Origin of the sequence: Vogesella sp. XCS3 (assembly GCF_020616155.1) — a bacterium.
Lineage (GTDB): Bacteria > Pseudomonadota > Gammaproteobacteria > Burkholderiales > Chromobacteriaceae > Vogesella.
Window position 1 is genome coordinate 1,115,843 of sequence record NZ_CP085530.1, and the last position, 115,343, is coordinate 1,231,185.

The following is a 115,343-nucleotide window of genomic DNA, read 5'->3' on the forward strand; positions in this document are numbered from 1 at the left end:
GGATCGCCACATCGCGGCTAGCCAAGGGCTGAGCCGTCGGGCGGTCTGCCACCTCGGCACCCACATTCAGCAGTGTGAACATGCGCTCCATGTCGGCCAGCGAATGGCGGATTTCGCGGTAAACAAAGCCCAGAAAATGCAGCGGCGCCCACAGCTGGGTAATAAAGGTGGCCACCAGCACCACATCCCCCACCGTCATTTCGCCCTGGTTAACCCCGCGTGCGGCCAACCACATGATCAGCGTCACACCGGTGGCAATGATCACGCCCTGCCCCGCGTTCAGGAACGATAGCGACACCTGGTTCTTGATGGCGGACTGCTCCCACGACGCCAGGTTGCCGTCGTAGCGGCGGGTTTCGTAGCCCTCGTTGCCAAAGTACTTGACCGTTTCGTAGTTGATCAGCGCATCGATGGCCTTGCTGTTGGCCTTGGAATCCAGATCATTCATGCTGCGGCGAAATACCGTGCGCCACTCGGTAATCACCAGGGTAAACACGATATAAATGGCAATGGTGGCAAAGGTCACCACGGCAAACCAGGCGTTATAGCGATGCAGCAAAATGCCGATCACCAGGCCGATTTCCACCAGCGTGGGCAAAATGTTGAACACGGTAAAGTTCAGCAAAAAACCAATGCCCTTGGTACCGCGCTCGATATCGCGGCTCATGCCGCCCGTCTGGCGCTCCAGGTGAAAACGCAGGCTCAGGCGGAACAGGTGCGAAAACACCTCGCGCGCCACCGTGCGCACCGCCCCCTGCACCACGCGGGCAAAAATGGCATCGCGCAGCTCGCCCAGCACGCTGGACAGCAAGCGCGCCAGGCCATAGCCGGCCAGCGCCAGCAGCGGCACCACCGCCATGGTGGCCGGCAACGACAGCTGGTCCACGATATCTTTCAGGTACAGCGGCGTGGCAACACCCGCTACCTTGGCCGCAATCAGGCAAGCCAGCGCCAGCAGCACGCGCAGCTTGAAGCGCCACAGGTAGGGCAGCAGGGTCTTCAGGGTTTTCAGGTCGTTACGGTCGGTAGGCGGCGGGGTATTGCCGTGGGCAAAATGACGCATGCAGGCTTTCGGTGAGGGCTGTGCCGCTTAATGCAGCACGCGCGGGGCGATCAGGTGAAATTCGGGAATCTCGGCGTCAAAGGCGTGGCCATCGTCAGCTTCCATCTGGTAGCTGCCGCGCATGGTGCCGTACGGGGTGGTCAGTGCCGAACCACTGGTATAGGTGTAGCTTTCGCCCGGCTGCAGGTGCGGGTGCTCGCCCACTACCCCCATACCACGCACCTCCTGTACCTTGCCATTGGCGTCGGTAATCACCCAGTGGCGTGACAGCAACCTGGCTGGCTGCTCGCCCGTGTTCTTGAGGGTAATGCGGTAAGCAAAGGCATAGCGGTCAGACTCCACGCTGGAATGCTGCGCCTGGTACATAACCTCGGCCGATACGGTGATATGGTATTTCTGGCTCACGATAAGTCCTTTGATGCGGGCGGCCAACTGCTGGCCACCATGGCGCGAAACGAGAGCTAATTGTACGACACGCATCGCACCAGCGGGGGCGATCGCTTACAATGGCGCCCATTTCCAGCCCTGCCCACGATACCGCCATGAGCCAATTCCGTATTGCACCGTCCATCCTGTCTGCCGACTTTGCCCGCCTGGGCGAGGAAGTGCGCAATGTCATCGCCGCTGGTGCCGACATCATTCACTTCGACGTGATGGACAACCACTACGTACCCAACCTCACCATGGGCCCGATGTTCTGCGAAGCCATCCGCCCGCACAGCAGCGCCCCGATCGACGTGCACCTGATGGTAAAACCGGTAGACGCGCTGGCCGCCGCTTTTGCCAAAGCAGGGGCCGACATCATTACCTTCCACCCGGAAGGCTCCGAGCACATCGACCGTACGCTGGGCCTGATCAAGGAAGCCGGCTGTAAAGCCGGCCTGGTATTTAACCCTGCCACCCCGCTGAGCTACCTGGACCACGTGATGGACAAGATCGACATGGTGTTGATCATGTCAGTGAACCCCGGTTTTGGCGGCCAGAAGTTCATCCCGCACGCGCTGGAAAAAGTGCGCGCCGCGCGCCAGCGCATTGACGAATACACCGCCAAGCACGGCGGCGAGATCTGGCTGGAAGTGGACGGCGGCGTAAAAGTGGACAATATCGCCCAGATCGCCGCCGCCGGTGCCGACACCTTCGTGGCTGGCAGCGCCATCTACAACACGCCAGACTACAAAGCCACCATCGACGCCATGCGCGCCGAGCTGGCCAAGGTTGGCCGCGCGTGAACGGCTACATCGTCACCGGCGCCTCGCGCGGGCTGGGCGCTGCACTGGTGGCACAGCTGCTGGCAAACGGCGGCCGCGTAGTGGCCATTGCCCGTGACTGCAGCGCGCTGCCGGCGCACCCGCAGCTGGCCACCATCGACGCCGACCTGGCCGACAGCCACCTGCTGCCACTGCTGGCCGAGCGCGCGCTGGCGCAGCTGGGCAGCTGCAGCAGCCTGACGCTGATCAACAATGCCGGCACCGTGCAGCCTATCGCCAGCGTCGGCAGCTTTGCCGACGGCGTGGCCGAGCAGGCGCTGGCGCTGAACCTCACCGCCCCCATCGTACTGTGCAATGCCTTTGTGGCGCACAGTACCGGTTTTTCCGGGGTGCGCCGCGTGCTGAACATCTCGTCGGGCGCTGCGGCCAACCCCTACCCTGGCTGGGCGGTGTACTGCGCCAGCAAGGCCGGGCTGGACCACTTCACCCGCACCCTGGCACTAGAGCAGCAGGCTGCGGCCAACCCGGTGTTAGCGGTGTCGCTGTACCCCGGCGTAGTGGATACCGGCATGCAGGGCGAGATCCGCGCCGCCGACCCGGCGCACTTCCCCAACCTGCCGCGTTTTACCGCGCTAAAGGCCGAAGGGCAGCTGACCCAGCCTGCCGACTGCGCCGCCGCCATCTGCCGCCACCTGCATGGCAGCAGCTTCGGCCAGCAGGCTGTTGCGGATATCCGGCTACTATAAGCAGCTTGCACGCGCACAAAAAAAGCCGCTCATCGAGCGGCTTTTTCGCACCTGTAGCGGCTTAGTTCGGCTTTTTAGCCTTTGGTTTGCGTGGCTTGGCTTTTGTCTTGGCTTTAGGCGCCAGTGGCGCAGCTTCAGCTGGCGCGGCTGCCTCTGCAGCATCTACTTCTGGCTCGGCAGATTCGACAGACTCTTCATCCTCACCTTTGCCAGTAACACGGGAAAACCACGACGGCGCCTTGAGCTCGTCCAGCGTCAGCACGTTGGCCGCAGTCGGCAGCACGGTAAATACAGGCTGGCCGTGGTTGCGCATGGCCATCTGCGTACGCAGGGTTACGCTGAAACCCTTGAGCTTGGGCGCGCGCAAGGTACGCTGCTCTTCCATGGCCAGCAGCTTGGCACGGCTATCGACCAGCAGCTCGGTCTGGCTTTCGGAAGCCATTTCACCTTGTGTCTTGGCGACCTCTTCGGCCAGCTTGTCGGCAAATGCCTGTACTTCTTTGCTGGCGCTGTAGCGCTTCACACGGGCGGCCACTTCTTGCAGCATGACGCGGCCCAGCTGCGCTTCGGCGGCCGGGTCCAGCGTGAGGCGGATACGGTAGCTGGCGCCTTTCTGGCGGTCGCTATCGCTTAGCGGCTGGAAGGTGAAGGCTTTCTTGTCTACCGCCGAGTAAGCCGCACCGATAATCAGCGGCAGGTCGCGCATCACGGCATCCACCGGGATATCCGCCACCTTGTCTTGCGGCGCGTTGAGTTTCAGCAGCTTGCCGTGCAGCTGCGGCAGGGCCAGGTCCAGCGCCGAGGCATCTACCCAGGCGGTCAGGGTATTGAGCTGGAACAACATGGGGACACGCACCCAGCTTTCCACATTGGGCCGCGCAAAGCGGAAGGTTGGCACCAGCTCGATGCGGCTGGCTGGCATGTCTACCGCACCGCGCATATCGAAGCTGAACGAACGCGCCACGTCCTTCACCAGATCCGGGTTAGCCAGGCTACCGAGCTCTGCCGGAATATCCAGGTCGCTGATGCGCAGGCTGCCGTCAAAGTTATAACGGGCATCCAGGCTGCTTTGCTGCAGCGTGTAGATAGCCGCGTCGTCTGCGGTCTTGTTGGCCAGCGGGGACGTGGCACAGCCGGCCAGCGCCAGGCTAGCCGCCAGCGGCAGGGCGATTCGGGTAATAACAGGCATGACACTCTCCCGGGCAGCCAGCGCCGCCCTTGCTGCAGCCGCGCACGCCAAGCCGCGCGACTCATGACAAAAGAAAGTGCGCATCATAAAGAAGCCACCGCGCGGGCACAAGGCGCAATGGCAGCCATCCTGTACAATGCCGGCTGTTCCTATTGCCACTGCTGCACTGCCATGAACCTGAAACACATCAAAGCCATTGCCTTCGACCTGGACGGCACCCTGGTGGACTCCATCGCCGACCTGGCCGCCAGCGCCAACGCCATGCGCCAGGCGCTGGGCCTGCCACCGCTGGACGCCGAGCGCATCAAAACCCACGTGGGCGACGGCGTCGCCAGCCTGGTGCACCGCGCCATCACCGACGACAAAGACGGCCAGGCCGACGAAGCCTTGTGGGCACAGGGTTTTACGCAATTTATCCAGCACTACCGCGCCAACCTTACCACCCACACCCGCATGTACCCCGGCGTGGCCGAAAGCCTGAACCTGCTGCGCAGCCTGGAGTTGCCGCTGGTAGTGATTACCAACAAATCGCACCGCCTGGCCGCGCCGCTGCTGGCCGAGCTGGGCATCGACAGCGCCTTCAGCATGATTCTGGGTGGCGACAGCCTGCCGGAGAAAAAGCCGTCGGCGCTGCCGCTGCTGCACGCTGCTGCCGTGCTGAACGTCAAACCGCAGGAAATGATCATGGTGGGCGACTCGGAAAACGACATCCTGTGCGCCAACAAGGCCGGCGCGCTGGCCGTGGCCGTCAGCTATGGTTACCGCGATGCGGCCACGCTGGGTGCCGACCTGGTGGTAGACAGCCTGGTCGACCTGTTTGCCCTGCTGAAAAAATCGGCCGACCCGCACGCCAACGTGCGCATGTAATGCTGCAGCGCCGCGCCGCCTGTACGGCGGCCGGCTTTTGCGACACAATAGCCCTGCATACCCAACCAACAGACAGCCTGCTTACATCATGAAATTCCTGCCCAATCGTGCCAGCTGGCGATGGCAATGCTAGCCCTACCCTCGCCGCCCTCCTCAAGACCGCACTGACACCATTGGACACTAGCATGACACCGCAAGCCTTCAACGAGCTGGCCCAGGCCGGCTACAACCGCATCCCCGTTACCCTCGAACTGTTCGCCGACCTGGACACCCCGCTATCGGTGTACCTGAAGCTGGCCAACCAGCCCTACTCCTACCTGCTGGAATCGGTGGTAGGTGGCGAGCGCTCCGGCCGCTACTCGTTTATCGGCCTGCCGGCCACCACCCGCATCCGCGTGCAAGGCCACAGCGTGCAGGTGGAGTACGGCGACAAAGTCATCGAACGCTACGAGGGCAACCCGCTGACCTTTATCGAAGAGTTCAGCCAGCGCTTCAACACCCCGCCTATCGACGGCCTGCCGCGTTTCACCGGCGGCCTGGTGGGCTACTTTGGCTACGATACCGTGCGCTATGTCGAGCGCCGCCTAGCCGACATGCAAAAGCCCGACCCGGTGGGTACGCCGGACATCCTGCTGATGCTGTCCGAAGAGCTGGCGGTGGTAGACAACCTGTCCGGCAAACTGTACCTGGTGGTCTACGCCGACCCGGCTGTACCCAACGCCTTGCCCAAGGCCAACGCCCGCCTGGCGCAGCTGCGCGCCCGCCTGCGCGACAACGTGGCCATCCCGCTGTCGCTGCCGTCCACCGCCACCACCGCACAAAGCGAATACGGCGAAGAGGCGTTCAAGCGCGACGTGGCCAACGCCAAAAACTACATACTGGACGGCGACATCATGCAAGTGGTGCTGGCCCAGCGCATGAGCATGCCGTTTACCGACTCGCCGCTATCGCTGTACCGCGCGCTGCGCAGCCTGAACCCGTCGCCCTATATGTTCTTCTACCACTTTGACGACTTCCACGTGGTAGGCGCCTCGCCGGAAATCCTGGTGCGCCGCGAAAACGATACCGTCACCGTGCGCCCCATCGCCGGCACCCGCCCGCGCGGCAAGACCCGTGACGAGGATCAGGCGCTGGCGGAAGACCTGCTGGCCGACCCGAAAGAAATCGCGGAACACGTGATGCTGATGGACCTGGGCCGCAACGACGTTGGCCGCGTAGCCGACACCGGCAGCGTGAAGATTACCGACAATATGGTGATCGAGCGCTACTCGCACGTGATGCACATCGTGTCCAGCGTGGAAGGCACGGTAAAGCCGGATGTCTCCAATATCGACATCCTGAAAGCCACCTTCCCGGCCGGCACCCTGTCCGGCGCGCCCAAAGTACGCGCCATGGAAATCATCGACGAGTTCGAGCCCACCAAGCGCGGCGTGTACGGTGGCGCCGTCGGCTACCTGGGCTTTACCGGCGACATGGACCTGGCCATTGCCATCCGTACCGCCGTGATCAAGAACGAGGTGCTATACGTACAGTCCGGCGCCGGCGTGGTAGCCGACTCGGTACCGCAGTCGGAATGGGAAGAAACCCAGAACAAGGCCCGCGCCGTGGTGCGCGCCGCCCAGCTGGTGCAAAGCGGCCTGGACGCCTGAGTACCCCGCGCTGCGGCCAACCCTGCCACGCCCGCCTCTGGCGGGCTTTTTCATGCCGACAGCCTAGCCGGCTACCGTTTGCTCGCGCTGCTGCAGCCAGGCCAGCAACTGCTCTGGCGCCATGGGCCTGCCGTAGAAAAAGCCTTGCACTTCGTCACAGCGCAGCGCGCGCAGCGCGCGCAGCTGGGCCAGCTGGCTGGCGGTTTCCACCCCTTCGGCAATGGTGACAAAGCCCAGCGAGCGCGACAGGCTGATGATGGCTTCGATAATGGCCGCACCACGCGGGTCTTTATCCAGGTCGAGGATAAAGCTGCGGTCTATCTTGAGCCGGTCGATGGGGAAGCGGCGCAGGTAGTTCAGCGAAGAATAGCCGGTGCCGAAGTCATCTATCGACAAGCGCACGCCCAGCGCATGCAGGCGCTCCATCACCAGCAAGGCATCGTCGGGGCTGTCCAGTACCACGCTCTCGGTCAGCTCCAGCTCCAGGCAGCCCGGGGCCACACCGGCGTCGGCCAGGTACTGCGCCGCCTGCTGCACCAGCCCGGGCTGGCGGAACTGCAGCGCCGACAAGTTGACGGCCACCTGCGGTACCGCCACCCCGGCGGCGTGCCATGCGGCCAACTGGCGGATGGCTTCGCACATCACCCATGCGCCTAGCGGCACAATCAAGCCGCTTTCCTCGGCCAGCGGGATGAACTCGCCCGGCGACACCATGCCCAGCGTGGGGTGCTGCCAGCGCACCAGCGCCTCCACCCCCACCAGCTGGCCATCCAGCGTGCACTGCGGCTGGTAGTGCAAGAGCAGCTGTTGGTTGTCCAGTGCGCTGCGCAGGTCGGACTCCAGCTTGAGCCGGCTGATGGTGCGCTGCTGCATGTGCTGGGCAAAGAAACGGAAGGTATTGCGCCCCTCATCCTTGGCGCGGTACATGGCAGCGTCGGCACAGCGCAGCAGCGCCTCCAGCGTATCGCCATCGGTAGGCGCCATGGCAATGCCGATGGAGGGCGTGACCACCATATCGTAGCCGGCAATCCGGTACGGTTGCCCCAGGGTGTGCAGCACGCGCTCGGCCCAGTGCGCGGCCTCCGGCCCGGTGGTTTCCGGCAGTAGCACGATGAACTCGTCGCCGCCCAGGCGCGACAGCGTATCGCGCTCGCGCACGCAGCTGGCCAGCCTGCGGCCAACCTCCAGCAGCAGCTGGTCGCCTATGCTGTGGCCCAGGGTATCGTTGATGTTCTTGAAACGGTCCAGGTCGATAAACATCAACGCCAGCGTGGTGCCATGGCTGCGCATACCCGCCAGCGCCAGGCCGGCGTGGTCGCTCAGCAGGGCACGGTTGGCCAGGCCGGTCAGGCTGTCGTAATAGGCCAGGCGGCGAATATAGGCTTCCGACTCTTTCTGGCTGCTGATATCGCTGAAAACACTGATGTAATGGCTGATCTGGCCGTCTTCGCCACGCACGCTGGAAATGGACTGCCACTCGGGAAACACGCTGCCATCCTTGCGCCGGTTCCAGATCTCGCCCTGCCAGTAGCCGTGTGCATCGATGTCTTGCCACATGCGCTGATAGAACGCGTCGTCTTGCCGGCCAGATGACAGCAGGCTGGGGCGCAAGCCGCGTACATCGTCCAGGCTGTAGCCGGTAATGCGTGTAAACGCCGAATTCACCTCGACGATGCGCTGCTGGCCGTCGGTAATGAAAATGCCGTTGTGCGTGGCGGCCATTACCCTTGCCCACAAGGCCAGCGCCTCTTCATCGCGGCGGCGCTGGGTGATATCGCGCGACACCATGATGCAGGTTTCGCTACCGTTGGCCGCTACCTTGCGTGCCGCCGACAGCCCGAACAGATGCGGGCCATCGGGCAAGGCCAGGATGATTTGCTTGCCTACCGACTCACCGTGACACAGCGCCTCGACAATCACGCTTTGTATGATGGCCGCCTGCGCCGCCGGCATCGCCTCGTGCACGTGCTTGCCCAGCAGGTATTCGCGCGGTGACACCAGCTTGTCGCTGGCGGTATGCGACCACACTTGCAGGTAGCGCCCGTCGGCGCTCAGTTCAAACAGCAGGTCGGGAATGGCCTGCAACAGCGCCTGCTGCTCTTTGGCCAGGTTGCTGGCGCTGCGCTCGCGTTCGGCCAGCTCGCCCAGGGTGTGCTGCAGCTGCCGCTGCATGGTATTGAAGGCTTCGCACACGGCCCGGGTTTCGCTCAGGCCCTGCAAGGGCAGCGTTGGGGCGTGGCCCAGCTGCGCCAGCTGCAAGGCTGCCGCCTGCAAGTTGGCCAGCGGGCGGGCCACGTACAGCCACACCAGCAAATACAACACCAGCAACAGGCAACACAACATGACGCAGGGCAGTACAAAGCTTTGCTGCAGCTTGCTGCGCTCCAAGGCCAGCTGCGGCCCCAGGTCGTAGGCCAATAACACCAGGCCTTTGCGGGCACCACGCAGCTCTTGCTCTTCCTGGTCCGGCACCGAAACCGCCAGATACAGGTATTGCTTGTCGTAATCGGGGTGCAGAACGGCCAGGCTATGCTGCCAGGCCTGTTGTAGTAGCCCGGCAGGCAAGCCCGGCAGGGTATCGATGCTGCGGCCAACGTCCTGCTGCTTCATCGCATGCGCGATCAGCCCACGGCTATTGGCCACCACGGCTTGCGCCAGGCGGGCATCGGTAGCCAGCAACATCAGTTCTTCGTTGATGCGCAGCGGGCCGGACAAGGCCAGCTCCTGCAGCAGGTGGTAGGCGTCTTTCTGTGCCACCAGGCTGACATCGCGGAAAGCTTGCTGCCTGCGCCCTTCCTCGGCCACACCGTAGGCACCGGCCATGGTAAGCAGCAGGAAGAACAGCACCACCATGGGCAGCAGGGTTTTCAGGGAGAACCGCATTACGCCCCCCTTTCAACGAAATCTGCCACGGCCAGCCTGCCCAGCTGCACCGGCCTTGGTAGCAGGCCGGCACGCGACATCACATTGGCCAGGTTGCGGGCTTCTTCATCCAGCCGCCCGCCCAGCCAGTGCAGGTTTTCCTGCCGCCCGGGCAGGCGCAGGCCGGCAAAAATCGGTGCCAGCTCGGCCTGGCTTACCCCCATCTGCGCCGCCATATAGGTGTAAGCCTCGCTACGCTGGCGGCCGAACTTTTCCAGCATGGCAAAATGGCTGTTTACCAAGGCCTGCAAGGCCTGGCTGGCCACACCCAGCACATCCTCGCGCACAGCCAGCACATCCACGATACGCCCGGGAATATCGGCACTACTGAACAGCGTGCGCGCTCCCCGCTTGCGCAAGCGGCTGGCCTGCGGCTCCATGGTAACCAACGCATCGATGCTGCCGCTGTCAAAAGCCGCCTCGTGCTGGTCCAGCAAAACAGGCACAGGAATCACCTGCGCACGGGTAAGGCCGGCGCGCTGCAACATGGCGTCCAGCATTACCGCGCCCACCGCGCTGCCTTCCACGCCGATACGCCGCCCGGCCAGCTGGCCCAGGCTGGTGACTGCGCCCCGGCCCAGCACCACATCGCCGCCGTGCGACACGTCCAGCACGGCAATCACTTTCAGCGGAATGCCTTCGGCCAAGGCACTGATGACCTCATCCAGCGTCAGGCAAGCGCCGTCCAGCATGCCGGCACTGAGCGCCCGCAGGCTGCTGGTAGACGAGCTGATTTGCAGCAGACGCACTTGCTTATGATCCAGCACCTGGTCATCTGCCGCCCAGGTAATAAACAGATAGCCGGGCCAGCCATTACTACCGATGCGCAGCAATGGCTCTGGCGCTTGGCAAGCAGTCAATGCCATCGCCAGGCCGGCCTGCAGCACATGGCGTCGGCTAAGGGGGAAAGAATGGGGCGGGTGGAGGTTCATACGGCCAAAACAAGTGGGTATCTAGTAAATCATACTTAATAACCACCATGTTTTTATAGGTATCGCAGCAAAGACTGCGCCATATCATCCATGCATTACCCAGTGTGTAGCCATTGGCGCAAAACGGGCTGGGCGTGAGCCAGCGCCGGGCCGGATAACAAGGCAATGCCCTGCGCCTGCGCGCGGGCCGCTTCGCTTTCGGTAGCCGGGTACAGCGTGGCCAGCATGGCACGGGCGTGCAGGCCACCCAGGCTGGCGGCGCTATCGAGCTTGAACAGGTTATCCAGCCCGATGCCACGCTGGTGCAGCGCGGTGGGCGCGGTGGTTTTGCACTCCACCAGATAGAGCTGGTTATTGCACAAGATAGCCACGTCGTACTCGTTGGCCACCCCGTCGTGCACCACTTTCACCCCCACCGCTGCATCGCTGATGGGCAAGGTGGGCTGCAGCGCCGCCACCTGCGACAGCAGCCATACTTCCAGCCAGCCACCGCCCAGAAAAAAGCGTGCCGACGCGTCGTGGCAACGCACGTGGCCGGCCTGGTCGATATCTACCAGCCCGCAGCCGGCCAGCCAGTGGCGCAAGGCCCGTTCGCCATGCGGCAGCGGGTGGCGGCTGAACTGGCGGGCGTCCAGGTCATTGCACAAGCGGTTCAGCAGCGATAGCGCCGCCGGGCGCTGCACCGCCAGCGCGGCCAGCCCGGCCGCCAGCGCCTCCAGCCGCTGCGGGCGCTGCGCCAGCCGGTAGTGAATATGCTCGATGCGGCTGCCGTACAGCGCAAAGTACGCCGCCAGCGTCAGGCCATCGGCAATATCGCTGCCGGTGCGCAGGCCGGTATGCTCGCCGCCCAGCAGCCAGATCAGGCGGTCGCTGTGCGGGGCGATGCTCAGCAGCGGCAGCTGGCGCTCACGCGCCAGGTCGTAGGCCAGCGCCGCCTGCACCGGCGAGGCGGCGCTGATATTGAAAGCCACCGCGCCCTGCGCCAATGCGGCCAACTGCTGGCGCAGCGCCAGCGGCTGGGTATCGGCCACCAGCGTCACCACATTGGCCGGCAAGTGCAGGCTGCGGCACACGCCGGCGATATCGGTGGCCAGCCCCAGCTCGCTGCGGTGGCACAGCAAGCTGACCTGGCTTACGCCAAAGCGGCGATCCAGCGCCGGGGTGATGATGTCGCTTTCTACGCGGTTTACAAAAGCCAGCAGGTGCATGGCAAAGCCTCGGTAACAGATGGCAGCATCTTAGCCACGCCAGGGGCCTACGGCCAAGCCTGCCAAAAGCAAAACCCCCTGCCGCACAAGACAGGGGGTTGGCCGCAACACCAGCCGTACAGGTGGTTTAGCGCAGGAAAGCCAGCGCCGGCACGCGGCGCAGCAGCAGCCAGTCCAGCGCCAGAATGGCAATAAACGACATGCCTACCAGCGGGAAAGCCAGACCCAGCGCCAGCATGATCAAGAGCGCGCCTTTCCACAGCGGGGTATCCGGTGCGTCGACGGGCGCGCCCAGGCGGCCCGCCGGCTTGCGCAGCCACCACATCACCAGGCCGCTGATGCTGCTCACCAGTACCAGCAGGCAGATGGCCGCCATCAGCAGCTGATTGGCCAAGCCAAAGAACTTGCCTTCGTGGATCACCACGCCAAACTCCACCGCCTTGGGCACCAGCGCGTAGTCCTTGAAGCGGATGTCCGCCAGCACCTTGCCGCTGTACTGGTCGATATGCAGCGTGGCTTCGTTACGCGGATCGTTCGGGAATACCGATACGGTAAACACGCCTTCGTCACCGTCCGGCAGCGCAATGTTGTAACCCGGCACCACGCCACGGGCGCGGGCGGTATCCACTACCTGCTGCAGCGCGATCTGCGGCGTGGCAGCCTGCGGCACGGCGCCTTTGTGCGCCGCGTGCGGGTCGGTGGACTTGGGCAGCGGGCTAGGCTCTACCGCCCACGGCACGATTTTCTCTTCGGTGCTGTTCAGGCTGATGGCTTTCTTGTCCGACTTGGGCACGTCGTCCCACATCTGCGCCGGGAACTGGCTCCACACCGCCGCAAATTTCTCGCCCCAGTAGCCGGTCCAGGTCAGCCCGGACAACAGCATGAACAGCAAGAAGATGGCGCCCCAGAAGCCGGTAACGGCGTGGATGTCACGCCAGAAGGCGCGGCCACCGGCATTCAGGCGCGGCCAGAATACCGCCAGTTTGCCGCGGCCACGCGGCCACCACAGGTACAGGCCGGATACCAGCAACACCAGCGTCCAGCTGGTGGCCAGCTCCACCAGCAGGTCGCCGTTTTTACCGATCAGCAGCTCGCCGTGCAGCTTCAGTACGATAGTTTGCAGATTATTGTTTTCGTCCAGCGCGCCCAATACGGTGCCCTGGTAGGGGTCTACGTACACGCCCAGCTTGGCGTCAGCGGTCTTGATGATGACCTTGGCGCTGGCGTCGGCAGCCGCAGGCGGCTGGTAACGCAGCACGCTGGCACCAGGGTATTGCGCCTTCACCGCCACCACCAGGTGGTCGGCCGGGTGCGCGGGGGTACTGGCTGCGGGGACGTTCAGCAGATTGCCGTACATCAGCTGGTCCAGCTGCGGCTTGAACAGGTAAATCATGCCGGTAATGGCCAGCATGATCATGAACGGGGCTACCAGCAAGCCGGCATAAAAATGCCAGCGCCAGGCCACCGTGTAATAGCGGGGGGTTTTCTTGTCGGCAACAACGGCCATGGTCAGTCTCGCGTGGAGGGTGAAGGCCGGCATTGTTAGGGTTGGCCGCACACGCCACAAGGCTGTGCGACACTATGCCGCAGGCGGCAAATCGTCGCGTTCAGGCACTGCGCACAGCCACGCCGGCAGCTCGGATGCCATCCAGCAAGGCGGCCAGCTCGGCCAGGCCGTCTTCCCACTGCGTATGGCCGGACGCCACATTGATATGCCCTGCCCCACGCAGCCACACCAGCGGCGCCTGCCACAACGCTGCCATGCGTGCGCTGCGCAGCGGCAGGCTGAACGGGTCGTTATCGCTGGCCACCACGCGGGCGGCAAACGGTAGCGCGGCCTGCGGCAGCGGGGCAAACGGCTGCAGTTGGGCCGGGGCGCTGGCTCGCTCGACATCGGCCGGGGCCACCAATAGTGCGCCGGCCAGTTTGTTGCCGTAGCGCGCGGCGTAGTGCGCCACCGTGGCACAGCCCAGGCTGTGGGCGATTACCACCACCGGTTGCGTGGCCGCATCGACGGCCGCGTCCAGCGCCGCCAGCCAGTCGCCCAGCTGCGGGGCGTGCCATTCGTGGTTGGCCACGCGCTGCGCGCCCAGCAGCTGCTGCCAGTGGCTTTGCCAGTGTTCTGGGCCGGAGTTGTTCCAGCCCGGCTGGATGATGAAGTCGAAACCGGAAAAATCGTGTGCCATGCCGCAGCTCCTGCCAATGTCATTTGCCTTACCTTAGCAGGGCTTTTATATTTCCAAAAATACTGATTTATTGTTTTTTTATTTCTCATGGCAATATAAACGCCCCAAGCCAGCGCGCCCGATCTGGTAAAATTGCCGCTGCCTAGGTGCTTGCCCGGCTCGGCCGGCAAGTTAAACGGGAAACAGCCCCAAGCTGTGCTGCCCCCGCAACGGTGTGTTTCATCTGGCTGCCCCGCGCAGCTGCCCGGCCCCTGCGCCACTGTACCTGCCGGTACGGGAAGGCGGGCCAGCGGCGAAACCAGCCCGGATACCGGCCCAGGCCACGCTGCGTGCCGCCAGATAGCCTGGCGGCACGCTTTACCATGCTGCGGAGGGCGGCATGCGGCCAGCCCTCTGCCCGCCCGCCCCCCGCTGTACACCGGAAACACCGTGCAGCCCATGCCTTCTATTTCACCTCAGCGCCCCACCCACCCCGCGCTACGCCTGCCACCGGCCACCCTGCTGGCCCTGCTGCTGGGCATTAGCCTGGCCACCTTGCTGCTGGCCTGCGCCAGCGGCAGCGTGGCGCTAGGGCCAGGCCAGATTTGGCAAGCCCTGCAGGGCCAGGGTGATGCGCTGGCCACTACCCTGCTGCAGCTGCGGCTGGAACGCGCCCTTACCGCCTGGATTACCGGTGCCGCACTGGCGCTGGCCGGCCTGCTGATGCAATCGCTGCTGCGCAACCCCCTGGCCGACCCCTACGTAATGGGCGTGTCCGGCGGGGCATCGGTGGGCGCGCTGCTGGCGCTATGGCTGGGGCTGGCCGTGTGGCAGGTAGACCTGGCTGCGGTAGCCGGTGCGCTGGCACTGTCCGGCGTGCTGTTCTGGCTGGCGCGGCGCGACTTTGGCCGCAGCAGCGGCACCGTATTGCTGCTGCTGACCGGCGCGCTGCTGTCTACCGCCTGCGGCGCGGTGATTTCGCTGCTGCTGACCATCGCCCAGGACAACCAGCTGCGCGGCATGGTGTTCTGGCTGGTGGGCGACATTTCCGGCACGCCGCTGCGGCCGTGGCCGTGGCTGGTAATGCTGCCGGCCATGCTGCTGGCCTGGTGGCAGGCGCCTGCCATCAACCTGCTGGCGCTGCACGGCGACCACGCCGCCACGCTGGGCGTGCCGCTGGCGCACCTGCGCCGCTTGCTGCTACTGCTGTCGGCCAGCCTGACTGCCACCGCCGTCAGCCAGGGCGGCAGCATCGGCTTTGTCGGCCTGATGGTGCCGCACGCCTGCCGCCTGGTGTGCGGGCCCAACCTGCGCCTGCTGATCCCCGCCTCCATCCTGAGCGGTGCCAGCCTGCTGGTACTGGCCGACACCCTGGCACGCACCGTGGTAGCCCCGATGCAGCTGCCGGTGGGCATTCTTACCGCGCTGCTGGGCGTGCCGGTACTGTTCTGGCAGCTGTCGCGCACGCGCCGGAGGCTGGCATGATGCTGCACGCAGACAAACTCAGTATTTTGCAAGGCCAGCGCCACCTGCTGCACCAGCTGGGCTGGCAGGTACAGGCGGGCGAAGTATGGTGGATCGCCGGGCGCAACGGCTGCGGCAAAAGCACGCTACTGGCCACGCTGGCCGGGCTGCGCGCCCCGGCGCAGGGCAGCATCAGCCTGTGCGGCCAACCTTTAGGCAGCACCGCGCCGCGCCTGCGCGCCCAGCGCCTGGCGCTGCTGCCGCAAGCCAGCCACGACGCCTTCGACTACGCCGTGATCGACGCGGTAGCCGCCGCGCGCTACCCGTGGCCGGACGACGGCCACAACCCCGGCCGCATTGCCGCCGCGCTGAACGCCTTCGACCTGGCACGCCTGGCCGAGCGCCCGCTGCAGGCACTATCCGGCGGCGAACGCCAGCGCGTGGCGCTGGCCAGCGTGATGGCACAGGATGCCCCGCTGCTGCTGCTGGACGAGCCCACCAATTCGCTGGACCTGGCGCACCAGGCCGCCCTGCAAGAACAAATACGCCGCTGGCAGGCCGATGGCAAAGCCGTGGTGGTCGTAAGCCACGACCTGCAGTTTGCCCCCGCCATCGCCAGCCACGCCCTGCTGCTGGACGGTGCTGGCGGCCATAGCCAGCACACGCTGGCCCAGCTTGGCGCCACCCACCTGGCGCAGGTACTGGGCTACCCGCTGACCCGCATCACCCACGCAGGCCACCCCTGCTTTTTACCCGGACACACCACATGAGCCACACCGACGACCAAGGCCGCACCGAGCGCCACAACGCCCGCATGGCACGCAAAAAAGAAATCATGGACGCCCGCATTGCCGCCGCCGACGAGCACCGCGGCGTGTTTATCGTCAACGCCGGCAACGGCAAGGGCAAAAGCTCCAGCGGCCTGGGCATGGTGATGCGCGCGCTGGGCCACGACATGCAGGTAGGCGTGGTGCAATTCATCAAGGGCGCGATGGAAACCGGCGAGGAACGCTTCCTGCGCCGCTTCCCTGAGCAGGTGCAGTTCCACGCCATGGGCGAGGGCTACACCTGGAATACGCAAGACCGCGAGCGCGACGTAGCGCGCGCCACCGAAGCCTGGGCCAAGGCACGCGAGATGCTGCAAGACCCGGCCATCGGCCTGGTGCTGCTGGACGAGCTGAACATCGCGTTGAAATACAAATACCTGGACGTAGACCAGGTGCTGGACGACATCCTGGCGCGCCCGCTGCACCAGCACGTGATCGTCACCGGCCGTGGCGTACCGGACGCGGTGGTAGAAGCCGCCGATACCGTCACCGACATGACGCTGGTGAAGCACGCCTTCGCCGCCGGCATCGCCGCCCAGCCCGGCGTGGAGTGGTAGGCGCGGCAAACCTGAAACCTATTGGCCACGAAAGCCACGAAACAACACAAAAACAAAACTGCCGATTGCCATGGCCAGCAGGCCTTGATGACACCGAAAATGTCCAAGCCCAAAAGCAGTCAGTAGCAGATTTTGTTCGTGGCTTTTCGTGGTTTTCGTGGCAAAAATGGTTTCCGCCCTGCCCCACGGCTTGGCTAGGTAAATATCAGGACAAAACCCGCTAGCCACGAAAGATACGAAAGCACACAAAAACAAAACCGCCGATTGCCATGGCCAGCCGGCCTTGATGACACCGAAAATGTCTCGGCCCCAAAGCAGCCAATCGCAGGCTTTTGTTCGTGCCCTTTCGTGGGTTTCGCGGCCAAAAACCAAATAAAGAAAACCCCATGAGCTGCAAAGCCCTTTTGCTATCCGCCATCGCCTCCGGCCAGGGCAAGACCACCGTTACCGCCGCGCTGGCGCGCCGTCTGGTGCGCGACGGCTACCGCGTGCGCGTGTTCAAGACCGGGCCGGACTTCATCGACCCGCTGCTGCTGGCCGCCGCCAGCGGCAGCACGGTAGACGTGCTGGACCTGTGGATGTGTACCGAAGCGCAGTGCCACAGCCTGCTGGCGCAAGCCGCCGCCGAGGTGGACTACGTACTGATCGAAGGCGTGATGGGCCTGTACGATGGCCAGCCGTCCAGCGCCGACCTGGCAAAACAGTTTGGCGTGCCGGTACTGGCCGTGCTGGACTGCAGCGCCATGGTGGGCACCGCGCTGGCCATTGCCCGCGGCCTGCGCGACCACGGCCAGCTGCCGTGGGCCGGCCTGCTGGCCAACCGCGTGGCCAGTAGCGGCCACGCCGACATGATCCGCGCCTGCGGCACGCCAGACCTGCCAGTGGTGGGCTGCCTGCCGCGCCAGGCCGAATCGCTGCCGGAACGCCACCTCGGCCTGCACCTGCCCAGCGACCTGCCCGACCTGGCCGCGCGCCTGGACGCACTGGCCGACGCGCTGCAGCTGGACCACGCCGTGCTGGCTGCGCTGCCCGACTTTGCACCCGAGACTGCCCCCATGGCCACGCTGCCGCCGCTGCTGGCCGGCAAAACCATCGCTGTGGCGCACGACGCCGCGTTTGCCTTTGTCTATGCGGCCAACCTGCGCACGCTGCAGGGCATGGGCGCGCGCATCGCCACCTTTTCGCCGCTGGCTGACGAGGCCATTCCGGCCGACGCCGACGCGCTGTGGCTGCCCGGCGGCTACCCCGAGCTGCACGGCGCCACGCTGGCGGCCAACACCCGCTGGCTGGCCAGCGTGCAGGCCTTTGCCGCTGGCGGCAAGCCGGTGTGGGCCGAATGCGGCGGCATGATGGCGCTAACCGAACAGCTGCACGATGGCCAGGGCCAGGCACACCGCATGGCCGGCGTGCTGCCCGGTAGCGTACGCATGACCGCCAAACTGGCCGGGCTGGGCAGCCAGGGTTGGCCGCACCCTGCCGGCGAGCTGCGCGGCCACACCTTCCATTACTCGCAGTTCGACACCCCGCTGCCCGCTGCCGCCACCTGCCAGCGCAAGGCCGGTGGTAGCCCGGGCGAGGTGGTGTACCGCCACGGCAGCGTGCAGGCCAGCTACTTCCACGCCTACTTTGCCAGCCAGCCCGCCGCCGCAGCAGCGCTGTTCCTGCCGGAGGCCGCATGCTGAGCACCAGCCTGCTGCTGGCCGCCGGCCTGCTGGCCGACCGCGCACTGGGCGAGCCCACGCGCTATCACCCGCTGGTGGGCTTTGGCCGCGCGGCCAACTGGCTGGAAAAACGGCTTAACGCCGGCCGCTGCCGCCTGCTGCGTGGTGCCGTGGCGTGGGCACTGCTGGTGCTGCCGCTACCACTGCTGCTGGCCTGGGGGCTGGCACAGCTGCCCGCGCTGGCCGCCGGCATCCTCAGCGTGGCGGTGCTGTACTTTACCCTGGGCCGCCAGAGCCTGATCGAGCACACCCGCCCCATTGCCGACGCGCTGCTGCAAGGCAAGCTGGCCGAGGCGCGGGCGCTGACCGCGCGCATTGTCAGCCGCGACCTCAGCCAGGCAGACGACAGCGCCATTACCCGCGCTGCCACCGAGTCGCTGCTGGAAAACGGCCACGACGCCGTGTTCGGCGCGCTGTTCTGGTTTGCCGTGGGTGGTGCGCCGGCCGCGCTGGCCTACCGCCTGGCCAACACGCTGGACGCGATGTGGGGCTACCGTAACGCGCGCTTCGAGCGCTTTGGCAAAACCGCCGCCCGCGCCGACGACGTGCTGGGCTACGTGCCGTCGCGCCTCACAGCACTGGCCTACGCCCTAGCCGGCAACACCCGGCTGGCGCTGGCCTGCTGGCGCCAGCAAGCACCGCAGTGGGACAGCCCCAACGCCGGCCCGGTGATGGCTGCCGGCGCCGGTGCGCTGGGCGTGCAGCTGGGTGGCGCAGCCGTCTACCACGGCCAGCTGGAAGCGCGGCCGCAGCTGGGTGCAGGCCAGCACCCGCGCGCCGGCGACATCCGCCGCGCCGCGCAATTGATGGACCGCGCCATCGTGCTGTGGCTGCTGCTGGCGCTGCCGCTATGAGTACCGCCCTGCGCCCCGTGCACGGTGGCAACCTGCTGCAAGCCGTCGCCCGCTTTGGCGGCACGCCCGAGCAATGGCTGGACCTGTCCGCCGCGCTGAACCCGCAGCCCTACCCGGCCCCGGCCACCGACCCAGCGCTGTGGTACACGCTGCCGCAGCCGGACGCCGCACTGCACACCGCCGCCTGCGCCTACTACGGTGCGGCCAAGCTGTTGCCGGTGGCCGGCAGCCAGGCCGCCATCCAGGCGCTGCCACGGCTGCGCGCCCCTGGCAGCGTGGCGGTAGCCCACCCCAGCTACGCCGAACACGGCTGGCGCTGGGCGCGCGCCGGGCACCAGGTAAGCCGCCACCAGCACGCCGAGCTGGCCGCACAGGCCGGCCAGGTGGACGTGCTGATCCTGTGCAACCCGGACAACCCCAGTGGCCAACGTTGGCCGCAACAAGCCGTGCTAGCCATGGCGGCGGCGCAAGCCGCGCGCGGCGGCTGGCTGGTGGTGGACGAAGCGTTTGCCGACGTGACGCCCGCGCTGTCGGTCACCGCCCACGCCGCCACGCAGCCCGGCCTGGTGGTGCTGCGCAGCCCCGGCAAGTTCTTTGGCCTGGCTGGCTTGCGGCTGGGTTTTGTCGCCGCCGCTGGCGACATCCTGCAGGCGCTGGACGACGAGCTGGGGCCGTGGACCATCCCCGCGCCGGTGGCACGCATCGCCACCGCCGCGCTGGCCGACCGTGCCTGGCAGGCCGCAGCACAGCAGCAGTTGGCCGCAGGGCATGCCCGCTTGATGGCCTTGCTGCAGGCGTACAGCCTGCCGGCCGACGGCTGCCTGCTGTTTGCTGGTGGCGCCTACGAGCAGGCCGCCGCCTTGCAACAGCACCTGGCGCGGCACCGCATCTGGTGCCGCCTGTTTACCGACCCGCAGCCCCGCTTCCGCCTGGGGCTGCCCGCCAGCGAGGCGCACTGGCAGCGCCTGGCCGCCGCGCTGGCCAGCTTTGCACCGGACACCCTATGAAACCCATTGCCCTCGCCCTGGCCTGCACGCTGGCGCTGTCTGCCACCCCCGCCAGCGCGGCACCCATCACCGTCACCGACGACCAGGGTCAAACGCTCACCCTGCCCGCCCCGGCCAAACGCGTGATCAGCCTGGCACCGCACGTTACCGAGCTGATCTACGCCGCTGGCGGCGGCAGCCGGCTGATTGCCGCCGACGCCAACAGCAACTACCCGCCCGCCGCGCAGGCGCTGCCACAGGTGGGCAGCTTTCGCGGTATCGATATTGAACGCGTGATTGCCGCCAAGCCGGATCTGATGATTGTGTGGCTGCACGGCCCGGCCGAAAAACAGCTGGCGCAGCTCAGGGCGCTGGGCATCCCCATGTATTACAGCGAGCCCAAACACCTGGCCGACATCCCCGCCAGCCTGCGCAAGCTGGGCACGCTGCTGGGCAGCAGTGCCGTAGCCGAGCAAAGCGCACGGCAGTTTGATACCGAGCTGGCCGCGCTGCGCCGCCAGTACGCCGGCAAGCCCAAGCTGCGCGTGTTCTACCAGGTGTGGCACAAGCCGCTGTACACGCTAAGCGGCCAGCACATCGTGAACGACGCCATCGAGCTGTGCGGCGGCCAGAACATTTTTGCCCAGCTGCCGATACCTGCCCCGGTGGTGAGTGAGGAGTCGGTGATTGCGGCCAACCCGCAGGTGATGCTGGCCGCCGGCATGAAAAAGCAAGACGACCTGCAGGCGCGCTGGGCCGGCATCAACGCCATTGCCGCCGTGCAGTACAAGCAGCAATACCAGATCGACAGTGACATCCTCAACCGCCCCACCCCGCGCTTTCTGCAAGGCACCCGCGCCGTGTGCCGCAGCCTGGACGCGGCACGGGCGGTGTACGCGAAAGTGAACCCATGATCCACACCACACCGCATTACCACCGCATTGCCTGCCTGTGCACCGAGGCAGTGGAAACCCTGTACCTGCTGGGTGCCGAAGACCTGGTGGCCGGCATTTCCGGCTTTACCGTCTACCCGCCCGAGGCACGCCAGCAAAAGCCCAAGATCAGCGGTTTTTCCAGCGGCAAGCTGGAAAAAATCCTGGCGGTAGAACCCGACCTGGTGGTGGGCTACTCCAGCCTGCAAAGCGACATGCTCAAAGAAGTGGCAGAAGCCGGCGTGGACATCCTGCACTTCAACCACCACAGCGTAGACGGCGTGCTGCGCATGGTGCGCGTGCTGGGCAGCCTTACCGGCCGCCGCCACGCCGCCGAGCTGCTGTGCGAGCAGCTGGAAGGCCAGATCAGCGCCGCCCGCCTGGAAACCGCCGCCCGCGACGCCGCCGGCCTGCCCCGCCCGCTGGTGTATTTCGAGGAATGGCACGACCCCATCATCAGCGGCATCGGCTGGGTGGGCGAGCTGATCGCGCTGGCCGGCGGCCGCGACGCCTTTGCCGAGCTGGCCGGCCACGCCCGCGCCAAGGAACGCATCGTGGCCGACCCGCAAACCGTGGTAGACCGCCAGCCGGACCTGATGGTAGGCAGCTGGTGCGGCAAGCGCTTCCGCCCCGAAACGGTACTGGAGCGCGACGGCTGGCAGCACGTACCCGCGGTGCGCAACGCCGAACGCGGCCATATCATCGAGATCAAGTCGGCTGACATCCTGGCACCCGGCCCCACGCTGATTACGCGTGGACTGCCGCAGCTGCAGGCGCTGATTCGCCAGTGGCACGAAGACCGCGCCGGCTAACCGCGCTTTGGCCACGAGGCTGCGAGTAACAGCTCGGCCACGAAAAACACGAAAAGGAATAAGCGCCATACCTACCCAGGCATCTGCCTGAGGCGGTTTCCGTTGCGGCACAGCTGTGTGCCATGGCACTGGCAAGCCAAGCCTGGCGTTTTATTTTTGTGTTCTTTGGTGGGTTTCGTGGCTAATGCCTTTGGATACAAACCCCACGAAACGCACAAAAAAAGATGAAAACCGTGTACGCCCTCACTTGAGCCTGAAACGGTTTGCGATGGCAGTAGCGCTACGGTGATGGCTTTGGCAGCCCAAGCCACCCGTTTTACTTTCGTGCTTTTTCGTGGATTTCGTGGCTAATGCCTTTGACTACGAAACCCACCAAACGCCAGAGCAGCTGCCCGTTTTGCTTTCGTGTTTTCCGTGGATTTCGTGGCAAAAATCCTCTTTATCGATCAGGAAACCCACATGCCCGCCCAACCCTGGCCCTTCCCCACGCTGATGGTGCAAGGCTGCACCTCGGACGCCGGCAAAAGCACGGTGGTGGCCGCGCTGTGCCGCCTGCTGGCCGACGCCGGCTACCGCGTCGCCCCGTTCAAACCGCAAAACATGGCGCTGAACAGCGCGGTGACCGAAGACGGCGGCGAGATCGGCCGCGCCCAGGCGCTGCAAGCCATCGCCGCCCGCGTGGCGCCGCATACCGACATGAACCCGGTGCTGCTCAAACCCAGCAGCGACACCGGCGCCCAGGTCATCATCCACGGCAAGGTGCGCGCCGACATGAACGCGCGCGACTACCACCAGTACAAAACCACCGCCATGGCCGCCGTGCTGCAGTCCTACCAGCGGCTGCAGGCGCAGTACGACGTGGTGATGGTGGAAGGCGCCGGCAGCCCCGCCGAGATCAACCTGCGCGACCGCGACATCGCCAATATGGGCTTTGCCGAAGCAGTGGACTGCCCGGTGATTCTGGTGGCCGACATCGACAAGGGCGGCGTGTTTGCCCACCTGGTAGGTACGCTGGACTGCCTGAGCGACAGCGAACGCGCCCGCGTGGTGGGCTTTGTCATCAACAAGTTTCGCGGCGACATCAGCCTGCTGCAAGACGGGCTGGACTGGCTGGAAGCCAAAACCGGCAAGCCGGTGCTGGCGGTGCTGCCCATGCTGCACGGCCTGATGCTGGACGCCGAAGACGCGGTGCAAAGCCAGCAGCAGCGCGGCGACTTCAACATCGTGGTGCCGGTGCTGCCGCGCATCAGCAACCATACCGACTTCGACGCCCTGCGCGCCCACCCCGGCGTGAACCTGCACTTTGTCGGCCCCGACGCGCCCAAGCCGCCAGCCGACCTGGTGATCCTGCCCGGCAGCAAAAACACCCGCGCCGATCTCGCCTTTCTGCAGGCGCACGGTTGGCCGCCCTACCTGCAACGCCACCTGCGTTACGGCGGCCGCCTGCTGGGCATCTGCGGCGGCTACCAGATGCTGGGCCGCCACATCCACGACCCGCTGGGCGTAGAAGGCGCCCCCGGCAGCAGCACCGGCCTGGGCTACCTCGACATCGACACCACACTGGCCGCCGACAAAACGCTAACGCGGCGCGAAGGCCGCTTTGTGAACGCCGACGCGGCAGTAAGCGGCTACGAAATCCACATGGGCGTCAGCCACGGGCCGGACTGCGAACGGCCGGTATTCCAGCTGAACGACGGCAGCGTGGACGGCGCCGTCAGCCCCGACGGCGCGGTGATGGGCAGCTACCTGCACGGCCTGTTCGACCACCCGCAAGCCGGCGGCGCATTGCTGCACTGGGCTGGCATGCATCATGCAAATGGGGTAGATTTGTCGAAATTGCGTGACAACAGCCTGAACCGCCTGGCCGCCAGCAGCCAGCCACTGCTGGACGCGCTGCAACGGCTGCCGCGCTGGCGTACACCGTAGGGTGGGCTAAGCAAAGCGTGCTCACCAAAGCAGCAGCATGCGATGGAAATGTGGTGGGCATGGCCTGCCGGCCTTAGCCCACCCTACAGGCTACTGAACAGGCCGCTCTTGGGTAGGTTGGCGCTGAACAAAGTGAAGCCCAACGCCGATCACGTGATTTACAACCAAAGGGCTTGGTAATGTTGCTTGCGCGGCAAACGTTGTGCTTCGCAAGCTCAGTCCGACCTACAGGCTGGCATGCATAATTCAAATAGGATAGATTTATCGGCATTGCGTGACAACCGCCAGCCTGCCCGCAGCAGACTGCTCTGCAGCGGCTGCCTCGCTGACACACACCATAGAGTGGGCGAAGCAAGGCTTACCCACAAGCAAGCATAATACGATGGGGAAATGATGGACATGACCTTCATGCTTTTGCCCACACAGCTTACCGTAATCTTTTTAGGTCACAATCCTACAATAAATTCTTACAACCTACACTTCCAATATTGCACATGCCTAATTTAACCTTTTCAGATTACCTAAGCACAATTGGGATTGGTATCAGTCTTCTATTCGGGCTTTGGGGCATATACCTCGCATTACGACGCACAAAATACCCCGCCAAAATTACTTTCATCCGCGAGCAGACCGTCTCTCTATTGGACGATTTTGCCACCCACATCCCGAATCTATCCATCCTTTACAAGGATCAGACAATTAATAAGAATATTTATCTATTAAGCGGACACCTAGTTAACAATGGCAATATTGACATTTCACCAGAAATGATCGAAAGACCGCTCTGCTGCATTCTCCCAGCGGGATGCTCTTGGCTAGAATTTAAAATAACTGGTACCTCCCAAAGTCTTCGAGCAGAAGGCTTCATAGATGATGAAAGAAACTTGAACATAGAATTCGGATTATTTCGGCGAGATGAAAATTTTTCATTTCAAGCACTAGTCTTAGCAAGTTCTGATTACACTCAAAAAAAACCGGCCTCTCTAACCGGGGCTCTTCTATGGAAGCATCGAATCAAAGATCTTGACTACATAGGAACCACAACCATCCCCGAACCTGACACCAGATCGCCAATGTCATGGACCCTAAAGGGCCTCCTTCTGATAGCTATGATAATAAACCTATCGATGGGATTATCTATGATAAGTGGATTTGGCCCAATGGGCGCCTTACCATCAATTGCTTATGAGAGAATTACAAATAACAAAAAAACCATTGTCACACTAACTCCACATCGAGATGGAATAACTACAATAAGAGAAATTGAAACAGGAAATGAACAACGCGTCCACCTTAGTGACTATACAAGAAGTACATCATTAAAACCCATATATAGAGAAAATATAGATGAGAAAAACCCCACTGTCCTAGTTGGAATTTTTATGACAATAGCATCCATCGTCCTTTTTGGGAGCACATTCTCAAGTAATATAAAACGCTTCCGATTTAGAAAGATTATTGCCAATACGATAAAATAAACCAAGCACAGTAGTTTGAGCTAAATGAAATGAAGCCCAACGTTTATCGCGCACCTGTTGTTGCGCGCACTGAATGTTTTTCGCCGCACTACGGTTACCATTTGGGTTCTCAACACTCAGGGCAAATACGCCGCACTTGATCTTTGCCCGCAATAACAAAGTTGGCCGCAAACCGTCATGGCGTGCGGCCAACCTTGTTTAATCGACAGCCACGCCCCGCAGGGCGGCGCTTGATGTACGGCAATATGTCACGCTGCCTGTGCGGCATACTTCAGCCACCTTATTACCCACCTGCACCACCGGTGCCCAACACCATGCCGATTTCTGTACAACGCCCGCTGGCGGCGCTGCTTGCCGCAGCGTTGCTCGCCACTGCCCTGCCCGCCCTGGCGCAGCCGGGGCCGGCTAGCGCTTGCCTGTTTATCCATCACGCCGGCCTGCATACGCTGCCCGATGGCAGCCTGAGCGACGACGCCTCACCCGCTGCGCAGCTGCGCTACAGCCAGCTACTGCGCGAGGCCAGGCAGCGCATTAGCGATACGTTTGGTGCGCCGCAGGCCAGCCCGCTGGTGGTGTTCTTTTCGCAACCGCAGGGTTTTGGCCGCTACCGGCTGAACGCGGTGGGGAGTGCGCAGTTTATTGGCAGCCGCGCCTGCCTGCTGATGGGCCCCCTGGGGCACAATGTGGATGCGTTGGCGCACGAGCTGGTACACGCCGAAATCCACCACCGCACCGGTGCGCTGAAACGCTGGCTGCAGCTGCCCACCTGGTTTGACGAGGGCGTGGCGATGCAGGTGGATTACCGCCCGCGCTACACGCTGCCGGCAGACGATGCGGCCAAGGCCAGCGAGGTAAGGCAGCTGAACAGCTTTGGCGCTTTCTTTGCTGGTGACGAGCAAACGGTGGTGCGCAACTACGCCCGCGCCCGCCACGAGGCGGCCGGCTGGCTGGCCAGCACCGGGCGCCACACGCTGTACCAGCGCCTGGCGCGCATGCAGGCGGGCGAGTCGTTTGCCGAGATCAGCGTGCCGTAAAAGCCGGCATGGCTGCCATGCCGGAGGTAGCCGGCACCTTGGCCGCAGCGGGTAACGCCGGCATGCGGACATCAGCACCGCAACCCGGGTAAGGCGTCGCCGCATCCGGGCTTGCCGCCAGCGCCCGTGCAAGTCGGCCAAGTTTTACCCCCATCCCCGGATGCGCCGTTGGCTTATCCGGGCTACGCGCCACATTCAACCCAAGCCAAGGCGCCGTATTCGCCCCGCCAGCAAACAAGGTTGGCCGCATGCCGTGATGGCGTGCGGCCAACCTTGTTTTGTGTGCGAGCGCCGCAGCGCAGCGGCCCAGACACCCGCACCGGCTTACTCGGGTGTCTTGTTTTGCTGGTTTTTTTCCTGCAGTGCTTCGTTGATGATGCTTTTCAGGCCGGTGAAGGTGCAGGGTTCGGCGTAGATCAGCAGCGCTTGTTCTACGTCGTAATAGCTACCGGCAAATAGCGCGGGGTTGTCCAGCAGCTTTCTCTGGTTGCGCTTTTTGAGTTGCACGGCTTTTTGCAGCAGATAGATATCGGGCGCCAGGGCCATGGTGGTTTCGTAGGTGCTCATGGCGCTTTGGCCAAACGAGAACGACGAGGCGGTGGCACTGATTACCTTGGCACTCACGCCGGTGACGCCTTGCACCGCCGAGGTAAGCCCGGCCAGCAGCTGCACTTCTTTGGCAAAAAAGTCGCGCGTGGTTTGCTGGCGGCTGGCCAGGTTAAAGTAGTTGGCGCAATTCAGGTCGGCATAGCTGACGCCGGCTTGCCACATTTCTTTCAGCGCCTGGTAACGCGGCACGGCCAACAAGCCATTGCCTTGCAGCGCGGCCAGCTGCTCGCCGCTGGCTTGCTTGAGCTTGGTCAGCTCTTCTTTATTGCGCGTACTCTCGTCCAGCAGGGCATTCACAAGTGCTTCTTGCGGCGAGCCTTTCACTTTCGCCAGCGCTGCCTGCTGGCTGGTGACCTGGCCTGTCCAGTACTGCAGGCTTTGCTCGAAATTGAACGGCACTACGTCGCGGTACTGCAGCGCCTTGCTGATCGCCGAGCCAAAGCGGTACCCGGCGTGTTCCAGATTGGAACGGGGCTTGTCATCGTCGGCGCCGGCGTCTTTGGGGCTGTTGATGCTGTACTCGGCGTCCACTGCCGGGTTGCGCAGAAAGTCCCTGCTTGGGGTCAGGCTGCCGCAAGCGCTAAGGCTCAGGGTGATGATCATCGGCAAGATGGCAGGTTTCATGACATTGATCTCCCGTTTATGGAGATGTCGTTGTATATGCCACCGGTCATTTCTATAAAAACAGCCCTGCGTTGCGCGGGCAGCCGCCCCCTACTCGGCCAGATATTTTTGCCGCAGCTTGTGCATGCGGCCGTCTGCGCTGATCTGGTTTAGCGCGGCCTGCAGGCGCCTTACCTTGTGCGTGGGCGTGTCACGGTTAAGCGCAAACCAGTACTGGCTACCGCCGTCCAGCAGCCAGATGGGGCGCACCAGCTGCGGGTTGACGTTTTGCTGCTTGAGCTGCCAGGCCATGGCCCAGTCCAGCATGGCCACGGTGTCGGTACGCCCTAGCAGCATTTTTTTCAGGGTGATTTCGTCGGTCGCTCCCAGGTCCAGCCCGCGCCCCGGCTGCAGCCCCAGCCCGGCCAGCTTTTTGGCGGCGGCCGATTCGAACATGGCGCCGTGGGTGTAGCGCATCAGGTCGGCCTCGACCTGGACATGGATATCGCGCCGCGCGTTCAGGCGGTACAGCTTGATCTGGCGCGGGCTGATGGGGCCTACCCAGTGAAACAGCGGCTCGCGCTCCGGGGTGCGGGTAATGCTGAAAATGGCACTGCTGGGGGTTTCCAGTACGGTACGGTAGGCACGCGCCCAGGGCTGCAGCTCTATGCTGAGGCTCAGGTCGGCATCGTGCGCCGCCATACGCAAGAGGTCGGTAGCAAAGCCGGTGAGCTGTGTGCCGTCCTGGTAGTTCAGCGGTGGCAGCTGCTCGGTATAGGCAGCCAGGTCGGCCGCACGGGCAGGCAGTACGGCGCTGCAGGCCAGACAGAGTGCAAACAGGACTGGTTTCATACTGAATCTGGCAGGGGTGGTATTTATAAAATGTAGTGCACAGTGGTGCTATGTCACAAGCGATAGCAAACAGATAAGGGTTCAACACTACGCCACTGATTTTGCGCAATAATGACAATCTAACGAATCACCAAGCTTAGCCCTGCCATCCACCATGAAACCATCCTTGCTACAGCTAGAGTTCGCCAGCTACGAGCGCTACTACAGCCAGCGCTTGCTGCCCGGTGCAGCCCAGCTTTCCTATGCCGGCATGGGTGTCATCGGGCTATTCCTGCTGGCTGATTTGTGGCGTCTGGGCCCGGGGCCGGGCTTTGCCGGCATGGCGCTGGCCAGCGTGCTGGGCTGTGCGCTGATAGGCTGGATGGCACAAACCATGCAGCACCCGGCATACGAAACCCATCGTATCCATTGGGTGCTGTGGCTGGGCAACCTGGCCATGGTGGTGATGATGGCGGGCAATATTCTGGTATTGGGCCGGCTGTCTTACCTGCCGATGATCGTGATGTATTTCATGCTGGGGGTACTGCTGATTGCGCCGCTGGTGGCACCGCTGGCTTTCCTGCTACCGCATCTGGCCAGTGTGCTGCTGGCCGGTGGCGTGATGTGGCTGAAAGGCTACCAGCTGACGCACTGGCTGCAGCTACTGCTATTCAGCATGCCGGCCATGGTGTTCATGCTGATGATTCTGAGCGTGCAGCGCCGTACGGCCATGCAGTCTTACCAGATTGCCCGGCAAAACTGGCTCTATGCCACCACCGACCCGCTAAGCCAGCTGCAAAACCGCCGCACCTGGTACGAAGCGGCCGAGGCAGCCCTGGCGGATGGCGTGGCACAGGCAAGGCCACTGGCGTTACTGATGCTGGATATCGACCATTTCAAAACCATCAACGACCAGTGGGGGCACGTGGCGGGCGACAAGGTTATCGAGCAGGTTGGCCGCACGCTACAGGCGCACTGCCCGCCTGGCACGCTGGCCGGGCGCTTGGGCGGCGAGGAGTTTGCCGTGCTGCTGGCGGATACACCGCACGCAGATGCGCTGCTCACCGCCGAAGCACTGCGCGCCAGCCTGGCGGCGCAGCAGGTCGCAGAGCAAGACCAGCTGCTGCGTATTACGGTAAGCATCGGCCTGTCCAGCCTGCAAACCGATAGCCTGGACGAGCTGGTGCGCGAGGCAGACCGCCGCCTGTACCAGGCCAAGGCGGACGGCCGTAACCGGGTGGTAGGCCAGTAGCACCCGCCCCTTGGGCAGGCACTGCGTCAAGCCTGGCGCCGCCGCGCAGCCACACCCAGATGCAGCAAAAGCGCCAGCATCAAGCCCAGCCAATGCGCGTCATGCGCCACCGGGTGGCCAGCCAGCAGGCTACCCTGCGCGCTTTGCCAGGCCACCTTCCCCACCAGCAGCACTATCGCCAGCCAGCGCCACAGCCCGCCGCGCCAGCCCAGTAGTAGCCACATGGCCCAGGCATAGGCCACGCCGGAGGCCCCGGCAAACGGCCCGGGTTCCAGCAGCGGCATCAGCAGTGCGGGCAGCACGGCCAGCGGCCACAGCCCTGGCCGCCGGCCCTGCGGGCACAGCCAGCACACCAGCAGCAAGCTGGCACTATTAAGCAGGGCATGCTGCGGGTTCAGGTGTACCCAGCTGGCGCTAAACAGCCGCCAGTACTGCCCGGCCCAGGTGGCGGCAGCATCGCCCTGCCAGCGCTGCATGGCGGCCTGACCCCAGCCAAACAGCCAGGGCAGGCATGGCCAGAGCCATACCAGGCGCACTAGCAGGGTGTTAGCCACGCCGGCGGCGCAGCATGGCCCCCAGACCCAGTGCGGCCAACATACCCAGTAGGCTGCCATCAGCGGCGGCCAGCTTGCTCAGCCGGCTGTCCTTGTCGCTGCCGGCGCTAGCCGTAGTGGTGGCCGTGCCGGTAGCCACTGCCGGTTTTTCGGCGCGCAGGTCGATGTAGAGCGGGTCGTGGTCGGACGAGCGGTAGGCGTCGGCCGCGTAGTAGTTTTGCTGCTGGGTCACCGATTTGAACTCGCTGCTGTATTCCAGCGCGGTCGGCTCGTCAGCGTTGATGTGCCATTCGCCCGCCCCCAATACGCGCGCGCTGGCGGCTGCCGTGGCCAGGCCGTGGTCCAGGTTGCCGGATTCGCCGTTGAACACATAGGAATACACGCCATCAGCGTGGTTTTTGGCCAGCAGGTTGGTGAAACCGGCTTGCTCCAGCTGGTAGATCGGGTCTTCCTTGGCGTAGGCGTTAAAGTCGCCCACCAACACGATGCTGCGCCCCAGGCCGCCCTGCTGGCCGGCCAGCCAGGTTTTCAGGTCGTTCACCGCGGCAACACGGGTCTGGTTGCAGTTGCCCTGGCCGTCGGCCAGGTCCGGGTCGCCGGCGCAGGCGCTGCCCTTGGATTTGAGATGGTTCACCACCACGGTCAGCGGCTGGCCAATGGCCTGGCTGCTCAGGTAGAAGCTTTGTGCCAGCGCCGGGCGGTTACGGCTCGGGTCGCCGATTTCTTTCACTTCCGGGTTGGCCGCAGGCTTCACCACGGCAGCGCGGTAGATCAGGCCCACACGGATGGCGTCGCTGCCGATCTTGTCCACGCCGGGCAAGCCAAAGCTGTAGTGCTTGGCGGCTGGCTGGCCATCGTTCAGCGCATTCACCAGGTCCTGCAGTGCCGACTGGGCGCCAAAGCCATCGTTTTCCAGCTCCATCAGGCCTACGATGTCGGCATCCAGCGCACGAATGGCGCTAACGATCTTGGCGCGTTGCTTCAGGAAGTCGGCATAGGTTTTGGCGCCACGGTTGCTGGCGTCCTTGAATGGCAGGTCGCTGCTGGTGCCATCGCCATTAAAGAAGTTCAGCACGTTAAAGCTGGCCAGGCGCACACTATCGGCGCTGCGTGCCGGGGCAGCTGGGCGCGGGTTGCCGGCCACCACCTGCGGGGTGGCTACCGGGTGCAGGCGGTATTTGCTGAAGCTGTACCCTACTACACCGCTGACATTATTCAGCTGGTCGCCCGCGCGCAGGGTATTGCTGGCAGACAGGCCGCCGGGGCCAGGCAGCCAGGCGTCGCGGTTCTGGTTGCTGTAACCGTCGTCCAGGGTAATTTTGTCCAGCAGGTTGGCCGCAGCCAGCGCCACGCCTTCGGGCGTACCCGGGCGGTGTTTTTGCGTGGTGGTCCATAGCCGTGGCTGGCTGGATAGCGTTAGCTCGCCGTAGCGGGCGTAGTCGTAGTTGGCCACCACATACACCGGCTGGTCCAGCTGTACCAGCATGCCTTCCAGTGCTTCCCAGCTGCTCTGGCTGGCTACCGGCAGGCGCACTTTCACCGCCGTGGCCGTGGCCTTGCTGCCGCAGCTTTCGACCTGGCCGATATTGGCGGGCTGTAGCTGGGTTTCGTTGTTAAATTCTTTTACCACGCCGGTAACGCGCACCACATCGCCGGCTACCAGTGCCGGCTTCATGGCATTGGTGTAGACAAAAATACCTTCGGAGGTGGCCGGGTTGCCGTCTTGGTCCGCCGCCTCTTCTTGCAGGTAGAAGCCTTTTACCTGGTCGCTGCCTGTCATGACGCTGGTTACAACGCCTTCAATGGTTACGGTCTGGTTGGCCATTGTGGTGGCGCTGCCACTGCCCTGTACCTGGCTGATCAGCGTTGCGCCGGGGATGCCGCAGGCGGCGTAGCTAACAGGCGTGGCCAGGGCCAGGCAAAGGGGCAATAGCCGGAATGTGTGTTGTGGTGTCATGTGCGAAATGCGCTGCTTTTGTTATGGGGCGGCGATTATAGGCAAGGAATTTTGACAATTGCATGGCAAGCAGCATTTTTCTGCCATGCGCTTGGCAAAAATAAAACACCTGTATGAATCGGCAGTTGCCAGCAAGAGCAGCCCAAGGATAAGCAGTGCACGGTGACATAGCGGTGCTAGTAAACGATTGTTTAAATTACACCGGTCTTTTTTTATATAAAAACCTATACATAGATCAAGGAATCGCACTGCACACCCTTGTCTAGCCTTGGCTGGCTGCATAGACTGGCGTCTGCCTTATCCCTATACAAAACACCGCATGACCCGCCTGCGCTCACCCTGTTTCGCCCGCTCTGCCTGGCTGCTGGCCGCCAGCCTACTGGCCGCCCCCGCCTTGGCGCAGACACACCGGGCTTGTACCCAGCTGATAGCGTCGGGCAACCCGGAGTACCCGCCGTTTTTGTGGGTAGGTCACGACGATGAAAGAACCCTGCAAGGGGCAAACGCCGAACTGATGCAGCTGCTGTCGCGCGAGATAGGTATCCCTATCGTGATGCGCAACGCCGGGCCGTGGGCGCGTGTGCAGGAAGCCGCCAAGGCAGGCCGTATCGACCTGATTGCCGGCGCGTTTTACACCCTGCCACGCCGCCTGTACATGAGCTATATCCAGACGCCGTTTTACCAGACGCGCAGCGCGGTATGGACGCGCGAGAACAAGGCGCTGTCTTACACCAAATGGGCAGACCTGGTTGGCCGCAATGGCATTACCGTAGTGAATAACAGCTTTGGCGAAGAATTTGACCGCTTTGCCGAGCAGCGCCTGACCATGCAAACCGTGGGCAGCGTGGAAAACGCCATGCGGATGCTGAGCATGGGCCGGGCCGACTACCTGATCTACGAAGAAGCCCCCGGCCAGGCCTACGCCAACAAACTGGGCATACGCAATATCCGCGTGGCCAGCACGCCAGTGAGCCGCGAGCCGCTATACCTGACGCTCACCCACCAGTCGCCCTGCTTTTCGCCCCAGCTATACGACAAGCTGAACAAGGCCATGAAAAAGCTGGTAGACAGGGCTTTGTTGCACAAATCAGTGCTTACGTCCGTCCGGTAGAATGACCGCATGAGCAAGCCCCTTCCTCCCAAGTACCAAACCATCAACTGGCAGTCATACAACCAGTCCCTCAAGCAACGAGGGCAGCTCCTTCTCTGGCTCGACAAAGGCATGAACTGGTTGGCACCGGCTACCGGCAGGCGGGGACGGCAGCTAACTTTTTCTGATGCTGCCATCCAGTTCTGTCTCACCATCAAATGCCTCTTTGGCCTGGCGCTACGGCAAGCCACAGGTATGGTCGAAAGTATGTTGCGCCTGGCTGGCCTTGACTGGGCCGTCCCCGACTTCAGCACGCTTTCCCGCCGCCAGAAAGACCTGCAAGTCCGCATCCCGGTACAGAAAAAGCAAGGTTGTCTGCATCTCTTGGTGGATAGCACCGGCATCAAGATGATGGGTGAAGGCGAGTGGAAGGTGAAAAAGCATGGCGCTGATTACCGCCGCCAATGGCGCAAGCTGCATCTGGGCATAGATGCGCAAACGCTGGAAATCCGGGCAATGGAAGTGACCGACAATCGCACTGGAGATGCCACGATGCTGCCAGAGCTGCTATCGCAAATTCCGGCGGGAGAGGGACTGGTAACCGTCACCACGGATGGGGCGTACGACACACGCCTATGTTACGCAGCGATTGCAGAGCGTGGGGCGGCAGCCATCATTCCCCCACGTCGAAATGGCCAATTCTGGAAAGGGAATTTACGGGGCAATCAGGCTCGCAATGAGTCGCTACGAGCGGTGAAGTATCTGGGGCGCGCGCTCTGGAAAAAGTGGAGTGGCTACCATCGCCGCAGCTTGGTCGAAACGAAGATGCACTGTTTCAAATTGCTGGCAGATCGGGTTAAGTCACGGGACTTTGACCGGCAAGTAGCGGAGCTTCAAATCTGTGCAGCGATTCTGAATCGCTTCACAGCACTGGGCACGCCGCAAACGGTCCGTATGGGATAAATCCGTCTGGGGATTGGGGTAGTTCGACCTACGGCTGATTTGTGCAACAAAGCCTTTCCGGGATCAGAGCAACGTGTAGGTGCAGCGCCGGCAGCCGTGACGATGAACTCCCCCTTCTAGATGGCCAACACGATCATGCCGAGCTTCGGGGTGATGCTGCGATCTAGAGTGTCGCTGCATGGTGACGCTCCAAGCTCATGCTGTAACCGCGCACTCGTACCATGAAGGTCGCAAAGCAACGCCACCAAGTCGAGCTTGGCTTCCAGATAGTCGTCGGCCGGCGGCGGGAAACCGGCCGGCACGCGGCTACAGAACAGGGGCAGCAACAGCTGCGGCTGGCGGACGGATACGGGATGGGGATCATGACGGCACTCCTTGCTGTGGATTTGATTATGTACAAATTCAAATCGATAGCCAAGGGGTGAAGGTGGTGGTATCGAAGCAGTCGCGGGATGGGCAAAAGAGCAGATTTAGCCAGCAACGAATCAGAAGACTGACCATGCTTCAGCTCTTGCACCACTAAAGCCAGGCACTAGCGTTTGATGTAGGCAATTACGCAACACCCGGTAAACCGTGCATTTAGGGCCGGGGTATCAAAAAAAATTGGGGGTATCGGTGGGGGTATCGTTGCCGAAACCCCTACCAAACCCCCAAGATGTCAAATCATTAAGATACTGATTTTATTAAGCTTTAACGGTGTCAGCTACGTCCTGATAATCTTTGATCTGGTCAAAGTTCATGTAACGGTACACCTCGGCGCTCTTCTCGTTGATGATGCCGATGTTGGCATGGTATTCCGCCACGGTCGGGATCTTGCCCAGCTTGGAGCAGATCGCGGCCAGTTCGGCGGAGCCCAGGAACACGTTGGTGTTCTTGCCCAAGCGGTTCGGGAAGTTACGGGTGGAGGTGGACATCACGGTGGCGCCTTCGCGTACTTGTGCCTGGTTACCCATGCACAGGCTGCAACCAGGCATTTCGGTGCGGGCACCGGCCATGCCGAATACGCCGTAGTGGCCTTCGTTGGTGAGCTGTTCGGCGTCCATCTTGGTTGGCGGGGCCAGCCACAGTTTTACCGGCAGGTCGCGCTTGCCTTCCAGCAGCTTGGAAGCTGCACGGAAGTGACCGATGTTGGTCATGCAGGAGCCGATGAACACTTCGTCGATCTGGGTACCGGCCACTTCGGACATGAACTTCACGTCGTCCGGGTCGTTCGGGCAGGCCACGATCGGCTCTTTCACGTCGGCCAGGTCGATTTCGATTACGGCGGCGTATTCGGCATCAGCGTCCGGCTGCAGCAGCTCGCCGTTGGCGATCCACTCTTCCATTTTGCTGATGCGGCGCGCCAGGGTACGGGCATCGGCGTAACCTTCGGCGATCATGTACTTCATCAGGGTGATGTTGGAGTTCATGTACTCGACGATAGGCGCTTTGTTCAGACGCACGGTGCAACCGGCGGCGGAACGCTCGGCGGACGCGTCGGACAGCTCGAACGCTTGCTCGACTTTCAGGTCTGGCAGGCCTTCGATTTCCAGCACTTTGCCGGAGAAGATGTTTTTCTTGCCGGCTTTGGCGACGGTCAGCAGGCCTTGCTTGATGGCGTACAGCGGGATGGCGTTAACCAGGTCACGCAGGGTCACGCCTGGCTGCAGTTCGCCCTTGAAGCGCACCAGTACCGATTCCGGCATGTCCAGCGGCATGACGCCGGTGGCAGCAGCAAAAGCTACCAGGCCGGAACCAGCCGGGAAGGAAATACCGATCGGGAAGCGGGTGTGGGAGTCACCACCGGTACCCACGGTATCCGGCAGCAGCAGGCGGTTCAGCCAGCTGTGGATCACGCCATCGCCCGGGCGCAGTGCGACGCCGCCACGGGTGGAGATGAAGGCCGGCAGCTCTTTGTGCATTTTCACGTCTACCGGTTTCGGGTAGGCAGCGGTGTGGCAGAACGATTGCATCACCAGATCGGCAGAGAAGCCCAGGCAAGCCAGGTCTTTCAGCTCGTCGCGGGTCATCGGGCCGGTGGTATCTTGCGAACCCACTGTGGTCATGCGTGGTTCACAGTAAGTGCCTGGACGTACGCCCTGGCCTTCCGGCAGGCCACAGGCGCGGCCAACCATTTTCTGCGCCAGCGAGAAGCCTTTGCCGCTATCTACCGGGTCTTTCGGCAGGCGGAATTCGGTGGAAGCTGGCAGGCCCAGCGCTTCGCGGGCTTTGGCGGTGAGGCCACGGCCGATAATCAGGTTGATACGGCCACCGGCGCGTACTTCGTCCAGCAGCACATCGGATTTCAGGCTGAATTTTTCGACCAGCTGGCCGTCTTTCTCGATCTTGCCTTCGTACGGGTAGATGTCGATTACATCGCCCATTTCCAGCTTGGATACGTCTACTTCGATAGGCAGGGAGCCGGAGTCTTCCTGGGTATTAAAGAAGATCGGGGCGATTTTGCCGCCCAGGGTTACGCCGCCAAAGCGCTTGTTCGGTACAAAAGGGATGTCCTGGCCGGTAGCCCATACCACCGAGTTGGTAGCGGATTTACGCGAGGAGCCGGTACCTACCACGTCGCCTACATAGGCTACGAGGTTGCCTTTTTTCTTCAGGTCTTCGATGAACTGCATCGGGCCGCGCTTGCCGTCTTCTTCCGGCTTGAAGGCCGCGTCGGGGCGGGTGTTCTTCAGCATGGCCAGGTAGTGCATCGGGATGTCCGGGCGGCTCCAGGCGTCCGGTGCCGGCGACAGGTCGTCGGTGTTGGTTTCGCCCGGCACCTTGAATACGGTCACGGTGATTTTTTCAGCCACGGCAGGACGGCTGGTGAACCATTCTGCGTCGGCCCAGCTTTGCAGTACGCCCTTGGCGTTGGCATTGCCTTGGTCGGCCAGCTCTTTCACATCATTGAAGAAATCGAATACCAGCAGGGTTTTCTTCAGGCCTTCGGCGGCAATGGCGCCGACTTTTTCGTCGCCCAGCAGGTCGATCATCGGCTTCACGTTGTAGCCGCCCAGCATGGTGCCCAGCAGCTCGGTAGCCAGCTCGCGCGATACCAGAGGCGACGCTACAGTGCCTTCGGCAACGGCGGCCAGGAAAGAAGCTTTTACCTTGGCTGCGTCATCCACGCCTGGTGGTACACGGTGGGTAATCAGCTCTACCAGTGTCTGCTCTTCGCCGGCAGGCGGGTTTTTCAGCAGTTCAACCAGTTCTTCTACCTGTTTGGCAGTCAGCGGCAGTGGCGGGATGCCCAGCGCGGCGCGCTCGGCAACATGTTGGCGGTAAGCTACTAGCATGGCTCGGGACCTTTTTGCTTGGGTTGTTTGCAATCAGCCTGACGGCAGCGGGTGCGGGCTGCCGGCAACCATCCGGGATATTACTACGACTCCCGGCTATGATTCGTGAAGATTACGCGCTTGGCGATACATGCACAAACGAGTAATCGAAACATAGATTGTGAGATAAAATCACAGCCATGAATACTTACCCTCCTCTCAACGGCTTGCGCATTTTCGAAGCTGCGGCAAGGCTGGAAAGCTTCTCATCTGCGGCCAACGAGCTGCACGTCACCCACGGCGCTGTGAGCAAGCAGATCAAGCAGCTGGAAGAATGGCTGGGCGTGCAGCTATTCGAGCGCAGCGGCGGGCGCGTGAAACTCACCGACACCGGCTGGCGCTACCTGGTACAGGTGCAGGACGGGCTGGACCTGATCGCCAACGCCACCAGCCAGCTGCTGCAGCCCGACCGCCAGCGGCGGCTATCGATCAACTCCACCCCCACGTTTGCGCTGTTCTGGCTATTGCCACGGCTGCAGGGTTTCCGGGAGCGGTTTCCGGATATCGACCTGCACCTGGTGACATCCGACCGCGATATCAGCCGGCTGGACACACCGTTTGACATCGCCATCCGCCGCGGCCCGGGCGACTGGCCGGGCCATCTGGCCAAGCCGTTTCTGGAGGAATGGGAGCTGCCACTGTGCAGCCCGGCCTTGCTGGCCCGCCAGGGGATACAGCAGCCAGCCGACCTGGCGCACCACACCCTGCTCTACGCCGACACGCGGCCAACCCAGTGGCAGCGCTGGTTTACGCTAGCCGGCGTGCCGGAACTGAAACCGGCTAGCAGCCTGCATTTTGACCGCTTCTCGCTGGCGCTACAGGCCGCCATGGATGGGCTGGGCGTGGTATTGGGGCCGTTGCCGATGGCGCAACAGGCGCTGGATAGCGGCAAGCTGGTCGCACCACTGCAACAGCCAGTGGTGCCAGTGCGCGACTATTGCTGGATCGCGCCACGCGCCGCGGTGGACGATGTGGCCATTCATGCTTTTTGTCATTGGCTGGAAGAAACTGCAGCAAACGAGCAACGCAATTCAGGCAAAACCCACAAGTCAGACTTATAGAAATAAGGTTTTCAGCAGATGGGTTAGACCTAAAGCGGCCTAGTGTCTATGCTTGCAAGAAAGCAAAACAGGAAAACAGCATGTTTGATCTGCAAAACCTGATGGTCTGCCTGATCGAGCCTTCCCGCACCCAAAGGCTCATCATCCAGAATCACCTGCGGGAAATGGGTATAGAGAATATCGATCTGCTGGAAACCGGCACGCAAGGCCTGGAGCGCATGCGCGAGCTGCCGCGCCCGGATATCACCATCAGCGCCATGTATCTGCCCGATATGACTGGTGCCGAGCTGGTGGTCACCATGCGGGCAGATGGTGAAATCCGCGACATGCCCTATGTGCTGATCTCCAGCGAGACCCGCGCCCAGCAGCTGGATGCCATTCGCCAGGCGGGGGCGCTGGCCATTTTGCCCAAGCCGTTTACCACCCTCCAGCTTGACCGCGCGCTGTGCTCGGCGCTGGACTACCTGAATACCGAAGAAACCCGCGCCGAGCTGGAGCATTACGACCTGGACACCAAGCGTGTTCTGCTGGTGGACGATAGCAGCACCTCGCGCCATTACCTGCGCACCGTGCTGGAGCGCATGGGTTTTGACCAGATCGAAGAAGCGGCCAACGGCATGTCGGCCATACCGCTACTGCAGGAAACCCAGTTCGACCTGATTATTACCGACTACAACATGCCGGAAATGGACGGCCGCGCGCTGATCGAATACGTCCGCACGCTCAGCCCGCAAATGTCGGTACCTATCCTGATGGTCTCCGGCGAGCAGGACGAAACCCGGCTGGCAGCGGTAGAAGAGGCTGGCGTGTCGGCCATCTGTGACAAGCCGTTCGAGATCAGTACGCTGCGCAGCCTGATCGTGCAGTTTCTGTAGTAAGCGGCTGCCCGCCGACATGAAAAAACCGCAGGCCACAGCGCTGCGGTTTTTTCATGCCTGCCGTGCTTATGCGGGGCGCGGCGCTACCCACACCAGACGTTCGCCAGCCTTGCCCGCCTGCGTGCGCCAATAGCCGGCTTTCAGCGCGCCATCCAGTGGCGACAGACCCGCCCGCTGCGCCAGCAACACCTCTTGCACCCCCGCCTTCAGTAGCGCAGCACGCACACGCTGCTTGTCGCGCGCACTGCCGTTATGTAGCAGCTGTGCATCATCCGCCGACGGGGCCGGTTGCCATTGCGCAGCCAGGGTTAGCTGCGGCTGGGCCAGCATGGCTAGCCCGGCAAACAGCCTCTCCAGCCAGGGCTTCCAGCTCGCCAGCGCAGGCGAGTCCGGTACCTGTACCGAGCCCGGGTAGGCCACACCCAATGTCAGCGCCGCCTCCATGCGCTGGTAACAGGGCACGCCCGCAGGCGCAAAGTCTGGCATCAGCAGCAAGATATCCAGCCGCTGCGCTACGGCATCGTGCGTGACATACGCGGCCGCACTGCCCGCCTCGCCCGGCAAGCTCAACAAAAACGTCCCTGCGGGCAAGGGCAAGACCGCCGGCAGTGCCGCCAGCGGGCGGGTGTGCTGCAATGCCTGCGCCAGCTCCGGAGCAAACGTCATGGCACGACGGCCGTCACGCACAAACAGGCCATACGCCTCGGCCAGCACAAATTCGGTTTCACGCTGGGTGTCATTGATGGTGTACACCCCGGCAAGCTGCGCCAGCTCGCGCTGTACCACTTGCGCCGCCTGGGCGCAGGCGTCCTCACGGCTGGCCTGCTGGCTAAACAGCTGCGCCACACGCTTGGCCCAAGGGCGCGATGCCTGGTAACGGGCACTGTGCAAATCGTTCACCACCCCTATCCCTTCGCAAAAAAGGCGGGATTGTACCGCAAACCCACGGCCACTCCATCATGCCCGCGGCACATCCATGCGCCCCATTGCCATGCCAATGGGCTTAACGTAAGCTAGCCAGACGCTTTTGCTTGCTAGCAAGCTCTGCGTGGGTGCTGCGGGTGCGCCTTGTCGCCCGCGACCTTCCCTTGTTGCAATATCTACTTTACGGGCCGGCTTTTGCTGGCCCGCTTTTTTTGCCGCGCGACACCACCGGTGCTGCTGCGCTAGCATCACGGCAAGCTAGCCAAGGGGGAAACATGTCACCACAAACAGGATTCATCGGCCTGGGCCTGATGGGCCAACCCATGTGCCAACGCCTGCTCGGCGCCGGTGTACCGCTACACATATGGAACCGCAGCACGGACAAAACGGCTGCATTGCAGGCTGCCGGTGCCAGCGTGGCGCCCAGCATTGCTGCGCTGGTAGCGCGCTGCGACATCATCATGCTGTGCGTATCGGACACCGCCGCAGTAGACAGTGTGGTGTTTGGCGCAGGCGGCATTGCCGAGCACGGCCATGCCGGGCAGCTGCTGGTGGACTTTTCCAGCATCGCACCCGATGCCACCCGCCAGTTTGCCCAAAGGTTGGCCGCACGCTGCGGCATGCGCTGGGTGGACGCGCCGGTTTCCGGCGGCGTCAAAGGCGCCGACAGCGGCCAGCTGGTGATCATGGCCGGCGGCGATGCCAGCGACATCGACACCTTGCGCCCGCTGCTGGCGCACCTGAGCCAGCGCGTCACCCGTATGGGCGACGTGGGCGCCGGGCAGGTCACCAAAGTGTGCAATCAGCTGATCGTTGCCAGCACTGCCGCCCTGATTGCCGAAACCGTGCAGCTGGCCGAAGCGGCGGGAGTCGATGCCAGTCTGCTGGCTCCGGCACTGGCCGGCGGCTTTGCCGACTCGCTGCCGTTCCAGATCCTGGCCCCGCGCATGGCCGCCCGCCAGTTTGCACCGGTACAGTGGAAAGCCGCCACGCTACTGAAAGACCTGAACAACGCCACCGCACTGGGGCATGCCACGCAGCGCCCGCTGCCCATGGCCAGCCAGGCGCAAGCGCTGCTGCACGCCCACTGCCAGGCCGGCCACGACCAGCACGACCTTAGCAGCCTGCTGCTGCACTACCTGCCACAGGAGTAAACCATGCCACGCTTTGCGGCCAACCTGTCGCTACTGTTTACCGAATACCCGCTGCCACAGCGCTTTGCCCAAGCCGCTGCGGCCGGCTTTGGTGCGGTAGAGATCCAGTTCCCCTACGACCACCCAGCCGACGTGCTGGCCAGCGCAGCCAGTGCGGCCGGCACGCCGGTGATTCTGATCAATGTTCCCGCAGGCGACCTGATGAGCGGCGGCCCGGGCCTGGCCAGCCACCCCGACCGCCGCGACGACTTTGCCGCCGCGCTGCCGCAGGCCCTGCACTACGCGCAGACCCTGGGTGTACCGCTGCTGAATATCCTGCCCGGCAGGTTGGCCGCAGGGCATAGCCGCCAGGCCTGCCTGGCCACACTGGCGGCCAACCTGCAACTGGCCGCCGATTTCTTTGCCCCGCACGGCCTGCACCTGTGCTGCGAAGCCATCAACGACCTGGATATGCCCGGCTTTTTACTGCGCACACCAGACGAAGTCGCCCAGCTGCTGGCAGACATACCGCAAGCTGGCATCGGGCTGCAAATCGATATTTACCACGCCGCACGCATGAATCTGGATATTCCGGCCCTGCTGGCGCGCCATCTGCCGCAAACCGCGCATATCCAGTTTGCCGACTACCCGGGCCGTGGCGAACCCGGCAGCGGCACCCTCCCCCTGCCTGATTATTTTGATTTTATTGAAAAAAATGGCTATACCGGCTGGCTGGGCGCTGAATATCGGCCAACAGCAACAAGTGCAGACACCTTGGGCTGGCTAGCGCGCTGCTAATGGCTTTTTTTTGCATACAATTCGGATGGCTTTTTAAAAATCAGTCACTTGCATAGCCTGTACTTTAAAAAGCCTTGCACAATCGAATTATTTTCATTAGAATGCGCCCTTCTCGAAATTGCTGGCGGTAACACCCGCGCCGCTGGCCTCTACGATTTCATCGCATCTGACCCTATTTGGCTTCGTTTCCGCCTCGTCCTTTCAGGACTGCTGTTCGCCGCTTGTCAGGTTGGTTCGATGACCTGTAACCCCGAGCGGGCTCACAACCGGCGCATCACGCCGGACTGAAAGGATTCACCATGCAGAAGTTCTCCGACCTGGGGCTGGCCCCCGCTATTGCCAAAGCACTGGAAAAAGCCGGCTACGACACGCCGACCCCAGTACAAGGCGAAGCCGTGCCTGCCGCCATCGCTGGTCGCGACCTGCTTGTTTCGGCACAAACCGGTAGCGGCAAGACCGCTGCCTTCCTGCTGCCAGCACTGACCCGCGTCAGCGAGCGCTCCAAAGGCGCCGGCAACGGCCCGCGCGTTCTGGTACTGACCCCTACCCGCGAGCTGGCTCAGCAGGTAGAAAAGAACGCCCTGGTTTACGGCGAAGAGCTGCGCTGGCTGCGTACCGTTACCCTGGTGGGTGGCGCATCGTTCGGCTTCCAGACCCGCGCCCTGTCGCGCCCGGTTGACATCATCGTGGCCACCCCTGGCCGCCTGATGGACCACATGCGCTCCGGCCGTATCGATTTCTCGCGCCTGGAAATGCTGATTCTGGACGAAGCCGACCGCATGCTGGACATGGGCTTCATCGAAGACATCGAAACCATCGTGGCCGCCACCCCTAGCGAACGCCAGACCCTGCTGTTCTCCGCTACCCTGGACGGTATCGTAGGCAAAATGGCAGAGCGCATGACCCGCGACCCGCAGCGCATCGAGATCGAGCGCAAAGAGGAAAGCGGCAATATCGAAGAGCACCTGCTGTACGCAGATGACAACAATCACAAACAGCGCCTGCTGGATGCGATCCTGAAAGAAGCCAACTTTGACCAGGCCGTCGTGTTTACCGCGACCAAAATCGGCTCCGAAGAAATCGCCGACAAGCTGTCCGACATGGGCTACAGCGCTGCTTGCCTGCACGGCGACATGCCGCAAAGCTGGCGTAACCGCACCCTGAACGACCTGCGTCGTGGCCGCATCAAGATCCTGGTGGCTACCGACGTGGCCGCTCGCGGTATCGACGTACCGGGCATTGGCCTGGTAGTGAACTACGACCTGCCAAAACAGGCCGAAGATTACGTACACCGTATTGGCCGTACCGGCCGTGCCGGCCGTAGCGGCGTAGCGATCACCATCGCCGAATCGCGCGAGTTCCACCGCGTGCGTCGTATCGAGCAGTACCTGAAGCGCCAGCTGACCGAAGCTGTCATCCAGGGCCTGGAGCCGACCCGTCGCCCACCAAAAGGCCGCCCGGCCGGCAAAGGTGGCCCGCGTCGCAGCAACGGCGGTGGCTACGGTGACCGTAAACCAGGTGGCGGCTACGGCGGCAACCGCGGTGGCTACGGCGACCGCAACCGCAGCAGCAGCGGCCCACGCCAAGGTGGCAGCGGCGACCGTCGCCCACGCAGCGAATAAGCTTGCGGTAGCAGCAAAGAAAAAACCCAGCCTGGTGCTGGGTTTTTTCATTTGTTCATACACTGCAAACGCCAGGCAAAACAAAGCCACCCACAGTAGAGCCGGGGTGGCTAGTCATATCAGCGCCACCATAGGCAGCCATGGCGACAATCAGGCTGGCAGATACGGCAACACCGACCATAGCACCAGCACGGCGAACAGCGCTGCCACAACGTCATCCAGCATCACGCCAAAACCGCCGTGCACACGGGCATCCAGCCAGCGTATCGGCCATGGCTTGACGATGTCAAACACGCGAAACACCAGCAGTGCGGCCAACCACGCCACGGGCGTCGCGGGCACCGCCGCCAGCACCAGCAGCATGGCCACGATTTCGTCCCACACGATATGGCCGCTATCGGCCACCCCCAGCGCACGACCCGTCACGCCGCACACCCACACCCCCAGCACAAACAGCGGCAACGCCAGCCAGGCCAGCATCACACCCTGCGCACCAGCCAGATGCAGACCCGCCGCCAGCGGCAAGGCCGCGATACTGCCCCAGGTACCCGGCGCCGGCGTAATCAGCCCGCTACCAAAGCCCAGCGCCAGAAAATGTGCCGGGTGGCGCAGCAAAAAGCGCACATCCGGCTTAGGCAAAGTGGTCATACCCCAACCTTTCCAGTGCTACCACCTGCCCATCCGCAGCCAGCAGGTGCAAACCCTCATCCGCTACGATGCGGCCAACCTTGTGCACCACCACACCAGCCTGCGCAGCAGCGGCCTGCACCGTAGCAGCCTGCGCCGGCGCGGCAGTAAAGCACAACTCGTAATCGTCACCACCAGCCGCAATAGCCGGCAGCCAGCGGCTACGCTCGGCCGCCAGCTGCGGGTGCGTGGGCAAGGCGTCCACCCACACCTGCGCCCCTACACCGGAGCGCGCCAGAATGTGCGACAAGTCCGCCGCAAAGCCGTCGGACACATCCAGCGCGGCGTGCGCCACGCCCAGCAAGGCGCGACCCAGCGCCACGCGCGGCTGCGGGCGCTCCAGCTTGCGCAGACAATCGGCAGGCAGCACCTCGCCGCTAGCGGACAGCCGCTGCTGCAAGGCTGCGGCGGCCAAACCTAGTTGGCCGGACACCCAGATATCGTCGCCGACTTGCGCGGCGTCACGGCGCAGCGCCTGGCCGTGCGGCGTTTCGCCAAAGATGGTCACCGACAGCGTTAATGGGCCACGCGTGGTATCACCACCCACCACACTCACACCATGCTCGGCGGCCAGGGCAAAAAAGCCGCGCGCAAACGCCGCCGCCCAGGCCTCGTCCAGCCGCGGCAAGGCCAGCGCCAGCGTCACCCAGCGCGGGGTGGCGCCCATGGCAGCCATATCGGACAGATTCACCGCCAGCGCCTTATGCCCCAGCGCCTCTGGGCAAACATCGGTAAAAAAATGGCGCCCCTCTACCAGCATGTCGGTAGAGACGTGCAAGTCACAACCCGTGGTTGGCCGCACAATGGCGGCATCGTCCCCCACGCCCAGCACCGCATTGGGTGCCGCACGGGTAAAGTGCCGCCGTATCAGATCGAATTCGGTCATCCCGTTACCATCACATTCGGCCACAAACCTGTCTGCGGCCAACCTTTGAACACCCGCCCCGCCATCCGGCCGCCCGGATAAGCCGCAGGCGCATCCGGGGAACAAAAGCCCATCCGGCAAACACACCAACAATAAAAAAGCCCGGCAAGACCGGGCTCTGGCAGTACAGCCTGCAGGCTGCAGCAATATCAGTCTGCCTGGCGGCGGCTACGGATCGCTTTGACTTCGTCGGCGCGCACGTCGGCAGCCAGCTTGTCCAGTACGCCGTTAACGAATTTGTGGCCGTCGGTGCCGCCAAAGGTTTTGGCGATTTCGATAGCTTCGTTGATGATGACCGGGCACGGGGTTTGCGGGTGCGAAATCAGCTCGAAAGCCGCCATCAGCATGATGGCACGCTCTACCGGGCTTACTTCGGCGGCGTCACGCTCGTAGTAAGGCACCAGGTATTTGGACAGGTCGGCAGCATCGCGCAGCACGCCAAACAGGATTTCGCGGAACAGGGCTTCGTCAGCCTTCACGAAGTAGTCGTTTTCGCGCAGGTGCTTTTCAATCAGCGATGCCGGGCGGTCGGCATTCAGCTGCCACTCGTAAATACCCTGTACGGCATACTCACGGGCGCGGCGGCGGGCGGTTTTCATTACAGCTTTCCTTGTATCTAAAGAGCAGGCGCGGCAGCTTAGCCGCGCAGGGTCTTGTGCAGATTGACCATTTCTACAGCCACCTGGGCGGCTTCACGGCCTTTTACCGACATGCGGACTTCGGCCTGCTCGTCGTTTTCGGTGGTGAGAATGGCGTTGGCAATCGGGATGCCGGCGTCCAGACCCACGCGGGTGATACCCGCGCCGGACTCGTTGGACACCAGCTCAAAGTGATAGGTCTCGCCGCGGATGACCGCGCCCAGCGCAATCAGCGCATCAAAGCGGCCTGTCTTGGCCATGGTCTGCAGCACCAGCGGGGCTTCCAGCGCGCCCGGCACGGTGGCCAGGGTCACGTCGGCGGGCGCCACGCCCAGTGCTTGCAGCTCGGCCAGGCAGGCATCACGCAGACCATGACAAACCAGCTCGTTAAAGCGGCACATTACCACGCCAATCTTCAGACCTTTGCCGGAAAGATCAGGGGTAATACGGTTTACTTGGTCCAGCATGCGGTTCTCCTCGCGGCGACAGCCAAATCTAGAAAGGGGCGTATTTTAATCCAAATCCACGTGCACGTGTTCAGGTTGCGCAAAGCCGGTGACCTCCAGCCCGAAACCGGTCATGGATGGCAGGCTGACCGGCGACGCCATCAGCTTCATTTTGCCCACGCCCAGCGCGCGCAGCATTTGCGCGCCAATGCCGAAGGTCTTGCTGTCCCAGCGCTGGCGCGGGCCTTTTTCCGCCTGCTCGGGCAGCGCGCGCCCCAGGATGTCGGCGCCGGATTCGGGGCGATGCAGCAGGATCACCACGCCGCAGCCGCGCTCGCTGATTTCTTCCAGCGCGTTCGGGATGGTCCAGCTGTGCTTGCCGGACAGCGGGTCCAGCAGGTCCATCACCGAGAGCGGCTCGTGCACGCGCACCAGCGTTTCCTTGTCGGCGCGGGGTTGGCCGCATACCAGCGCCAGGTGGGTAGCGCGGGTCAGTACGTCCTGGAACACATGCAACTGGAAGGCACCAAACGGCGTTTCGGCCAGGCGCTGCCCCACCTGCTCGACAAAGCACTCGGTACGGCTGCGGTAGTGGATGAGGTCGGCAATGGTGCCCACCTTCAGATTGTGCTCGCGGGCAAACTCCAGCAGCTCCGGCAGGCGCGCCATGGTGCCGTCGTCGTTCATGATCTCGCAGATCACCGAGGCCGGCTCCAGCCCGGCCAGGCGCGACAGGTCGCAGCCGGCTTCGGTATGGCCGGCACGCACCAGCACGCCGCCCTTTTGCGCTTTCAGCGGGAACACGTGGCCAGGCTGCACGATGTCGGTGGGGCGGGCGTCGCGCGCCACCGCCACCAACGTGGTGTGGGCGCGGTCGGCGGCGGAAATGCCGGTGGTCACACCCTCGGCCGCCTCGATGGACACGGTAAAGTTGGTGCCAAAGCTGGTGCCGTTATTGGTGGCCATCATCGGCAGATTCAGCTGCTTGCAGCGCTCTTCGGTGAGGGTAAGACAAATCAGGCCGCGGCCGTACTTGGCCATGAAGTTGATGGCTTCCGGGGTAACGTGCTCGGCGGCCATCACCAGGTCGCCTTCGTTTTCGCGGTCTTCCGCGTCCATCAACACCACCATTTTGCCGGCCTTGATGTCGGCAATGATTTCCTGGATAGGGGCAATGCTCATTGTGTCGTCCTTCCCGCACGCCTGCGGCGCGCCTGGCTGCTATGGAGCATGGCGTCGCGCGCCATGCAGGAGTAATTCATGTATAGATGGGGCTACCCGGCCGGCAATCAAGCGCCGCGTGCGGCCAACACGCGCTCTACGGTGTCGACTATGGCCTGGGTTTGCGGGTCGATCTCGATATTCACCACGTCGCCCACCTGGCGCACGCCCAGCAGCGTGCGCTGCAGCGTTTCCGGGATCAGGTTCACGCAGAAGCCGTCGTCACGCACATCGCCAATGGTCAGACTGCAGCCGTCTACACCGATATAGCCCTTGATCAGCACGTACTTCATCAGCTCGCGCGGCAGCGCAAACCACAGCGTGCGGTTGTCCGGGCTGCTGATAATGTCGCTGACGGTAGCGGTGCTGATGATGTGGCCGGACATGCTGTGGCCGCCGATATCGTCGCCAAAGCGCGCCGCGCGCTCCACGTTGACCGCGTCGCCGGCTTGCAGGCAGCCCAGGTTGGTCAGGCGCAGCGTTTCGGCGATCAGGTCAAAACTCACCACGTCGCCTTCGATGGCGGTCACGGTGAGGCAGCAGCCGTTGTGCGCCACCGAGGCACCGATCTGCAGGCCCGGCAGCAGCGCCGCCGGCAGGCGTACCTTGTGGGTACGAAACTGGTTTTTTTCTTCCACCGCCACCACGGTGGCCATGCCCTGCACGATACCGGTAAACATTCTGCTGGCTCCGCAAACATCCGAAAACACGATTGTACCGTGTTGCACTGCAAATACGAGGCGATACGCGGCAAAAGGTTGGCCGCACTGCCCGCTGCGGCTTCTATGAAACGGCCAGAATGCAGTACAATCGCCTGTTTTTCCGAATCTTTACCAGACGAGCATCCATGTCCGCCGAACTGACCCGTATTGCCGAAGAAGTTGCGCAGCGCCGCACCTTCGCCATCATCTCCCACCCTGACGCCGGTAAAACCACGCTTACCGAAAAGCTGCTGCTGTTTTCGGGCGCCATCCAGATGGCAGGCACGGTAAAGGGCAAGAAGGGCGGCAAGTTTGCCACTTCCGACTGGATGGAAATCGAGAAACAGCGCGGCATTTCGGTGGCCTCGTCGGTGATGCAGTTCGACTACCGCGACCACACGGTAAACCTGCTGGACACCCCGGGCCACCAGGACTTCTCGGAAGATACCTACCGCGTACTGACCGCCGTGGATAGCGCACTGATGGTGATCGACGCGGCCAAGGGCGTGGAAGAGCAAACCATCAAGCTGCTGAACGTCTGCCGCCTGCGCAACACCCCTATCGTGACCTTCATGAACAAGTACGACCGTGAAGTGCGCGATAGCCTGGAGCTGCTGGACGAGGTGGAAAACGTGCTGAAGATCCGCTGCGCGCCCATCACCTGGCCTATCGGTATGGGCAAGGCGTTCCGCGGCGTGTACAGCCTGCTGTCTGACGAAGTCATCCTGTTTGAAGCCGGCAGCGAAAAGCTGATTACCGATATCGAGGTCATCAAGGGCATCGACAACCCGCGCCTGGACGAGCTGTTCCCGCTGGAAATGGAACAGCTGCGTATGGAGATCGAGCTGGTACAAGGCGCCTCCAACGAGTGGAACCTGGAAGAATTTCTGGCCGGCGAGCTGACCCCGGTGTTCTTTGGCTCGGCCATCAACAACTTCGGCATCCGCGAGATCCTTGACGCACTGATCAACTGGGCGCCGGCCCCGCAGCTGCGCGACGCCACCGTGCGCGACGTGGCGCCGACCGAAGGCAAGTTCTCCGGCTTTGTGTTCAAGATCCAGGCCAATATGGACCCGAAACACCGTGACCGTATCGCCTTCCTGCGCGTGTGCTCCGGCCGTTTCGAGCGCGGCATGAAGATGAAGCACCTGCGCCTGAACCGTGACATCGCCGCCTCGTCGGTGGTGACCTTCATGTCGCATGACCGCGAAATCGTGGAAGAAGCCTTTGCCGGCGACATCATCGGCATCCCCAACCACGGCAATATCCAGATCGGCGACAGCTTCTCCGAAGGCGAAGAGCTGACCTTTACCGGCATCCCGTTCTTTGCGCCGGAAATGTTCCGCAGTGTGCGCATCAAGAACCCGCTCAAGCTCAAGCAGCTGCAAAAAGGCCTGCAACAGCTGGGTGAGGAAGGCGCGGTACAGGTATTCAAGCCGCACAACGGCGGCGACCTGATTCTGGGCGCCGTGGGCGTGCTGCAGTTTGAAGTGGTCGCCAGCCGCCTGGCCGCCGAATACGGCGTGGACGCGGTGTTCGAGTCGTGCAGCATCTGGTCAGCGCGCTGGTTCAGCTGCAACGATCGCAAGAAGCTGGAAGAATTCGGCAACGCGCTGACCATGAACATTGCCACCGACGCCGGCGGCAACCTGGCCTACCTGGCGCCGAACCGCGTGAACCTGGCACTGACACAGGAACGCTGGCCGGACATCGTGTTCCACGAAACCCGTGAGCACGCTGTCAAACTGAACGACTGATGCCGGTCACCCTGCCCATGCCCGCCTGGCTCGCACCCATCCTGCACGATTACGGCGCCGACCTGCTGCGTTCCGCCGTACTGGTGCTGGTATTGCTGCTGGTACACGCCAGCATCGTGCGCGCCATTGCGGCCAACCCGCAGGTGCCGGTAGACACCCGCCGGCGCTGGGCGATCAATGTGCGTAATGCCATGATCGTCATCGGCCTGGCGGGCTTCGTGATTATCTGGGCGCGCGAGCTGCAAACCATCGCGCTATCCATGGTGGCCTTTGCCGCCGCACTGGTGGTGGCCACCAAAGAGCTGCTGATGTGCCTGGGCGGCGGCCTGGTGCGCTCCATCTCCAACAGCTACGAGCTGGGCGACATCATCGAGCTGCAAAACATGCGCGGGCGGGTGCAGGACATCACCATGCTTAGCACCACCATTATCGAGATCGGCCCGCGCCACGACTCGCACCAGCTCACCGGCAAGTCGGTGAGCTTCCCCAACAGCCTGCTGCTGACCCACCCTGTGGTGCGCGAGAACTTTACCGGCGAATACGTGATGCACATCATCACCATCCCGCTGCCCTACCGTATTGCACCGGCCACGGCCGAGCGCCAGCTGCAGGACATTGCCAGCGATGTATGCGCGCCCTGGCTGGCTGACGCGCGCCACCACATGGCCATGCTGGAACACAAACTGATGATGGATACACCATCGGTGGAACCCCGCATTGCCCTGCAGCCCGCATCGGAAAAAGAATACCGCCTGATAGTGCGCATCGCCGTACCGCAGCGCGAACGCCAGCGCGCCGAGCAAGCCATCCTGCGCCGCTTCATGTTTGCCTGCTTCCCGGAAACCGATAACAACAATATTGCCGACGCAGACTAAACCATGCCCAAGACCCGGATCAAAACCTACGACCGTATCGTGCAAGACAGCCTGAAGCTGTTCAACGAGCACGGTGAACGCAATATCACCACCAACCATATCGCGGCGCATCTGGGGATCAGCCCGGGCAACCTGTACTATCACTTCCGCAACAAGGAAGAGATCGTGCACCAGATTTTCCTGAGCTACCGGCGCTTTATCAGCGAACGCCTGGCCGTGCCGGCAGACCGCCAGATGGACGTCACCGACCTGGTGAACTACCTGGAAACCGCGTTCGAGGCCATGTGGCAGTTCCGCTTCATGTTCTACGACCTGCCCGGCCTGATGGCGCGCAACCCGCAGCTGCAGGCCGACTACCACCAGTTTGTGAATGGCGAGCTGCAAACCATTCTGGAAGGCCACTTCCGCGAGTTCATCCGCCTGGGCCTGCTCAAGATGGATCTGGAAGACATCGAGCCGGTATCGGTCAACATCTGGCTGGTGGTGAAGTTCTGGTTCGCCTTCGAGCAAACCGCGCGCCCGAAAGCGCCCATCAACGAAGCGTCCAGCCATCGCGGCGTACGCCAGGTACTGGCCTTGCTGAAGCCTTATGTGCAGGACAACTTCCTGCCCGCCTTCCAGCAACTGCTTGCCCGCCACCTGACAGCAGACTGAACACCCGCCACCCGCCGCTGGCTACCATGCAAAACACCCCGCCTGCCCATGCAGCGCGGGGTGTGGTTTTTCAAGGCTGGCGCATCAAGCCGGTGCGCTGCTGCCGCGTGCCAGCAGCTTGCCTTGCAGCACCACGATACGCGGGCTGCGCCCGGCATCGTCCAGCCGCTCCAGCAGCATGGCCATGGCCGCGCGGCCGATTTCGCCTACCGGCTGTTCGATCACGGTGAGGCCATCGCCCAGCAGCTCGGTCCACACATCGTTGTCAAAGCCGGCCAGCGCCACATCCTGCGGCCAGTGCAGGCCGGCTGACTTCAGCGCCCGTACCGCGCCCAGCATCAGCACGCCATTACTCACCACCAGAGCCCGCGGGCGCTGTGGCGCGGCCAACATGGCTCGCACCGCCTGCTCGGCCGCTTCCACACTGGGCGCCACAAACTGCGCCGGCGCCGGCAGGCCGGCTTGCTGCATGGCCTCGGCAAAGCCGGCGTGGCGCTCCATGCCGGTGCTGCTGGTATTGCCGAACACACCGGCAATGTCGCGGTAGCCCTGCGCCAGCAGGTGCTCCACCAGCGCGGCGGCAGCGCGGCGGTTGTCCAGCACCACCGCATCGGTGGTCACATCACGGCTGGCACGGTCGATCATTACCACCGGAAAACCCAGCGCCGCCGGGTCCAGGTTGGCCACGGTCTGGCGCGTGGGGGCAAAGATCACGCCGGTGACGCGCTCTTCCTGCATCAGGCGCAGGTACATGGCTTCTTTGTCCGGGTTTTCGTCGGTATTGCACAGAATCACCCGCATGCCGTTGCGGTAGGCCTCGTCTTCCACCGCGCGGCTGACGGCGGTAAAGAACGGGTTACGGATGTCCGACACAATCAGGCCGATGGTGTCGGTGTGTTGCGAACGCAGGCGCCGCGCCGCCAGGTTGGGGCGGTAATCCAGCTGCCGCATGGCTTCTTCCACGCGCTTGCGTACCTTGTCGCTGACCGGGCCATTACACAGCACCCGCGAAACGGTGGACGGAGACACCCCCGCCGCTTCTGCCACATCCTTGATCTTTGCCACTTGCATGCTCCGGAATCGATTTCATGCGGCCAACCTTGGGCTGGCGCAACGTTGTGGTGAAATGGTACCACCAAAGCTGACACAAATATTGACACAAAAATTGGGATCGATTTCAATTGCACCACACAGCAACACACAAATATTCCGGAGACAGCACCCCATGTCCACTCAGATCATCCGCGCAGAGCTGGTTCAACTTGGCGCTCAGGCGCAGGAAAAAACCAGTGCAATCAAGGCTGCAGGCCAATTGCTGGCCAAGGCTGGCCGTATCGACCCAGCCTATATCGACAGCCTGCTGCGCCGCGAAACCGTTGCCAACACTTTTCTTGGCCACGGCGTTGCCATTCCGCACGGCATGATCGAAGACCGCCACCTGATCCGCGAAACCGGCATTGCCATCCTGCAGGTACCGGAAGGCGTGGAATGGAACCCGGGCCAGCGCGTGCACCTGGTCATTGCCATTGCCGCCCAGTCCGATGAACACATCGCCCTGCTGCGCCGCCTTACCCGCCTGCTGCAGGACGAAAGCCGCCTGGCGCAGCTGTTTAGCACCCGCAACCCGCAAGACCTGATCGCCGCGCTGGACGATAGCGCCGCGGCACCGGCAGCGCCTGCCGCACCGGCCACCGACCTGGCCCACAGCGCCAGCTGGCAGCTGAACTACCCCAACGGCCTGCACGCCCGCCCGGCACGCGCCTGGAGCGAGCAAGCACGCCGCTTTGCCGCCACCGTACAGGTACGCAACGGCAATGAAGTGGCCGACGCCAAGAACATGATCAGCCTGCTGCAACTGGGCGCCGAGCACGGCCACACGCTGCAGCTGTCTACCGACGGCCCGGACGCCGAGGCCGCGCTACAGGCCATGCTGGCCATCGCCAACCAGCTCACCACGCAAGAAGTGGCCGACGCCCAGGCCGCGGCCAAAGCTGCCGCCAAGGCCAGCCGCCAGCAGTGGCAGCCGGTCAGCAAATTGCTGGCGCTACGCGGCATCAGCGCCAGCCCCGGCCTGGTCATCGGTCAGGCCCGTGTGCTGAAAGCGCAACAGATCGAGGTGCCGGACGTGCCTGCCACGCTGGGTTACGACGGTGACCTGCTGGAAACCGCCCTCACCACCACCCGCAGCGAGCTGCAAGCCCTGGCCGACGACACCACCCGCCGCCTGGGTAAAACCGAAGGCGGCATCTTCCTGGCCCAGGCCGAGCTGCTGTCCGATACCGACCTCATCACCCTGACCTGCCAGCTGATGGTAGAAGGCCACGGCGTGGCCTGGGCCTGGCACGAAGCGGTACAACGCATGGCAGACCGCCTGGCCGCGCTGGGCAACCCGCTGCTGGCCGCCCGCGCCGCCGACCTGCGCGACGCTGGCCGCCGCGTACTGGCCAAACTGGCACCGGACCTGGCGCTGGACGCCGGCAAAGGTGCGCAGCGGGATAACGAAGTACTGATCGCCGCCGACCTGGCGCCGTCCGACACCGCCACGCTAAACCCCAAGCAGACGCTGGCGCTGATTACCGCCCAGGGCGGCCCCACCTCGCACACCGCCATCCTGGCCCGCACGCTGGACCTGCCGGCGGTGGTAGCGGCCGGCAATGCCGTGCTGGACATCCAGGACGGCACCACGCTGATCGTGGACGGCGACAGCGGCACCGTGTACCTGAACGCCAGCGATGACGACCTGGCCAGCGCCCGCCAGTGGCAGCAGGCCCAGCGCGACAAGCTGCTGCAAGCCACCCGCGAAGCCCAGCAACCGGCACGCACCCGCGACGGCCAGCAGGTAGAAGTAGCGGCCAACGTCAACCGTCCGGAACAAGTCGCCGCCGCGCTGCAAGCCGGCGCCGAAGGCGTGGGCCTGATGCGCACCGAGTTCCTGTTCCTGGAGCGCGACAGCGCGCCGGACGAGGAAGAGCAATACCAGACCTACCGCGCCATGCTGGCTGCACTGGAAGGCCGCCCGCTGGTGATCCGCACGCTGGATATCGGCGGCGACAAACAAGTGCCCTACCTGAACCTGCCGCACGAAGAAAACCCCTTCCTCGGCGTGCGCGGCGTACGCCTGCTGCTGCGCCGTCCGGACCTGATGCTGCCGCAACTGCGCGCGCTGTACCGCGCCGCCGCCCACGGCCCGCTGTCCATCATGTTCCCGATGGTGAGCACACTGGCCGAAGTAAAACTGCTGCGCGCCCAGTGCGAGCAGGTACGCGCCGAACTGAACGCGCCGGTGGTGCCGCTGGGCATCATGGTGGAAGTGCCGGCCGCCGCCACCATGGCCGACCGCCTGGCCGAACACGTGGACTTCTTCTCGGTCGGCACCAACGACCTCACCCAGTACGTACTGGCCATCGACCGTCAGCACCCGGAGCTGGCCGCCGAAGCCGACAGCCTGCACCCGGCGGTGCTGCGCCTGATCGCGCAAACCGTGGCCGGCGCCCGCGCCCACGGCCGCTGGGTAGGCGTGTGCGGCGGCATGGCTGGCGACCCGCTGGGCGCCGCTATCCTCACCGGCTTGGGCGTGTCCGAGCTGTCGATGAGCCCGCGTGACATCCCGGCCGCCAAAGCCAGCATCCGCGCCGCCGACCTGGCCGCCCTGCAAGCGCTGGCCCAGGCCGCGCTGGGTTGCGACAGCGCCGCCGAAGTGCGCGCGCTGCAGGGAGCACAGGCATGAGCCAGCCCGTCATCACCCTGACGCTGAACCCGGCGCTGGACCAGACCGTCACCGTGCCGCTGCTGCGCACCGGCGCAGTCAACCTGGCCAGCGAGGTACACGTCAACGCCGGTGGCAAGGGCGTGAACGTGGCCAGCTGCCTGGCCGACTGGGGCATACCGGTAGTGGCCAGCGGCCTGCTGGGCCGCGACAACACCACGCCGTTCGAAGACCTGTTTGCCGACAAGGGCATCCGCGACGCCTTTATCCGCGTGGGCGGCAGCACGCGCACCAATATCAAGCTGGTGGACGCCAGCTCGCTGGACACCACCGACATCAATCTGCCGGGCATCCAGCCCAGCACCGGTGCGCTAGCCAAGCTGCAGCTGCTGCTGGATGAGCACATCGAACAGAACAGCCTGGCCGTACTGGCCGGCAGCCTGCCTGCCGGCGTAGACGACGGCTGCTGGGCGCAGTACGCCCGCCAGCTGCGCCAGCTGGGCGCGCGCGTGGTGCTGGATACCAGCGGCCCGGCGCTGCAACAGGCGCTGGCTCTGCCGCCGGACGCGCTGCCGTGGCTGATCAAGCCCAACCAGCACGAGCTGGAACAATACCTGGGCCAGCCGCTACCCGACCTGGCCGCTACCACAGCCGCCGCCCGCCAGCTGCAGCAACGCGGTATCGCCGTGGTCGTGGTGTCGCTGGGCAGCGCCGGCGCGCTGCTGTGCTGCGATCAGGGCTGCTGGCTGGCCGAACCGCTGCAGCTGGATAGCCTGAAAAGCACGGTAGGTGCCGGCGATGCGCTGGTGGCCGGGCTCGTGGCTGCCCTGCACGCTACCGCCCCTGGCCAGACACCGGCGTGGCCGGAAGTGCTACGCCTGGGCATGGCCTTTGCCGCCGCCAAGCTGGCGCACATCGGCCCGCACCTGCCCGACACCAGCGAAGTGGCGCGTCTGCGGGCGCGCATTCAGGTAAAACCCCTGACCCCATAACAACAGCGCCGCGCAGCGGCACCGGATGCACGACCAGAAAAGCCCGCACAGCGGCACATAGAGGAGATTCACCATGTCAAACGTACTGGCCATCATTGCCTGCCCGCAGCGGCTGGCTCAGGGGCAGCTGGCCGCCGAGGCCCTGCGCAAGGCCGCGCAGCAAGCCGGCCACCAGATCGCTATCGAAATCCGCCACGCACAAAGCGTGCAGGGCCGCCTGGACGAAGCCCAGCTGGCCGCTGCCGATGCGGTTATCGTGATTGCCGAAGGCGATGCCGATACCGGCCGCCTGCATGGCCGCGCCAGCCATGCGGCCAACCTGGACGCTGTGCTGGCCAATGCCGGCGGCGTGATTGCCGCCGCACTGGGCACGGCTTCCACCGTAGCTAGCGGTAGCAAGCTGCGCATCGTGGCCATCACCTCTTGCCCCACCGGCATTGCCCATACCTTTATGGCAGCCGAGGGCCTGAGCCAGGCTGCGGCCAACCTGGGCCACGACATCAAGGTAGAAACCCAGGGCTCGGTCGGCTCGCAAAACACCCTGAGCGCAGCGGACATCGCCGCCGCAGACCTGGTGATCATCGCTGCCGATACCCAGGTGAACCTGGACCGTTTCACCGGCAAGCGCCTGTACAGCAGCGGCACCAAGGCTGCCATCAACGACGGTATCGCCCTGGTAAAACGCGCGCAGTCCGACGCCCGCCCGCACCAGGCAGCCGGTGGCGACGCCCAGCCGCAGGCGGCGGCCGCCAACCCTGACAGCAAAAACAGCGAGCGTAGCGCCGCCTACAAACACCTGATGACCGGCGTGTCCTTCATGCTGCCATTCGTGGTCACCGGCGGCCTGCTGATTGCGCTGGGCTTTGCGCTGGGCGGCATCTATGTGTACGAAGACGCCTTCAAGGGCACGCTGGGCTGGACGCTGTTCAATATCGGCGCCAAGGCCTCGTTTGCGCTGATGGTGCCGGTACTGGCCGGCTACATCGCCTACTCCATCGCCGACCGCCCCGGCATTGCCCCCGGCATGGCCGGCGGCATGATTGCAGGCTCCATCGGCTCCGGTTTTCTGGGTGGCATCGTGGCGGGCTTCATTGCCGGTTACGCGGTGAAATACCTGAACGAGAAAATCCAGCTGGGTCGCAACTTTGACGGCCTGAAACCGGTACTGATCCTGCCGCTGCTGGGCACCACCATCGTCGGCTTGCTGATGTACTACGTGCTGGGGCAACCGGTAGCGGCGGCACTGGGCGTAGTCACCGACTGGCTCAAAGGCCTGCAAGGCTCCAGCGCACTGGCACTGGGCATGATCCTGGGCGGCATGATGGCCTTCGATATGGGCGGCCCGATCAACAAAGCCGCCTACACCTTCGCCACCGGCCTCCTGGCCAGCCAGGTGTACGCACCGATGGCCGCCGTGATGGCCGCCGGCATGACCCCGCCGCTGGGCATTGCGCTAGCTGCGCTGCTGTTCAAGAACCGCTTTAGCGCCGACGAGCGCGAAGGTGCCAAGGCTGCCGGCGTGCTGGGCATCTCCTTCATTACCGAAGGTGCCATCCCGTTTGCCGCCAAAGACCCGCTGCGTGTGATCCCGGCGCTGGTGGCAGGCTCGGCGCTGGCCGGTGCCATCTCGATGGCCGCTGGTTGCGAGCTGCGCGTGCCGCATGGTGGTGTGTTCGTGCTGCCTATCCCCAATGCCGTGACCAATTTGGGTATGTACCTGGTCGCGCTGGTAGCAGGTACCGTGCTGACCGCCGTGGCACTTGGCCTGGTGAAAAAGCCGGCCAACTAGGCCCAGACGTTTTCTCTCCCTGGATCTGCCAGGATTTTGCGACCAGCCACTGGACCCGGCTGGTCTTTTTTTGCCTGTTACACAGCACCCAGCGCTTGTCTGATCAAGGTTAAAGTGCGCTCGCGCCACCAAATGCTAGGATGCTGGCATCTTTACATTGCAGCGCCCTTGGCGTACTAACTTGTGGTCAATATGAACAAGAGCTCCTGGCCGATAGCCAGTATCTGTAGCTACCCCGCCTGTCTGCAGCAGGAACATATTCCCGCCCCTTGCCTGCAACAGTTTCGCCAACCGGGAGCGGGCATCGACAAAGCGGCTTGCCTGGCTGCGCTGGTCAGCCATCTGCAAACCGAACAGACACGCTGCCAGGTAGCCTTATTTGATGGTGACCTGGTGAAAGCCTACCTGCTAAGCGAAATCAGTAGCCGCCACCCGGTAGCACAAGCTCGTCATGGTCTGGCAGCCGAAGGCTACGCGTTTTCCAATATCCATTCGCTGGCCGAAGCCACCAGCTACCCACGCGAAACGGTGCGCCGCAAGATACTGCAGCTAATTGCAAGCGGCTGGGTAACCCGGCTAACAAATGGCGGCCTGTTGCTAAACCCGACGCGTCAGCCCGAATACCACAAGCTGCTGCTTGAGCAAGCCCGGCTGGTAGCGATCACGGCAAACAAACTGCGCATACTTCAAACTGCAGGCGTAAGCGACAAACGCTAGCCCACATCACGATACAGGCAACACAACACCTACCAGCCAAGCTTCTAGCCAAATCTACAGGCAACACTACGTGAACCAATTGTGCCAACCGGGCTGCGACACCCATGCAAATGCATTCACAGAACGCAAACGCCAAGAATGGGGCACAGCAAACCACTCAATAGCATATTGAAAATACACATTGCCAATTTGACAAAATAATTGGTATTTATGGCTATTTATTTTTATTTATTTGAAATGAATAAGTGAAATACGGCAAAAAAGAAGCACAAGCACAACCAAGCAACCACTCGCAGCGCGCTACACTAGCAAACAGACAGGTCCGCCATGGTGGCGCCTGAGGATGCTTAAATCATGAATAAAAAAATCTGGCCACAAGTCAGCAAATGCACTTACCCCACCTGCCTGCTACAAGACAACATACCCGAGTACTGCATGACCGCTTTTCAACAAGCAGATACCCACGCGCTCAATACAGCGTGCAGGGTTGCCCAAGTCAATCATCTGTATACCACCCAAATCCGTATGCAAACGAGACTGTTTGATGGCGATTTGATCAAGGCGTACTTGCTCAGTGAAATCAGCAGCCGCCATCCGGTTGCGCAAGCTCTGCCCACAATGGCGGCAGAAGCCTACGCATTTTCCAATATCCACTCGCTGTCGGAGGCAACCGGCTATCCTCGGGAAACTGTCCGCCGGAAAATCCTGCAAATGATCGAATCGGGCTGGGTCACTCGCCTGGATAATGGCGGCTTGCTGGTAAACCACGAAAAACAGGCCAGCTATCACCAGATCCTACTGGCTCAAGCTAGCCTGATTACACAAACGGCCGCGAAACTCGACAGGCTACGAAGCACTACGATAACGGCTGGCACATAAGCTCACCCAAGGCCTGCGCCGGCATTGGCCGGTGCAGGTAAAAACCTTGCACCAGGCCACACCCCATATTGTGCAGCAGTGTCAGCTCTTCAGCCTCCTCTACCCCTTCGGCAATCACCATCAGTGATAGCTCTTGCGCCATCGCAATAATGGCAGCGGTCACCTTGCAGGCACGTTCATCATGGGTCAAACGCGCTACAAATGAGCGATCCAGCTTGAGCCGGTCAAATGGATAACTGTGCAAATACGACAGGCTGGAATAACCGGTACCAAAGTCATCGATGGCTATGCGGTAGCCAGCCGCTTGAAGCTGGTGCATCCGCGCCTGGGCAGCATCCTGATTACCCAGCACTGCACCTTCGGTGATTTCCAGCACCAGGACGGATGGTGACAAACCAGCCTCTTGTACCAATGCCGCCAGGTCACCGACAAACTGCGGGCTATCAAACTCTGCCGCTGAAACGTTCAAGGATAATTGCAGAGACAACCCTTGCGCGTGCCAGCCACGTAGCGCCGCCAGCGCCTTGCGCCTTACCTGCTGCTCAAGCCCCGGGAGTAAGCCGGCGGCCTCGGCAACCGGCAAAAAGACCGAGGGTGACATCATGCCGCTATCGGACGGCCAGCGTACCAACGCCTCGACGCAGACAATCTGGCCAGTAGCAATATCAACAATTGGCTGAAAGAAAGGCAGTAGCTCGTCAGCTGCAATGGCCTGGCGCAAACGGGCCTCCAGCTCAAGCTCTTGCCGGTAGCGTGGTGCATGCTGCTCGCTGTAGAAGCGCACCCCGCCCCGTTGACGCATTTTGGCTTGTTCCAAGGCGATGTCAGCCGCCTTCATGAGCTCACTGGCATCATCGGCATCATCAGGAAACAGTGCCACCCCCATGGATCCCCCTACCACCAGACGATTCCCACCTGCCGCCTCCAGCGGTGCCAGCAGGGCCTGACGCAGCTTCTCCAGCACACCGGGCAATTGATGCGGCTCAGCACCATCTTCTACCACGATGGCGAACTCATCGCCCCCCACGCGGGCCACGGTCCAGCCATCACCCAGGCTATCGAGCAAGCGGCGGCCGAATTGTGACAACACCCGGTCACCACTGCTATGCCCCCAGGCTTCGTTGATTATCTTGAAATGATCCAGCCCAACAAGCACCAGTGCCAATGGCTGCTGGCTGAACTGCGCACGACGTAAGGCTTGCTCCAGACGATCCGCCAGCAGTAGGCGGTTGGGCAGATTGGTCATGGAATCATACTGAGCCAGCCACTGCATGCGTGCCTGCATTTGATGGCGCTCACTCACGTCGCGCACTATTGCGGCAATGCCACCTGCAGGAAGCGGGCTAAGGGTAATTTGCAGCAACACCTCGGTGCCGTCTTTTTTCACCCCGCGCAAAGTGGGCCGCAGCCCCATGCTGCGCCCGACAGGCGACGCCACATAATTAGCCGTTACATGGCGGTGAGCGGCACGCAAGGCTTGCGGAATCAACACATCTACCGCCTGACCAGTCAGCTCCTCAACACTGTAGCCAAACATATTGGCCCCCTGCTCATTGACAGCCAGAATTTGCATCTGGGGGCTGACAACCAGCACACCATCGGCAGAGGCAGCAAAAAGCAGGCGGTAGCGCGACTCTGAATAATCGGCCGCGTCTAGCATGCGGTTGATTTCCTGCCCCAGCAGCACCAGCTCCTGCGGCCCGACCGGCTCGGTACGCAAGCTTGCCTCGCCTTTTCTTACCCTGAGCACGAAATCGGTCAGCTGATGGATGCTACGCAACAGGTAGCGCACAAAAAGCCAGCCACAGGCCACAGCAAGCACCACGGCGGCAAGCATGCTCAGCGTCAATGGCAAACTTTGCTGCTGTAAAAACTGGTGTACGGTAGCGTGCGGCATGGTCACCTCCACACGCCAGGGCGCATTCACCAGATCACGCGACACCAGCAGCTGGTCTTCTTCACGCCCGCCAGGCAAAGCCGATGCTTGCAATAACTGGCCACCAGCACTGTGCACACGCCAGGACACACTGGGTGGCAACCAGGCGGGGGTGGCTGGCTTGACCAGGTGCTGCAAGTCCAGCGCCAGAACAACCTGACCTTGCAGCGTGCCCGCGGCATCACGCAAAGGATGTGACACCACCACTACGCGGCGCCGAGAAACAGGCGTCAGCATAGGCTCGCTTACCGCTATTGATTGCCTGGCCAGCAAATCTTTCAGTTCGGGCAAATGATGCGCACCCATATGAACCACGCCCTCTACAGGCGTTGTAGAACATACGACTTGCCCGCTGGCTTTTAGCGTAACCATATTGCTGAAGCCATTGGCAGCCAGCAAAAACTGCTGCATCGCCCCGACCGGACAACGAGCGTCGTCCAGCGAACGTGCCCAGTCCGTTTCTGCTAGTGCTGCCGCTACGCGGCGCCCCTGCAACAACTGGGCATCAAGCAGCTGTTGCTGCTGCAAAGCAAGAGAATCAAGCTGCTGCTCTACCGCTTCGTGCTGCGCTTTCCAGCCACTGTATACCAGCCAAAGCAGCGCCAGGACTACCGGGAAAAGCACTGCCAATAACGTTCGCAATATGTGCTGAGAGACCTTCATCTACTACCCATCAATGCTGAATCGGATGGGTCAATTGTGACGTGGCCACACGGCACAGGCATGCAAACACAACCCAAATTGGGCGCTCATGCCTGGCCCGAATCTGCACGATGAAAAAGCAACTCAAAAACAAGACTGTCCGATAAAACAGCGCGCCCGTCCAATAACACGGCGATGTCCAGAAAACGGTTATGCGCCCGGATTAGCTGCTCTGCAAACCGTATTTCTTTACCTTGTCGAACAGCGTGGTTTTCGGGGTACCCAGTGCCGCGCTGGCCTGGGTCATATTGCCGCCATGGCGGCGTAACGCTTCTACGATCAGGCTTTTCTCGTAGGCTTCCACGGCGTCGGACAGGCTATGATTCACGCTTTCGCCGCCACTGCCCTTGAATACCGGCAAGCCCAGGGCAAAGCGCTCGGCCACGTTACGCAGCTCGCGCACATTTCCTGGCCAGTCGTGCGCCATCAGCTGGCTCTGGGTTTTGCGATCCAGCCCGCTGGGTTCGCGGTCGAAGCGCAAGGCAGCTTGCTGCAAGAAGCAGTCGAACAGCAGCGGGATATCCTCGCGCCGCTCGCGCAGCGGTGGCAGCTCCAGCGTGACCACATTCAGGCGGTAGTAAAAATCGGAGCGGAACTTGCCCTGCTGCGACAACTCGTCTAAGTCGTCCTTGGTGGCGGCAATCAGGCGGCAATCCACCGCCACCGACTGGTTGCTACCCAGGCGCTCCAGCTTGTGCTCTTGCAACACACGCAGCAGTTTGATCTGCAGGTTGATGGGCATGGACTCGACTTCGTCCAGAAACAGCGTGCCCTTGTTGGCGTGCTCTATCTTGCCGATACGGCGCTTGCCGGCACCGGTAAAGGCATTGGCCTCGTGGCCGAAGATTTCGCTTTCGAACAGGTTTTCCGGCAGGCCGCCACAATTGATGGCCACGTACTGGTGGTCTTTGCGGCGGCTGAAATCGTGCAGGCAACTGGCCACCAGCTCTTTACCGGTACCGGTTTCGCCATTGATCAGCACGTTGGCCGAGGTGTCGGCCACGTTCAGCAGCAGCTCGCGCAGGCGGCGAATACCGTCGGAGCGGCCGATGATGCGCTGCTCCAGCGACTGGCGGCCATCGAGCTGGCGGCGCAGGCTGGCCACCTCCAGTGTGAGGCGGCGCTGTGCCAGCGCGCGGCGCGCCACGTCTACCAGCTTTTCCGGCGAGAAAGGCTTTTCCACAAAGTCGTAAGCACCGTCTTTCATGGCCTGCACCGCCATGGCGACGTCACCGTGGCCGGTAATCAGCACCACCGGCAGCTGGCGGTCGGCCTGCAACAGCCGGTCCATTAGCGTGAGCCCGTCCATGCCGGGCAGGCGGATATCGCTGATGACAATGCCGGGCACCATGCCCGCTTCGATTTTCTGCAATGCCAGCTCGGCACTGGCGCAGCCGACTACCGGGATATCTTCCAGCAGCAGTGCCTGCTGACAGCCCAGCAATACGTGCGGGTCGTCCTCGACAAACAATACGGTCAGATCATCATGCATGGTGAGCGTCCTCCCCTGCGTACAGGGGCAAGGTAAGGGTGAATTCGGCACCACCGCTGGCCGACGCGCCGGCCTTGAGCGCGCCGTCGGCCGCCGCTGCCAGGCTGGCCGACAGTGTCAGGCCCAGGCCCAGGCCACGGTCTGCCGGCTTGGTGGTAAAAAACGGTTCGAACAAATGCTGCATGACGTGCTGCGGCAAGCCGCAACCGTTATCGCTAACCGCCAGCGCGTAGCTGCTGCCTTCCTGGCGGCCGCGCAAAACGATGGTGGGCTCGGAACGGCCCTGTAGCGCATCCATGGCGTTGGCCAGCAGGTTTACCAGAATCTGCTCCAGCCGCGTCTGGTCAATCGCCAGCTCTACATCTTGCAGCTGGTTGATCACGGTGACCGGCTCGCGGCTCAGGCGCGGGTGCAGCAAAAACAGCGCGGCGTCTACGCCTGCGGCCAACCTGGCGCGCCCGCCCGCGTGCTCGGAACGGCGCGCAAAGGAGCGCAGCGAGGCGGTGATCTTGCCCATACGCTCTACCAGCTCGCCGATGGTCTGCAGGTTGGCCGCAGCGACATCGTGCGCGCCGCGCTGCAGGAACTTGACGGTATTGCCCGACAGGGTACGCAGCGCCGCCAGCGGCTGGTTCAGCTCGTGGGCAATGCTGGTGGACATCTGGCCGATGACCGCCAGTTTACCGGCCTGGATCAGCTCGTTCTGGGTTTTGCGCAGGCTTTGCTCGGCCAGCTCGCGTTCGCGGATTTCGGCGCGCAGCCGGTCGTTACTGGCTTTCAGATCGGCGGTGCGTTCGGTAATCCGACGTTCCAGCTCGCTGTTGGCTTCTTCCAGCGCCTCGCGCGCGGCCAGCTTGGTAGCCAGCGCCTTGCGCCGCTCGTTCATGGCAATGATCAGCAAGGTAAGAAACGCCACGATAGCCGCCGACAGCATGGCATGCGTCAGCGCCGCGCTACGCACGTCGTTCAGCGGGCTGAGCATGGTGAGCTGCCAGCGCGTGTCGTTGAGCGTACGCGATTGCATCAGGTAGCGGTGCACACGCAGCGGGTTGGCCGCATCGCCCACGCCCCACTGCTCGACGCCCGGCGACAGCGTCACGCGCTCTGCCAGGCTCAGGATGGGTAGCGGCGACCAGTGGTATTGCAGGCTGCGCGCCAGCTGCTCGCGCCGCTCGGCGCTGATGGGGTGCAGCGCACGCAGGTACCAGTCAGGGTTGGTAGACAGGATTACCACGCCGTTTTCGTCGGTAACCAGCGCGTTGGAATTGGCCTTGCGCCAGCCCTGCTCCAGCTGGCTTAGCCGCACCTTGGCCACCGCCACACCGATAATGCGGTCACCGATGCGCAAGGGGCTGGACAAGTAGTAGCCGGGCTCGCCGGACAGGCTGTCCAGGCCATAAAACTGGCCCTGCCCCCCCGCCATGGCCTCGACAAAATAGGGCCGCTGCGACATGTCTTCGCCCACCGAGCTATCGTTGCGCCGCCAGTTGCTGGCAGCCAGCACCCGCCCGCTGCCATCCAGCACAAACAGCGCCAGCGTGCCGCTGCGCGTGCTCATGCCGTCCAGGTACTCGTTAACCTCGCGCCGCAGCGTGGAAAAGTTATCGACCTCGGTACGGATGCCCGGGTTGTCCTGTTGCAGCAGCTGGCGCGTTGCCGTATGCAGGCCCAATAGCCGCGGTAGCCAGATATAGCGCTCGATCTCGCTTTCTACCCCGCGCGCGTGCAGCTCCAGCTGGCGGTTACCGCTTTCGCGCAAGGCTTCGGTACCGGCACGAAAGGAAATGCGGTACGTCATCAGGCTGAACAGCAGCACCAATAGCAGCAGCACGCTGACCCACACCAGCGGTTTGCGTATTCGGGAGGTAATCATGTCGAGAAGTAGCCGGAACATGTGCAGAGATCCAAGCGTTCTATCACACCCTGCAGCCAGCGGCCAGATCGCGCAGTAAGGAAGGGAGAAGATGGGCCGTGAACCGCCCCGCAGCTGTCACCGCTGCGAGGCGGCCCGACGACGTCCGGTCGTTGCCGGATTGTGGTTTTTGCTCTATCCCGAGGTGTTTTTATTGGCCGCATTCGGGTATCGGCTCTAGCCCTGTATAAGCAGATTGCAGGCCAGCTTTTATCGCACCAGTCACCTTATTAAAAAACAAAGACTTAACAAAACCAGCTCGCCCTTTACACGCCGGTTTGCCGTACAAAAACCCGCCTGGCGTTCGGAAAACCGACCAAATGCCAAGCCAATAAGCCTGACCCAAAGCAACACCGGCACACAATTACTTAGCCGCCGGTAGGGAAGTGAAGGTATTCTCACAGCAACAAGCAAAATTCAAACAATTACGCTGGATGGAGCACTAGAACATGTTTGGCAATCGCAAGAAAATCGACGCCCTGCAAGCCCGCATTGACGAGCTGGACAAAGAAAAAGCCGCGCTGGCGCGCGAGCTGCAAGCCTGCCAGAGCGCTTATCAACAATGCCAGCAGGCACAGCAAGAAGAACAGGTTAACCAGTCCAAACGTGCGGTGTACCGCGAACCATTTGGCGAGTTCTGTGAAAGCACGGCCTCCATCCGCCAGTCGTTTGCTGCACTGGCCGAAATGATGGAAACCAAGTTTGCGCTGGCCACCGATGCCATTTCCAGCCTGCACCATACCCGTGGCGCGGTAGACACCCTGGCCGAGAGCTTTACCCGTATTGCCGATGCCCAGCAGCAAACCGCGCAGCAAATGGATACCCTCAGCAGCAAAACCGGGCAGATTCGCCAGTTTGTGCAACTGATCAAGGATGTAGCCGACCAAACCAACCTGCTGGCACTGAACGCTGCCATCGAAGCCGCACGCGCCGGCGAACAGGGCCGCGGCTTTGCCGTAGTAGCCGACGAAGTACGCAAGCTGGCCGAACGCACCAGCCAGGCTACCAACGAAATCGCCAGCCTGGTGACCGACGTGGAAACCGCGTCCAACAACACCAAGCAGCAAGTAGGTGAAGCCGCCGAACAGGCTGAAGGCTACCGCAACACCGGCCTGGAAATCGCCACCGCCATCAAGAAGCTGGTCAGCGACAGCGAAGCCATGGCCAACGCCATTGCCAGCGGCACCAACACCAGCTTCATGGAAGTGGTGAAGCTGGACCATATCGTGTTCAAGCTGGATATCTACAAGGCCTTTATCGGCTACCACACCCTGAACCCGGATCAGGTTTCCAGCCACCGCAACTGCCGCCTGGGCAAATGGTATTTCGAGGGCCGCGGCCACCACGAGTGCCGAGGCACCCACAGCTACACCCAGCTGGATGCCCCGCACGAACGCGTGCACGAACAAGGCCGCAAGGCACTACAGGCCTTCTACGCCGGCGACTTCAGCACCGCCACGCGTGCACTGCACGATATGGAGCGCGCATCGGTAGAAGTGATGGACTTGCTCACGCAGATGGAAGTCATCCCCTGCCAGAATAAAGTCTGAGCCTGTCACGCACAGCACGCCCGGCAGCCCATGGCTAGCCGGGCTTTTTCATGCCGGCAATGGCTCGGCCAGTGGCAGCAGGCCATGATGCCGGCGCGCACGCTGGCACTGCGCCGAGCCCTCTTCTACCTGGTGGCACGGGCTGGGCCGCTGCGGGTAAATGGCACAGCTTACCTTGCGGCCAACCTCGCCTTGCAGTGCAGCACAACGAGGTGCGGCAGACCAGGTACCGCGCATGCAGCGGTGAAAACTATCGACTTTTTCAGTCAGGTGTACCGGCACGCTGCCGCCGCCATCTTCGGCTTCGGCCCAGTAAAAAGACACACGAAACGTGGCGCAGCAGGCGCCGCAATCCAGACAGGCAGACATACGCTAAGGGCTGTAACAGCAGCAAAATGATCGGACGATTATTTTTTTCGCCCGCCGCGGTCCGGTCAAGCCCCTTGTCACACGCTGTCACATAGCCGGTACAAAAGCGTAGCAGAGCAGCCGCACGCGCCGGCCTACACTGCCAGCATCAATTGCAACAAGGAAACCACCATGCGCCACCTCCTCCCGCTAATCGCCCTGGCTCTGGGTAGCCTGAGCGTCCAGGCGCAAGCCAACGACCTGCACAGCGTTATCGTAGGCGCAGCCACCGGTGCGGCCGGCGCAGCCATCGGCCAAAGTGTTGGCGGCCGTGACGGTGCCATCATCGGTGGCGCTATCGGCGGTGCCACCGGCGCGGTCATCGCTGCCAAGAACAAACCGCAGACTGTGGTGGTACAGCAGCCAAGCCGCCCGGATTACCGCAGAACCGAATACCAGCCGCCACACGGCAAAGCCTGGGGCCACAAAAAGCACGGCCACAAGCATCGCGGCCCCGGCCACTACCGCGATCACGACGACTGAGCGCTATCCCGCCTGCGCTTGACACCCCCCTCAGCAGCCCGCACCATGCGGGTTGTTCTGTTTTATCGAATACCCGCCTACCCATGTGATGCCCTCCTGACACCGTACTGACTACTCGCCCCGATCGGGGTGCGGCTACGCTATTCAGGAAGACATCATGTTCCCTATTTTCTGGCGCGCATTGTGCGCGCACGCCTGGCTGCGCCGTTTGTGCGCGGCACTACTGCTGAGCTCCATCGGCAGCGGCCTCTGTTTCATTGTCGTTTACACCGAATTACTGGCCCGACAGGCCGCCCCCGCCACCCTGGCGCTGAGCTTTGTGCTCTCCAGCGCACCCGGGCTACTGGGCAGCCTGCTGGGCGAGCGGCTATTGCGCCGTAGCGATTGCCGCTATGTGTTAATGCTCGGCGAACTAGCCGGGATGGCCGGCTTGCTAATGCTTTGGCAAGGGGTAGCCTCTTCCGCCACCGGCTGGCTTCAACTGGGTACGGCCATGGCTACGCTAGGCAGCGGCATGGCGCTGCCGGCACTGGCGCATTATGGCAAGGCAAGGTTGGCCGCACACGAGCTGCCCGCAGCCGCCTTGCTCGACACCCTCGCCTTTGCCTGCCACGTGGTCATGGGCGTCGGTGCTGGCGCCCTGCTGCACGGCTTGCTGGGCAACGCGTGGCTATTGCTCCTGGCTGCCAGCAGCTTTGGCGGGGCGGTGATACTGCTGGCACTCATCCCCGCACAAGCGCTAGCCCATCACATCGCCATCCAGCCTTTGCCCGCCAGGCTGGACAACAGGCAGCGCCGTGCCTTGGCTATCTTGCCGGCGCTGGCTGCCGTGGGTGCGCCGGCCATGGCATTGTTACCGGCGCTGTTGCCGCCACATAGCCAGCAGGCGCAGCAGGTGCTGCCTCTGCTGTTTGCCCGCAGCCTTGGCCAGCTGTGCGGGCCGCTGCTGGTGAGCAGCCAGCAGCTGGGCCGGCACAACCGTGGCCTGATGCTGGGCTGCCTGGCCGGCTTTTCCGCCTGCTATCTGGCCATTGCCTGGCTGCCATGGCCAAGCCTGGCCTTGTTACTGGTGTTTGCTGCCCATGTGCTGTCGAATGTGGTGTTCAGCCTGGGCTGGCACGGCCTGCTGCAGACGTTCGACAAACAGCATACTGCCGCCGCCAGTGCGCGCAGCTACCGTAAGCAGGTGCTGGTCGCGGCTATCAGCAGCTTGCTGGCGGGCGGGCTGGCCAATCACATCGGCGCAGCCAGCGCCTTGCTGGTGTGCTGTGCGGCAGGCTGGCTACTGGCTGCCTGGCTCACGCGACAGGCATGAAAAAGCCCCGCCAGCTGGCGGGGCTTTTTTCGGCGGATCAAAGGCTTAAGCCTTTACCACCTTGGCAATGGCTTCGGCCACGTAGCCGATGTTCTTGCTGTTCAGTGCTGCCAGGCAGATACGGCCGGTAGATACGGCGTAGATGCCGAACTCTTCTTTCAGGCGCTCTACCTGGGCCACGGTCAGGCCGGTGTAGCTGAACATGCCGCGTTGCTTGATCACAAAGCTGAAGTCCTGGCTAACGCCCTGCGCCTGGATGGCTTCCACCAGTGCAGTACGCATGGCGCGGATGCGATCGCGCATGCCGGCCAGCTCGTCTTCCCACTGCTGGCGCAGTGCCGGGCTGGACAGTACGGCAGCCACTACGGCACCACCGTGGATCGGCGGGTTGGAGTAGTTGGTGCGGATCACACGCTTGAGCTGCGACAGCACGCGGCCGGCTTCTTCCTTGCTGGCGGTTACGATGGACAGTGCGCCTACGCGCTCGCCGTACAGCGAGAAGCTCTTGGAGAAGGAGCTGGACACGAAGAACTGCAGGCCGGAAGCGGAGAACAGGCGCACGGCTACGGCGTCGGCTTCGATACCGTCGGCAAAGCCCTGATAAGCCATGTCCAGGAACGGCACCAGGCCTTTTTCGCGGCAGGCGTTTACCACTTCCGCCCACTGGGCGTCGCTCATGTCGGCGCCGGTCGGGTTATGGCAGCAGGCGTGCAGCACGATGATGGAGCCGGCGTCCAGACCCAGCAGGAAAGCCTTCATGGCAGCAAAGTTCACGCCACGGGTTTCTGCGTCGTAGTACGGGTAGTTTTCCACGGTGAAACCGGCCGACTCGAACAGCGCGCGGTGGTTTTCCCACGACGGGTCGCTGATGTACACCTTGGCGTCCGGGTTCAGGCGTTTCAGGAAGTCGGCACCGATCTTCAGTGCGCCGGTACCACCCAGGGCTTCGGCGGTCACCACGCGGCCGGACTCAGCCAGCTCGCTACCGGTACCGAACAGCAGGTTTTGTACGGCCTGGGTGTAGGCTGCCGGGCCTTCGATAGGCTGGTAACCACGCGGCGGCATGGCTTCCAGGCGGGCTTTTTCGGCGGATTTTACTGCGGCCAGCAGCGGGATTTTGCCGTTGTCGTCGTAATAAACGCCCACACCCAGGTTTACTTTGACCGGGCGGGTATCGGCGTTAAAAGCTTCGTTCAGACCCAGAATCGGGTCGCGCGGTGCCATTTCTACGGCGGCGAAAATCGAAGAGGACATGCAGGGCTCCATGTGATGGCAAAACATGCCGGCCCGCGGTACGGGTTGGCCGCACAGGCTGGCACGCAAGAAGAAACCGGATGGCGAAAGTCTACCACGCACCCTGCTGTTGCGCTGCGACAAGCGCCTTGACGCATCACCCCTGCCGTTGCAGCAAAGCCAGCAAGCCCGGCACATCCTGCCACGTAACCTGCATGGCAGGCAGGGTGACATTGCCCGGCATGGCCACATCCTGATGCATTGTTTCAAATCCGCCCATACGCCGGTACACCGCCCGCGCCTGCGCGTTTGCCGCCAGCACGTACAAGAATAGCGGCTGCTGCGGCCAACCCTGCTGTGTTTCGGCAGCCGCCCACGCCATCAGGCGCTTGCTCAGCCCCAGGCCCTGAAACGCCGCCAGCACGTGCAGGTTGTCCAGATACACCCCCTTGTCCGGCTCGGCGCCCGGCCACAGGCAGACAAAACCGGCAGCCACACCGCCCACCTCGGCAATGGCGATGCGGTAGCTACCCGCCGGCTCGGCCAGCCGCGCGGCCCATTTGGCGGCCATGAAATCGCCCAGCTCGTCGCGCAGAAATGCCGCCGGCAGCTGGCCGGCGTAGGCGTGCTGCCAGCTACCGGCGTGCAGGCTGGCTAGCAAGGCATCGTCGCCGGGGCCGGCGGGGCGCAAGCTAATGTCGGACATGGTGACTTCCCCTGTAGCAGTAGAAACAGCCATGCTACCATCGCGCCTCGGCACAGAAACATCAAACAATAATCATGCACATTATTCGACTGCAGGACTGCCCGCCCAGCACCTGGAAAAACGGCGGCGGCAGTACCCGCCAGCTACTGGCCTACCCGCCCGGGGCCAGCCTGGATAGCTTTACCTACCGCGTCAGCGTGGCCGAAGTCGACAGTGATGGCCCGTTTTCGCACTTTGCCGGCGTAGACCGCAGCCTGGCCATACTGGAAGGCGACGGCCTGGCGCTGATGAACGGTGCCCAGCTATATGGCACCCTGCTGGCGGGCCAGCCGCCGCTGGCATTCGACGGCGCCTTGCCGCTGGCCGGCCTGCGCCTGGGCGGCAAGGTACGCGACTTTAACGTGATGAGCCGGCGCGGCCTGGCCCGCCACCACTGCCAGCAACGGGTGATGGATGCGGGCAGCCACCGCCTGATGCTGCCAGCGCGTAGCCTGCTGTTTGTCGCCAGCGGCCAGCTGCAATGGGGCGACCACACGCTGCACAGTATGGAGGCCACTTGGCTGGATGAGGCCACCGAACCCACCCTGCACTGCGCACAGCCCACTACCCTGCTGCTGGCCAGCTTCGCCCTGACAGATGGCAACCATGACTGAGGTCGCCTCGCCCTGCATCAAGCAGTGCAAGCTGGACGATAGCCGCCGCTACTGCACCGGCTGCCTGCGCACGCTGGATGAGATCACCGGCTGGTCCAGCGCCAGCAACGCACAAAAGCAGGCGGCGCTGGACCGCATCGCCAGCCTGCGCCAGCCCCTGCCGGTGCGCCAGCTGCACTGCACGCAATGCGGCAGCGCCTTTGCCTGCGGCACGGGTGGCCGCCAGGGCGGCTGCTGGTGCGCCGACCTGCCGCCACTGGCCAGCCCTGCCAGCGCCAGCGGCGACTGCCTGTGCCCGGCCTGCCTGCACCTGGCGGCGGCAAGCCGCTAAAGCACACGCCAAAAAGCCCTGCGGCCAACCAGAACAAGGTTGGCCGCAGGGCTTTTGTCTTTGCTACGCCAGGCCGGGTCAGCGCAGATGGCGGGTGAGGCTGCCATCAAAACCGCATTCCGCCAGCAGCCGCATCGGCTCGTCGGGGCGGGGTTCCACAAACACCGCCAGCGCAGCCACGTCTGCCTGGAGCAGGCCGTCGAAATGCGCGGCTGCCGCGCGCTCGATGGCCGCCTGCAAGGCCGGCTCGCGGCTGAGGCGCGCCAGCGTCAGGTGAAAACAGAACTGGTCCAGTACGTAGGGGTAGCCCCAGGCAGCGTGCAGCTCGGCTTCGCGCGGGCTCAGGCCGGGGCGATCCGGCGCCGGTGCCCCCTGCGGCAGCAGCTGGCGCACGCAGCGCTCGGCCAGCGCGTCTATGGCAGCTGTGTCGCCCGCCACACGCAGCACGGTGGCGTCGCGTAGCGTGCCTACCTGCAAGGGCAGCGAAAAAGGCGTACAGGTGGCGGCCAGGGCGGCAACCTGTTGCAGCAGCTGTGCCTCGTCCACACCGTCGGCCAGCCGGAACGGCGCCTTCAGCGTGGCGTGCCAGCCGTAATGCGCGGCGCGGCGCGTCAGCGGCGACAAACGGGCGAGCAGCCCCCCGGGCAGCGCGGGCGGCAACAGGGTAACGCCACGGGCGGCGTCCCAGCCCAGCCATTCGCTGCCGGCGCGCCACAGGGCGCTGCGCGGTGCGGGCGCGTAATAGATGGCATAGCGCATCGTATCTTCACAAAAACGTCAAACAAGGGCCGCTACCCTACTCCAGCCACCAGCTGTATGGCAAAAAAATGCGGCCAACCTTTGCGCCAGGTTGGCCGCACGCCATGCCATGCCGTGTTTAACGCTGAGGATTAAGCGCCTTGCTGATGAAATGGCGCGGCACGCGGCTGCGTGGCACGCGCATCTCGAACCACTCGCGCACGTCGGCGTCCAGGCCAATGCCGTGCATGTAGTTGTACAGCGCCTTGTTCAGGCCACGGCCCAGCGTGTCGTGGTCGGTACCGGTGGGGTCGATGAAACCCACATCGTTCTTGGCAAACGTCACTTCGGGCAGCGGGATCAGCTTCACGCCGTACTCGTCCGGGTTCTGCCCCACCGGCGAGTGTACGGTACAGGCAAAGCGGTGGAAGAAGCCGCTCTGGATACAGCCGTTCTCGAACAGCTGGCGCACGTACTCCAGCGCGTCCACCGTGTCTTGCACCGTCTGGGTGGGAAAACCGTACATCAGGTAGGCGTGTACCAGGATGCCGGCCTCGGTAAAGCCCTGCGTCACGCGCGCCACCTGCTCTACCGACACGCCTTTTTTCATCAGCTTCAAGAGGCGATCGGACGCCACCTCCAGCCCGCCGGAGATGGCGATACAGCCGGATTCGGCCAGCAGCTGGCACAGCTCGGGGGTGAACGATTTTTCAAAGCGGATATTGCCCCACCACGAAATCGACACCTTGCGCCGCAGCAGCTCCTCGGCCAAGGCGCGCAGCATCTTGGGCGGCGCGGCTTCGTCTACAAAGTGGAAGCCGGTCTGGCCGGTTTCGGCAATGATGGCCTCGATGCGGTCCACCAGCGTCTCGGCGGATGCGGTTTCGTAGCGCGAGATGTAGTCCAAGGTCACGTCGCAAAAGCTGCACTTCTTCCAGTAACAGCCGTGCGCTACGGTCAGCTTGTTCCAGCGGCCATCGCTCCACAGCCGGTGCATGGGGTTGAGCATGTCCAGCAGAGACAGGTAACGGTGAATCGGCAGGCCGTCCCAGGTGGGCGTGCCGACTTCTTCGAACGGGATATCGGCCTCCATCATGTTGATGTAGCGCACCGCGTCACCCTCGCGCACATAGGTGCGCACCAGGCGGCTGATACCGCGCTGGCCTTGCAGGTGCTCGATCAGCGCCAGCAGCGGCTTTTCGCCATCGTCCAGCGTGACAAAGTCGAAATAATCGAACACACGCGGCTCTTTCAGCTCGCGCAGCTCGGTATTGGCAAAGCCGCCGCCCAGCGCGGTGCGGATATGCGGCCAACGTGCCTTGATGGTTTGCGCAATACGGAAGGCGGCGTACACCGAACCGGGGAACGGCACCGACAGCAGCACCAGGTCGGGCTGGTGGCGCTCCACCGCCGCCACCGTGAGGGCGGCCAGCATATCGTCTACCAGCGTAGGCGGTGCGGCCAAGCCTTTGGCCAGCGGCTCGAAGGTGGGCTGGCTCATGGCCAGCGATTCGGCGTAGCGCACGAACTCGAAGCGGCTATCGGCGGCGTCGCGCACCACGTCGGCCAGGTCGTTCAGGTACAGCGTGGCCAGGTGGCGGGCGCGGTCGTAGCTGCCCAGCGCGCCAAACGCCCAGGCCAGCGGGTCGCCGCCGTACGGGTCGTCTGGGTCCACGTAGTTGTCCAGCGCGGCAAAGCGCGCCCCTTCCGGCAGCAGGCCACGGCTGCAAATGCGGTGCGCCAGCGTACTGTCGCGCCCCTGCAAAAAGGCAATGACGCGGTCGATGGTGGCCAGGTATTGCTCGAAGTTGTCCACGAAGAAACGCACCTGCGCGCTGCGCTTCTTCGGCGCGATGGTGTCGATACGCTGGCGGATAGCCTGCAAGCCATCGATCGAAAACAGCTGCAGCACCAGCGCCAGCGCCAGATCCTCCTGCACCGCCGTCACCCCGCGCGCGCGCAAAAAGCCGGTGATATAGGCGGTGGACGGGTAAGGCGTATTCAGCTGCGTCATCGGCGGGATCAGCGACAACACGCGCACACTGGCGATCTGGGACATGGCAGGCTTCCGGTAACAAACGAAGGCGGGCAGCCGTGGCTGCCCGCAAAAACTGGCGCGATTGTCGCATGTTTTGGCCACTTGCGGGCGCCTGCGGCAGCTGCGGTATCATGGCCACCCCAAGCCCCTAGCCTATGCGACACGCCATGCCCCACTTATATCTGGAATACAGCGACAACCTCGCCAGCTTCGACGCGGCTACCGCCCTGCAGCAAGCCAACCTGGCACTGGAAGCCAGCGGCCAGTTCAGCGAGATCGACATCAAAAGCCGCGCCTATGCCGTAAGCTGCTATCAGGTCGGCACCGCCAGCGACCCGCAGCGTGCCTTTATCCACGCCCGGCTGGCTATCCTGGAAGGCCGCAGCGAGGCCGTACAGCAAACGCTGGCGCAGCAGGTGCTGGACACGCTGCTGGTGCACTGCCCTGCCGACCCGGCGCTGGACGTGCAGGTGTCGTGCGAAATCCAGCAAATCGCCCGCGCCAGCTACGCCAAGCAGCACCGCCAGAAGCAGGGCTGAGCGCAGCCACCTTGCTTGCGGCCAGCCTGGCGCAGCGCTATCATGCCCGCCGGGTCTGCAGTTCACCCAGGCGTCGCCGGTACCGTTACCACGCTAAACCTGCTGTCTTGGCTTTCTGCTTGGCTCGAACCCGTGCCAGGCCGCAACGGCGACCAGCGGCAGTCTTCCGACTTTGGCACGCAGACAGGATTCGACCATGTCTCGTACGCTTCATCCCTTTTACAGCCCCGACATTTCCGCCCTGGCGCGCTCGCTCAAACAGCAATGGGCCGCCAGCGACGGCACGCCCGGCCACCTGCAGCTGCTGAACATGCTGGCCCGCGCCAGTGGCTACCACAACTTCCAGCACTGGCTAGCCGCCGCGCCCACCGCCACCGCACCCGATACCCCGCGGCCAACCCTGCGGCAGCACGACGCGCTCACCCAGCGCCTGCTGCGCCACTTTAACGCGCAAGGCTGCCTGCAGCGCTGGCCAAAAAAGTACAGCGAGCAGCAGCAATGCCTGTGGGCGATCTGGCCGCAGCTGCCAGGGCGCGGCCAGCATGGCGAGGCGGTCATCAACGACGCCCTGCGTCTGGCGCAAACCTTTGGCGACCACGTGCTGCTGCGCCGCGAGCTGGTAAACCACGGCCTGCTGGCACGCACGCCCGATTGCCGCGTCTACTGGCGGCTGGACCACGTGGTGCCAGCCGAGCTGCAGCCCTTGGTGGCCGAAGTGAGCCGCCGCCGGCAAGCCGGCTGATGGCTAAGCGCTAGCCACGAAAAAGCCCTGCCTTGAAAAGGCAGGGCTTTTTTGCACCAGCGGCCAGAGTTGGCCGCATGGCACGGCTTAGACCAGCTGGCGCGCGGCGGCGATGACGATATCCACCGCCGTGGTTTCCGACGCCTTGATCTGCGTGGTGTCGGGGATTTCCTGCTGCGTGCGGTTCACCAGCACGCCCGCCACCATACCGGCGCGCAGGCCCATGGTGGCGCACATGGTCAGCAGCGTGGCCGATTCCATTTCGTAGTTCATCACGCCCATCGCCTGCCATTCTTGCATGCTGCCAACGAAGTGCTGCACCACGCGGCCGCTGTAGGTGTCGTAACGTTCCTGGCCAGGGTAGAAGGTATCGCTGGACGCGGTAATACCCACGTGCACGGCCTGGCCGGCGTCACGGGCGGCGTTCACCAGCGCGGTGGTGCAGGCAAAGTCGGCCACCGCCGGGTAGGCCAGCGGCGCAAAGTGCTGGCTGGCGCCATCAAGACGTACCGCGCCGGTGGTCACCAGCACGTCGCCCACATTGATGTGCGGCTGGATGGCACCGGTGGTGCCCACGCGCAGGAAGGTGCGCACGCCCAGCTGCGCCAGCTCCTCTACCGCGATGGAGGTGGATGGGCCACCGATACCGGTGGAACACACCACGATAGGCTTGCCGTCGATTTCGGCCAGCCAGGTGGTGAATTCGCGCTGGGTAGACAGATGGCGCGGGTTGTCGAGCTTGCGGGCAATGCGTTCAACGCGTGCCGGGTCGCCCGGAATGATGGCCAGGGTAGCGCCCTCGAGCTGGGCGCGGGTCAGGCCCAGGTGGAATACATCGGATGGGGTATCGCCGTGGGACACGGGGTCTCCTCTCGTGAAAACGTGAGGCCCGCGGTAGCAAGACGTGTGCAGCCGCGGGCCAGAAACAAAAAGCGTCACACCCGGCGGGCGGGCATGACGTGATGGCTCTTTTTACCTGAAGTTGGCCGCAAATTGAAGTGCTTTTTATCGGCTGACACCTTTCAGCCACACTCGCTTGATAAGGCAAGAAAAACTGGCTAGCCCCACAGCCAAAAAAAACGCCCTGGGTCACAAGACCACAGGGCGCCCAAGGAGGCGTTACACAGTGTTGTTTCAGGCAGCCGGCGCGCTGCTGCGGATCAGGTGGTCGAAGGCGCCCAGCGCAGCTTTGGCACCCTCGCCCATGGCGATGATGATCTGCTTGTACGGCACGTCGGTCACGTCGCCGGCGGCAAATACGCCAGCCACACTGGTGTCCTGGTGGCGGCCGGTAAGGATCTCGCCACGGCTACTGAGCTCGATGGTGCCTTTCAGCCAGTCGGTATTGGGCAGCAGGCCGATCTGCACGAAGATGCCTTCCAGTGCGATATGGCGTGCCTCGCCGCTGACGCGGTCGGTATAGGCCAGGCCGTTAACCTTGTTGCCGTCGCCGGTGACTTCGGTGGTTTGCGCCTGCAGGATCACCGTCACATTGGGCAGGCTGCGCAGTTTGTTTTGCAGCACAGCGTCGGCGCGCATGGTGTCGCCGAATTCCAGCAGGGTAACGTGCGACACGATGCCCGCCAGGTCGATGGCGGCTTCCACGCCGGAGTTGCCGCCGCCAATCACCGCTACGCGCTTGCCTTTGAACAGCGGGCCATCGCAGTGCGGGCAGTAGGCCACGCCCTTGTTGCGGTATTGCTGCTCGCCCGGCACGTTCATTTCGCGCCAGCGCGCGCCGGTGGCGATAATCACCGACTTGGCTTTCAGCGTGGCACCGCTTTGCAGCTGCACTTCGGTCAGGCCACTGGCGCTTTCGCTGGCGGCAATCAGCTTGCTGGCGCGCTGCAGGTTCATCACGTCTACGTCGTACTCTTTGACGTGCTGCTCCAGCGCCATGGCCAGTTTCGGGCCTTCGGTCTCTTTTACCGAAATGAAGTTTTCGATGCCCATGGTGTCCAGCACCTGGCCGCCGAAGCGTTCGGCCACCACGCCGGTGCGGATGCCTTTACGGGCAGTGTAGATGGCGGCAGCGGCGCCGGCCGGGCCACCGCCAACCACCAGTACGTCGAAGGCGTCTTTCTGTGCCAGCTTCTCGGCGTCGCGGGCGGCGGCGCCGGTATCGAGCTTGGCCACGATTTCTTCCAGCCCCATGCGGCCCTGGCCGAATACTTCACCGTTCAGGTACACGGTGGGCACCGACATGATCTGGCGGTCGTTGACCTCGGCCTGGAACAGCGCGCCGTCGATCATGATGTGGCGGATGGCGGGGTTCAATACCGCCATCAGGTTCAGCGCCTGCACCACGTCCGGGCAGTTCTGGCACGACAGCGAGATGTAGGTTTCGAAAGTGAACTCGCCTTGCAGGTCTTTTACCTGCTGGATCAGCTCCTGCCCGGCCTTGGACGGGTGGCCACCCACTTGTAGCAGCGCCAGCACCAGCGAGGTGAACTCGTGGCCCATCGGCACGCCGGCAAACTGCACGCGCGGGGCGGCGTCGCCAGGGCGGGCAATGGTGAACGATGGTTTGCGGGCGTCATAGCCGTCAAAGCGGGCACTGACTTTGTCGGACAGGCTGGCGATATCGGCCAGCAGGCCGCGCACTTCTTCGTCTTTGGCGCCGCCGCCCAGGCTGGCGACCAGCTCGATGGGGTGTTGCAGGTTGGCCAGATAAGCTTGCAGTTGGGTCTTGATATTGTTGTCCAGCATGGTGTGCTCCTTGGTAACGGGTACCCGGGAAAGCGGCGTCAGGGCTAGGGTTGGCCGCAAGGCCGCTTTCCGGGGCACCCGGCATAAATGTCGGGTGGGGACGAGGCTAGCCGGGAGAGGCCGGCCAGCCGCGTCAAGGTGCCGTGCTGTCAGCCAGCGGCTGCAGCGTGGCGGGAAATCAGATCTTGCCTACCAGGTCCAGCGACGGGGCCAGGGTAGCGTCGCCTTCTTGCCATTTGGCCGGGCACACTTCACCCGGGTGGGCGGCTACATACTGGGCGGCCTTTACCTTGCGCAGCAGCTCGGCTGCGTCGCGGCCCACGCCACCGGCGTTGATTTCAACGATCTGGATCTTGCCTTCCGGGTCGATCACGAAGGTACCGCGGTCGGCCAGGCCGGCTTCTTCGATCAGCACGCCAAAGTTGCGGGAGATCAGGTGAGTCGGGTCAGCCAGCATCGGGTACTGGATTTTCTTGATGGTGTCAGACGTGTCATGCCACGCCTTGTGGGTGAAGTGGGTGTCGGTGGAAACGGAGTAGATTTCCACGCCCAGCTTCTGGAATTCCGGGTACAGGTCGGCCAGGTCGCCCAGCTCGGTCGGGCACACGAAGGTGAAGTCGGCCGGGTAGAAGAACACAACAGACCATTTGCCCAGCAGGGTCTGGTCAGTTACATCGATGAACTGGCCGTTGTGGAAGGCTTTGCTGGCAAACGGTTTGATCTGGCTATTGATGATGGACATATCGGGCTCCTTGGTTGCAGTGGTGTCGTTGTCGACAGGTGCAATCATGCCGCACAACAATAGCCAAATCCAATTGAATGATTTTTTCGGATAGTTAGATTTTCTTTATCGCCTGCCTGTGACCAGCACACCTGCACCCTGCACACACCCCCCGCGTGCCCGGCGCAACGCCATCAAGCGGTAGCACGATATACTGCCGGCATGCCAACCCTGAGCCCGCTACCGACATGCCCCTGCCCAACGCTACCCCGGCCCGCTGGCTGATGGCGGCCTGCCTCGCCCTGCCCGCCTACGCGCAAACCAGCTTGCCGCTATTCGGGCTGCTACCCGGCAGCCACACGCGCGAACAGGCACAACACACCATTCTGGCGCAGCAGGCGCATATTACGGGCGAGTTTTATGGCAATGCCCAGGAAGCATTCCTGAGCGCCGCGCCGGAAAACATCCCCAACAAGCGGGTCATCATCATGCACGTGACCATGCCGCAGCATGGCGGCAGCCAGGAGCTGCAGCTGGCCTTTCTGGATGACACGCTCTACCAGGTACGGTTTGACTACCCGGCGGGCAGCCCCATCGACCCGTTATATAGCGAGCTGACCGTACGCTATGGCCTGCCAGCCGGCCACGGCAACAAGCAGGTGGCCGCCTATAGTTGGCCGCAAGGTGCTTACACCCTGCTCCTGCAAAAACAGTTGGCCGGCGGCCACACTCTGACCTGGCAGCACAACGCCCTGGCACGGCAAGTCAGCACCACCAATACCGAGGCCTACGCCGCCCATATCCGCAGTAAAAAGCGCACCACAGGCTACTTTTGAGCTTGGTTTCACCGCGGCTCGGGCAAGCACCGCGCAAGGTTCTCGGGGCGGAACACAGAATTCACCATCTGCAGTGGCATTTATCGTATAGACATCTATAAAAAAGACATCTCCCGCTGCATGTTTCTCCTCTCCATACCCGGAGTTCGGCCCGCCACCATGGCGGGTTTTTCTTGCCGGTCACCCCGCAGCCATAAAAAAAGCCAGCCGGCGCAAACCGGCTGGCTGTGGTGACAAACCATTGCCTTAAGGTGCAGGGGGTTCTGCTACCGCATCCTTGGGCGGAATGAAAAAGTCTTTCGGCTTTTGCCAGAAGCGGCGCGCCAGCGCCGGCAACAACGGCCAGGCGTCGGTCCCTTTGAGTTTGCGCGAACGCAATGCCACCCACAGTGCCAGCATGAAGCTCACCAGCAGGTTGGTCATGCCGATCAGCAACACGCCCGCCACCGACCACAGCACCACATTCAGCGGGATCAGGTAGTCGTAGCTCACCGCCGCATACGACAGGTAGGCCGACGAGAAAGTAATGTGGCGGATATCCAGCGGCAAGCCCAGCAGGAAGCCGATGGTGCCGGTCACGCCCAGGAACAGGCCGAAGTAGAAGTTACCGGCCAGGCCGCCCAGGTTGTGCTCCACATAGCGCGCCAGGCGCTGGGTACGCGCCTCGCCCAGCAGGCGGTTCAGCCACGGCAATGCGGCCAACCTTTGCGGAATCTGCCGGTAAATGGCCAGGTTGTCGTAATAGCCGGCGATCAGGCCAGCCAGGAACAGGTACACCCCGGCAATGGCGGCGTGGAAAATGGCCGGGCTGTGCAGCGGGTCGAGGTCGGCCAGCAGGTGGGCGGCTTTTTCGGTGTTCACCACCGGCGCGCCGGTCACGCTCTGCCAGCACACGGCAATGAGCCACGCCACCGGAATGGCGGCCATCACGTTGCCGACAATGGCAATAAACTGGGTGCGCATCACCTTGGCTACCAGCTCGGCCAGCTGCGGCATATCCGGCTTGCCGCCCGATTCGTGAATCACCGCCGCAATGCGCGCCGCCGTCATCGCCGGCTGCTTGGTGGCAATGGTGAAATGCAGCACGTGCACCAGCATGAAACCCAGCGCGTAATTCAGGCCGAAGGCCAGCGCCTCCCAGATCAGCGGCAGGTGCAGCTTGGCCAGCAGCAGCTTGACCAGCGCCATGAAACCGACAATCACTCCGGCGCCTAGCGCAGCGCTGGCCATGTCTTTCCACTGTTTGCGGTCTTCGGCAATGTAATGCTCGCCGTGGCGGCCAGCGTGTTCGGTGACCTGGCGCGCCAGCATTTCGGTATTGCTGGTAAACACATCGCGCACACTGAAGCGGCGGTTGTCCGCGCGCACCAGCTCGGCCAGCAAGCCGAACAGCGTACCGTTGGCCGCCGGGCTGCTGTCAGTATCCAGCAAGCCCAGCAAGGTACGCAGGCGGCCAATATGCTGGCTCAGACGGATCAGGTGATAGGTCAGGCTTACCGACACGCCGCGCTCGTGCGCCACCTTGCGCAGGCGGGCAATCAGCTGCTCGCACTGCTCCAGCAGCACCAGCATGTGTTTTTCGTCCAGCGGCTGGCAGCTGGTATCCACCATGGCGTGGCGCGCCGATTCCACATAGCGCATGGCTTCGGCGCCCAGATGCAGAAACGGCGACTCGAAGCGCTCGATATCCGGGTAAACACGCACCAGCTCCGGCTCCAGCCCGATAGCGGTAATGCGCGCGGTCAGCACCTGCACCGCTTCCAATAGCTGCAGCCGCACCGGGTTGGCCGCAGCGGGTGGCAGCTCGTCCCAGCTCAGCGCCTGCCACAGCTCCAGCCAGACTTCCTGCGCCACGCTGCTTACCCAGCGGTAGTCTTCGGGGTGGTTGAAGATCAGGCCAAACTGGTCGGCCAGGTGGTGGGCGGAACGCGCCGGTGGTAGCAGGCGCTCGCCGATACGGCGCTTGATGGCGGTAGAAAACGGCTCGTTGGACAGCAGGCCGGTGTCGGTATACAGCTGCACCTGGCGGGTAGATCCCAGCAGGTCGAGAATGGCGCGGCGCAGGCCGGCGCGGTACTCAGGGTGGCGGCTCAGCAAATAAGTGAGCGCCCGCAGGTTGCTGGTGGCCTGCACAAAGTCGCCGGCATCGTCGGGCCGTACGGCGGCCAGCAGCTCGGCCAGCGGGCCGACCGGGCTGTCTGTACCCTGGCGGCTGGCCAGGTTTTGCAAGAGTTGATCCATGCACCTTCCTGAAACGGTTGTCGTTATTCTGGTGAGTCACGGCGGTATGGCTTACCGTGCCCAGACTGACGCGAAGCCGCCCGGCTGGCAAGCCAGACATAGCAGTGCGTCAGCACAATGTCTTTTTATGACCACGCTACGGGCGCCATGGTTCATTTGGTGCAAAACCATCAGCCCGCGACCGGCCATGGAAAAACGGCCAACCTGCCTGGCAGGTTGGCCGCACACTACCCGGTACGCGGACCCGAATCGGCATCCATCAGGCAAAGCGCAGGCCGCCACCTGCCACCTCTACCATCACCGTGGATTTAGGCGGGTATTTGCCCGCCAGTATGGCTTTGGCCAACGGGTTTTCGATCTCGCTCTGGATGGCGCGCTTCAGTGGCCGCGCGCCGTACACCGGGTCGAAACCGGCTTCGGCAATCAGCGCCAGTGCGTCGTCGCCTACCTGCAGGCTGATATCCAGCTTGGCCAGACGTGCCTCCAGCCGCTTTAGCTGGATACGCGCGATGGACTTTATCTGCGCCTCGCCCAGCGCGTGGAACACCACCAGCTCGTCGATACGGTTCACAAACTCGGGGCGGAAGTGCGACTTCACCTCGGCCATCACCGCCAGCTTGATGACCTGATAGTCGCTATCGGCCATGTTCTGGATGTGCTGGCTGCCCATATTGGACGTCATCACGATCACGGTATTCTTGAAGTCCACAGTGCGGCCCTGGCCATCGGTGAGGCGGCCGTCGTCCAGCACCTGCAACAGCACGTTGAACACATCCGGGTGGGCCTTTTCCACCTCGTCCAGCAGGATCACGCTGTAAGGCTTGCGGCGCACCTGCTCGGTGAGCATGCCGCCTTCCTCGTAGCCCACGTAGCCCGGTGGCGCACCGATCAGGCGCGATACCGAGTGCTTTTCCATGTACTCGGACATATCGATGCGGATCAGGTGCTCTTCGCTGTCAAACATGAAACCGGCCAGTGCCTTGCACAGCTCGGTCTTGCCCACGCCGGTGGGCCCCAGGAACAGGAAGCTGCCGTAAGGGCGGTTCGGGTCGGCCAGGCCGGAGCGCGAACGACGGATAGCGTCGGCCACCGCGGTTACCGCCTCGTTCTGCCCTACCACGCGCTGCTGTAGCACACTTTCCATCTGCAGCAGCTTGTCGCGCTCGCCGGTGAGCATCTTGCTCACCGGTATGCCAGTCATGCGCGACACCACCTCGGCGATTTCCTCGGCGCCGACCTGGGTACGCAGCAGGCGGTTCGGCTTGGCGTCGTCGCTACTGGCGGCCTCGGCGTCCTTCAGCCGGTTTTCCAGCTGCGGCAGCTGGCCGTACTGCAGCTCGGCCAGCTTTTGCCAGTCACCACGGCGCTTCAGCTCCTCGATTTCCAGTTTTACCTGCTCGATTTCTTCCTTGATCGCCTGGCTGCCCTGCTGGCTGGCTTTTTCGGCTTTCCAGATTTCTTCCAGATCGGCGTATTCGCGCGACAGGCTGTCGATTTCGTCCTCGATCAGCTGCAGGCGTTTGCGGGAGGCCTCGTCGCTCTCGCGTTTCACTGCCTCGCGCTCGATCTTGAGCTGGATCAGGCGGCGATCCAGCTTGTCCATTTCTTCCGGCTTGGAGTCCAGCTCCATCTTGATCTTGGATGCGGCCTCGTCGATCAGGTCGATGGCCTTGTCCGGCAGGAAGCGGTCGGTAATGTAGCGCTGGCTCAGCTCGGCGGCCGCCACGATGGCCGGGTCGGTAATGTCCACGCCGTGGTGGATTTCGTACTTTTCTTGCAGGCCGCGCAGGATGGCGATGGTGTCTTCCACCGACGGCTCGTTGACCATCACTTTCTGGAAACGGCGCTCCAGCGCGGCGTCTTTTTCGATGTACTTGCGGTACTCGTCCAGCGTGGTGGCACCCAGGCAGTGCAGCTCGCCGCGCGCCAGTGCCGGCTTCAGCATATTGCCGGCGTCCATCGCGCCATCGGCCTTGCCCGCGCCCACCATGGTGTGGATTTCGTCGATGAACAGGATGATGTTGCCTTCGTCCTTGGCCACATCGTTCAGCACCGCTTTCAGCCGCTCCTCGAACTCGCCGCGGAACTTGGCACCGGCAATCAGGCCGGCCATGTCCAGCACCAGCAGCTTCTTGTGCTTCAGGCTTTCCGGTACTTCGCCGTTCACAATGCGCTGCGCCAGCCCCTCCACAATGGCGGTCTTGCCCACGCCAGGCTCGCCGATCAGCACCGGGTTGTTCTTGGTACGCCGCTGCAGTACCTGGATGGCGCGGCGGATTTCGTCGTCGCGGCCGATCACCGGGTCCAGCTTGCCCATGCGCGCGCGCTCGGTCAGGTCCAGCGTGTATTTCTTCAAGGCCTCGCGCTGCTCTTCGGCGTCGGCGCTATCCACGCCATCGCCGCCGCGTACCGCGTCCACCGCCGCCACGATCGCCGACAGCTGGCCGCCGTGCTGTTTCAGCAGGCGCGCGGCTTCGCCTTTGTCTGCGGCCAACACCAGCAGGAACAGTTCGCTGGCAATAAACTGGTCGCCACGTTTGGTCGCCGCCTGGTCAGTGAGGTTCAGCAGCTTGCCCAGCTCGCGCGACACGGTGATGTCGCCATCGCCGCCGCTCACCTTTGGCAAACGCGCCACACTGTCGCGCAACGCACTTTTGAGTGCGCCGATATTGGTACCGGCACGCGCCAGCAGGCTGCCCACGCCGCTCTCGGCGTCGTCCAGCATGGCCAGCAGCAGGTGCTGCGGCTCGATGAAAGCATTATCCGAAGCCAGCGCCAGGCTCTGGGACTCGGCCAGGGCCTGCTGGAATTTGGTGGTGAGTTTGTCGAAACGCATGACAGCCTCCTTGGCAATGAAAATCCGATGCCATCTAGCTGGGGCGCAAGCCACTGCTTTTCAAGGTTCACATTGCCGGCTTTTTGCCTACCATCAAAGAGCAAGCCACGGTCAATAAAGCATGTCCTATCAAAACTGGGGGGCAATATGAAAATAAAACTACTGGCCATCACGCTGGCGCTGGGCTGTAGCAGCGCCATGGCAGACACCTCGGTGCTGGTTTTCGGTGCCTCGCATCACGGCAGCTGCGACGGCACGCGCTATAACTGCGACCTGAACAACAGCAACCCCGGCCTGGGCCTGGAGCTGGCCGAACCGCAAGTGGACTACAGCCTGTTTGTGCGTGGCGGCAGCTATCGCGACTCGCGGCGTGAAACGGCCTACTTTGTGGCCGGCGGCGGCCGCAAACACTGGGAAATCGGCGAAGACATCGTCGTAGGCGCCGGGCTGATGGTGGGCTACCTCAACGGCAGCGGCATGCACGGCCTGGCCGGGCTGCCCTTTGTTACCGTAGGGGGCAAGCTTTTGCAGCTGGAGATAGGCTATGTGCCGGAAATCCACTGGAAAGACCGCATGATGCCCGCCACCACCACCTTCAACCTGCGCTGGCAAATCGACTAGCAAACCCGCCAGACCGGCCGCGCCAAACGCGACCGGTTTTTTGCGCTGCCGCATAGGCGCTTTTATTGCAAGCAGGCATACTATGCACCATCTCGGATTCACCGCGTGCCCATGGCACCTGGCAACAGCATGACTTCACCTCTTTACCCTGCCCGTCTGGACTGGAGCACCGGTCTGCCAATGTCGGCCGACTACGGCGATGTGTACTTCTCGCGCGATAGCGGCCTGGCCGAAACCCGCCATGTATTTATCGACAACAACGATCTGCCGCAGCGTTTTGCCGCACTGCAAAACGGTGAGCTGTTTACCATAGGCGAAACCGGGTTTGGCACCGGGCTGAACTTTCTGATGGCGTGGCAGTGCTTTCTGGCCGACGCACCAGCAGGCGCACGGCTGGCCTTTGTCAGCACGGAAAAGCACCCGCTCTCCCCTGACGACATGCAGCGCGCGCTGGCCATGTGGCCAGCGTTGGCCGCAGAGGCCGGCGAGCTGCTGCAGCAATACCAGGCCATGGCACCGGGCTGGCACCGCTTTGTTCTGGCAGGCGGGCGCATTACGCTTACCCTGCTGGTAGGCGATGCACTTGCCACCCTGCCCGAACTGGACGCCAGCGTGGATGCGTGGTTCCTGGATGGCTTTGCCCCGTCACGCAACCCCGACATGTGGCAGCCGGCACTGTTCGAACAGCTGGCGCGCCTGAGCAAACCCGGCGCGACGCTGGCCACGTTTACCTGCGCCGGCGTGGTACGCCGTGGCCTGGCCGAGGCCGGCTTTGCCGTGCAAAAAGTCCCCGGCTTTGGCAGCAAACGGGAGATGACGCGTGGCCAGCTGGCCACCCCCGCCAGCAAAGGCTGGTCGGCACCCTGGTATGCACGCCCCAGTCTGCCCGAGCACCTGGAGCGCAGTGCCATTGTGGTAGGTGCCGGTATTGCCGGTGCCAGCATTGCCTACAGCCTGGCGATACGCGGCTGGCAGGTCACCGTGGTAGACCGCCATCCGGTGCCGGCCAACGAGGCCTCGGGCAACCCGCAAGGCGTGCTGTACACCAAGCTGTCGCCGCATTTCACCCCGCTCACCCAGCTGATTTTGTCCGGCTACAGTTACAGCCTGCGCACCCTGGCCAGCAGCCTGCCGCAAAGCGACGACACCTGGCGCCAGTGCGGTGTACTACAGCTGGCGCACAATGCCGAAGAAAGCAAACGCCAGCAAGGCCTGGGACTGGCGGGCCTGCCGCACGATATCCTGCACGCAGTGGACGCCGAGCAAGCCTCGCAGCTGGCTGGGCTACCCATCACGCAAGCAGGGCTGTATTTCCCGCAAGGTGGCTGGCTGCACCCGCCGGCGCTGGTACGCCGCCTGCTGGACCATCCCAACATCACCGTGCGCCTGGCCACCGCCATTACCGAGCTATCGCAAAACCCGGCCGACCATAGCTGGGTGGCCATAGGCAGTGATGGCCCACTGGCCATCGGCGGTATTGCCGTGCTGGCCACGGCCAACGAAACCGTGCAGTTCGACCCCACCTTCTACCTGCCGGTAAAACGCATCCGCGGCCAGGTATCGGTGGTTGCCGCCACCCCCGCCAGCAGCACGCTGAAAACCGTGCTGTGCGGTGAAGGCTATATTTCACCGCCGCGCAACGGCACGCACTGCATGGGCGCCACCTTCAAGTTTGATACCAGCGACACCCAGCCCTGCAACAGCGAACACCAGGAGAACCTGGACATGCTGGCGCAGATGGCTCCGGCACTGCACCAGGCGCTAGGCGGCGACAGCCTGGCGGCCAGCCAGTGCCATGGCCGCGCTGCGCTGCGCTGCACCAGCCCGGACTACCTGCCCATGTGCGGTGCCATTGTGGACCGCGAAGCCTTCAACGACCTGTACGCCCCTCTGGGCCGCGATGCGTCGCTGAAACTGAGCCAGGACGCCCCCGAGGTAACCGGCCTGTTTGTCAGCACCGCGCACGGCTCGCGCGGCATGGTTACGGCTCCGCTGTGCGGCGAGGTACTGGCCAGCCTGCTGGACAAGGAGCCGGCACCGCTGCCCAAGCCCATCATGGACGCCATCCACCCCAGCCGTTTCCTGATTCGCGACATCATTCGGCAGAAGCTGCGCGAACGCGACTGACCCCGTCTCGACCACAAAGCAAAAAGGCGCCGCTCATGTGAACGGCGCCTTTTTTATGGTGCAGCCTGCGTCAGGCATCGGCCCCCGCAGCGCGCAGCCGCTCGCGGATAGGCTCCGGGATGGACACCGACTTGCCCGCTTGATAATCCACCCACACCAGCGTCGCCTCGCCCACCGCGTACACGGTATTGTCGTCGCCAGCCAGGTAGAAGTGATGGCGTAGTGTCAGGCTGCTGCGGCCGACCTTGACCACCTCGCTGCTCACCATCACGGTAGCCGGGTAAGACAGCTCGCGCTTGTAGGTACAGCTGGTGCTGCCCAGCACCGGGCCGATGCCGGCCGGGTTGATGGGGTGGCCGATGCTGTCCAGCCATTCCACACGGATCTGCTCCATGTAGCGAAAATAATAGGTATTGTTCAGGTGCCCTACCGCGTCCATATCGCCCCAGCGCATGGTGATGGTACGGCGGTCCAGCAAAGGCAGTTTCTTGTCCATGGTGATCCTTTGTGTGCATTGCAGCATCATGATAGCGGCACACTTCCGTAAACGTAAGCCGGCTGCGCAAACGCACTGTTCGCACACCCCGCCCTGCTTGGGCTAAAATGCCAGCCCCTTACGCATGCACACGCCCATGGCCAAACTTTTTTACCGCTACGCGGCGATGAATAGCGGCAAGAGCACCCAGCTTTTGCAGATCGCCAACAACTACGAAACCATGGGCAAGGCCGTACGGCTGTACACCGCCGCCATCGACAACCGCTATGGCGTGGGCAAGATCACCTCGCGGCTGAATATCCAGCGCGACGCGCTGACCTACGACGACAGCTTTGATTTTCTGGCGCAGGACTACCAGGACATCGCCTGCGTGCTGATCGACGAGGCGCAGTTTCTCACCAGCCAGCAGGCGCAACAGCTGCACCGTTTGGCGCACACCCGCCACGTGCCGGTGATCTGTTTTGGCCTGCGCAGCGACTTCAAGGGCGAGCCCTTCCCGGGTGCCGCCTGGCTGCTATCGCTGGCAGAAGACATCGAAGAGATCAAGACCATCTGCACCTGTGGCCGCAAAGCCACCATGCATATCCGCGTAGACGGCCAGGGCCAGCGCCTGCAAGAAGGGCCGCAAGTTGATATTGGTGACGACACGCGCTACCACGCCGTGTGTGCCAAATGCTTTTATCAGGGCTATGCCCAGGAAGACACACCATGAGCAAACCCCGCCACGGCGGCAGCAAGCCCGCCCCTGCCAGCACCGAGCGCCAGGCTGCCGACAAACGCCACGCCCGCGCCGAGGCCGCGTGCCATACCGTGCTGCAGCTGTTTGCCAGCCTGGAAGAAGACAACGCCTGGCAAGCCTGCGAAATGGCCATGAAATACGGGCAAATGGCCGCCGTTTACGCGCGCAAGATCCGCAATGGCCGCGTCATCAGCGCCCCGGACTTCAACGCCGCGGTGGAGGTATGCACCAGCGCCCGCCGCGCGCTGCGCAGCCTGGACGCCGAGCTGGTCTTTGCCGGCCACCCGCGCCAGGCCGAGCTGGCCGAGGCCGCCAGCGCCAGCTACCAGGTACTGCTGGACCATCACCAGCTGACCAAGGGCAAAGCCTGAGCCACGGCCAGCGCGCGGCCTGAGCTGCCCCGCAAAGCACAAGGCCACGGCATAGCCGTGGCCTTGTTGTTTTACTACGCCAGAGCCAGCAATCAGCCCGCCTGCGCCGCCTGCCACTGCGCATGAATGCGGCCAACCTCACCCAGCCAGCGCTGCTTGTCCTGCACTGGCAGCCAGCTGGCCTCGAAGCTGTTGTTCACCAGCTGTGCCACTTCTTCTGCCGTCAGGCCCAGTGCCTCGCGGCAGCATCCAGCTGCGCCTGCGCGGTGCGTACTTCGGCGCTAGATAGCAGGCCGAGGTAGCGCGGTGCAACGTAGCCGACCAGCAGACCTAGGATGGCGACGCGACCAGCAGATCCAGCAGGATGAAACCGCGTGGTGCTTGGGGTCGCCGGATATTATGGTTTGGCATAACGTGGGCAATCATGATTCAAAACAAACAGCCAAGGTTGGCCGCAAGGAGGTGATGGCGTGCCGCCAGCCTATTGGCGCGGTAAACGTTGGGCTTCATTTCATTCAGCCCAACCTACCGTGCTGCCCCCACGTAGTTTTCCAGCCGCCAAGCATGCGGGCTATTTGTGATAAGCGTCATCGCAGACTGAGAGAAACCGGCAACACCGCATAGCAATACACCAGCCAGAATATTCTTCGATCGACATTTCATGCTCTTACCTTTCGTGTCGCACCGCTCACACTCAACCATCAAGGTTGGCCGCAACGCGGTGATGGCATGCGGCCGGCTTTGTTGCACAAATCAGCCGTAGGTCGAACTACCCCAATCCCCAGACGGATTTATCCCATACGGACCGTTTGCGGCGTGCCCAGTGCTGTGAAGCGATTCAGAATCGCTGCACAGATTTGAAGCTCCGCTACTTGCCGGTCAAAGTCCCGTGACTTAACCCGATCTGCCAGCAATTTGAAACAGTGCATCTTCGTTTCGACCAAGCTGCGGCGATGGTAGCCACTCCACTTTTTCCAGAGCGCGCGCCCCAGATACTTCACCGCTCGTAGCGACTCATTGCGAGCCTGATTGCCCCGTAAATTCCCTTTCCAGAATTGGCCATTTCGACGTGGGGGAATGATGGCTGCCGCCCCACGCTCTGCAATCGCTGCGTAACATAGGCGTGTGTCGTACGCCCCATCCGTGGTGACGGTTACCAGTCCCTCTCCCGCCGGAATTTGCGATAGCAGCTCTGGCAGCATCGTGGCATCTCCAGTGCGATTGTCGGTCACTTCCATTGCCCGGATTTCCAGCGTTTGCGCATCTATGCCCAGATGCAGCTTGCGCCATTGGCGGCGGTAATCAGCGCCATGCTTTTTCACCTTCCACTCGCCTTCACCCATCATCTTGATGCCGGTGCTATCCACCAAGAGATGCAGACAACCTTGCTTTTTCTGTACCGGGATGCGGACTTGCAGGTCTTTCTGGCGGCGGGAAAGCGTGCTGAAGTCGGGGACGGCCCAGTCAAGGCCAGCCAGGCGCAACATACTTTCGACCATACCTGTGGCTTGCCGTAGCGCCAGGCCAAAGAGGCATTTGATGGTGAGACAGAACTGGATGGCAGCATCAGAAAAAGTTAGCTGCCGTCCCCGCCTGCCGGTAGCCGGTGCCAACCAGTTCATGCCTTTGTCGAGCCAGAGAAGGAGCTGCCCTCGTTGCTTGAGGGACTGGTTGTATGACTGCCAGTTGATGGTTTGGTACTTGGGAGGAAGGGGCTTGCTCATGCGGTCATTCTACCGGACGGACGCAAGCACTGATTTGTGCAACAAAGCCGATCGGCATAACTCAGCGGATTATTCCACGCATACCTGTAACGATTGAAATCCTGCATATCGCCTGGGGCGCTGATCTGCGGATCCGGGCTCAGGAAGCGCCCCAGTAGCGGATCGTAAATCCGCGCGTTCATGTTGATCAGACCCAGCTCGTCCAGGTGCTCGTGACCGGTGTAACCGCGGTCGGTCGTCTGGCCGACAATGCCCGGGTTGGCCGCGTCGGTCTGCCCGCTGGCGTAGCGGCGTTTGCCCCACGCGTCAAAGCCCAGGCTTTCCAGCAGCTGGCCGCTGCTGCCCATGATGGCCCGGTTGCTGCCCAGGTGGTCTTTGACCCAGTAGCGTTCTTCTTCTGCGGCCTGGCCGGCGGCCGGGTTGTCGCGTTTGACGACTTCGCCAATGACGTCGCCCAGGGCGGTGAGGTAGTGCTTGTGTTCAACTTTACCATCAGTGCCGATGGTTTTCTCGTAGAACAGGCCACTGCCTTTGCCGGGGTTGAAGTACAGCTGGGTGCCGTATTGGCTGGACACTGGCTTGATGCGCTCGTGTTCGGCGTCGTACCAGTATTCTTCGCGCCGCCCATAGCCTTCCAGGGTTTTGGGCAGGTTGTAGCTGGCCCAGCTGGCGAGGCGGTTTTCATTGCGAACCAGGGTGCCGTTGGCGTCGTAGTCGAAACCGCGCTCGATGCCGTCTACGCCTTTGAGGGCGGTCAGGGCATGGGGGCGTACCACGCCGGGGCCGCTGGCGGGGTAGCTGTAGCTGCCAACGCCGCTTTTGTAGGTGATGTTGCCCAGTTCGTCGTAGACGATGTCCTGGGTGCTGACCTAGTTGCCACCGCTGGCCTTGGTGAGGCGGTTCAACTCGTCGTAGCTGAAGTTTTCGTTGTACTGGTACGGGGTGCCGGCGGTGATCTTCAGGTTGCGCGTTTTGAGGTTGCCGACGCTGTCGTAGAGGTAACGTTCCTAGAAGGCGGCACCGGCATCGACGAGCTCGACCCGGTCGCGGTTGTTGTACACGCGGTTGACGGCGACGCTGCCGCCGGCAAACAGCTGGCGGGTGGCGCGCCCGGCGGCGTCGAGGCTATCGGCTTGCCAGTAGGTTTTACCGGTGGCCGCATTGCTGAGTCGTTGCGTCCGACCTGAGCGACCCCGCAAAAGCAAAGGCCACGGCATAGCCGTGGCCTTGTTGTTTTATGGAGCCAGAGCCGGCAATCAGCCCGCCTGCGCCGCCTGCCACTGCGCATGGATGCGGCCAACCTCACCCATCCAGCGCTGCTTGTCCTGCGCTGACAGCCAGCTGGCCTCGAAGCTGTTGTTCACCAGCTGTACCACTTCTTCTGCCGTCAGGCCCAGCGCCTCGCGGCAGGCGTAGAAGTTCTGGTTCAGGTAGCCGCCAAAGTAAGCCGGGTCGTCCGAATTCACCATGGCTGCCAGGCCGGCCTGCAGCATGCGGCGCAGCGGGTGCTGGCTCAGGTTTGGCGTGACCTGCAGGCGCTGGTTGGACAGCGGGCACACGGTAAGCGGCGTACGGTCTGCGGCCAACCTTTGCACCAGCGCCTCGTCCTCCAGGCTGCGTACGCCGTGGTCGATGCGGCATACCTGCAGCAAGTCCAGCGCCTCGAGCACATACGCCGCCGGGCCTTCTTCACCGGCGTGCGCCACGCAAGGCAAGCCCAGCGCGTGGCAACGGGCAAACAGGCGGGCAAACTTGGACGGCGGGTGGCCCAGCTCGCTGGAATCCAGCCCGAAGCCGTCAATGCCGGCCAGGAACGGCTCGGCCTGATCCAGCACCGCCATGCCGGCCTCTTCGCTGAGGTGGCGCAAAAAGCTCATGATCAGGCGCGAGCTCATGCCCCACTGCTCCTGGGCGGCGTCCAGCGCACGGCGAATGCCGTGGTAGACGGTGGCAAAGGCGATGCCGCGGTCGGTATGCGTTTGCGGGTCGAAGAAAATCTCGGTGTGCACGATGCGGTCGGCGTGCGCGCGTTCCAGGTAGGCCCAGGTCAGGTCGTAAAAATCCTGCTCGGTTTGCAGCACACCCGCACCGGCGTAGTACAGGTCCAGAAACGATTGCAGGCTGTCGAACTGGTAAGCGGCGCGCAGCGTGTCGATATCGGCGTACGGCAGCGTGATGCCGTTGCGGGCGGCCAGGGCAAACATCAGCTCCGGCTCCAGCGTGCCTTCAATGTGCAGGTGCAGCTCGGTTTTGGGCAGCGCCGCAATCAGCGCGTCTACGGGGTGGGTCATGGCGGGCTTTCTGCAAGGTTGGCCGCAGCGGGCGGCCGGGTCATTCGTGATAGCCCTGCCAGTGCCAGGCAGCAAAACAAAAAGCCCCGCGCTAATGCGCAGGGCTTTTTGATTCTGGCGGAGAGGGGGGGATTCGAACCCCCGTCAGGGTATTACCCTGAACACGCTTTCCAGGCGTGCGACTTAAGCCACTCATCCACCTCTCCAGAATGTGTTGCTGGCAGCTTGGGCTGCGGCAATCTCCGGCTGGGCGCAGATTGTAAATACTGGCGGAGAGGGGGGGATTCGAACCCCCGTCAGGGTATTACCCTGAACACGCTTTCCAGGCGTGCGACTTAAGCCACTCATCCACCTCTCCAGATGGCTCTCTTCGACCGGCCTTGCGGCGTTTTGTCGTCAGAGGCTGCGCATTCTAGTGAAGCCCCCCCGCCTTGGCAAGCTTTTTTACAAAAAAATGCATACTTGCCCTGCCCTGCGGCCAACTGGCCGTGCCTGCCAGCCACACCCGGCCCGGCCAAACCCTTGATCGCATTGCGCATTCCGGCGCAGGCTCGCACCCAGCAGCCAGCCTGCGCGGCTTCAGGTAGAATTGCGGCATTGCAAAACACACCCCGTGAAAACACGATGCGCATTGCCCTAGCCCAGTTCAACCCGGTTGTTGGCGACATCACCGGCAATACCCAGAAAATCCTGACCCTGGCCAAGCAAGCCATGGCGCAGGGGGCCGATATCCTGGTGACCCCCGAGCTGGCGCTGACCGGCTACAGCCCGGAAGACCTGCTACTGCGCGACCATTTCTATCGCGCCATTGCCGCCGGCCTGGACGAGCTGGAGCAGCTGGACGGCATTACGCTGGTGATTGGCCACCCGGCCAAGCTGGGCAACGAACGCTTTAACGCTGCCACCGTGCTGCGCGATGGCCACCGTCTAGGCCAGTACCACAAGATGCTGCTGCCCAATAACGAAGTCTTCGACGAGTGCCGCTACTTCACCCCCGGCGCGGCACCGCTGGTATTCGAACAAAACGGCGTGCAGGTCGGTGTGCTGATCTGCGAAGACGTCTGGTCTATCGAGCCGGCTGCCGAAGCCGCCGACGCCGGCGCCAATGTGATCGTGTCGCTGAACGCCTCGCCGTTCCACCGCAACAAGATCGACACCCGCCATGAAATGCTGCGCTACCGCGTGCAGGAAACCGGCCTGCCCATCGCCTACGTCAACCTCACCGGCGGCCAGGACGAACTGGTATTCGACGGCGGCTCGTTCGCGCTGGACAAACAGGGCGAGCTGGTGGCCCAGGCCGCTGCCTACGACGACGAGCTCCTGCTGCTGGACTACCAGGACGGCGACCTCGCCCCGGCCAGCCAGGCCACCCTGCCCGGCGAGCTGGAAAGCGCATACCGCGCGCTGGTGGTAGGCGTGCGCGACTACATCAACAAAAACGGCTTCCCCGGCGCACTGCTGGGCCTGTCCGGCGGTATCGACTCTGCGCTCACGCTGGCCATCGCGGTGGACGCGCTGGGCGCCGAGCACGTGCACGCGGTCATGATGCCGTCGCGCTACACCGCCGACATCAGCGTGGACGACAGCCGCGACATGGTGCAGCGCGTGGGCGTGAAGTACGACGAAATCGAAATCTGGCCGATGTACGAAAGCTTCATGGCCGCGCTGGCACCGTCGTTTGACGGCCTGGCCATGGACACCACCGAAGAAAACCTGCAGGCGCGCATTCGCGGCACCCTGCTGATGGCGCTGTCCAACAAAACCGGCAAGCTGGTGCTGACCACCGGCAACAAGTCGGAAATGACCACCGGCTACTGCACGCTGTACGGCGACATGGCCGGCGGCTTTGCCGTGCTGAAAGACGTGGCCAAAACCCTGGTATTCGAGCTGTGCCGCTGGCGCAACACCCAGGGCGACATCATCCCCGAGCGCATCATCACCCGCCCGCCGTCGGCCGAGCTGCGCCCGGACCAGAAAGACCAGGACAGCCTGCCGCCGTACGAGGTGCTGGACGCCATCATGGCGCGCTACGTGGAGCACAATATGTCGGCCGCCGAGATCATCCGCGACGGTTTTGCCGAAGCCGACGTCAACAAGGTGGTACGCCTGCTGAAGATCAACGAATACAAGCGCCGCCAGGCACCGGTGGGCCCGCGCATTACCCATCGCGGCTTCGGCAAGGACTGGCGCTACCCCATTACCAACCGCTTCAGTTAAGCCGCCGCTGCGGCCAACCTGCCAGGGTTGGCCGCACCTCGCTGGCGGCATGCACTGCCCGCCAGAGTGTTAAGCCTTGTTAAGCAGTGCGAATCCCCCGCCGCGCAGGCGGTCACACTGCCAGGACCCCACACAAGGAACACCATGAAGATCATCGCCAGCACCCTGCTCTGCCTTGCCCTGGCCGCACCGGCCCACGCCGCCGCCATTGCCCAGCTCAAACAGTTTGTCAGCAGCACCAAAACCCTGTCTGCCAGCTTCAGCCAGACCGTCAGCAGCAAAGGCAAGCAGGAAACCGCCAGCGGCATCATGGAGCTGCAACGCCCCGGCAAACTGCGCTGGGCGTATAGCAAGCCGTTCGAGCAGCTGATCGTGGGCGACGGCAACACGCTGTGGATCTACGACAAAGAGCTGGCACAAATCACCAAGCGCAAGCAGGCCGGCGCACTGGGCAGCAGCCCGGCCGCCCTGCTGGCCGGCAGCAACGCCATCGAGCGCGACTACCTGCTGCGCGAAATGGGCAAACAGGGTGATGTTGAGTGGCTGGCTGCCAGCCCCAAAAAAGCCGACAACACCTTTGAGTCCATCAAAATGGGTTTCAGCAACAACCAGCTGGTGGAAATGGAGCTGAGCGACAGCTTTGGCAACCAGACCCGCATCCGCTTTAGCGACATCAAGAAAAACCCGGCACTGCCTGCGGCCAACTTCAGCTTTACCCCGCCCAAGGGCGTAGACCTGGTCAGCGAGTAAGCGATGGACCTGTTTGCACGCGAGCCGCACAAGCCACTGGCCGAGGCGCTGCGCCCCACCACACTGGACGACGTGATAGGCCAGCAGCACCTGATCGGCCCCGGCAAACCGCTGCGCATGGCTATCGAGGCGCAAGTACCGCACAGCATGATGCTGTGGGGGCCGCCCGGCGTGGGCAAAACCACGCTGGCGCGCATTCTGGCCAATGCCTTCGATGCCGATTTCATTCCGCTATCGGCCGTACTGTCCGGCGTCAAAGACATTCGCGAAGCGGTAGAACGCGCCCACGCTACGCTGCAGCGCAGCGGGCGGCGCACCATCCTGTTTGTGGACGAAGTCCACCGCTTCAACAAAAGCCAGCAGGATGCGTTTTTGCCGTTTGTGGAATCCGGCCTGCTTACCTTCATTGGCGCCACCACGGAAAACCCCTCGTTCGAGGTAAACGCCGCGCTACTGTCGCGCGCCCAGGTGTACGTGCTGAAGTCGCTGGCCACCGACGAGCTACAGGCGCTGTTCGAGCGGGCTGCGGCCAACGGTGCGCTGGACGGCCTGAGCTTTGACGACGACGCCCGCGCCGCCCTCACCGGCTACGCCGACGGCGACGCACGCCGCTTCCTGAACCTGCTGGAACAAACCCGCACCGCTGCGCTGGCACGCAAAACCGCCCGCATCGACAGCGCCTTCCTGGCCGAAGTACTCAGCGTTAACGCCCGCCGTTTCGACAAAGGTGGCGACGCCTTCTACGACCAGATTTCGGCACTGCACAAATCGGTACGCGGCTCCAACCCCGACGCCGCGCTGTACTGGCTGACACGCATGCTGGACGGCGGTGCCGACCCGCGCTACCTGGCGCGGCGCATCGTGCGCATGGCGTGGGAAGACATCGGCCTGGCCGACCCGCGCGCCATGCAGATCGCCAACGACGCCGCCACCACCTACGAGCGCCTGGGCAGCCCCGAGGGCGAGCTGGCGCTGGGCCAGGCGGTGATCTACCTGGCCATAGCGGCCAAGAGCAATGCCGGCTACATGGCGTATAATGCTGCCCGTGCTTTCGTGGCAGGCGACAGCTCGCGCCCGGTACCGGTACACTTGCGCAATGCGCCTACCCGGCTGATGAAAGAGCTGGGCTACGGCCACGAATACCGCTACGCCCACGACGAGCCGCACGCGTATGCGGCGGGCGAAACCTATATGCCGGAAGGCCTGGAAGATGTGCGCTGGTATGAGCCGGTGCCGCGCGGGCTGGAGGGCAAGATTGCCGACAAGCTGGCCTTTTTACGCCAGCTGGATGACGAAGCCAATACCAAGAAACAGGACTGAAACATGCTGGACATTCAACTGCTGCGCAGCAATATCGAAGAAGTGGCGGCCCGCCTGGCCGCCCGTGGCTACACCCTGGAAGCAGACGCTTTCAACAGCCTGGAAGCCGAACGCAAATCCCTGCAAACCCGCATGCAGGACCTGCAATCCCAGCGCAACAGCAGCTCCAAGCAGATTGGCATTGCCAAGAAAAACGGCGAAGACGTGTCCGCCATCATGGCGCAGGTTGCCTCGCTGGGTGACGAGCTGAAGGCCGCCGAAGACGCCTTCGCCGCGGTACAAAGCCGCCTGGACAACTGGCTGCTCACCATCCCCAACCTGCCGCACGAGTCGGTACCGGCGGGTGAAGACGAGAGCGGCAACGTGGAAGTGCGCCGCTGGGGCACCCCGCGCAGCTTTGATTTCGACATCAAGGACCACGTCGACGTGGGCGCCCCGCTGGGCCTGGACTTCGAAACCGGCGCCAAGCTGTCCGGCGCACGCTTTACCGTGCTGCGCGCCGACATCGCCCGCCTGCACCGCGCGCTGGCGCAGTTCATGCTGAACACCCATACCGAACAACACGGCTACAGCGAAACCTACACCCCGTACATCGTCAACAGCGACGTGCTGTACGGCACCGGCCAGCTGCCGAAGTTTGCCGAAGACATGTTCCGCGTCGAGCGTGGTGGCGAAGCTGCCGCCCAGGCGCAGTACCTGATCTCCACCTCGGAAATCACCATGACCAATATGGTGCGCGAGTCGGTACTGAAACACGACGAGCTGCCGCTGAAGTTTACCGCCCACTCGCCTTGCTTCCGCTCCGAAGCCGGCGCCTACGGCCGTGACACTCGCGGCCTGATCCGCCAGCACCAGTTCGACAAGGTGGAAATGGTACAAATCGCCCACCCCGAGCACTCGTTTGCCGCGCTGGACGAAATGGTGGGCCACGCCGAAGTCATCCTGCAGCAGCTGGGCCTGCCGTACCGCGTGATGGCGCTGTGCAGCGGCGACATGGGCTTTGGCGCCCACAAGACCTTCGACCTGGAAGTGTGGCTGCCAGCGCAGAACACCTACCGCGAGATCAGCTCCTGCTCCAATATGGGCGACTTCCAGGCGCGCCGCATGATGGCCCGCTTCAAGGACGCCGATGGCAAAAACCGCTACGTACACACCCTGAACGGCTCCGGCCTGGCAGTGGGCCGTACACTGGTAGCAGTACTGGAGAACTACCAGAACGCAGACGGCAGCGTCACCATCCCGGAAGTGCTGCGCCCGTACATGGGTGGCCGCGACAAGATCGGCGGCTAAGCCCCATCCGCACAGGGTTGGCCGCATGCGGCCAACCTGGCAAACAAAAAGCCGATGCATATGCATCGGCTTTTTGTTTGCCAGCCACAACGCAGGCTCAGTGCGCCAGCTCGGCCTGCAACATGCTACGGAAAGCTTCGGCTGGCATAGGCTTGCCAAACAGGTAGCCCTGCGCCATGTGGCAGCCCTCGGCTTGCAGGAAGTCACGGTGCGCAGCTAGCTCCACCCCCTCCGCCACAATAGACAAGCCCAGGCTGCGGCCCATGGAAATAATGGCCGAGGCGATGGCGGCGTCGTCACGGTCGTGATCCAGGTCCTTGATGAAGGAACGGTCGATCTTCAACACCTGCACCGGCAAGCGCTTGAGGTAGGCCAGCGAGGAGTAGCCGGTACCGAAATCGTCAATCGCCAGCGTGACACCGATATCGCGCAAGCCTTCCAGCGCTTTCATCACCTCCACGTCGGTATCCATCGCCGTGCTCTCGGTCATCTCCAGCTCCAGGCAGGACGCCGGCAAGCCGGTATCAGCCAGTATCTCGCGCACGCTATCCACGATCTGGCCAAACTTGAGCTGCCGCCCGGACAGGTTGACCGCCACCTTGCCCTCAAAACCGAACTCGTCCAGCAGCGTCTTGCTGAAACGGCAGGCCTCTTGCAACACCCAGCTACCCAGCGGCACGATCAGCGCACACTCTTCCGCCACCGGGATAAATTCGGCAGGCGGCACCATGCCCATCTCCGGATTGTGCCAGCGTATCAGCGCCTCCATGCCCACCAGGCGGCCACTGGCCACCTCTACCTTGGGCTGGTACCACACCTGGAATTCCTGCTTCATCAGCGCGCGGTGCAGGCTGTACTCCAGCTTTAGACGCGCCATGGCGCTGGCGTTCATATCGGCGGTGTAGAACTGGAAGGTATTCTTGCCGCGGCTCTTGGCACGGTACATGGCGGCATCGGCATTCACCAGCAGGCTTTCTGCGGTATTGCCATCGTCAGGGAACATGGCAATACCCAGGCTGGCAGACACGAATACCTTGTTACCCGCCCCCAGCACCACCTCGCCGGTGATGCTTTCCAGCATGGTTTGCGCCAGGCTGGCAACGGCATTCGGCTGCGCGATACCAGACAGCAGCACGGTAAATTCGTCGCCCGCCAGGCGGGCGGCCACCGCCCCGGCAGGCAGCTGGTTCTGGATCCGGCAGGCTATCTTGACCAATAGCTCGTCGCCGGCCTGGTGACCCAGGGTGTCATTGATGAGCTTGAAACGGTCCAGGTCAATAAAGATCAGCGCCAGCCGCTGCGTTTGCTCCAGCGCACGCTCTACCGCCAGCTGCAGCTTTTCGCCAAACAGCGTGCGGTTGGGCAGCCCGGTCAACGCGTCGTGGTTGGCCAGAAAATGCAGGCGCTCTTCTGCCTGCTTGCGCTGGGTAATGTCGGTAAACACCGCCACGTAGTGCCGCGCCCCGCCGTGGCCGTCGGGTATGGCGGTGATCGTCAGGTGCTCGGTATACAGCAGGCCACTTTTACGGCGGTTAACCACCTCGCCCTGCCACATGCCCTGCTGCTTGAGCTGGCCCCACATACGCTGGTAAAAGTCATCGCCCTGGCGGCCGGACTTGAGCAGCGCAGGCGTCTGCCCGACTGCCTCGTCCCGCGTATACCCGGTAATCCGGCTGAAAGCAGGGTTGACCGACTGGATAATGCCGTTCTGGTCGGTGATCAAAATGCCTTCCATAGTGGACTCGAACACCTTGTCCGCCAGTTGCAGGCTCTCACGCGAGCGCAGCAGCGCTTCGTCGCGTTCGCGCAGCACGGCGCGCAGCTCGGACAAATACTCCTGCTCGATGGACGCCAGAATGTCCGCCATGCTGATGATGGCCAAGAGCTTGCCGTCGTCAGCCACTACACCCAGGTGGCGGATCTGGTATTCCATGAATACCTTGCGCGCCGCCAGCAAGGTCAGCGTGGCCGGCACCGAACGCAAGGGGTAGCTGGCCAGGTCGGCCGCGCAGCGCGTTTCGTCCGGCTGCGCCAGAAAACGCACCATGTCACGGCGCGTGATAATGCCCCAGCTGCCATCGGGGTAACGCACCGCCAGCGCTTCTACCGAAAAGTCCCGCATGCACTGCATGACTTCTGCCGCCGGCGCTTCGGCGTAGATCACCACCAGCGACTCGCGCGCCAGGCTATCGAGCCGCTTCATGCGCAGGAACAGCTCGGCGTCCTGATTGAGCAGAATATCCGTAGCCGACACCACGCCCACCATCTTGCCGTGTTCATCACGCACGATCAGGTGGCGTACATTGTTTTCCATCAGCACGCGCGTCGCGTCCTGCAGCGGGCAATCCAATGCAATACCCAGCACCGGCGAGCTCATCATGCTGCCCATACTCTGGCTGGCCATATCGTCCTGGCGCAAGTCCAGCTTGATCGCGTCGGTTTCGGTCCAGATCCCTACCGGCTCGCCGGACTCGTCCACCACCACAATCGACCCGCACAAAGCGTCACACATGGCGCGCGCCGCCTCGGCCACCGACAGGGTGGGCGGGCAACACAGGACATTCCGGGACACAATGCTTTCAACGGTATGCGATAGGGACACGCCAGGCTCCAGAGGACAACATATAAGTAAATATCTATTTACAGTTTAACAGCTCATTTGAAAGCTATTGCAAAGAAAAATCCAGAAAGATACCAGTTTGGCCACGCCGGGGTGACCGGCCACCGGCATCAGGCCCTTTCTTCTCTGATTCGCGTAAATATTACAGCATCTTATCAAAAATGCCGCACGCATCCACAGATACATCATTTATATCCGGCGCACGGAAAAACCCTTCACCTTCTGGCCAAAACTGCCGATAAAGCAGATGCCTATCCGTATATTCTGACTGGAGCCATCATGGACATCAGCAGCATCAGCAGCCGCCCGGCCTTGCCTGCCAGCGTGCCTGCCAATACCAAAACACAGGCCAGTGCCGACACCAGCCCCGGCGAAGCCCAGGAAAAAGTAGAACTGGGCCAACGCCAGCTGGACGAGGCCCAAACCTACGGCGACCCACGCAAAACCGCAGCCAAAGACAAGCCGGACCTGCAAAGCATGCTGGACGAATCAAACCGCAAGGTAGACGAGTTCATGCAATTGCTCGGTGGCATGGTGGAAAAACAAGGCCTGGAATGGAGCAAGCTGGTCAGCGGCGAGCAGAAGCTCAGCGCCGACGCCGAAACCATTGCCAAGGCCAAAGAAGCCGTGTCCGAGGACGGTGAATTCGGCGTGCGCAAGACCGCCGAGCGCATTTTGACTTTTGCCAAGATGGGTATAGGTGATGACCCGGAAAAACTGGCCACGTTCCGCAAGGCGGTAGAGAAAGGCTTTGACGACGCCGCCAAAATGCTGGGCGGCAAGCTGCCACAGATCAGCGAAGACACCCGCAAGGTGATCATGGCCGAGTTCGACCGCTGGGAAAAAGAAGGTATCCCGACTGGCGACGCCGTCAGCCTGAAAAAAGCCGACAGCGCCGACACCGGCAAAGCACAAACCAGCATCAACACCAGCGCCTGACGCCACCCGGCACCAAGCCAACCAGCCCGCCTAGGCGGGCTTTTTGCTGCCTGCGCTCTGTTATACTGCCGCCTTGTCGAATTTTGCTCTTTAAGCCCGCATGACCACCCCCACCCTGCCCGAACTCAAAGCCGCCCTCTCCACCTGCCTGCTGCGCGACCGCCACATCCTGAAACGCAAGCTGCAGGACGCCGAACAACGCGTGCGCAAGCAGCAGCCTGCCGACAAGCTGCTGGCCGACATCGCCGCGCAAGTTGCCCGCTCCGCCAGCCGCGCCGCCGTACGCGCCGAGCACCTGCCGCGGCCAACGTTTGACGACGCACTGCCGGTCAACCAGAAGCTGGACGATATCAAGGCAGCGATTGCGGCCAACCAGGTGGTGATCATTTGCGGCGAAACCGGCTCCGGCAAAACCACGCAGCTACCCAAGATCTGCCTGGAGCTGGGCCGTGGCGTGTACGGGCTGATCGGCCATACCCAGCCGCGCAGGTTGGCCGCACGCTCGGTGGCCACGCGCATCGCACAGGAACTGGGCAGCGAGCTGGGCACCCATGTGGGTTTCAAGGTGCGCTTTAACGACAAGCAGTCCGAGCGCAACGTCATCAAGCTGATGACCGACGGTATCCTGCTGGCCGAAACGCAGACCGACCGCTACCTGAGCAACTACGACACCATCATCATCGACGAGGCGCACGAACGCAGCCTCAACATCGACTTTCTGCTGGGCTACCTCAAGCAGCTGCTGCCACGCCGCCCCGACCTGAAAGTGATCATCACCTCGGCCACCATCGACGCCGACCGCTTTGCCCGCCACTTTAACAACGCGCCAGTGATAGAAGTGTCCGGCCGTACCTACCCGGTAGAGGTGCGCTATCGCCCACTGAAGCAGCGCGACGAGGACGAGCGTGAAATGGAGATGGAAGACGCCATCGTGGAGGCGGTGTCCGAAATCTCGCGCCACGGTGCTGGCGATATTCTGGTGTTTCTGCCCGGCGAGCGCGAAATCCGCGACACCGCCGACAAGCTGCGCCGCAGCGGCATCCGCCATTACGAGATCCTGCCGCTGTTTGCCCGCCTGTCCAACGAAGACCAGCAGAAAATCTTCAAGCCATCCGGCGGGCGCCGCATCGTGCTGGCCACCAACGTGGCGGAAACCTCGCTCACCGTGCCGGGCATCAAATACGTGATCGATACCGGCCTGGCGCGTATCAAGCGTTACAGCCCGCGCGCCAAGGTAGAACAGCTGCAGGTAGAGAAAATCTCGCAGGCGGCGGCGCGCCAGCGCGCTGGCCGTTGCGGCCGTGTCGAGGCCGGTATTTGCGTACGCCTGTACGACGAGGCCGACTTCAACGCCCGCAGCGCATTTACCGACCCGGAAATCGTGCGCAGCAGCCTGGCAGCGGTGATCCTGCGCATGGCTGCGCTGCAGCTGGGCGTGGTTGACCAGTTCCCCTTTATCGAGCCGCCGTCCAGCCGACTGATTGCCGACGGCTACCAGGTACTGCAAGAGCTGGGCGCGGTGGACGAACAGCTGACGCTCACCGCTGTGGGCAAAGAGCTGGCACGCATTCCGGTGGACCCCAAGGTTGGCCGCATGTTGCTGGCCGGCCGCGACTTTGGTTGCGTGCGCGAGGTATTGATCATCGCTGCCGGCCTGTCGATACAAGACCCGCGCGAGCGGCCGTTCGAAGCCCGCGAGGCAGCCGACCGCGCACACACGCGCTTTAACGACGAGAAGTCCGATTTCCTGTCCTGGCTGCACCTGTGGGACTTCTTTGCCGACGCGCTGGCCAACAAGCAAAGCAACCGCCAGCTGGTGAACCTGTGCCACGAGCACTTTTTGTCGCACCTGCGCATGCGCGAGTGGCGCGAGCTGCACGCCCAGCTGGTGGACATTGCCGCCGAGATGGGCCTGATCGACAAGGACAAGGCCCACGCCCCGGCCCCGGTCCAGGCCAACCTGGAAACCAGCGCCAAGAAACGCGCCCAGGCCGACACCGTGGCGTACGAAAGGCTGCACAAGGCGCTGCTGACCGGCCTGATCGGCAATATCGGCATGAAGTCGCAGGAAAGCGACGACTACACCAGCGCCCGCGGTGGCAGCTTTCTGGTATTCCCCGGTACCGGCCTGAAAAAATTGCGCCCCAAATGGGTGGTCGTGGCCGAGCTGGTAGAAACCACCAAGCTGTACGGCCGCTGCGTAGCCAAGATCGAGCCGGAATGGGTGGAAGCCGTGGCGCCGCACCTGATCCGCCTGCATCACTTCGAGCCGCACTGGGAAAAAGCCCGTGGCGAAGTGGTGGCCAGCGAGCGGGTGACGCTGTTCGGCCTGACGCTGATTGCACGCCGTCCGGTGAGCTACGGCCGCATTGCCCCCGAAGAAGCGCGCGAGTTGTTTATCCGCGGCGCATTGGTAGCCATGGAATACGTGAGCAACGCGCCGTTCTTCCAGCGCAACCAGCAGCTGATCCGCGAAGTGGAGCAGCTGGAGCACAAGGCGCGCCGCCAGGACGTGCTGGTGGACGAAGAGGCGTTGTACGCTTTTTACGCCGAACGCATTGCCAGCGACGTGGTAGACGCCGCCAGCTTTGAGGCGTGGCGCAAAACCGCCGAGCAGGCCAACCCGAAAGTGCTGTTCCTCACCCGCGAGGAGCTGATGCGCCATGCCGCCGAGCACGTGTCGGAAAACCAGTTCCCCGAGTGGCGCGAGCTGGCAGAAAGCCGCTGCCGCCTGCGCTACCGCTTCGAGCCCAATCACCCGCTGGACGGCGTCACCATCGACCTGCCGCTGGCGGTGCTCAATACCTTGCAGCCAGCCGAGTTCGAATGGCTGGTGCCGGGCATGATCCGCGAAAAACTGCAGACCATGATCAAAGGCCTGCCCAAGCAGCTACGCCGCAGCTGCGTGCCGGTACCCGACTTTGTCACCCAGTTTCTGCTGACCGAACCGGACACCGCCAAGCCGATCGGCCCGCAGCTGGCGCACTTCATCCTGCGCCATACCGGCGGCGTAAAAGTAGAGCCTCTGGCCTTTGATGCCATCGAGCTGCCAGCGCACTTGCTGTTCAACTTCCGCATTGTGGACGATGGCAAGCAGGAAATCGGCATGGGCCGCGACCTCCTGGCGCTGCAAAAGCAGTTTGGCCAGGCGGCACAGCTGACCTTCCGTGACACCAGCGCCGAATTCGAGCGCGACCACGTAGAAGCGTGGGACTTTGGCGAGCTGCCGCAGGCGATACAGTTTGCCCGTGGCCGCCAGCAGCTTACCGGCTTTCCGGCACTGACCATCGAAACCGACGCCAAGGGCGAGCACGTAGCTATCCGTCTGTTCGACACCGAGGGTGCGGCCAACGTAGCGCACCGCAAAGGGGTAATCCGCCTGCTGCAGTACCAGCTCAAAGAGCATATGAAGCAGATGAACAAGGGCCTGCCGGGCATGACGCAGCTGGGCCTGCAGCTGCGCAATGTGTGCAATGTGGACGAGCTGCTGCAGGACGCCATCGCCGCTATCTGCGACCGTGCCTTTATCGGCGACGACGACGTGCCGCGCACAGAGAAGGCGTTTAATGATCAGAAAGCCCGCGCCCGCACCCGTCTGCCAGCTGTCACACAGGCGGTAACCGGCTACCTGAACCAGATTGCCGCCGAGTACGGGCTGCTCAGCGCCAAACTGCAAAAACACAAACTGGGTTTCGAACTGAAACAGCAGCTGGAACGCCTGGTGTACAAAGGCTTTCTGTACGCCACACCATGGAGCCAGCTGCCCCACCTGCCTCGCTATATGAAGGCAATGAGTTTGCGCATGGATAAACAGCCGACCAACGCCCAGCGCGATGGCCAGCGCGGCGCCGAAATCCGCGAGCTATGGGCGCGCTGGGAAGCCCGCATGGCAGAAGAAGCCGAACGCGGCCAACCTTCGCCGCAGCTGCAGGCCTTCCGCTGGCATATCGAGGAGCTGCGTGTGGGCCTGTTTGCACAAGAGCTGAAAACGCCGTACCCGGTGTCCGGCAAGCGCCTGGAAAAGCTGTGGAGCGAGCTGCCACGCGGCATCTAAGCCCCGAACTGCCTCGGCACCATGCCGTGGCAGACTAAAAACAGCACCTCGGTACAGGCTGGCCGGCTTTATTGCCATGCTTGCCAGCCACCGTAACCGATTTGTGCCAGAATTCTGCATAAGCTCATTCGCGTCTGCCCATCATGCAAAGCACAGAACACAAAGCGCCCCTCGATAGCATCCTGAAGGTAGGTGAAACCCTGCCGGCCGACATTTATGCGGCCAACGGGCTGCTGCTATTGCGCAAGGGGCACTATGTGCTGAACGAAAAGCAGCGCGAACGGCTGGTGGCCCTGGGTATGACCCACCCGGCCAGCGCGCTACCGCCGGTTGAAAGCGATCTTGCCCGTATCAGTGGCGAATTCAGCCCGTTTGAAGAAATCCAGTATGCCGCGCGCCACCTGGACTACCTGCTGGGCGCAGGCCTGTCGGCACGCGGCTTCGAGCAGCGTGTGCGGGCGCTGGCCAACCGCCTGATTGCCTTTACCGAAAAAGCCCCGGATGGCATGCTGGCCTCGCTGTTACTGGTGCCACTGGCAAAATACTCGTCAGCGCACAGTATTCACGTTGGCATCATCCTGGCGGTGCTGACCCGCAGGCTGTCGCTGGAGCAGCCCGAACGCAATAGCCTGATCTCGGCGGCGCTCACCATGAACCTGTCCATTGCCAGCCTGATGGACGAGCTGCACCACCAAAGCAGCCCGCTAAGCCAGGAACAGCGCAACCTGATAGAAGGCCACCCGCTGCTATCGTCCGCCATGTTGCGCGAGCTGGGCATTACAGACGAGTTATGGCATTTACTGGTACAGACCCACCATGAAAAATGGGACGGCAAAGGCTACCCTTACCGGCTGGACAAAGAAAACATCGAGTCGCTGTCTCACCTGCTGCACCTGGCCGACGTCACCGCCGCCAAGCTGGTGCCGCGCACTTACCGCTCGGCCATGAAACCCAATACCGCGCTGGCGCAAATCTTCATGGAAGCGAATGCGCTGTTTGACTACCGCTTCACCTCATTGCTGGTGAAAGAGCTGGGCATCTATCCGCCGGGCAGTTTTGTACAGCTGGCAAACCAGGAAATGGGCGTGGTTCTCAGCCGGCGCGAACGTGCCGATGAACCCTGCGTAGCCGTGCTGCGACGCAACGATGGTGCGCCGTACAACAAACCACAGCTGCGCGAGGCTAGCGCGCACGAGTACCGCATCCTGCAAGCCATTGACCAGAAACAGATTGGCATTCGCCCGCAATATCTGGCCAGCCTCTGGGCAAGGCATCGATCTGGAAGCTCGACTTATAAATGAGCCAACAAGTGATACACTGTATTTATATGCGCAACTCGTAAAACCATAATGCCATGACCGAGAAAAGCAAGCTGTCGGCCGACATGATCCTGGTGGGCAAGCAACTGCCCGTCGACGTATACCACCGTAGCGGCATGCTGCTGGTAAAGCAGGGGCATTACGTGCTGACGCCGGAGCAAAAGCGGAAGCTGGTAGAACACGGCCAACTTGATAACTCGGCAAAAGCTGCGCTGGTGGAAAAAGAGCTGCGTGAGCGTCGCGAGCGACAAGAGCAGGAACGGCGCCAGGCGGCGAATCAGGTACTCAACCCGCTGGTTGAGCTGGATCAGCTGGCGCACAAGGTCAACGGCCTGCTGAACCGTTATTTCCATTCCCAGCACTTTTGCAGCGATATAAACCACGTAGCCAGCCGCCTGCTCACGCTGGCGGAAAAGCAGCCTGACGGGCTGATTGCCTCCTGTCTGCTGGTACCATTTAACGACTATGGCAGCATGCATAGCCTGCACACCGCCGCCATGCTGGGCATTCTGGGCCGCCGCCTGAATTTGCCGCCCAAGGAAATGCATGTTTTGCTGTGCGCCGCGCTGACCATGAATATTGCAGCCACCAAGCTGCACACCGACCTGAGCAAGCAAGAGACTGCGCTGGATGCTTCGCAGAAATCGGACATGTACGCACACCCGCTATTGTCTTCTGCCATCCTGCGCGACCTGGGAGTAGATGATGAGCGCTGGCATTTACTGGTACAGCAGCACCACGAAGAATGGAACGGCTCGGGCTACCCCTACGGGCTGAAGAAAGAAGAGATTGACCCGGGTGCCCACCTGATCCGCCTGACCGATGTCCTGACATCGCTGCTGGTTACGCAGGCGCATCGTGCTGGCCGTTTGCCATCCATTGCACTGGGGCGGCTGTTCAAAGGCGAATTCAGCGAGTTCGACCCGCGTTTTGTTGCCCTGCTGATCAAAGAGCTGGGTATCTACCCGCCCGGCAGCTTTGTACGACTGGCCAATCACGAGATTGCCGTTGTCACGCACCGGCCAAGCGACAGCAATACCAAACACCCCAAGGTCGCCGCCATCCGCTCGGCCAGCGGGGAAATGTACGGCGAACCGCTGCCACGCAACACCCGCACCACCGAGCACAGCATTACGGAGCCTATCTCCTTGAAAGAGGCCGGCGTGCGCCCGGCATTCCTGCTGAAAATCTGGAATACCTGACATTACACCTACATACAAAAAGACCCGCTTACGCGGGTCTTTTTCATGGCGCAGACAGGTTCAGGAGAAATGCTCTTCTGCCGACAGATAGCGCCACTTGCCGGTAGGCAGATCACCCAGCATGATGGTGCCGATACGAATGCGCTTCAGGCCCACGACATGCAAGCCTACCAGCTCGCACATGCGGCGAATCTGGCGCTTTTTGCCTTCTTTCAGGATAAAACGCAGCTGGTCTTCGTTCTGCCACCATACCTTGGCCGGCAACAGCGCCTCGCCATCCAGTGACAAACCGTGATTCAGCAATTTCAGGCCTTCGGGCGTCAGGTTACCCTCTACCCGCACCAGGTACTCCTTTTCCACATCCGAACGCTCGCCAATAATTTCTTTGGCAATACGGCCATCTTGCGTCAGCACCAGCAGCCCCACCGAATCGATATCCAGACGCCCGGCAGGTGCCAGGCCTTTCATGTGATCGCGGGTAAAGCGGATACCCGACTTGTCCTCTACCCAATGGTTATCCGGTGTAATCAGCGCTGCGGCCGGCTGATAACCGTTTTCCGCCTGGCTGGACACATAACCCATAGGCTTGTTGATCAGGATGGTCACACGCTGCGCCTGCGCCTTGCCCAGGCGATCATCAAGCTGGATCTGGTCGGCGGGCGTGACTTTCTGCCCCAGCACGGCCACCTCGCCATTAACGCGCACCCAGCCTTGCTCGATATAGCTATCGGCCTCGCGGCGGGAACACAAACCCATCTCGGCCATGCGTTTTGACAAGCGTACTGGTTCCATAATGACTCCGCGTAAAAGGTAGACAAAACAATAGCGCCTACCTGTGATGAGGGGCGCTATTGTACGGCAGCCAGGGTTGGCCGCAAAGCGGAATCAGATATGGTTGAATAACGATAACTGGCCGATCTGGGCATAGGTTTTCTGGCTGGTCTGCAAAGCCGTCATCGCCATCTGGAATTCCGATGTTGCCTTGGCAAAATCCAGGTCTACCAGGTTACTCATCTGGCTGGCGTACTGTACCGACATGCTCTCGCCCAGCTGCTGCAGTGAGTCGATTTCCTGCTGACGGCCACCCACACTGGCCTGCCCGGCCAACAGCGTGGCAAGGCCTTGATCCAGGCCGGACAGCACCGCTTGCAAGTCGGCACTATACGTCGGCGACCCGCCAGGCCCCTGCGTCAATGCGGTATCGAGGTTAGCCAGCGTCGTCCACAAACCTGGCGTAAAAATATCGTTACCCACCTCGGTAATCGGTAGCTCGCGGCCAGAGGCAATGGGTACTTCCTGGCGCTGCTGATCGCCCTGGTAAGTCGCACCTGCCGCCCCCGTCTGCACAAACGGCGCCACATCCTTGCGCGTACCACCAAAGATATAGTTACCCGAACCATCCGACGTATTAGCCAAGCCAATGAGCTCTTTCGCCCGCTCGCGCATCTCGTTCTGAATGGCCCGGCGGTTATCATTGCTCAGAGCACCATTACCTGCCTGGATCGCCAGCGTCTTGATATTGGCAATCGTCGTCGACGCACTCTGCAAAGCGGTATCCGTAATCGCCAGCTGGCTGGCCGCCATGCCGGCATTCTTGATCTGCTGCTCGTTCATGGACTGCGACTGCGCCACCGACACAGCCTGGGTTGCTGCCACCGGATCATCGGATGGGCGCACCACACGACGCAGGGTGGAAAGCTGTTCTTGCAAATGGTTAAGCTGTGCCTGCTTGGTTTGCAGGCCATAAGTACCCAGCATGTACTGGGAATAGCTACTTACTCGCATGGTTCATCTCCTCGCTTAGCGAAGCTCCAGCAAATTCTTGAACATATCCTGCGCCACCTGGATCACACGGCTGGAAGCCTGGTAGGCCTGCTGAAAACGAATCAGGTTGGCCGCTTCTTCATCGAGGTTTACGCCGGAAATTTCCTCGCGATTCAGCGACACCTGCTGCTGCGAGGCCTCCTGCGCCGTCAGCGCAATATTGGCTACATTGGCACGGTTACCTACGTAGCTCACCATCTGGCCATAAAAAGATTGCAGGTTTGTCGTCGGTTTATCGGTCAGCGGCGGCACCAGGTTTGATGTTGCAGTAGGGGTTGGCCGCACCAGCGGCTTAGTCTGCAAGCGCGACATTTCCAGCATATTGGCATTATCTTGCGCCGCAAGCGTACCTACCGGCTTGGTGCTCAGCGTAATGTCTTGCGCCGTAGTTGACACCCCCTCCGGCTTGAACTGGATATTGACTTTGTCATTACCGCTTTGCACGGTAAATTCGTACACACCCGATTGCGCCGTGGATGGCGTTACTGCGCTGATGGTCAAGCCGGGCACCGCCGTGATGGAAAATGGCACACCCGCAGCCGCCGGGTTGTAATGCAGATTCAGACTGGGTACCGCCGGTGTAGCTTGAGCCAGTACCTGGTTAAGCGTGGGGTTGGTGTCCAGCGCCGGGGTAGTTGACTGGTGCAGGTTGGCCGTTTGCCAGATCGAGGCAATGCTGGGTTTACCCGCCACCGGGTCGGCCACGTTCTTACCCTGCAAAGCAGACGATGCGGCAATCTTGGATGGGTCGGCAATCACCACAGCAAACTTGTCCAACGCCTGGCGCATGAAGAACGCCTGCTTGTCCGGGCTGGCGCCGGTCGCTTCTGCTGCAGTACGTTCAGCGGTGAGATCAGTAAAAAACAGGGCACCGGTAGCGGGCTGGCCGGTCAGGTCATAGCCCAGCGAGTGCTGCCGGTTAAACGCATCGGATAGCTCTACTGCCATCCGGCCCAGATCTGTCTGGATACGGCGCACGTCGGTACCCAGCACACCCATGATGCCTTCCAGTTTGCCGCCGCCCATGCGCGACGGGTCGATGGCAATGGTGCCACTAACGTTAGGAATGGAAATGCCAATCGAAATGGCATCCGGATCATCCGGGTTCACGCGCTCCAGCACCATTTTGCCGGCCTGATCGCCAAGCACCAAAGCCTGGCCTTGGCCAACGAAAATACTGTAGCTGCCATCGTCCTGCACCACCACATCGGTCTTGATCATGCCATTGAGTTTCTGCACCAGGGCATCACGGCGGTCCAGCAAATCGTTTGGCAGCCGGCCGGCGCCCTGCTGCAGGGTGGCAATCTGCCGGTTAATGCTGGCGATTTCGGTCGAGTACGCATTGATACTCTCTACACTGGAGTTTGCCTGAATGGACAAGCCCTGCCGCAACTCTTCCACCCGGCTGCCAATAGCCGAGAACCGGCCGGCCAGTGCCTGAGCCTGGCTTAGCACCGATTGGCGCGCTGCGGTAGAAGACGGCTGGGTATTCAGCGTTTGCATACTGCTGAAAAACCCTTGAATCACCGACGACAAACCCGCATTGGAGTCTGCCATCAGGTTATCTAGATCCTGCAAAGACTGTGTTTGCGCATCCAGCGATGCCACCTTGGCATTCACGTCCCGTAGTTGTGCCTCAGTGAACTGATCATAAATACGATTCACGCCGGTCAGGTTCGCACCCGTGCCCACAAAACCATACCCCTCAAACAACGGGTCGCTTGCTTTCTGCGTAGTTGTCTGACGGGTATAGCCTTGCGTATTCACGTTGCCAATATTATGGCTGGTGGTTTCCAGCGCCGCCTTGGCCGCATTGAGGCCGGTGACAGCAATACCGAAAATGCTACCGCTCATGTCAATTCTCCTTAATACTGTTTATCGACCCGATTGCCAATTAATGAAGCATCAAATACTGGCAACAGTGCGAATCACAGCCTGTAACTTCTGCGCATACGCAGGGTCGGTGGCATACCCACCGCGCTGTAAGGCAGCAGCAAAACCAGCGCCGTTCTGGCCTTGGTTCAACGCCTGCTGATAACGTGGGTTGTCCGACAACAAGCGGGCATAGTCATCAAATGCTGCCTGCAGCGACGGATACGAACGGAAAGCACCCAGCTGCTTTTGCGCCACGCCACCCTCGTATTCCGTGGTCATGGTGGCGACAACATCACCCTTCCAGCCTGGCGTAGCCTTGATGCCGAACAGGTTGTAGCTATTGCGGCCGTCCGGGTGGCGGATAGCACGCTGCCCCCAGCCAGACTCCAGCGCCGCATGACCTACCAGCACCTCTGGCGCCACCCCCAAGCGCGCAGCGGCTTGGCTGGCATGCGGCAACATGGTGTCGACAAACGACTGTTTGCTACCCGGCAAAGGCTCTGTACCCGTCAGCACCGGTGCCGCCGCGGCCGTAGCGGCGGCCTCGTACGCCCCCAGTGCTTTCCTGACCACCGGTGCCGCTGGCAACGCGGCTTGCTCGGCGGCAATCTCTGCCGGTACATCCGGCAGGGATTTCAGCAGATAACCCGACAAGGCATCTGCCAGACCAAAGCCACCGGCTTGCACCATGGTTTGCACGATTTGCTGGTCGTACATGCCGCGGTAGGTATCCATCTCCTGGCTATCGTCTTCATCACTCAAAGAAGAAGCCCGCATGGAGGACATCAGCTGCCCCATCAGCATGGCCTCAAATTGGCCAGCCACTTGCTTGACTGCCTCTTTGGGGTCTTTGCGTGCCAGGTCGCTCATGGCCCGGGTTGCTTCCGGGTCCATTGCCAAGCGATTGGCAGTACTGTTGGGGTTGATCATGGCGGCAAATCCTCTGTCGATTCACCATTGCAGCAAATATCAGGCCAGCTCGCCAGCACCACAAAAAAAAGGGGCGATACCCAAGGTATCGCCCACCAAAACTCCATAAATAACGGAGTGCCTATCAACTTGTGTCAAATAATCTGCAGGTCTGCCTTCAAGGCACCAGACGTTTTCATCGCCTGCAGAATCGAAACCAGATCTTGCGGGGTTGCCCCCACGGAATTCAATGCACTAACTACCTGGGACAGCGAAGCACTGCCCGGCAAACTCAACACTTTGCCACCATCGGTCTTGATCGAAATGTCGGCTTGATTGGTGACAGTCGTTTGTCCGCCACTCAAGGCCGGCGGCTGGCTGACATTGCTATTGCCATTTACCGTTACCGACAAATTCC

General features: G+C 62.6%; 97 protein-coding genes, 2 tRNA genes and 1 riboswitch (2 of these 100 running past the window's edge). Of the genes, 52 read left to right on the plus strand and 47 right to left on the minus strand.

Annotation, left to right across the window (positions count from 1 at the left end; genetic code table 11):
- Both LCH97_RS05285 and apaG read right to left on the minus strand, forming a co-directional pair.
- Positions 1 to 1,063, minus strand: the 5' portion of a protein-coding gene (locus LCH97_RS05285; RefSeq protein ID WP_227303827.1) for an ABC transporter ATP-binding protein/permease. The gene continues 731 nt to the left of window position 1, outside the view; 1,063 of the gene's 1,794 nt are visible here — the first part of the coding sequence; its start codon is at positions 1,061 to 1,063; the stop codon falls past the left edge of the window.
- A gap of 27 nt (positions 1,064 to 1,090) precedes the next feature.
- Positions 1,091 to 1,471 carry a Co2+/Mg2+ efflux protein ApaG gene (gene apaG / locus LCH97_RS05290; protein ID WP_370630725.1) on the minus strand — a complete coding sequence of 127 codons (381 nt, stop codon included), beginning with the start codon at positions 1,469 to 1,471 and terminating at the stop codon, positions 1,091 to 1,093.
- Between the two features lie 134 nt (positions 1,472 to 1,605).
- Between apaG and rpe the strand changes: the two genes are divergently transcribed.
- Positions 1,606 to 2,292, plus strand: coding sequence for a ribulose-phosphate 3-epimerase (gene rpe / locus LCH97_RS05295; protein ID WP_026107845.1), 687 nt, complete (start codon positions 1,606 to 1,608; stop codon positions 2,290 to 2,292).
- Complete coding sequence (locus tag LCH97_RS05300; RefSeq protein WP_227303833.1) at positions 2,289 to 3,017, plus strand: SDR family NAD(P)-dependent oxidoreductase; 729 nt, start codon at positions 2,289 to 2,291, stop codon at positions 3,015 to 3,017. Before rpe ends, LCH97_RS05300 begins: the two co-directional genes overlap by 4 nt.
- Before the next feature lie 61 nt (positions 3,018 to 3,078).
- Here LCH97_RS05300 and LCH97_RS05305 read toward each other — a convergent pair whose 3' ends face one another.
- On the minus strand, positions 3,079 to 4,206 hold the full coding sequence (locus LCH97_RS05305) for a hypothetical protein (RefSeq protein WP_227303835.1): 1,128 nt from the start codon (positions 4,204 to 4,206) through the stop codon (positions 3,079 to 3,081).
- 171 nt (positions 4,207 to 4,377) lie between these two features.
- Between LCH97_RS05305 and LCH97_RS05310 the strand changes: the two genes are divergently transcribed.
- Positions 4,378 to 5,073, plus strand: coding sequence for a phosphoglycolate phosphatase (locus tag LCH97_RS05310; protein ID WP_227303836.1), 696 nt, complete (start codon positions 4,378 to 4,380; stop codon positions 5,071 to 5,073).
- Between the two features lie 185 nt (positions 5,074 to 5,258).
- A complete protein-coding gene (trpE, locus tag LCH97_RS05315; protein WP_227303838.1) occupies positions 5,259 to 6,722 on the plus strand; it encodes an anthranilate synthase component I in 1,464 nt (487 codons plus the stop codon).
- Between the two features lie 63 nt (positions 6,723 to 6,785).
- Here trpE and LCH97_RS05320 read toward each other — a convergent pair whose 3' ends face one another.
- The 5 genes from LCH97_RS05320 to LCH97_RS05340 form a co-directional block, all read right to left on the minus strand.
- Positions 6,786 to 9,605: a bifunctional diguanylate cyclase/phosphodiesterase gene (locus tag LCH97_RS05320; RefSeq protein WP_227303840.1), complete on the minus strand. Its 2,820-nt coding sequence runs from the start codon at positions 9,603 to 9,605 to the stop codon at positions 6,786 to 6,788.
- The gene (locus tag LCH97_RS05325) at positions 9,605 to 10,504 is read right to left on the minus strand and encodes an ABC transporter substrate-binding protein (RefSeq protein WP_227303842.1); all 900 of its coding nucleotides are present in this window, start codon (positions 10,502 to 10,504) and stop codon (positions 9,605 to 9,607) included. Before LCH97_RS05325 ends, LCH97_RS05320 begins: the two co-directional genes overlap by 1 nt.
- A 167-nt stretch (positions 10,505 to 10,671) precedes the next feature.
- On the minus strand, positions 10,672 to 11,784 hold the full coding sequence (locus LCH97_RS05330) for a Card1-like endonuclease domain-containing protein (protein WP_227303844.1): 1,113 nt from the start codon (positions 11,782 to 11,784) through the stop codon (positions 10,672 to 10,674).
- Between the two features lie 127 nt (positions 11,785 to 11,911).
- Positions 11,912 to 13,291 (minus strand): PepSY domain-containing protein, encoded by a 1,380-nt coding sequence (locus LCH97_RS05335; RefSeq protein WP_227303846.1) that lies wholly within the window; start codon positions 13,289 to 13,291, stop codon positions 11,912 to 11,914.
- A gap of 100 nt (positions 13,292 to 13,391) precedes the next feature.
- Positions 13,392 to 13,970 (minus strand): alpha/beta hydrolase, encoded by a 579-nt coding sequence (locus tag LCH97_RS05340; RefSeq protein ID WP_227303848.1) that lies wholly within the window; start codon positions 13,968 to 13,970, stop codon positions 13,392 to 13,394.
- A gap of 127 nt (positions 13,971 to 14,097) precedes the next feature.
- Positions 14,098 to 14,304: riboswitch (cobalamin riboswitch) on the plus strand.
- Positions 14,305 to 14,408: 104 nt separating this feature from the next.
- Here LCH97_RS05340 and LCH97_RS05345 point away from each other — a divergent pair.
- From LCH97_RS05345 to LCH97_RS05395, 11 genes are all read left to right on the plus strand, one after another.
- Positions 14,409 to 15,434, plus strand: a complete 1,026-nt coding sequence (locus LCH97_RS05345; protein ID WP_227305270.1) for an iron ABC transporter permease — start codon at positions 14,409 to 14,411, stop codon at positions 15,432 to 15,434.
- The gene (locus tag LCH97_RS05350) at positions 15,431 to 16,183 is read left to right on the plus strand and encodes an ABC transporter ATP-binding protein (RefSeq protein ID WP_227303850.1); all 753 of its coding nucleotides are present in this window, start codon (positions 15,431 to 15,433) and stop codon (positions 16,181 to 16,183) included. The genes LCH97_RS05345 and LCH97_RS05350 overlap by 4 nt, the downstream gene beginning before the upstream one ends.
- Positions 16,180 to 16,797: a cob(I)yrinic acid a,c-diamide adenosyltransferase gene (gene cobO, locus LCH97_RS05355; protein ID WP_227303852.1), complete on the plus strand. Its 618-nt coding sequence runs from the start codon at positions 16,180 to 16,182 to the stop codon at positions 16,795 to 16,797. The genes LCH97_RS05350 and cobO overlap by 4 nt, the downstream gene beginning before the upstream one ends.
- 386 nt (positions 16,798 to 17,183) lie before the next feature.
- Positions 17,184 to 18,479 (plus strand): cobyrinate a,c-diamide synthase, encoded by a 1,296-nt coding sequence (locus LCH97_RS05360; protein WP_227303854.1) that lies wholly within the window; start codon positions 17,184 to 17,186, stop codon positions 18,477 to 18,479.
- Complete coding sequence (gene cbiB / locus LCH97_RS05365; protein WP_227303857.1) at positions 18,473 to 19,372, plus strand: adenosylcobinamide-phosphate synthase CbiB; 900 nt, start codon at positions 18,473 to 18,475, stop codon at positions 19,370 to 19,372. Before LCH97_RS05360 ends, cbiB begins: the two co-directional genes overlap by 7 nt.
- Positions 19,369 to 20,379 (plus strand): threonine-phosphate decarboxylase CobD, encoded by a 1,011-nt coding sequence (gene cobD, locus LCH97_RS05370; RefSeq protein ID WP_227303859.1) that lies wholly within the window; start codon positions 19,369 to 19,371, stop codon positions 20,377 to 20,379. Before cbiB ends, cobD begins: the two co-directional genes overlap by 4 nt.
- Positions 20,376 to 21,272: a cobalamin-binding protein gene (locus LCH97_RS05375; RefSeq protein WP_227303861.1), complete on the plus strand. Its 897-nt coding sequence runs from the start codon at positions 20,376 to 20,378 to the stop codon at positions 21,270 to 21,272. Before cobD ends, LCH97_RS05375 begins: the two co-directional genes overlap by 4 nt.
- Positions 21,269 to 22,102, plus strand: a complete 834-nt coding sequence (locus LCH97_RS05380; protein WP_227303863.1) for an ABC transporter substrate-binding protein — start codon at positions 21,269 to 21,271, stop codon at positions 22,100 to 22,102. Before LCH97_RS05375 ends, LCH97_RS05380 begins: the two co-directional genes overlap by 4 nt.
- 459 nt (positions 22,103 to 22,561) lie before the next feature.
- Positions 22,562 to 24,028, plus strand: a complete 1,467-nt coding sequence (locus LCH97_RS05385) for a cobyric acid synthase (protein WP_227303866.1) — start codon at positions 22,562 to 22,564, stop codon at positions 24,026 to 24,028.
- Between the two features lie 641 nt (positions 24,029 to 24,669).
- Entirely contained in the window at positions 24,670 to 25,506 is an 837-nt protein-coding gene (locus tag LCH97_RS05390) for a hypothetical protein (RefSeq protein WP_227303868.1), read from the plus strand.
- A 314-nt stretch (positions 25,507 to 25,820) separates the two neighbouring features.
- On the plus strand, positions 25,821 to 26,540 hold the full coding sequence (locus LCH97_RS05395; RefSeq protein ID WP_227303870.1) for a hypothetical protein: 720 nt from the start codon (positions 25,821 to 25,823) through the stop codon (positions 26,538 to 26,540).
- A 324-nt stretch (positions 26,541 to 26,864) separates the two neighbouring features.
- Here LCH97_RS05395 and LCH97_RS05400 read toward each other — a convergent pair whose 3' ends face one another.
- Both LCH97_RS05400 and LCH97_RS05405 read right to left on the minus strand, forming a co-directional pair.
- Positions 26,865 to 27,773, minus strand: a complete 909-nt coding sequence (locus LCH97_RS05400; protein WP_227303872.1) for a hypothetical protein — start codon at positions 27,771 to 27,773, stop codon at positions 26,865 to 26,867.
- 90 nt (positions 27,774 to 27,863) lie between these two features.
- On the minus strand, positions 27,864 to 28,604 hold the full coding sequence (locus LCH97_RS05405) for an ABC transporter substrate-binding protein (protein ID WP_227303874.1): 741 nt from the start codon (positions 28,602 to 28,604) through the stop codon (positions 27,864 to 27,866).
- Positions 28,605 to 28,758: 154 nt separating this feature from the next.
- Between LCH97_RS05405 and LCH97_RS05410 the strand changes: the two genes are divergently transcribed.
- The gene (locus tag LCH97_RS05410) at positions 28,759 to 29,835 is read left to right on the plus strand and encodes a diguanylate cyclase (protein ID WP_227303876.1); all 1,077 of its coding nucleotides are present in this window, start codon (positions 28,759 to 28,761) and stop codon (positions 29,833 to 29,835) included.
- Between the two features lie 26 nt (positions 29,836 to 29,861).
- On the opposite strand, the gene LCH97_RS05415 is transcribed toward LCH97_RS05410, so the two are convergent.
- Both LCH97_RS05415 and LCH97_RS05420 read right to left on the minus strand, forming a co-directional pair.
- Positions 29,862 to 30,389 (minus strand): hypothetical protein, encoded by a 528-nt coding sequence (locus tag LCH97_RS05415; protein ID WP_227303879.1) that lies wholly within the window; start codon positions 30,387 to 30,389, stop codon positions 29,862 to 29,864.
- Positions 30,382 to 32,346: an ExeM/NucH family extracellular endonuclease gene (locus LCH97_RS05420; RefSeq protein WP_227303881.1), complete on the minus strand. Its 1,965-nt coding sequence runs from the start codon at positions 32,344 to 32,346 to the stop codon at positions 30,382 to 30,384. Before LCH97_RS05420 ends, LCH97_RS05415 begins: the two co-directional genes overlap by 8 nt.
- Before the next feature lie 319 nt (positions 32,347 to 32,665).
- On the opposite strand from LCH97_RS05420, the gene LCH97_RS05425 reads away from it, so the two are divergent.
- The 3 genes from LCH97_RS05425 to LCH97_RS05435 all read left to right on the plus strand — a co-directional run bounded on the left by LCH97_RS05425 (position 32,666) and on the right by LCH97_RS05435 (position 34,824).
- Positions 32,666 to 33,457 carry an ABC transporter substrate-binding protein gene (locus tag LCH97_RS05425; protein ID WP_227303883.1) on the plus strand — a complete coding sequence of 264 codons (792 nt, stop codon included), beginning with the start codon at positions 32,666 to 32,668 and terminating at the stop codon, positions 33,455 to 33,457.
- Between the two features lie 9 nt (positions 33,458 to 33,466).
- Positions 33,467 to 34,399: an IS5 family transposase gene (locus LCH97_RS05430; RefSeq protein ID WP_227301451.1), complete on the plus strand. Its 933-nt coding sequence runs from the start codon at positions 33,467 to 33,469 to the stop codon at positions 34,397 to 34,399.
- A 221-nt stretch (positions 34,400 to 34,620) separates the two neighbouring features.
- Positions 34,621 to 34,824 carry a hypothetical protein gene (locus tag LCH97_RS05435; protein ID WP_227303885.1) on the plus strand — a complete coding sequence of 68 codons (204 nt, stop codon included), beginning with the start codon at positions 34,621 to 34,623 and terminating at the stop codon, positions 34,822 to 34,824.
- Between the two features lie 258 nt (positions 34,825 to 35,082).
- Here LCH97_RS05435 and acnB read toward each other — a convergent pair whose 3' ends face one another.
- Entirely contained in the window at positions 35,083 to 37,674 is a 2,592-nt protein-coding gene (acnB, locus tag LCH97_RS05440; protein ID WP_227303887.1) for a bifunctional aconitate hydratase 2/2-methylisocitrate dehydratase, read from the minus strand.
- Between the two features lie 179 nt (positions 37,675 to 37,853).
- On the opposite strand from acnB, the gene gcvA reads away from it, so the two are divergent.
- Together gcvA and LCH97_RS05450 are read left to right on the plus strand one after the other, a co-directional pair.
- Positions 37,854 to 38,774, plus strand: a complete 921-nt coding sequence (gcvA, locus tag LCH97_RS05445; RefSeq protein ID WP_227303889.1) for a transcriptional regulator GcvA — start codon at positions 37,854 to 37,856, stop codon at positions 38,772 to 38,774.
- Between the two features lie 80 nt (positions 38,775 to 38,854).
- Positions 38,855 to 39,649: a response regulator gene (locus tag LCH97_RS05450; RefSeq protein WP_227303892.1), complete on the plus strand. Its 795-nt coding sequence runs from the start codon at positions 38,855 to 38,857 to the stop codon at positions 39,647 to 39,649.
- Between the two features lie 69 nt (positions 39,650 to 39,718).
- Here LCH97_RS05450 and LCH97_RS05455 read toward each other — a convergent pair whose 3' ends face one another.
- A complete protein-coding gene (locus LCH97_RS05455) occupies positions 39,719 to 40,552 on the minus strand; it encodes a hypothetical protein (RefSeq protein ID WP_227303894.1) in 834 nt (277 codons plus the stop codon).
- Positions 40,553 to 40,851: 299 nt separating this feature from the next.
- Between LCH97_RS05455 and LCH97_RS05460 the strand changes: the two genes are divergently transcribed.
- The 3 genes from LCH97_RS05460 to LCH97_RS05470 all read left to right on the plus strand — a co-directional run bounded on the left by LCH97_RS05460 (position 40,852) and on the right by LCH97_RS05470 (position 44,129).
- Entirely contained in the window at positions 40,852 to 41,730 is an 879-nt protein-coding gene (locus tag LCH97_RS05460) for an NAD(P)-dependent oxidoreductase (RefSeq protein WP_227303896.1), read from the plus strand.
- A 3-nt stretch (positions 41,731 to 41,733) separates the two neighbouring features.
- On the plus strand, positions 41,734 to 42,507 hold the full coding sequence (locus LCH97_RS05465; protein ID WP_227303898.1) for a hydroxypyruvate isomerase family protein: 774 nt from the start codon (positions 41,734 to 41,736) through the stop codon (positions 42,505 to 42,507).
- A gap of 299 nt (positions 42,508 to 42,806) precedes the next feature.
- Positions 42,807 to 44,129 carry a DEAD/DEAH box helicase gene (locus LCH97_RS05470; protein ID WP_017509774.1) on the plus strand — a complete coding sequence of 441 codons (1,323 nt, stop codon included), beginning with the start codon at positions 42,807 to 42,809 and terminating at the stop codon, positions 44,127 to 44,129.
- Positions 44,130 to 44,279: 150 nt separating this feature from the next.
- Here LCH97_RS05470 and LCH97_RS05475 read toward each other — a convergent pair whose 3' ends face one another.
- From LCH97_RS05475 to LCH97_RS05500, 6 genes are all read right to left on the minus strand, one after another.
- Positions 44,280 to 44,777, minus strand: coding sequence for a phosphatidylglycerophosphatase A (locus tag LCH97_RS05475; RefSeq protein ID WP_227303900.1), 498 nt, complete (start codon positions 44,775 to 44,777; stop codon positions 44,280 to 44,282).
- Positions 44,761 to 45,702 (minus strand): thiamine-phosphate kinase, encoded by a 942-nt coding sequence (gene thiL, locus LCH97_RS05480; protein ID WP_227303901.1) that lies wholly within the window; start codon positions 45,700 to 45,702, stop codon positions 44,761 to 44,763. The genes LCH97_RS05475 and thiL overlap by 17 nt, the downstream gene beginning before the upstream one ends.
- A 188-nt stretch (positions 45,703 to 45,890) precedes the next feature.
- Complete coding sequence (gene nusB / locus LCH97_RS05485) at positions 45,891 to 46,340, minus strand: transcription antitermination factor NusB (RefSeq protein ID WP_017509401.1); 450 nt, start codon at positions 46,338 to 46,340, stop codon at positions 45,891 to 45,893.
- A 38-nt stretch (positions 46,341 to 46,378) separates the two neighbouring features.
- A complete protein-coding gene (gene ribH, locus LCH97_RS05490) occupies positions 46,379 to 46,846 on the minus strand; it encodes a 6,7-dimethyl-8-ribityllumazine synthase (RefSeq protein WP_017509400.1) in 468 nt (155 codons plus the stop codon).
- Positions 46,847 to 46,891: 45 nt separating this feature from the next.
- On the minus strand, positions 46,892 to 48,007 hold the full coding sequence (gene ribBA, locus LCH97_RS05495) for a bifunctional 3,4-dihydroxy-2-butanone-4-phosphate synthase/GTP cyclohydrolase II (protein ID WP_227303903.1): 1,116 nt from the start codon (positions 48,005 to 48,007) through the stop codon (positions 46,892 to 46,894).
- A gap of 107 nt (positions 48,008 to 48,114) precedes the next feature.
- A complete protein-coding gene (locus tag LCH97_RS05500; protein WP_227303905.1) occupies positions 48,115 to 48,726 on the minus strand; it encodes a riboflavin synthase subunit alpha in 612 nt (203 codons plus the stop codon).
- A gap of 167 nt (positions 48,727 to 48,893) precedes the next feature.
- Between LCH97_RS05500 and LCH97_RS05505 the strand changes: the two genes are divergently transcribed.
- From LCH97_RS05505 to LCH97_RS05515, 3 genes are read left to right on the plus strand one after another with little or no spacing between them, the layout of a single operon-like run.
- Complete coding sequence (locus LCH97_RS05505) at positions 48,894 to 50,504, plus strand: peptide chain release factor 3 (protein WP_017509397.1); 1,611 nt, start codon at positions 48,894 to 48,896, stop codon at positions 50,502 to 50,504.
- Positions 50,504 to 51,379 (plus strand): mechanosensitive ion channel domain-containing protein, encoded by an 876-nt coding sequence (locus LCH97_RS05510; RefSeq protein ID WP_227303907.1) that lies wholly within the window; start codon positions 50,504 to 50,506, stop codon positions 51,377 to 51,379. Before LCH97_RS05505 ends, LCH97_RS05510 begins: the two co-directional genes overlap by 1 nt.
- A 3-nt stretch (positions 51,380 to 51,382) precedes the next feature.
- Positions 51,383 to 52,033: a TetR/AcrR family transcriptional regulator gene (locus LCH97_RS05515; protein WP_227303908.1), complete on the plus strand. Its 651-nt coding sequence runs from the start codon at positions 51,383 to 51,385 to the stop codon at positions 52,031 to 52,033.
- An 84-nt stretch (positions 52,034 to 52,117) separates the two neighbouring features.
- Here LCH97_RS05515 and LCH97_RS05520 read toward each other — a convergent pair whose 3' ends face one another.
- On the minus strand, positions 52,118 to 53,098 hold the full coding sequence (locus LCH97_RS05520) for a LacI family DNA-binding transcriptional regulator (RefSeq protein WP_227303910.1): 981 nt from the start codon (positions 53,096 to 53,098) through the stop codon (positions 52,118 to 52,120).
- 160 nt (positions 53,099 to 53,258) lie between these two features.
- On the opposite strand from LCH97_RS05520, the gene ptsP reads away from it, so the two are divergent.
- From ptsP to LCH97_RS05545, 5 genes are all read left to right on the plus strand, one after another.
- Positions 53,259 to 55,760, plus strand: coding sequence for a phosphoenolpyruvate--protein phosphotransferase (ptsP, locus tag LCH97_RS05525; RefSeq protein WP_227303912.1), 2,502 nt, complete (start codon positions 53,259 to 53,261; stop codon positions 55,758 to 55,760).
- Positions 55,757 to 56,731 (plus strand): 1-phosphofructokinase, encoded by a 975-nt coding sequence (gene pfkB, locus LCH97_RS05530; protein ID WP_227303914.1) that lies wholly within the window; start codon positions 55,757 to 55,759, stop codon positions 56,729 to 56,731. Before ptsP ends, pfkB begins: the two co-directional genes overlap by 4 nt.
- 73 nt (positions 56,732 to 56,804) lie before the next feature.
- The gene (locus LCH97_RS05535; protein WP_227303916.1) at positions 56,805 to 58,520 is read left to right on the plus strand and encodes a PTS fructose transporter subunit IIC; all 1,716 of its coding nucleotides are present in this window, start codon (positions 56,805 to 56,807) and stop codon (positions 58,518 to 58,520) included.
- 192 nt (positions 58,521 to 58,712) lie between these two features.
- A complete protein-coding gene (locus LCH97_RS05540) occupies positions 58,713 to 59,237 on the plus strand; it encodes a replication/maintenance protein RepL (protein WP_227303918.1) in 525 nt (174 codons plus the stop codon).
- 354 nt (positions 59,238 to 59,591) lie between these two features.
- Positions 59,592 to 60,116, plus strand: a complete 525-nt coding sequence (locus tag LCH97_RS05545) for a hypothetical protein (protein WP_227303921.1) — start codon at positions 59,592 to 59,594, stop codon at positions 60,114 to 60,116.
- On the opposite strand, the gene LCH97_RS05550 is transcribed toward LCH97_RS05545, so the two are convergent.
- From LCH97_RS05550 to LCH97_RS05560, 3 genes are all read right to left on the minus strand, one after another.
- Positions 60,094 to 62,013: a bifunctional diguanylate cyclase/phosphodiesterase gene (locus LCH97_RS05550; protein ID WP_227303923.1), complete on the minus strand. Its 1,920-nt coding sequence runs from the start codon at positions 62,011 to 62,013 to the stop codon at positions 60,094 to 60,096. The two genes, LCH97_RS05545 and LCH97_RS05550, sit on opposite strands and share 23 nt — an antisense overlap.
- A 904-nt stretch (positions 62,014 to 62,917) precedes the next feature.
- Entirely contained in the window at positions 62,918 to 64,246 is a 1,329-nt protein-coding gene (locus LCH97_RS05555) for a sigma-54 dependent transcriptional regulator (RefSeq protein ID WP_227303925.1), read from the minus strand.
- Positions 64,239 to 66,140 (minus strand): ATP-binding protein, encoded by a 1,902-nt coding sequence (locus LCH97_RS05560; RefSeq protein WP_227303927.1) that lies wholly within the window; start codon positions 66,138 to 66,140, stop codon positions 64,239 to 64,241. Before LCH97_RS05560 ends, LCH97_RS05555 begins: the two co-directional genes overlap by 8 nt.
- Before the next feature lie 467 nt (positions 66,141 to 66,607).
- Between LCH97_RS05560 and LCH97_RS18770 the strand changes: the two genes are divergently transcribed.
- The gene (locus LCH97_RS18770; protein ID WP_304956727.1) at positions 66,608 to 67,708 is read left to right on the plus strand and encodes a methyl-accepting chemotaxis protein; all 1,101 of its coding nucleotides are present in this window, start codon (positions 66,608 to 66,610) and stop codon (positions 67,706 to 67,708) included.
- Positions 67,709 to 67,756: 48 nt separating this feature from the next.
- Here LCH97_RS18770 and LCH97_RS05575 read toward each other — a convergent pair whose 3' ends face one another.
- On the minus strand, positions 67,757 to 68,077 hold the full coding sequence (locus LCH97_RS05575) for a YkgJ family cysteine cluster protein (RefSeq protein ID WP_227303929.1): 321 nt from the start codon (positions 68,075 to 68,077) through the stop codon (positions 67,757 to 67,759).
- A gap of 171 nt (positions 68,078 to 68,248) precedes the next feature.
- Between LCH97_RS05575 and LCH97_RS05580 the strand changes: the two genes are divergently transcribed.
- Positions 68,249 to 68,599 carry a hypothetical protein gene (locus LCH97_RS05580; RefSeq protein WP_227303931.1) on the plus strand — a complete coding sequence of 117 codons (351 nt, stop codon included), beginning with the start codon at positions 68,249 to 68,251 and terminating at the stop codon, positions 68,597 to 68,599.
- A 157-nt stretch (positions 68,600 to 68,756) separates the two neighbouring features.
- The gene (locus LCH97_RS05585; protein WP_227303933.1) at positions 68,757 to 69,914 is read left to right on the plus strand and encodes a hypothetical protein; all 1,158 of its coding nucleotides are present in this window, start codon (positions 68,757 to 68,759) and stop codon (positions 69,912 to 69,914) included.
- Positions 69,915 to 69,959: 45 nt separating this feature from the next.
- Here the strand turns inward: LCH97_RS05585 and LCH97_RS05590 are convergent, their stop codons facing one another.
- The gene (locus LCH97_RS05590; RefSeq protein WP_227303935.1) at positions 69,960 to 71,168 is read right to left on the minus strand and encodes an amino acid aminotransferase; all 1,209 of its coding nucleotides are present in this window, start codon (positions 71,166 to 71,168) and stop codon (positions 69,960 to 69,962) included.
- Between the two features lie 136 nt (positions 71,169 to 71,304).
- Positions 71,305 to 71,853, minus strand: coding sequence for a GNAT family N-acetyltransferase (locus LCH97_RS05595; protein WP_227303937.1), 549 nt, complete (start codon positions 71,851 to 71,853; stop codon positions 71,305 to 71,307).
- A gap of 74 nt (positions 71,854 to 71,927) precedes the next feature.
- On the opposite strand from LCH97_RS05595, the gene LCH97_RS05600 reads away from it, so the two are divergent.
- Together LCH97_RS05600 and LCH97_RS05605 are read left to right on the plus strand one after the other, a co-directional pair.
- Positions 71,928 to 72,506: a HutD family protein gene (locus LCH97_RS05600; protein ID WP_227303939.1), complete on the plus strand. Its 579-nt coding sequence runs from the start codon at positions 71,928 to 71,930 to the stop codon at positions 72,504 to 72,506.
- Positions 72,499 to 72,837: a DUF1289 domain-containing protein gene (locus tag LCH97_RS05605; RefSeq protein WP_227303941.1), complete on the plus strand. Its 339-nt coding sequence runs from the start codon at positions 72,499 to 72,501 to the stop codon at positions 72,835 to 72,837. Before LCH97_RS05600 ends, LCH97_RS05605 begins: the two co-directional genes overlap by 8 nt.
- 78 nt (positions 72,838 to 72,915) lie before the next feature.
- On the opposite strand, the gene LCH97_RS05610 is transcribed toward LCH97_RS05605, so the two are convergent.
- Together LCH97_RS05610 and LCH97_RS05615 are read right to left on the minus strand one after the other, a co-directional pair.
- Positions 72,916 to 73,596, minus strand: a complete 681-nt coding sequence (locus LCH97_RS05610; RefSeq protein ID WP_227303943.1) for a DUF1045 domain-containing protein — start codon at positions 73,594 to 73,596, stop codon at positions 72,916 to 72,918.
- A gap of 118 nt (positions 73,597 to 73,714) precedes the next feature.
- Complete coding sequence (locus LCH97_RS05615) at positions 73,715 to 75,634, minus strand: radical SAM protein (protein ID WP_227303944.1); 1,920 nt, start codon at positions 75,632 to 75,634, stop codon at positions 73,715 to 73,717.
- 146 nt (positions 75,635 to 75,780) lie between these two features.
- On the opposite strand from LCH97_RS05615, the gene LCH97_RS05620 reads away from it, so the two are divergent.
- Positions 75,781 to 76,152, plus strand: a complete 372-nt coding sequence (locus LCH97_RS05620) for a 5-carboxymethyl-2-hydroxymuconate Delta-isomerase (protein WP_227303946.1) — start codon at positions 75,781 to 75,783, stop codon at positions 76,150 to 76,152.
- Positions 76,153 to 76,348: 196 nt separating this feature from the next.
- On the plus strand, positions 76,349 to 76,894 hold the full coding sequence (locus LCH97_RS05625; RefSeq protein WP_227303948.1) for a DUF2087 domain-containing protein: 546 nt from the start codon (positions 76,349 to 76,351) through the stop codon (positions 76,892 to 76,894).
- Positions 76,895 to 76,981: 87 nt separating this feature from the next.
- Here the strand turns inward: LCH97_RS05625 and udp are convergent, their stop codons facing one another.
- The 3 genes from udp to ahpC all read right to left on the minus strand — a co-directional run bounded on the left by udp (position 76,982) and on the right by ahpC (position 80,345).
- On the minus strand, positions 76,982 to 77,755 hold the full coding sequence (udp, locus tag LCH97_RS05630) for a uridine phosphorylase (protein ID WP_227303950.1): 774 nt from the start codon (positions 77,753 to 77,755) through the stop codon (positions 76,982 to 76,984).
- A gap of 273 nt (positions 77,756 to 78,028) precedes the next feature.
- Positions 78,029 to 79,603 (minus strand): alkyl hydroperoxide reductase subunit F, encoded by a 1,575-nt coding sequence (gene ahpF / locus LCH97_RS05635; protein ID WP_227303952.1) that lies wholly within the window; start codon positions 79,601 to 79,603, stop codon positions 78,029 to 78,031.
- 178 nt (positions 79,604 to 79,781) lie between these two features.
- Entirely contained in the window at positions 79,782 to 80,345 is a 564-nt protein-coding gene (ahpC, locus tag LCH97_RS05640; RefSeq protein WP_026108034.1) for an alkyl hydroperoxide reductase subunit C, read from the minus strand.
- A gap of 227 nt (positions 80,346 to 80,572) precedes the next feature.
- Here ahpC and LCH97_RS05645 point away from each other — a divergent pair, with 227 nt between their 5' ends.
- The gene (locus tag LCH97_RS05645; protein ID WP_227303954.1) at positions 80,573 to 81,160 is read left to right on the plus strand and encodes a hypothetical protein; all 588 of its coding nucleotides are present in this window, start codon (positions 80,573 to 80,575) and stop codon (positions 81,158 to 81,160) included.
- Between the two features lie 246 nt (positions 81,161 to 81,406).
- Here LCH97_RS05645 and LCH97_RS05650 read toward each other — a convergent pair whose 3' ends face one another.
- Positions 81,407 to 83,401 carry a site-specific recombinase gene (locus LCH97_RS05650; RefSeq protein ID WP_227303956.1) on the minus strand — a complete coding sequence of 665 codons (1,995 nt, stop codon included), beginning with the start codon at positions 83,399 to 83,401 and terminating at the stop codon, positions 81,407 to 81,409.
- Positions 83,402 to 83,660: 259 nt separating this feature from the next.
- Positions 83,661 to 86,237, minus strand: coding sequence for an ATP-dependent chaperone ClpB (clpB, locus tag LCH97_RS05655; RefSeq protein WP_227303957.1), 2,577 nt, complete (start codon positions 86,235 to 86,237; stop codon positions 83,661 to 83,663).
- A gap of 147 nt (positions 86,238 to 86,384) precedes the next feature.
- Between clpB and LCH97_RS05660 the strand changes: the two genes are divergently transcribed.
- Positions 86,385 to 86,858: a hypothetical protein gene (locus LCH97_RS05660; protein WP_227303958.1), complete on the plus strand. Its 474-nt coding sequence runs from the start codon at positions 86,385 to 86,387 to the stop codon at positions 86,856 to 86,858.
- Positions 86,859 to 86,987: 129 nt separating this feature from the next.
- On the plus strand, positions 86,988 to 88,985 hold the full coding sequence (mnmC, locus tag LCH97_RS05665) for a bifunctional tRNA (5-methylaminomethyl-2-thiouridine)(34)-methyltransferase MnmD/FAD-dependent 5-carboxymethylaminomethyl-2-thiouridine(34) oxidoreductase MnmC (protein ID WP_227303959.1): 1,998 nt from the start codon (positions 86,988 to 86,990) through the stop codon (positions 88,983 to 88,985).
- Between the two features lie 70 nt (positions 88,986 to 89,055).
- Here mnmC and LCH97_RS05670 read toward each other — a convergent pair whose 3' ends face one another.
- Positions 89,056 to 89,481, minus strand: a complete 426-nt coding sequence (locus LCH97_RS05670; protein ID WP_227303960.1) for a thioesterase family protein — start codon at positions 89,479 to 89,481, stop codon at positions 89,056 to 89,058.
- A gap of 136 nt (positions 89,482 to 89,617) precedes the next feature.
- On the opposite strand from LCH97_RS05670, the gene LCH97_RS05675 reads away from it, so the two are divergent.
- Positions 89,618 to 90,193, plus strand: coding sequence for a thymidine kinase (locus LCH97_RS05675; protein ID WP_227303961.1), 576 nt, complete (start codon positions 89,618 to 89,620; stop codon positions 90,191 to 90,193).
- A complete protein-coding gene (locus LCH97_RS05680) occupies positions 90,190 to 90,591 on the plus strand; it encodes a hypothetical protein (RefSeq protein WP_227303962.1) in 402 nt (133 codons plus the stop codon). Before LCH97_RS05675 ends, LCH97_RS05680 begins: the two co-directional genes overlap by 4 nt.
- 791 nt (positions 90,592 to 91,382) lie before the next feature.
- Here the strand turns inward: LCH97_RS05680 and LCH97_RS05685 are convergent.
- The 6 genes from LCH97_RS05685 to LCH97_RS05710 form a co-directional block, all read right to left on the minus strand.
- Entirely contained in the window at positions 91,383 to 92,315 is a 933-nt protein-coding gene (locus tag LCH97_RS05685) for an IS5 family transposase (protein ID WP_227301451.1), read from the minus strand.
- Entirely contained in the window at positions 92,312 to 93,091 is a 780-nt protein-coding gene (locus LCH97_RS05690) for an RHS repeat domain-containing protein (protein ID WP_227303963.1), read from the minus strand. The genes LCH97_RS05685 and LCH97_RS05690 overlap by 4 nt, the downstream gene beginning before the upstream one ends.
- A 231-nt stretch (positions 93,092 to 93,322) precedes the next feature.
- Positions 93,323 to 93,514 (minus strand): hypothetical protein, encoded by a 192-nt coding sequence (locus LCH97_RS05695; protein WP_227303965.1) that lies wholly within the window; start codon positions 93,512 to 93,514, stop codon positions 93,323 to 93,325.
- A gap of 57 nt (positions 93,515 to 93,571) precedes the next feature.
- A complete protein-coding gene (locus LCH97_RS05700) occupies positions 93,572 to 94,606 on the minus strand; it encodes an adenosine deaminase (protein WP_227303967.1) in 1,035 nt (344 codons plus the stop codon).
- A 115-nt stretch (positions 94,607 to 94,721) separates the two neighbouring features.
- Positions 94,722 to 94,812 (minus strand) — tRNA-Ser (locus LCH97_RS05705).
- A gap of 61 nt (positions 94,813 to 94,873) precedes the next feature.
- A tRNA-Ser gene (locus LCH97_RS05710) sits at positions 94,874 to 94,964 on the minus strand.
- Between the two features lie 266 nt (positions 94,965 to 95,230).
- On the opposite strand from LCH97_RS05710, the gene LCH97_RS05715 reads away from it, so the two are divergent.
- The 4 genes from LCH97_RS05715 (at position 95,231) to serS (ending at position 100,183) form a co-directional block, all read left to right on the plus strand.
- Positions 95,231 to 96,823, plus strand: a complete 1,593-nt coding sequence (locus LCH97_RS05715) for an NAD+ synthase (RefSeq protein WP_227303969.1) — start codon at positions 95,231 to 95,233, stop codon at positions 96,821 to 96,823.
- 144 nt (positions 96,824 to 96,967) lie between these two features.
- A complete protein-coding gene (lolA, locus tag LCH97_RS05720; protein ID WP_227303971.1) occupies positions 96,968 to 97,573 on the plus strand; it encodes an outer membrane lipoprotein chaperone LolA in 606 nt (201 codons plus the stop codon).
- A 3-nt stretch (positions 97,574 to 97,576) separates the two neighbouring features.
- Positions 97,577 to 98,893 (plus strand): replication-associated recombination protein A, encoded by a 1,317-nt coding sequence (locus LCH97_RS05725; RefSeq protein WP_227303973.1) that lies wholly within the window; start codon positions 97,577 to 97,579, stop codon positions 98,891 to 98,893.
- Between the two features lie 3 nt (positions 98,894 to 98,896).
- A complete protein-coding gene (gene serS / locus LCH97_RS05730) occupies positions 98,897 to 100,183 on the plus strand; it encodes a serine--tRNA ligase (protein ID WP_227303975.1) in 1,287 nt (428 codons plus the stop codon).
- Positions 100,184 to 100,280: 97 nt separating this feature from the next.
- On the opposite strand, the gene LCH97_RS05735 is transcribed toward serS, so the two are convergent.
- Positions 100,281 to 102,755 (minus strand): EAL domain-containing protein, encoded by a 2,475-nt coding sequence (locus tag LCH97_RS05735; RefSeq protein ID WP_255619294.1) that lies wholly within the window; start codon positions 102,753 to 102,755, stop codon positions 100,281 to 100,283.
- A gap of 327 nt (positions 102,756 to 103,082) precedes the next feature.
- Here LCH97_RS05735 and LCH97_RS05740 point away from each other — a divergent pair, with 327 nt between their 5' ends.
- From LCH97_RS05740 to LCH97_RS05755, 4 genes are all read left to right on the plus strand, one after another.
- Positions 103,083 to 103,742, plus strand: a complete 660-nt coding sequence (locus LCH97_RS05740) for a hypothetical protein (protein WP_227303980.1) — start codon at positions 103,083 to 103,085, stop codon at positions 103,740 to 103,742.
- Between the two features lie 100 nt (positions 103,743 to 103,842).
- The gene (hrpA, locus tag LCH97_RS05745) at positions 103,843 to 107,796 is read left to right on the plus strand and encodes an ATP-dependent RNA helicase HrpA (RefSeq protein ID WP_227303982.1); all 3,954 of its coding nucleotides are present in this window, start codon (positions 103,843 to 103,845) and stop codon (positions 107,794 to 107,796) included.
- Between the two features lie 143 nt (positions 107,797 to 107,939).
- The gene (locus LCH97_RS05750) at positions 107,940 to 109,097 is read left to right on the plus strand and encodes an HD-GYP domain-containing protein (RefSeq protein WP_227303984.1); all 1,158 of its coding nucleotides are present in this window, start codon (positions 107,940 to 107,942) and stop codon (positions 109,095 to 109,097) included.
- Positions 109,098 to 109,150: 53 nt separating this feature from the next.
- On the plus strand, positions 109,151 to 110,317 hold the full coding sequence (locus LCH97_RS05755; protein ID WP_227303986.1) for an HD-GYP domain-containing protein: 1,167 nt from the start codon (positions 109,151 to 109,153) through the stop codon (positions 110,315 to 110,317).
- A 60-nt stretch (positions 110,318 to 110,377) separates the two neighbouring features.
- Here LCH97_RS05755 and LCH97_RS05760 read toward each other — a convergent pair whose 3' ends face one another.
- The 5 genes from LCH97_RS05760 to LCH97_RS05780 all read right to left on the minus strand — a co-directional run.
- Positions 110,378 to 111,109 (minus strand): pseudouridine synthase, encoded by a 732-nt coding sequence (locus LCH97_RS05760; RefSeq protein WP_227303988.1) that lies wholly within the window; start codon positions 111,107 to 111,109, stop codon positions 110,378 to 110,380.
- Positions 111,110 to 111,202: 93 nt separating this feature from the next.
- Positions 111,203 to 112,102 (minus strand): flagellar hook-associated protein FlgL, encoded by a 900-nt coding sequence (gene flgL / locus LCH97_RS05765; RefSeq protein WP_227303990.1) that lies wholly within the window; start codon positions 112,100 to 112,102, stop codon positions 111,203 to 111,205.
- Between the two features lie 15 nt (positions 112,103 to 112,117).
- Complete coding sequence (flgK, locus tag LCH97_RS05770; protein WP_227303992.1) at positions 112,118 to 113,995, minus strand: flagellar hook-associated protein FlgK; 1,878 nt, start codon at positions 113,993 to 113,995, stop codon at positions 112,118 to 112,120.
- A 51-nt stretch (positions 113,996 to 114,046) separates the two neighbouring features.
- A complete protein-coding gene (gene flgJ, locus LCH97_RS05775; RefSeq protein ID WP_227303994.1) occupies positions 114,047 to 114,946 on the minus strand; it encodes a flagellar assembly peptidoglycan hydrolase FlgJ in 900 nt (299 codons plus the stop codon).
- Between the two features lie 134 nt (positions 114,947 to 115,080).
- Positions 115,081 to 115,343 carry the 3' portion of a flagellar basal body P-ring protein FlgI gene (locus LCH97_RS05780; protein WP_227303996.1) on the minus strand. Its footprint extends 835 nt past the window's final position, so only the last 263 of its 1,098 coding nucleotides appear in the window; the start codon falls outside the window, past its right edge — the gene reads right to left on this strand; the stop codon is at positions 115,081 to 115,083.

Bases quoted from the DNA above. Each gene is read 5' to 3' on its own strand.
- LCH97_RS05755 (WP_227303986.1), top strand. From the start codon at position 109,151: ATGACCGAGAAAAGCAAGCTGTCGGCCGACATGATCCTGGTGGGCAAG.
- clpB (WP_227303957.1), bottom strand. From the start codon at position 86,237: ATGCGTTTCGACAAACTCACCACCAAATTCCAGCAGGCCCTGGCCGAG.
- flgJ (WP_227303994.1), bottom strand. From the start codon at position 114,946: ATGATCAACCCCAACAGTACTGCCAATCGCTTGGCAATGGACCCGGAA.
- trpE (WP_227303838.1), top strand. From the start codon at position 5,259: ATGACACCGCAAGCCTTCAACGAGCTGGCCCAGGCCGGCTACAACCGC.
- LCH97_RS05515 (WP_227303908.1), top strand. From the start codon at position 51,383: ATGCCCAAGACCCGGATCAAAACCTACGACCGTATCGTGCAAGACAGC.
- mnmC (WP_227303959.1), top strand. From the start codon at position 86,988: ATGACTTCACCTCTTTACCCTGCCCGTCTGGACTGGAGCACCGGTCTG.
- LCH97_RS05345 (WP_227305270.1), top strand. From the start codon at position 14,409: ATGCCTTCTATTTCACCTCAGCGCCCCACCCACCCCGCGCTACGCCTG.
- LCH97_RS05535 (WP_227303916.1), top strand. From the start codon at position 56,805: ATGTCAAACGTACTGGCCATCATTGCCTGCCCGCAGCGGCTGGCTCAG.
- cobD (WP_227303859.1), top strand. From the start codon at position 19,369: ATGAGTACCGCCCTGCGCCCCGTGCACGGTGGCAACCTGCTGCAAGCC.
- LCH97_RS05740 (WP_227303980.1), top strand. From the start codon at position 103,083: ATGGACATCAGCAGCATCAGCAGCCGCCCGGCCTTGCCTGCCAGCGTG.
- LCH97_RS05320 (WP_227303840.1), bottom strand. From the start codon at position 9,605: ATGCGGTTCTCCCTGAAAACCCTGCTGCCCATGGTGGTGCTGTTCTTC.
- LCH97_RS05620 (WP_227303946.1), top strand. From the start codon at position 75,781: ATGCCCCACTTATATCTGGAATACAGCGACAACCTCGCCAGCTTCGAC.
- LCH97_RS05420 (WP_227303881.1), bottom strand. From the start codon at position 32,346: ATGACACCACAACACACATTCCGGCTATTGCCCCTTTGCCTGGCCCTG.
- LCH97_RS05470 (WP_017509774.1), top strand. From the start codon at position 42,807: ATGCAGAAGTTCTCCGACCTGGGGCTGGCCCCCGCTATTGCCAAAGCA.
- ribH (WP_017509400.1), bottom strand. From the start codon at position 46,846: ATGCTGGACCAAGTAAACCGTATTACCCCTGATCTTTCCGGCAAAGGT.
- LCH97_RS05335 (WP_227303846.1), bottom strand. From the start codon at position 13,291: ATGGCCGTTGTTGCCGACAAGAAAACCCCCCGCTATTACACGGTGGCC.
- LCH97_RS05330 (WP_227303844.1), bottom strand. From the start codon at position 11,784: ATGCACCTGCTGGCTTTTGTAAACCGCGTAGAAAGCGACATCATCACC.
- LCH97_RS05575 (WP_227303929.1), bottom strand. From the start codon at position 68,077: ATGTCTGCCTGTCTGGATTGCGGCGCCTGCTGCGCCACGTTTCGTGTG.
- flgL (WP_227303990.1), bottom strand. From the start codon at position 112,102: ATGCGAGTAAGTAGCTATTCCCAGTACATGCTGGGTACTTATGGCCTG.
- LCH97_RS05680 (WP_227303962.1), top strand. From the start codon at position 90,190: ATGAGCAAACCCCGCCACGGCGGCAGCAAGCCCGCCCCTGCCAGCACC.
- cbiB (WP_227303857.1), top strand. From the start codon at position 18,473: ATGCTGAGCACCAGCCTGCTGCTGGCCGCCGGCCTGCTGGCCGACCGC.
- LCH97_RS05760 (WP_227303988.1), bottom strand. From the start codon at position 111,109: ATGGAACCAGTACGCTTGTCAAAACGCATGGCCGAGATGGGTTTGTGT.
- LCH97_RS05460 (WP_227303896.1), top strand. From the start codon at position 40,852: ATGTCACCACAAACAGGATTCATCGGCCTGGGCCTGATGGGCCAACCC.
- LCH97_RS05675 (WP_227303961.1), top strand. From the start codon at position 89,618: ATGGCCAAACTTTTTTACCGCTACGCGGCGATGAATAGCGGCAAGAGC.
- flgK (WP_227303992.1), bottom strand. From the start codon at position 113,995: ATGAGCGGTAGCATTTTCGGTATTGCTGTCACCGGCCTCAATGCGGCC.
- LCH97_RS05610 (WP_227303943.1), bottom strand. From the start codon at position 73,596: ATGCGCTATGCCATCTATTACGCGCCCGCACCGCGCAGCGCCCTGTGG.
- rpe (WP_026107845.1), top strand. From the start codon at position 1,606: ATGAGCCAATTCCGTATTGCACCGTCCATCCTGTCTGCCGACTTTGCC.
- nusB (WP_017509401.1), bottom strand. From the start codon at position 46,340: ATGAAAACCGCCCGCCGCCGCGCCCGTGAGTATGCCGTACAGGGTATT.
- LCH97_RS05500 (WP_227303905.1), bottom strand. From the start codon at position 48,726: ATGTTTACCGGTATCGTGCAGGGCATGGCCACCGTGGTGGCGGTGGAA.
- LCH97_RS05545 (WP_227303921.1), top strand. From the start codon at position 59,592: ATGAATAAAAAAATCTGGCCACAAGTCAGCAAATGCACTTACCCCACC.
- acnB (WP_227303887.1), bottom strand. From the start codon at position 37,674: ATGCTAGTAGCTTACCGCCAACATGTTGCCGAGCGCGCCGCGCTGGGC.
- LCH97_RS05670 (WP_227303960.1), bottom strand. From the start codon at position 89,481: ATGGACAAGAAACTGCCTTTGCTGGACCGCCGTACCATCACCATGCGC.
- LCH97_RS05685 (WP_227301451.1), bottom strand. From the start codon at position 92,315: ATGAGCAAGCCCCTTCCTCCCAAGTACCAAACCATCAACTGGCAGTCA.
- LCH97_RS05615 (WP_227303944.1), bottom strand. From the start codon at position 75,634: ATGTCCCAGATCGCCAGTGTGCGCGTGTTGTCGCTGATCCCGCCGATG.
- pfkB (WP_227303914.1), top strand. From the start codon at position 55,757: ATGAGCCAGCCCGTCATCACCCTGACGCTGAACCCGGCGCTGGACCAG.
- ahpF (WP_227303952.1), bottom strand. From the start codon at position 79,603: ATGCTGGACAACAATATCAAGACCCAACTGCAAGCTTATCTGGCCAAC.
- LCH97_RS05540 (WP_227303918.1), top strand. From the start codon at position 58,713: ATGAACAAGAGCTCCTGGCCGATAGCCAGTATCTGTAGCTACCCCGCC.
- LCH97_RS05305 (WP_227303835.1), bottom strand. From the start codon at position 4,206: ATGCCTGTTATTACCCGAATCGCCCTGCCGCTGGCGGCTAGCCTGGCG.
- LCH97_RS05580 (WP_227303931.1), top strand. From the start codon at position 68,249: ATGCGCCACCTCCTCCCGCTAATCGCCCTGGCTCTGGGTAGCCTGAGC.
- LCH97_RS05450 (WP_227303892.1), top strand. From the start codon at position 38,855: ATGTTTGATCTGCAAAACCTGATGGTCTGCCTGATCGAGCCTTCCCGC.
- LCH97_RS05600 (WP_227303939.1), top strand. From the start codon at position 71,928: ATGCACATTATTCGACTGCAGGACTGCCCGCCCAGCACCTGGAAAAAC.
- LCH97_RS05590 (WP_227303935.1), bottom strand. From the start codon at position 71,168: ATGTCCTCTTCGATTTTCGCCGCCGTAGAAATGGCACCGCGCGACCCG.
- ptsP (WP_227303912.1), top strand. From the start codon at position 53,259: ATGTCCACTCAGATCATCCGCGCAGAGCTGGTTCAACTTGGCGCTCAG.
- LCH97_RS05715 (WP_227303969.1), top strand. From the start codon at position 95,231: ATGCGCATTGCCCTAGCCCAGTTCAACCCGGTTGTTGGCGACATCACC.
- LCH97_RS05700 (WP_227303967.1), bottom strand. From the start codon at position 94,606: ATGACCCACCCCGTAGACGCGCTGATTGCGGCGCTGCCCAAAACCGAG.
- LCH97_RS05360 (WP_227303854.1), top strand. From the start codon at position 17,184: ATGAGCTGCAAAGCCCTTTTGCTATCCGCCATCGCCTCCGGCCAGGGC.
- LCH97_RS05660 (WP_227303958.1), top strand. From the start codon at position 86,385: ATGAAAATAAAACTACTGGCCATCACGCTGGCGCTGGGCTGTAGCAGC.
- thiL (WP_227303901.1), bottom strand. From the start codon at position 45,702: ATGACCGAATTCGATCTGATACGGCGGCACTTTACCCGTGCGGCACCC.
- serS (WP_227303975.1), top strand. From the start codon at position 98,897: ATGCTGGACATTCAACTGCTGCGCAGCAATATCGAAGAAGTGGCGGCC.
- LCH97_RS05505 (WP_017509397.1), top strand. From the start codon at position 48,894: ATGTCCGCCGAACTGACCCGTATTGCCGAAGAAGTTGCGCAGCGCCGC.
- LCH97_RS05560 (WP_227303927.1), bottom strand. From the start codon at position 66,140: ATGTTCCGGCTACTTCTCGACATGATTACCTCCCGAATACGCAAACCG.
- LCH97_RS05585 (WP_227303933.1), top strand. From the start codon at position 68,757: ATGTTCCCTATTTTCTGGCGCGCATTGTGCGCGCACGCCTGGCTGCGC.
- cobO (WP_227303852.1), top strand. From the start codon at position 16,180: ATGAGCCACACCGACGACCAAGGCCGCACCGAGCGCCACAACGCCCGC.
- LCH97_RS05385 (WP_227303866.1), top strand. From the start codon at position 22,562: ATGCCCGCCCAACCCTGGCCCTTCCCCACGCTGATGGTGCAAGGCTGC.
- LCH97_RS05605 (WP_227303941.1), top strand. From the start codon at position 72,499: ATGACTGAGGTCGCCTCGCCCTGCATCAAGCAGTGCAAGCTGGACGAT.
- LCH97_RS05595 (WP_227303937.1), bottom strand. From the start codon at position 71,853: ATGTCCGACATTAGCTTGCGCCCCGCCGGCCCCGGCGACGATGCCTTG.
- LCH97_RS05430 (WP_227301451.1), top strand. From the start codon at position 33,467: ATGAGCAAGCCCCTTCCTCCCAAGTACCAAACCATCAACTGGCAGTCA.
- LCH97_RS05510 (WP_227303907.1), top strand. From the start codon at position 50,504: ATGCCGGTCACCCTGCCCATGCCCGCCTGGCTCGCACCCATCCTGCAC.
- LCH97_RS05435 (WP_227303885.1), top strand. From the start codon at position 34,621: ATGAAGGTCGCAAAGCAACGCCACCAAGTCGAGCTTGGCTTCCAGATA.
- LCH97_RS05750 (WP_227303984.1), top strand. From the start codon at position 107,940: ATGCAAAGCACAGAACACAAAGCGCCCCTCGATAGCATCCTGAAGGTA.
- LCH97_RS05375 (WP_227303861.1), top strand. From the start codon at position 20,376: ATGAAACCCATTGCCCTCGCCCTGGCCTGCACGCTGGCGCTGTCTGCC.
- LCH97_RS05550 (WP_227303923.1), bottom strand. From the start codon at position 62,013: ATGCCGCACGCTACCGTACACCAGTTTTTACAGCAGCAAAGTTTGCCA.
- LCH97_RS05475 (WP_227303900.1), bottom strand. From the start codon at position 44,777: ATGACCACTTTGCCTAAGCCGGATGTGCGCTTTTTGCTGCGCCACCCG.
- LCH97_RS05395 (WP_227303870.1), top strand. From the start codon at position 25,821: ATGCCGATTTCTGTACAACGCCCGCTGGCGGCGCTGCTTGCCGCAGCG.
- LCH97_RS05425 (WP_227303883.1), top strand. From the start codon at position 32,666: ATGACCCGCCTGCGCTCACCCTGTTTCGCCCGCTCTGCCTGGCTGCTG.
- LCH97_RS05465 (WP_227303898.1), top strand. From the start codon at position 41,734: ATGCCACGCTTTGCGGCCAACCTGTCGCTACTGTTTACCGAATACCCG.
- LCH97_RS05405 (WP_227303874.1), bottom strand. From the start codon at position 28,604: ATGAAACCAGTCCTGTTTGCACTCTGTCTGGCCTGCAGCGCCGTACTG.
- LCH97_RS05645 (WP_227303954.1), top strand. From the start codon at position 80,573: ATGCCCCTGCCCAACGCTACCCCGGCCCGCTGGCTGATGGCGGCCTGC.
- LCH97_RS05625 (WP_227303948.1), top strand. From the start codon at position 76,349: ATGTCTCGTACGCTTCATCCCTTTTACAGCCCCGACATTTCCGCCCTG.
- LCH97_RS18770 (WP_304956727.1), top strand. From the start codon at position 66,608: ATGTTTGGCAATCGCAAGAAAATCGACGCCCTGCAAGCCCGCATTGAC.
- LCH97_RS05380 (WP_227303863.1), top strand. From the start codon at position 21,269: ATGATCCACACCACACCGCATTACCACCGCATTGCCTGCCTGTGCACC.
- ahpC (WP_026108034.1), bottom strand. From the start codon at position 80,345: ATGTCCATCATCAATAGCCAGATCAAACCGTTTGCCAGCAAAGCCTTC.
- LCH97_RS05350 (WP_227303850.1), top strand. From the start codon at position 15,431: ATGATGCTGCACGCAGACAAACTCAGTATTTTGCAAGGCCAGCGCCAC.
- LCH97_RS05400 (WP_227303872.1), bottom strand. From the start codon at position 27,773: ATGAAACCTGCCATCTTGCCGATGATCATCACCCTGAGCCTTAGCGCT.
- LCH97_RS05410 (WP_227303876.1), top strand. From the start codon at position 28,759: ATGAAACCATCCTTGCTACAGCTAGAGTTCGCCAGCTACGAGCGCTAC.
- LCH97_RS05725 (WP_227303973.1), top strand. From the start codon at position 97,577: ATGGACCTGTTTGCACGCGAGCCGCACAAGCCACTGGCCGAGGCGCTG.
- LCH97_RS05650 (WP_227303956.1), bottom strand. From the start codon at position 83,401: ATGGATCAACTCTTGCAAAACCTGGCCAGCCGCCAGGGTACAGACAGC.
- ribBA (WP_227303903.1), bottom strand. From the start codon at position 48,007: ATGAGCATTGCCCCTATCCAGGAAATCATTGCCGACATCAAGGCCGGC.
- gcvA (WP_227303889.1), top strand. From the start codon at position 37,854: ATGAATACTTACCCTCCTCTCAACGGCTTGCGCATTTTCGAAGCTGCG.
- hrpA (WP_227303982.1), top strand. From the start codon at position 103,843: ATGACCACCCCCACCCTGCCCGAACTCAAAGCCGCCCTCTCCACCTGC.
- lolA (WP_227303971.1), top strand. From the start codon at position 96,968: ATGAAGATCATCGCCAGCACCCTGCTCTGCCTTGCCCTGGCCGCACCG.
- LCH97_RS05310 (WP_227303836.1), top strand. From the start codon at position 4,378: ATGAACCTGAAACACATCAAAGCCATTGCCTTCGACCTGGACGGCACC.
- LCH97_RS05340 (WP_227303848.1), bottom strand. From the start codon at position 13,970: ATGGCACACGATTTTTCCGGTTTCGACTTCATCATCCAGCCGGGCTGG.
- LCH97_RS05555 (WP_227303925.1), bottom strand. From the start codon at position 64,246: ATGCATGATGATCTGACCGTATTGTTTGTCGAGGACGACCCGCACGTA.